Annotated in this window: 82 protein-coding genes; 50 read left to right on the plus strand and 32 right to left on the minus strand. The window is 62.2% G+C overall.

Annotated features, from left to right (window positions below; translation table 11 throughout):
• Positions 1 to 17: 17 nt before the first annotated feature.
• From SPHV1_RS02425 to SPHV1_RS02450, 6 genes are all read right to left on the minus strand, one after another.
• Positions 18 to 911 (minus strand): ThuA domain-containing protein, encoded by an 894-nt coding sequence (locus tag SPHV1_RS02425; RefSeq protein ID WP_197277618.1) that lies wholly within the window; start codon positions 909 to 911, stop codon positions 18 to 20.
• Positions 912 to 1,011: 100 nt separating this feature from the next.
• Positions 1,012 to 1,809, minus strand: coding sequence for an SDR family NAD(P)-dependent oxidoreductase (locus SPHV1_RS02430; protein WP_054944505.1), 798 nt, complete (start codon positions 1,807 to 1,809; stop codon positions 1,012 to 1,014).
• Between the two features lie 14 nt (positions 1,810 to 1,823).
• The gene (locus SPHV1_RS02435; protein ID WP_082430753.1) at positions 1,824 to 3,041 is read right to left on the minus strand and encodes an MFS transporter; all 1,218 of its coding nucleotides are present in this window, start codon (positions 3,039 to 3,041) and stop codon (positions 1,824 to 1,826) included.
• Between the two features lie 111 nt (positions 3,042 to 3,152).
• The gene (locus SPHV1_RS02440) at positions 3,153 to 5,543 is read right to left on the minus strand and encodes a TonB-dependent receptor (RefSeq protein WP_231634420.1); all 2,391 of its coding nucleotides are present in this window, start codon (positions 5,541 to 5,543) and stop codon (positions 3,153 to 3,155) included.
• Between the two features lie 308 nt (positions 5,544 to 5,851).
• Positions 5,852 to 6,619 carry an SDR family NAD(P)-dependent oxidoreductase gene (locus tag SPHV1_RS02445; protein ID WP_054944507.1) on the minus strand — a complete coding sequence of 256 codons (768 nt, stop codon included), beginning with the start codon at positions 6,617 to 6,619 and terminating at the stop codon, positions 5,852 to 5,854.
• Positions 6,620 to 6,677: 58 nt separating this feature from the next.
• Positions 6,678 to 7,757 carry a Rieske 2Fe-2S domain-containing protein gene (locus SPHV1_RS02450; protein ID WP_054944569.1) on the minus strand — a complete coding sequence of 360 codons (1,080 nt, stop codon included), beginning with the start codon at positions 7,755 to 7,757 and terminating at the stop codon, positions 6,678 to 6,680.
• A 123-nt stretch (positions 7,758 to 7,880) separates the two neighbouring features.
• Here SPHV1_RS02450 and SPHV1_RS02455 point away from each other — a divergent pair, with 123 nt between their 5' ends.
• Positions 7,881 to 8,756 (plus strand): LysR family transcriptional regulator, encoded by an 876-nt coding sequence (locus SPHV1_RS02455; protein ID WP_082430757.1) that lies wholly within the window; start codon positions 7,881 to 7,883, stop codon positions 8,754 to 8,756.
• Here SPHV1_RS02455 and SPHV1_RS02460 read toward each other — a convergent pair.
• Positions 8,726 to 9,244 (minus strand): nuclear transport factor 2 family protein, encoded by a 519-nt coding sequence (locus SPHV1_RS02460; RefSeq protein WP_054944509.1) that lies wholly within the window; start codon positions 9,242 to 9,244, stop codon positions 8,726 to 8,728. The two genes, SPHV1_RS02455 and SPHV1_RS02460, sit on opposite strands and share 31 nt — an antisense overlap.
• 313 nt (positions 9,245 to 9,557) lie before the next feature.
• Here SPHV1_RS02460 and SPHV1_RS02465 point away from each other — a divergent pair, with 313 nt between their 5' ends.
• Positions 9,558 to 10,694, plus strand: a complete 1,137-nt coding sequence (locus tag SPHV1_RS02465; RefSeq protein ID WP_231634422.1) for a sulfotransferase — start codon at positions 9,558 to 9,560, stop codon at positions 10,692 to 10,694.
• A 21-nt stretch (positions 10,695 to 10,715) separates the two neighbouring features.
• On the opposite strand, the gene SPHV1_RS02470 is transcribed toward SPHV1_RS02465, so the two are convergent.
• The 11 genes from SPHV1_RS02470 to SPHV1_RS02520 all read right to left on the minus strand — a co-directional run bounded on the left by SPHV1_RS02470 (position 10,716) and on the right by SPHV1_RS02520 (position 21,212).
• Complete coding sequence (locus SPHV1_RS02470; RefSeq protein WP_054944511.1) at positions 10,716 to 11,093, minus strand: PaaI family thioesterase; 378 nt, start codon at positions 11,091 to 11,093, stop codon at positions 10,716 to 10,718.
• Positions 11,090 to 11,518: a PaaI family thioesterase gene (locus SPHV1_RS02475; RefSeq protein WP_054944512.1), complete on the minus strand. Its 429-nt coding sequence runs from the start codon at positions 11,516 to 11,518 to the stop codon at positions 11,090 to 11,092. The genes SPHV1_RS02470 and SPHV1_RS02475 overlap by 4 nt, the downstream gene beginning before the upstream one ends.
• A 6-nt stretch (positions 11,519 to 11,524) precedes the next feature.
• Entirely contained in the window at positions 11,525 to 12,703 is a 1,179-nt protein-coding gene (locus tag SPHV1_RS02480) for an acyl-CoA dehydrogenase family protein (RefSeq protein WP_054944513.1), read from the minus strand.
• Positions 12,700 to 13,758, minus strand: coding sequence for an acyl-CoA dehydrogenase family protein (locus SPHV1_RS02485; RefSeq protein ID WP_054944514.1), 1,059 nt, complete (start codon positions 13,756 to 13,758; stop codon positions 12,700 to 12,702). The genes SPHV1_RS02480 and SPHV1_RS02485 overlap by 4 nt, the downstream gene beginning before the upstream one ends.
• Positions 13,759 to 14,075: 317 nt before the next feature.
• Positions 14,076 to 14,552 (minus strand): Lrp/AsnC family transcriptional regulator, encoded by a 477-nt coding sequence (locus SPHV1_RS02490; protein WP_079730602.1) that lies wholly within the window; start codon positions 14,550 to 14,552, stop codon positions 14,076 to 14,078.
• Positions 14,549 to 15,016, minus strand: coding sequence for an Lrp/AsnC family transcriptional regulator (locus SPHV1_RS02495; RefSeq protein ID WP_054944515.1), 468 nt, complete (start codon positions 15,014 to 15,016; stop codon positions 14,549 to 14,551). Before SPHV1_RS02495 ends, SPHV1_RS02490 begins: the two co-directional genes overlap by 4 nt.
• A 122-nt stretch (positions 15,017 to 15,138) precedes the next feature.
• Entirely contained in the window at positions 15,139 to 15,897 is a 759-nt protein-coding gene (locus SPHV1_RS02500; protein ID WP_082430743.1) for an SDR family NAD(P)-dependent oxidoreductase, read from the minus strand.
• A 43-nt stretch (positions 15,898 to 15,940) separates the two neighbouring features.
• Positions 15,941 to 17,467, minus strand: a complete 1,527-nt coding sequence (locus tag SPHV1_RS02505; RefSeq protein ID WP_054944516.1) for an amidase — start codon at positions 17,465 to 17,467, stop codon at positions 15,941 to 15,943.
• Positions 17,468 to 17,479: 12 nt separating this feature from the next.
• Positions 17,480 to 18,565 (minus strand): Rieske 2Fe-2S domain-containing protein, encoded by a 1,086-nt coding sequence (locus SPHV1_RS02510; RefSeq protein ID WP_054944517.1) that lies wholly within the window; start codon positions 18,563 to 18,565, stop codon positions 17,480 to 17,482.
• Positions 18,566 to 18,680: 115 nt separating this feature from the next.
• Positions 18,681 to 19,547 carry an amidohydrolase family protein gene (locus tag SPHV1_RS02515; RefSeq protein ID WP_054944518.1) on the minus strand — a complete coding sequence of 289 codons (867 nt, stop codon included), beginning with the start codon at positions 19,545 to 19,547 and terminating at the stop codon, positions 18,681 to 18,683.
• A gap of 15 nt (positions 19,548 to 19,562) precedes the next feature.
• Positions 19,563 to 21,212 (minus strand): class I adenylate-forming enzyme family protein, encoded by a 1,650-nt coding sequence (locus tag SPHV1_RS02520; RefSeq protein WP_054944519.1) that lies wholly within the window; start codon positions 21,210 to 21,212, stop codon positions 19,563 to 19,565.
• Between the two features lie 490 nt (positions 21,213 to 21,702).
• Here SPHV1_RS02520 and SPHV1_RS02525 point away from each other — a divergent pair, with 490 nt between their 5' ends.
• A complete protein-coding gene (locus tag SPHV1_RS02525) occupies positions 21,703 to 22,482 on the plus strand; it encodes an SDR family NAD(P)-dependent oxidoreductase (RefSeq protein WP_054944572.1) in 780 nt (259 codons plus the stop codon).
• An 80-nt stretch (positions 22,483 to 22,562) separates the two neighbouring features.
• Positions 22,563 to 25,109, plus strand: a complete 2,547-nt coding sequence (locus SPHV1_RS02530) for a TonB-dependent receptor (RefSeq protein WP_054944520.1) — start codon at positions 22,563 to 22,565, stop codon at positions 25,107 to 25,109.
• A gap of 74 nt (positions 25,110 to 25,183) precedes the next feature.
• On the opposite strand, the gene SPHV1_RS02535 is transcribed toward SPHV1_RS02530, so the two are convergent.
• The 3 genes from SPHV1_RS02535 to SPHV1_RS02545 form a co-directional block, all read right to left on the minus strand.
• The gene (locus SPHV1_RS02535; protein WP_054944521.1) at positions 25,184 to 27,691 is read right to left on the minus strand and encodes a TonB-dependent receptor; all 2,508 of its coding nucleotides are present in this window, start codon (positions 27,689 to 27,691) and stop codon (positions 25,184 to 25,186) included.
• A 275-nt stretch (positions 27,692 to 27,966) separates the two neighbouring features.
• Positions 27,967 to 28,845, minus strand: coding sequence for a Coq4 family protein (locus SPHV1_RS02540; protein WP_054944522.1), 879 nt, complete (start codon positions 28,843 to 28,845; stop codon positions 27,967 to 27,969).
• 89 nt (positions 28,846 to 28,934) lie between these two features.
• Positions 28,935 to 30,680 carry an amidohydrolase family protein gene (locus SPHV1_RS02545; protein ID WP_054944523.1) on the minus strand — a complete coding sequence of 582 codons (1,746 nt, stop codon included), beginning with the start codon at positions 30,678 to 30,680 and terminating at the stop codon, positions 28,935 to 28,937.
• A gap of 160 nt (positions 30,681 to 30,840) precedes the next feature.
• Between SPHV1_RS02545 and SPHV1_RS02550 the strand changes: the two genes are divergently transcribed.
• Positions 30,841 to 31,596, plus strand: coding sequence for a helix-turn-helix transcriptional regulator (locus SPHV1_RS02550; RefSeq protein WP_231634430.1), 756 nt, complete (start codon positions 30,841 to 30,843; stop codon positions 31,594 to 31,596).
• A gap of 34 nt (positions 31,597 to 31,630) precedes the next feature.
• Here SPHV1_RS02550 and SPHV1_RS02555 read toward each other — a convergent pair whose 3' ends face one another.
• Entirely contained in the window at positions 31,631 to 33,331 is a 1,701-nt protein-coding gene (locus tag SPHV1_RS02555) for an FAD-binding protein (protein WP_231634433.1), read from the minus strand.
• Positions 33,332 to 33,366: 35 nt separating this feature from the next.
• Positions 33,367 to 34,161 (minus strand): SDR family NAD(P)-dependent oxidoreductase, encoded by a 795-nt coding sequence (locus SPHV1_RS02560; RefSeq protein ID WP_082430745.1) that lies wholly within the window; start codon positions 34,159 to 34,161, stop codon positions 33,367 to 33,369.
• Between the two features lie 170 nt (positions 34,162 to 34,331).
• Here SPHV1_RS02560 and SPHV1_RS02565 point away from each other — a divergent pair, with 170 nt between their 5' ends.
• From SPHV1_RS02565 to SPHV1_RS02580, 4 genes are read left to right on the plus strand one after another with little or no spacing between them, the layout of a single operon-like run.
• Positions 34,332 to 35,093, plus strand: a complete 762-nt coding sequence (locus SPHV1_RS02565) for an SDR family NAD(P)-dependent oxidoreductase (protein ID WP_054944576.1) — start codon at positions 34,332 to 34,334, stop codon at positions 35,091 to 35,093.
• An 11-nt stretch (positions 35,094 to 35,104) separates the two neighbouring features.
• A complete protein-coding gene (locus tag SPHV1_RS02570) occupies positions 35,105 to 35,818 on the plus strand; it encodes an EthD domain-containing protein (RefSeq protein ID WP_054944524.1) in 714 nt (237 codons plus the stop codon).
• Between the two features lie 18 nt (positions 35,819 to 35,836).
• Positions 35,837 to 36,718, plus strand: coding sequence for a helix-turn-helix transcriptional regulator (locus SPHV1_RS02575; protein WP_054944525.1), 882 nt, complete (start codon positions 35,837 to 35,839; stop codon positions 36,716 to 36,718).
• A complete protein-coding gene (locus tag SPHV1_RS02580; RefSeq protein WP_054944526.1) occupies positions 36,718 to 37,593 on the plus strand; it encodes an SDR family NAD(P)-dependent oxidoreductase in 876 nt (291 codons plus the stop codon). Before SPHV1_RS02575 ends, SPHV1_RS02580 begins: the two co-directional genes overlap by 1 nt.
• A gap of 77 nt (positions 37,594 to 37,670) precedes the next feature.
• On the opposite strand, the gene SPHV1_RS02585 is transcribed toward SPHV1_RS02580, so the two are convergent.
• Positions 37,671 to 38,459, minus strand: a complete 789-nt coding sequence (locus tag SPHV1_RS02585) for an SDR family NAD(P)-dependent oxidoreductase (RefSeq protein WP_054944527.1) — start codon at positions 38,457 to 38,459, stop codon at positions 37,671 to 37,673.
• A gap of 131 nt (positions 38,460 to 38,590) precedes the next feature.
• Here SPHV1_RS02585 and SPHV1_RS02590 point away from each other — a divergent pair, with 131 nt between their 5' ends.
• From SPHV1_RS02590 to SPHV1_RS02610, 4 genes are all read left to right on the plus strand, one after another.
• A complete protein-coding gene (locus tag SPHV1_RS02590; protein ID WP_197277619.1) occupies positions 38,591 to 39,445 on the plus strand; it encodes an SDR family NAD(P)-dependent oxidoreductase in 855 nt (284 codons plus the stop codon).
• Positions 39,442 to 39,870, plus strand: a complete 429-nt coding sequence (locus tag SPHV1_RS02595; protein WP_054944528.1) for a nuclear transport factor 2 family protein — start codon at positions 39,442 to 39,444, stop codon at positions 39,868 to 39,870. The genes SPHV1_RS02590 and SPHV1_RS02595 overlap by 4 nt, the downstream gene beginning before the upstream one ends.
• A gap of 181 nt (positions 39,871 to 40,051) precedes the next feature.
• Entirely contained in the window at positions 40,052 to 40,969 is a 918-nt protein-coding gene (locus SPHV1_RS02605; RefSeq protein WP_054944530.1) for an NAD(P)-dependent oxidoreductase, read from the plus strand.
• Between the two features lie 29 nt (positions 40,970 to 40,998).
• Entirely contained in the window at positions 40,999 to 41,931 is a 933-nt protein-coding gene (locus SPHV1_RS02610) for an alpha/beta hydrolase (RefSeq protein WP_054944531.1), read from the plus strand.
• A 36-nt stretch (positions 41,932 to 41,967) separates the two neighbouring features.
• On the opposite strand, the gene SPHV1_RS02615 is transcribed toward SPHV1_RS02610, so the two are convergent.
• The gene (locus SPHV1_RS02615; protein ID WP_054944532.1) at positions 41,968 to 42,723 is read right to left on the minus strand and encodes an SDR family oxidoreductase; all 756 of its coding nucleotides are present in this window, start codon (positions 42,721 to 42,723) and stop codon (positions 41,968 to 41,970) included.
• 90 nt (positions 42,724 to 42,813) lie between these two features.
• Here SPHV1_RS02615 and SPHV1_RS02620 point away from each other — a divergent pair, with 90 nt between their 5' ends.
• Entirely contained in the window at positions 42,814 to 43,878 is a 1,065-nt protein-coding gene (locus SPHV1_RS02620) for an alkene reductase (RefSeq protein ID WP_054944533.1), read from the plus strand.
• Positions 43,879 to 43,912: 34 nt separating this feature from the next.
• Here the strand turns inward: SPHV1_RS02620 and SPHV1_RS02625 are convergent, their stop codons facing one another.
• The gene (locus tag SPHV1_RS02625) at positions 43,913 to 44,431 is read right to left on the minus strand and encodes a nuclear transport factor 2 family protein (RefSeq protein ID WP_054944534.1); all 519 of its coding nucleotides are present in this window, start codon (positions 44,429 to 44,431) and stop codon (positions 43,913 to 43,915) included.
• Positions 44,432 to 44,673: 242 nt separating this feature from the next.
• Here SPHV1_RS02625 and SPHV1_RS02630 point away from each other — a divergent pair, with 242 nt between their 5' ends.
• From SPHV1_RS02630 to SPHV1_RS02655, 6 genes are all read left to right on the plus strand, one after another.
• Positions 44,674 to 45,837, plus strand: coding sequence for an LLM class flavin-dependent oxidoreductase (locus tag SPHV1_RS02630; protein WP_054944578.1), 1,164 nt, complete (start codon positions 44,674 to 44,676; stop codon positions 45,835 to 45,837).
• 71 nt (positions 45,838 to 45,908) lie between these two features.
• The gene (locus SPHV1_RS02635) at positions 45,909 to 46,991 is read left to right on the plus strand and encodes a helix-turn-helix transcriptional regulator (RefSeq protein WP_054944535.1); all 1,083 of its coding nucleotides are present in this window, start codon (positions 45,909 to 45,911) and stop codon (positions 46,989 to 46,991) included.
• 496 nt (positions 46,992 to 47,487) lie between these two features.
• Positions 47,488 to 49,671: an FAD-dependent oxidoreductase gene (locus SPHV1_RS02640; protein WP_082430747.1), complete on the plus strand. Its 2,184-nt coding sequence runs from the start codon at positions 47,488 to 47,490 to the stop codon at positions 49,669 to 49,671.
• Between the two features lie 141 nt (positions 49,672 to 49,812).
• The gene (locus SPHV1_RS02645; RefSeq protein ID WP_054944536.1) at positions 49,813 to 50,286 is read left to right on the plus strand and encodes an Lrp/AsnC family transcriptional regulator; all 474 of its coding nucleotides are present in this window, start codon (positions 49,813 to 49,815) and stop codon (positions 50,284 to 50,286) included.
• Position 50,287: 1 nt separating this feature from the next.
• Positions 50,288 to 50,767 (plus strand): Lrp/AsnC family transcriptional regulator, encoded by a 480-nt coding sequence (locus tag SPHV1_RS02650; RefSeq protein ID WP_054944537.1) that lies wholly within the window; start codon positions 50,288 to 50,290, stop codon positions 50,765 to 50,767.
• 148 nt (positions 50,768 to 50,915) lie between these two features.
• Entirely contained in the window at positions 50,916 to 51,434 is a 519-nt protein-coding gene (locus SPHV1_RS02655; RefSeq protein WP_054944538.1) for a flavin reductase family protein, read from the plus strand.
• Positions 51,435 to 51,557: 123 nt separating this feature from the next.
• On the opposite strand, the gene SPHV1_RS02660 is transcribed toward SPHV1_RS02655, so the two are convergent.
• Positions 51,558 to 53,645 (minus strand): TonB-dependent receptor, encoded by a 2,088-nt coding sequence (locus SPHV1_RS02660; RefSeq protein ID WP_231634443.1) that lies wholly within the window; start codon positions 53,643 to 53,645, stop codon positions 51,558 to 51,560.
• Between the two features lie 205 nt (positions 53,646 to 53,850).
• Between SPHV1_RS02660 and SPHV1_RS02665 the strand changes: the two genes are divergently transcribed.
• The 3 genes from SPHV1_RS02665 (at position 53,851) to SPHV1_RS02675 (ending at position 56,417) form a co-directional block, all read left to right on the plus strand.
• Positions 53,851 to 54,474, plus strand: coding sequence for a TetR/AcrR family transcriptional regulator (locus tag SPHV1_RS02665; protein WP_054944540.1), 624 nt, complete (start codon positions 53,851 to 53,853; stop codon positions 54,472 to 54,474).
• Positions 54,475 to 54,584: 110 nt separating this feature from the next.
• Positions 54,585 to 55,556: a 5'/3'-nucleotidase SurE gene (locus tag SPHV1_RS02670; protein WP_054944541.1), complete on the plus strand. Its 972-nt coding sequence runs from the start codon at positions 54,585 to 54,587 to the stop codon at positions 55,554 to 55,556.
• Positions 55,557 to 55,634: 78 nt separating this feature from the next.
• Positions 55,635 to 56,417, plus strand: coding sequence for an SDR family NAD(P)-dependent oxidoreductase (locus SPHV1_RS02675; RefSeq protein WP_054944542.1), 783 nt, complete (start codon positions 55,635 to 55,637; stop codon positions 56,415 to 56,417).
• Positions 56,418 to 56,483: 66 nt separating this feature from the next.
• Here the strand turns inward: SPHV1_RS02675 and SPHV1_RS02680 are convergent, their stop codons facing one another.
• Entirely contained in the window at positions 56,484 to 57,959 is a 1,476-nt protein-coding gene (locus SPHV1_RS02680) for an NAD(P)/FAD-dependent oxidoreductase (protein ID WP_054944543.1), read from the minus strand.
• A 399-nt stretch (positions 57,960 to 58,358) separates the two neighbouring features.
• On the opposite strand from SPHV1_RS02680, the gene SPHV1_RS02685 reads away from it, so the two are divergent.
• Positions 58,359 to 60,785 carry a TonB-dependent receptor gene (locus tag SPHV1_RS02685; RefSeq protein WP_231634445.1) on the plus strand — a complete coding sequence of 809 codons (2,427 nt, stop codon included), beginning with the start codon at positions 58,359 to 58,361 and terminating at the stop codon, positions 60,783 to 60,785.
• A 207-nt stretch (positions 60,786 to 60,992) separates the two neighbouring features.
• Positions 60,993 to 62,051, plus strand: a complete 1,059-nt coding sequence (locus SPHV1_RS02690) for a MucR family transcriptional regulator (protein WP_231634447.1) — start codon at positions 60,993 to 60,995, stop codon at positions 62,049 to 62,051.
• Between the two features lie 132 nt (positions 62,052 to 62,183).
• Here SPHV1_RS02690 and SPHV1_RS02695 read toward each other — a convergent pair whose 3' ends face one another.
• Entirely contained in the window at positions 62,184 to 63,509 is a 1,326-nt protein-coding gene (locus tag SPHV1_RS02695; RefSeq protein ID WP_054944544.1) for an amidohydrolase, read from the minus strand.
• A 13-nt stretch (positions 63,510 to 63,522) separates the two neighbouring features.
• Complete coding sequence (locus tag SPHV1_RS02700) at positions 63,523 to 65,820, minus strand: TonB-dependent receptor (RefSeq protein ID WP_054944545.1); 2,298 nt, start codon at positions 65,818 to 65,820, stop codon at positions 63,523 to 63,525.
• Positions 65,821 to 65,837: 17 nt separating this feature from the next.
• On the opposite strand from SPHV1_RS02700, the gene SPHV1_RS25635 reads away from it, so the two are divergent.
• Complete coding sequence (locus SPHV1_RS25635) at positions 65,838 to 66,155, plus strand: hypothetical protein (protein WP_054944546.1); 318 nt, start codon at positions 65,838 to 65,840, stop codon at positions 66,153 to 66,155.
• Between the two features lie 9 nt (positions 66,156 to 66,164).
• On the opposite strand, the gene SPHV1_RS02710 is transcribed toward SPHV1_RS25635, so the two are convergent.
• Positions 66,165 to 68,687 carry a TonB-dependent receptor gene (locus tag SPHV1_RS02710; protein ID WP_231634449.1) on the minus strand — a complete coding sequence of 841 codons (2,523 nt, stop codon included), beginning with the start codon at positions 68,685 to 68,687 and terminating at the stop codon, positions 66,165 to 66,167.
• 107 nt (positions 68,688 to 68,794) lie between these two features.
• Here SPHV1_RS02710 and SPHV1_RS02715 point away from each other — a divergent pair, with 107 nt between their 5' ends.
• The 20 genes from SPHV1_RS02715 to SPHV1_RS02810 all read left to right on the plus strand — a co-directional run bounded on the left by SPHV1_RS02715 (position 68,795) and on the right by SPHV1_RS02810 (position 90,642).
• A complete protein-coding gene (locus tag SPHV1_RS02715) occupies positions 68,795 to 69,295 on the plus strand; it encodes a sigma-70 family RNA polymerase sigma factor (protein ID WP_054944547.1) in 501 nt (166 codons plus the stop codon).
• Complete coding sequence (locus tag SPHV1_RS02720) at positions 69,288 to 70,271, plus strand: FecR family protein (RefSeq protein ID WP_231634458.1); 984 nt, start codon at positions 69,288 to 69,290, stop codon at positions 70,269 to 70,271. The genes SPHV1_RS02715 and SPHV1_RS02720 overlap by 8 nt, the downstream gene beginning before the upstream one ends.
• A 215-nt stretch (positions 70,272 to 70,486) precedes the next feature.
• Positions 70,487 to 71,239: a DUF4198 domain-containing protein gene (locus SPHV1_RS02725; protein ID WP_054944548.1), complete on the plus strand. Its 753-nt coding sequence runs from the start codon at positions 70,487 to 70,489 to the stop codon at positions 71,237 to 71,239.
• A gap of 58 nt (positions 71,240 to 71,297) precedes the next feature.
• Positions 71,298 to 71,696, plus strand: coding sequence for a hypothetical protein (locus tag SPHV1_RS02730; protein ID WP_054944549.1), 399 nt, complete (start codon positions 71,298 to 71,300; stop codon positions 71,694 to 71,696).
• Between the two features lie 5 nt (positions 71,697 to 71,701).
• Positions 71,702 to 72,436 (plus strand): HupE/UreJ family protein, encoded by a 735-nt coding sequence (locus tag SPHV1_RS02735; protein WP_079730573.1) that lies wholly within the window; start codon positions 71,702 to 71,704, stop codon positions 72,434 to 72,436.
• Position 72,437: 1 nt separating this feature from the next.
• Positions 72,438 to 73,049 carry a hypothetical protein gene (locus SPHV1_RS02740; protein ID WP_054944550.1) on the plus strand — a complete coding sequence of 204 codons (612 nt, stop codon included), beginning with the start codon at positions 72,438 to 72,440 and terminating at the stop codon, positions 73,047 to 73,049.
• 565 nt (positions 73,050 to 73,614) lie between these two features.
• Positions 73,615 to 75,717, plus strand: a complete 2,103-nt coding sequence (locus SPHV1_RS02745) for a TonB-dependent siderophore receptor (protein ID WP_231634461.1) — start codon at positions 73,615 to 73,617, stop codon at positions 75,715 to 75,717.
• Between the two features lie 73 nt (positions 75,718 to 75,790).
• On the plus strand, positions 75,791 to 76,840 hold the full coding sequence (locus SPHV1_RS02750; protein ID WP_054944552.1) for a PepSY domain-containing protein: 1,050 nt from the start codon (positions 75,791 to 75,793) through the stop codon (positions 76,838 to 76,840).
• On the plus strand, positions 76,837 to 77,766 hold the full coding sequence (locus tag SPHV1_RS02755; RefSeq protein ID WP_054944585.1) for a glyoxylate/hydroxypyruvate reductase A: 930 nt from the start codon (positions 76,837 to 76,839) through the stop codon (positions 77,764 to 77,766). The genes SPHV1_RS02750 and SPHV1_RS02755 overlap by 4 nt, the downstream gene beginning before the upstream one ends.
• A gap of 154 nt (positions 77,767 to 77,920) precedes the next feature.
• The gene (locus tag SPHV1_RS02760) at positions 77,921 to 78,613 is read left to right on the plus strand and encodes a haloacid dehalogenase type II (protein WP_054944553.1); all 693 of its coding nucleotides are present in this window, start codon (positions 77,921 to 77,923) and stop codon (positions 78,611 to 78,613) included.
• A gap of 118 nt (positions 78,614 to 78,731) precedes the next feature.
• Positions 78,732 to 80,279, plus strand: coding sequence for an ABC transporter substrate-binding protein (locus SPHV1_RS02765; RefSeq protein ID WP_054944554.1), 1,548 nt, complete (start codon positions 78,732 to 78,734; stop codon positions 80,277 to 80,279).
• A complete protein-coding gene (locus SPHV1_RS02770) occupies positions 80,279 to 81,259 on the plus strand; it encodes an ABC transporter permease (protein WP_054944555.1) in 981 nt (326 codons plus the stop codon). Before SPHV1_RS02765 ends, SPHV1_RS02770 begins: the two co-directional genes overlap by 1 nt.
• On the plus strand, positions 81,256 to 82,080 hold the full coding sequence (locus SPHV1_RS02775) for an ABC transporter permease (RefSeq protein WP_054944556.1): 825 nt from the start codon (positions 81,256 to 81,258) through the stop codon (positions 82,078 to 82,080). Before SPHV1_RS02770 ends, SPHV1_RS02775 begins: the two co-directional genes overlap by 4 nt.
• A complete protein-coding gene (locus tag SPHV1_RS02780; protein ID WP_054944557.1) occupies positions 82,077 to 83,894 on the plus strand; it encodes an ABC transporter ATP-binding protein in 1,818 nt (605 codons plus the stop codon). Before SPHV1_RS02775 ends, SPHV1_RS02780 begins: the two co-directional genes overlap by 4 nt.
• A gap of 150 nt (positions 83,895 to 84,044) precedes the next feature.
• Positions 84,045 to 84,899: a GNAT family N-acetyltransferase gene (locus SPHV1_RS02785; RefSeq protein ID WP_054944558.1), complete on the plus strand. Its 855-nt coding sequence runs from the start codon at positions 84,045 to 84,047 to the stop codon at positions 84,897 to 84,899.
• Positions 84,896 to 86,356 carry an NAD-dependent succinate-semialdehyde dehydrogenase gene (locus SPHV1_RS02790; RefSeq protein WP_369817858.1) on the plus strand — a complete coding sequence of 487 codons (1,461 nt, stop codon included), beginning with the start codon at positions 84,896 to 84,898 and terminating at the stop codon, positions 86,354 to 86,356. The genes SPHV1_RS02785 and SPHV1_RS02790 overlap by 4 nt, the downstream gene beginning before the upstream one ends.
• A gap of 11 nt (positions 86,357 to 86,367) precedes the next feature.
• On the plus strand, positions 86,368 to 87,444 hold the full coding sequence (locus tag SPHV1_RS02795; RefSeq protein ID WP_054944560.1) for a tartrate dehydrogenase: 1,077 nt from the start codon (positions 86,368 to 86,370) through the stop codon (positions 87,442 to 87,444).
• A 119-nt stretch (positions 87,445 to 87,563) separates the two neighbouring features.
• A complete protein-coding gene (locus SPHV1_RS02800; protein WP_054944561.1) occupies positions 87,564 to 88,973 on the plus strand; it encodes an aspartate aminotransferase family protein in 1,410 nt (469 codons plus the stop codon).
• Positions 88,974 to 88,985: 12 nt separating this feature from the next.
• Positions 88,986 to 89,474: an Lrp/AsnC family transcriptional regulator gene (locus SPHV1_RS02805; RefSeq protein ID WP_054944562.1), complete on the plus strand. Its 489-nt coding sequence runs from the start codon at positions 88,986 to 88,988 to the stop codon at positions 89,472 to 89,474.
• 19 nt (positions 89,475 to 89,493) lie between these two features.
• Positions 89,494 to 90,642 carry a M20 aminoacylase family protein gene (locus SPHV1_RS02810; RefSeq protein WP_054944563.1) on the plus strand — a complete coding sequence of 383 codons (1,149 nt, stop codon included), beginning with the start codon at positions 89,494 to 89,496 and terminating at the stop codon, positions 90,640 to 90,642.
• A 30-nt stretch (positions 90,643 to 90,672) separates the two neighbouring features.
• Here SPHV1_RS02810 and SPHV1_RS02815 read toward each other — a convergent pair whose 3' ends face one another.
• The gene (locus SPHV1_RS02815; protein ID WP_054944564.1) at positions 90,673 to 91,368 is read right to left on the minus strand and encodes a copper resistance protein B; all 696 of its coding nucleotides are present in this window, start codon (positions 91,366 to 91,368) and stop codon (positions 90,673 to 90,675) included.
• Positions 91,369 to 91,591: 223 nt separating this feature from the next.
• Here SPHV1_RS02815 and copC point away from each other — a divergent pair, with 223 nt between their 5' ends.
• The 4 genes from copC (at position 91,592) to SPHV1_RS02835 (ending at position 95,508) form a co-directional block, all read left to right on the plus strand.
• The gene (gene copC, locus SPHV1_RS02820; RefSeq protein WP_054944565.1) at positions 91,592 to 91,978 is read left to right on the plus strand and encodes a copper homeostasis periplasmic binding protein CopC; all 387 of its coding nucleotides are present in this window, start codon (positions 91,592 to 91,594) and stop codon (positions 91,976 to 91,978) included.
• Positions 91,979 to 91,983: 5 nt separating this feature from the next.
• The gene (gene copD, locus SPHV1_RS02825; protein ID WP_054944566.1) at positions 91,984 to 92,844 is read left to right on the plus strand and encodes a copper homeostasis membrane protein CopD; all 861 of its coding nucleotides are present in this window, start codon (positions 91,984 to 91,986) and stop codon (positions 92,842 to 92,844) included.
• A 221-nt stretch (positions 92,845 to 93,065) separates the two neighbouring features.
• Entirely contained in the window at positions 93,066 to 93,911 is an 846-nt protein-coding gene (locus SPHV1_RS02830; protein ID WP_054944586.1) for a GNAT family N-acetyltransferase, read from the plus strand.
• 136 nt (positions 93,912 to 94,047) lie between these two features.
• Positions 94,048 to 95,508: an aldehyde dehydrogenase family protein gene (locus SPHV1_RS02835; protein ID WP_054944567.1), complete on the plus strand. Its 1,461-nt coding sequence runs from the start codon at positions 94,048 to 94,050 to the stop codon at positions 95,506 to 95,508.
• Positions 95,509 to 95,536: the final 28 nt, after the last annotated feature.

The following is a 95,536-nucleotide window of genomic DNA, read 5'->3' on the forward strand; positions in this document are numbered from 1 at the left end:
CCCCCCCCCCCGCCGCATTACCGTGCGGCGGGGCAATCGGGCCGCTGTTTGCCCATCGTCCAGTCAAGCGCTCCTGCCAGCATCGCGGCCATCTCCGGTTCGCCGTAAGCCGAAGCCTGGTGCCCCATCGCCGTGTAGAAGACCCGGCCACTGCCGGTGCATCGCCACCAGGCGATCGGATGATCCGATCCCATCGCCAGATCCTTTCCGAAAGCCTTATGATTGGGGAAACTCGCCTCATCGAGTGCGAGCAGGATGTGCACTCCGGCTGCGCGCGGCGATGCCTCGAAGGAATACCACTCATCGGTCCGATTCCAAGCGGGTGGAAGGCCGCGCGTGGAAGGATGGTCAGCGCTTTCGACCTCGACCCGTGCCAGCTGGAACTGCGGATCCATGGGATGCCCTGTAAACTTGGCTCCGATCACCCGCTCACGATACCAGTCCCATGGGATCGAGCCGTCACCCGCTGCATGGATTCCGACAAAACCGCCGCCGCCCTCGATGAATGCGCGCAAGGCCGCCTCCTGCGCCTCGCTCAAACTGTCGCCGCTCACATTGTTGAAGACCACCGCATCGAAGCGCGACAGTATCTGCGGGGAGAAAACGGCGCTGTTCTCTGTCGCAAAGAAGCCCCAGCCACGCGCATTGGCAATATCCTTGAGGAGTTGGTTTGCCGCCGGAATGGCGTCCTCATGGCGAAAGGCATTGGTCTTGGAAAAGGCCAGCACTGCCGATCCCTGCAATCCGGCAGGCAGGTCAGGCGGCTCTACTTCATGCGTGTGATAGCCGCCCAGGACCGTGCGCCTTACCGTGTCCCAGTTCAGAGCAATCACGCCCGCGAGCAGAACGGCCAATGCCAGGACCAGCCATCCCGCAAACTTGATCACTCGCCTCACGATGGGTGCCGCCAAGATAACCTCCCCTGATCGCCAGTAGCATCGCGACTGCCTGGCCAACTTGAAGATGTTACATAGCGTCAATGGGGACGAGACGGAAAGCCGTTGTCCTTCTTCAGTTTTCAGGACCAAGGTCGGGCATCCAGGGGACACCGTTGATATGGCCGCCGCCATCGACGAAAAGGGTGTTCCCGGTCAGGTAGCGTGCGTCCTCGCTTGCCAGGAACAGCATGACTCCGCCGACGTCGGCTTCGGGATCGCCGATACGTCCCATGGGATTGGCTGCTTCCGTCGCCGCAGCTGCCTGCGGTTGCATCTGTTCGAAGTGGCGAAAGGAGGAAGAACGCGCTGCCGGGCAGACAAGGTTCACGCAAATACCGTGACGCGCCCACTCGCGGGCTGCAGTGCGCGAATAGGCGCGAAGAGCCTCCTTGCCCGCATTGTACTCCGCCGTACCCATGTGCGCGTTGACGCCGTTGAGCGATGCCACGTTGATGATCCTGCCCCAGCCCCTGGCGCGCATGTGCGCAAACGCCGCCTCCATAGACCACTTGGCAGCATAGAGGCACATGGACATCGCGTCAGCGAAGGCGGCGTCGTCCTTGCCTTCGATCCGCGAAGCGCCCCGTCCCCGATAGGCGTTGTTGACAAGGATATCGATGCCACCAAACTGATCGACGCATCGGGCGACGGCAGCCTTCACCTGATCCTTATCGGTGACGTCGCAGGGAAAGAACGCAGCCTGTGCACCCTGCGCACAAAGCTCGGCGGCCACCTGCGCGCCCTGCCGTTCGTCGAAATCCACGATGAGTACGCCGGCTCCTTCAGCCGCCATTCGGCGTGCCGCCCCCCTGCCGATGCCGTCTGCCGCGCCCGTGATCAGCGCTGCCTTTCCTTGCAGTCTACCCGTCATGCGCGCGCCTTCGCTCAGACCATTTCCGCGGCAGCGCCGCCGCGTCGGCGCATCCCCGACAGGCCGAGAAACAACAGGGCGACGACAACAGCGCTGGCGATCAGGCTCATGACGACCGGCCCATAGCCCCCTGCCCGGTCATGCAGGACACCCGCAAGCGGCGGCAGAAGAAAGGTGAAGGGCAGGTTCGCGAGCCCATAGAGCCCGATTACGCGATGCAGCGCGCCGACACCGAAGACCTGCCCGGCCAGCACATTCACAGCAGGGAATACCCCTGCTCCACCGGCACCGACCAGCAGCACCACGGTCAGCATCACCGGGATGTTCGTCGTTGCCAGCAGGAGACCCCAGCCAGCAGCCGTAACCAGCCCGATCAGCGCCAGGGCTCGCGCCGCTCCCAGGTATCCGCACATCATCCCGACCGCGAGCGACCCGACAACGCTGGCAGCCCCGGTCGCGGACAGGAGCATCGCTGCCTGCTCTTCGGCGATGCCCCGCTCCACGCCGAATGCGACGAGATGAGACACACCGACGATACCGATGGCGCTCAAGGTCCCTCCACCGGCTGCAATGAGCCAGAAGACCGGGCGCGACAGGATGCCGCGCATTGAGGTGGTTGCTCGCACACGACCATGACCGGACGAATGCTCAGCGGGATCCCTGACGCCCATGGCAATCGGCAGCAACAGCAGATGCAGTCCTGCCAGGAGAAGGTAGAACGTGCCCAATCCATAGGTGGCGATGATCGGTGCCCCGGCAACTGGAAGTATGGCAAACAGGAGCGGCATGTTGACGAAACCCAGCGCTGTCGCGGGGTTGGGCTGGAACCAGCCGCTCACCAGCATGCTTGCCGCAAACGGACCGAACATGACGAGGCCGATGCCGATGGGCAGGCAATAGGCAAACAAGACGAGATAGATCCCGTCCGGCCCGAGCGTTGGCGCAAGCGCCAGCAGCAGATACCCGATGCCCGAAAGCGCGATCCCCGACAGGATGGTGGTGCGATGACCGAAGCGGGCGATCAGGTTCGCGACGAGCGGCCCCGCTGCGCCCATCACCAGCACGGCCAGCGCAAGCCCAAGCGTTGCAAGGCCCCGACCCACATCGAAAAGTTCCTGCATCGGCAGTACCGCGATGCCGAACCCGCCGAAGGCTGCGCCGACTGCAAGATTCTGGCAAAGAAACGCACGCCAGGCGATGGCACCGCGCCCGCCGGTCAAAACACTGTCCATGACCTCTCCCGGGAGCCCTTCGCCCCCTGCTGTTTTCATTGCTTTCGCTCTCACGGGCATTCGCTGCGAGCGGGGCGAAGACCTCGATCCTTGCCTCGCCCTTGCGCCAAGTCAGAAAGTGATGCGCGCATCCACGCCATAGGAAATCGGCTTCTGGAACATGGCCCCGGCAAAGCCGAGCGCACCGAAATCGATCGCAGAGGCGAGGCGCTTCTGGTTCAGCAGGTTGTCTCCCCAGATGCCCAGATCCAGCTTGCCCGCACCCAGCTTGATGTCTTCGACCGACAGGCGTGCCTTCACCTTGTCGCTGGAAGGCGAGACGATCTGTTCATTGAACGGCGCGGTATTGTCGAGCGCGTTGAAGTAGAACTTGCCCCGGTAAGAATAGTCGCCCCGCAGCCGCACCAGCGCATCGCCCACCGGAACCGAGTACTCGGCACCGATATGCGTGCTCCACTTCGGCGTATAGAGCGGACGCGCCTGATCCGCGACGTCGATCACCGTGTTTGTGCCGGGGTCACGGAACAGGAAGGTCTTGTAGTTGGTATTGACGTAACCCACCGAGGCGTCGATCTGGAACCCGGTGAACGGCAGTGCCGTCAATTCCGCCTCGAAGCCGGACAGGCGCACCTTGCCCGCATTGACGATCAGCGAAGTGGCACCGCCCGTGCCCGCTGCAAACTGCTGCACCTGCAGATCGTTGTAGTCGGTTACATAGCCGGCAAGGTTGAGGCGAAGCCGGTGGTTGAGCATTTCCGACTTGAGGCCGACTTCATAGGCCGTGGCCTTCTCCGGCGCGAAAGTATTGATGATATTCGTGCGCGGATTGATGCCCCCCGACCGATAACCGGTCGATACGCGGCCGTAGACCATCACGTCATCGAACACTTCGTAGGACAGCGAGGCCAGCCACGAGACATTGTCGTAGCTCACGCGGCCGCGCTGAACCGGATTGACGTCGCCGGCAAGGTACACCTGCTTGTCGTCTGCCGTGTAGCGCAGGCCGCCTGTAACTTCGAGTCGATCGTTGAGCGCGGCCGGCTTCCAGGTCAGCTGCCCGAATACCGCGATGGAATCAGACTTGCCGCCGAATGCCTGAACCGGCGCGGCGTTGACGCCGACAGTCTCAAGCCCCGGATTGAGCGCCGCGATGCCGTCGGCAACGCTCTGCGGGAAACCCAGGAACGGCAGGCCAGCCACGGGCGTGACGATTGTGAGCGCCTGGCGATTGTACTCGGATGCCTTCTCATGAAAGATGTAGGTGCCGACCAGGTAGCTGAAATCGCCGGATTTCCCGAGGAACTGCAGTTCCTGGCTGATCTGCCACTGCTTTTGCGGCGCGTTGTTGCCGGTGTAGGGCGAGATCGGCTGGACCGAGACGAGCGTCGGCGAGCTGAAATCAACGACCTGTCCGAGCAGTTCGCCATTGCCCGACAGGTTGAGGATCGTGTCCTGGAAGAACTTGCGATAGCCGGTAATCGACTTGATCGTCAGCTCGGGCATCGGATCATAGGTGATCGTCAGCGCGTGCCCCTGTACCTTGGTCTTGCTGGTGTAGCGGTAGTCGCCGCTCCGGTCGATAAACCCCGCCTGCTGCACCGTGCCCTGCCGCACCGGACTGGAAAGGAATGGCGCACCTCCGTAGCTGGCCGACTGCGAGAAGTAGTCGGCAAAAAGCGGCGTGGTTGCAACGATCTGGAAGAAGCCGGGCGTACCGTCGCGCTTGTCCCAATCGAAATTGTAATTGATTGTCAGATCGCCGAAGTCGCCCTCGATCCCCACGGCCACCGAGTTCGCTTTCAGCGCACCGGGATCCTTCGCGCTGCTCACCAGGGTATTGTTGACGTAACCGTCGCCTTCGCGGTGCTGCGCCGAGATCGAAGCCTTGATCGAGTCGCCAACGATATAGCCGGTATCGAGGCGACCTTTCACGTACCATTCGTTGAACCGACCGTAGCCCGCCTTGGCTGTCACGCCCATGGAATCGGCCGGCTTCTTCGAAATGAACTGCAATGCACCGCCGATCGTATTGCGACCGAACAGGGTTCCCTGCGGTCCGCGCAGAACCTCGATACGTTCAAGATCGATCAGGTCGAACACCGCACCCGCGGAGCGCGCAAGATAGACGCCATCGAGATAGATACCCACGCCCTGTTCAGAGACCGCTGACGGCTCCTGATTACCGATCCCGCGGATATAGATCGTCGCAGCCGAAAGGCTTGAAGGCTGCTGCTCGACCGTCAGGTTCGGCGCGAATTGGGGGACGTCGGTGGGCTCCGAGATGTTCTGGCGATCGATGAAATCGCCGCTGAGTGCAGTCACGGCCACGGGCACGTCCTGCAAGGTCTCTGCCGAGCGGCGTGCGGTAACAACGATCGTGTTGAGCCCACCTGCAGGCTGGTTGGCGACGTCCTGTGCAGAATCATTTTCCTGCGCAACTGCGCTGCCCGAAAATGTCATCAAGACCAGGCCGGCGGTACCGGCGAGCATTGTGGATTTCATGGCGTAGAAGATCTCCCTTTTCATACCCTTGTTTCGGGGCGATATCGACGAATCCTTATCATAGTTCGTATAAATTGACTCTCTTTATAACGCATATGACGAATCAGGCGTCATTTCGCGTCCGATTGCGTTCATTCGGCCGATTGTGTTCCATGCCCTTCCGATGACGCTCATGCAGGCCGGAATTCCCATGCCGATCTCTCCGGACAGCAAGAAGGCCCGGCCCCGCCACCGGAACCGGGCCGCAACCCTGCCATCATTTCCGAGAATGAAAGATCCACCCGATCACCGGGTGGATCAGCCCGCGATCAAACGCCGAAACCGCCGGACACCGAGATCGATTGCCCGGTCGTGTACGCTCCTTCGTTCGAAGCGAAGTAAACACAGGCATGGCCGATCTCCTCGGCGGTCCCCCATCGCGCAAGGCACAACAGCTTGTGAGTCTCGGCAACCCAAGCCTCGTCGAACTGCCCCTGCCTCGTGAGTTCATGCAACTGGCCCGCATCGATGACACCGACCAGAACGGAATTGGCACGGATATTGTGCTTGCCTTCTTCCTTGGCGATGCCCTTGACCAGTTGCTCATTGGCCGCCTTGACCGCAACGGACATGCCATCGCGCGCAGGCCACCAGTCATGCCCCGCAGAGCCGAGTGTCACGAAACTGCCGCCCCCCTGCTCACGCATGTGCGGGATGATCGAACGTGCCGCCGCGAAGAAGCCATGCACCTCGACGTCGAAAGCGTGGCGCCATTCGGCCATGGGCGTCTCAGCCAGGTAACGCTGGTTTACCAGAGGTCCGGCGCCCCATACGACGGTGTGTATCCTGCCGTGTGCGGCAACTGCTCCCTCGACAGCGGCCGCCACCTGTTCGGGATCGGTCACGTCGGCAGCATGGACACTGGCGGCCACGCCCTTGCTCCTGGCGTAATGCGCTACTTCTTCGGCCACATCCGGCTTCGAACGATAGACCACCGCGATGTCGCTGCCGCTATCGGCAAATGTCCTGGCCACACCGCGGCCGATGCCGCCGCTGCCGCCGAACAACAGGGCGCAGCCGCTGGGAAATGTTGCCAAGTCTCTTCTCCCGAATGTCGCTAGTTGTCGTGACCGCCTGCCCGGTAAGGACCGGTCGTCAGGCCGCCTTGTTGCCGGGGCGCTTGTCGAGCGTAACGACCAGCCCGTTAACGCGCTTCTGGATCTCGGCTGCCTTGTCGCGCGAATTGTAGAACTGCTTGTACCAGCTGCGCACCTTGCCATAAGGCCCATCGTTGGGGATGGCGAGCGGATTGAGGCACGCGCGTTTGTTCGCCCAGATCTCGACATCCTGCGCAAAGGCAAGTCGGCTGCCTTCCTGGTATTCGAAGGCGATCGCGCGGTCCTCTTCGGTCGTCGCGCGCGAACCGTCATGCACCTTGACCATCAGGGCATGCCACGAGCGCGTCTTGCCATCCTCGATCGGCGTATTCGCGATCATGATGAAACTGTCATAGGCGCCCGCCATTTCAGATTGGAGGAAGCCCGGCCCTTCGTACCAAGTATCGAGCACGAGCTGGTCCTCGTCTGCAGCGGTCAGCGTGCGGTGTCCTGCACTGTAGTACTGGTGAACGACATGTCCCTTGAACTCGTTGGCAAAGTACTGCCAGTCCTTGGCGCCGTGGATCGGGATGAAATGTCCGAAATCGGCCATATTGTCGACGATCTCGATGCCGTGGACGTCAAGATCGCCCATGTAGTCGATCTTCCATTCGACCCAGCCCGATTCTCCGTAATGCCCCCCGAAGTCGGGAAGTTCGACGTCCGGCTCAAGTCCTTCGGGATCGTGCCACATCCACAGGATTCCGGCCTTCTCCACGACCGGATAGGTCCGCAGCTTGGCCGCCTTGGGGATGAAGTCGGAGTAGGGGATGTGCTTGCACTGGCCATCGGGACCGAAAGCCCAGCCATGGAACGGGCAGCGGATCGATTCGCCCTGAACATGTTCGCCATCGCGGACGATGTAGCTCGTCGTGTTCCTGGCCAGGTGTGCGCCCATGTGCGGACAATAGGCGTCCACCACGTAGGGCTGGCCGGACTCGCCGCGATAGAGGACCAGGTCCTTACCGAAATAGCGAATCGGGGCCGGGATCTTCGTCGCCTCCTGCGCCTCGCCGATCATGAACCAGCCCCGTGCAAAAGCGAACTCGCCGAGGCCGTACTCGCTGGTGGTAGCCATCTGCATCAACTCCTGTAGCAGCGCCGTGCTTGTGCGGCGCATTTGAGAACCGTTTACCGGAAACAGACCCCGAATGCGAAGTGTCTTTGCGATGCACACCTCTTGTGCAATTATGCACGGATCATGCATTGGGACGATCTACGCTATTATCTCGCGGCGGTACGGGCCGGTTCCTACACGGCAGCCGGACGGCGTTTGGGCGTCAATCGCACGACTGTCGGCAGGCGCATCGAGGCGCTTGAGGAAACGCTTGGCGTGCCTCTGTTTCGATACACTCCCACAGGCCCCGAACCCACGCCGCAAGGGGCATATCTGCTCGAAGCAGCGGGGCGGATCGAGGCCGAAGTCGATGCCATGCGAGAAAGGCTCTGCCCGGAAGCGCAGAACGGCGGATTGGTCCGCATCGCCGGAAGCGCGGGAATCGTCTCGGAATTCGTGCCCGACCTCCTCGCCTTCGGTGAGGAAATGCCCGGGATCGCGATCGAAGTGCTGGGAGAACTGGACCCGGTCGATGCGGTGACCCATCGCCGGGCGGACCTCGGCCTTGCAATCCTTCGCAAGCCTCCCCGCCGCGTTGCCGGCGTGGAAATCGCTACGCTCTCTCAGGCGCGCTATGCCCTGCGCGGCGGCAAGCGCCTGCAGGCGTTGGGCTGGGGTCATGAAGTCGATGCCCTGCTCCCGGGCCAATGGATCGCCGCGAACCCTTCGGGCGTCGAGGCAGAGGCCCGGGGCCTCATGACATTCAATTCCTGGCCGCAGATGAAACAAGCCGTCCTTTCCGGCTTCGGTTCCGCGAAGTTGTGGTGCTTTGCCGCCGACGCGGAACCGTCACTGGAACGTCTCGAAGAGCCCGATCCCAAGGACGATTATCCCCTCTGGTTGGTACACCGGGCCAAGGCCCCACCCAGTCCGGCCTTGCGGGGGCTCATCGCCTTCCTGCAGGAGAGGCTTGGCGCGCGATTGGCCGCTCAGTCACCGCAACGCGAGAGCAGTTCGTAACCCCACGAGGGATCGTCGCGACCGCAAGTGCCGTGTGCCGCTTCTGTGCCGAGCAGCGCCATGCCTTCTTCATCGACCGCACGCACTTCCCCGTGGTCGAATACGAGCGAGCGGTGCGCGAACTTCCAGATTCCGTCACGACGTTCGTAGCGGTCGAGATAGCGGCCATGAACGATCAGCTCACGGCGCTCGGGAGGAAACGTGCGATGGTACGCCCGAACATGATGCTCTCCCTCGGCGCGTTCGCCATCGATCGCGAAGAGGCTGTTGCCGATGGTATGGATCGTCAGTTCCCAAGGCGCCATGGCCTGCGGCAACCACGCAACGAAGGCATCGGGGGGGCCACGAAACATGGAACCATGATCGTCGGTTGCATCGTCATGGTACAGCGATCGAACTAGGGCGAAATCGCGCCTGTCACAACCGCGACAATAGCGCATGACGAGATCATGCAGCTCGATCCGTGCGAGCAGGTCTTGCGGGTTCATTGCCTGTTTCTCCTTGGCCGCAGCACCGAATTGACGAACACTTCCTTTCAGATAAACTCCCTGTAATCATTTCGCATATAATGCATATATCTTCTATTTGCACAAATAATGCGTATTTTATAAGCGCATTTCATGTTGACCTTCAATGCGGGCATCTGCCATCACGCTGCGTGAGAGCATGCCCTGCCACCACGATGGCAGAGCGTGATGCGCCAGCATTGCTGGCCTTACGGGAGAGTTCAGAACAATGACAAAGGCAATCGAACGGCTTGAGCAATCTCCCGCACAAACCCCCTGTTTGGAAAGGGACTCCTTGCTTGCCGCCGCCCGCGAACGGACCGGTCTGTCCGATTTCGGCGACACGTGGTTCATCGAACCCATGGACCGCTATATCGCGGCGGCCAATACCGAGGCACGTCTGACCGCCGCGGGGATTGCCGCGCAGACAGAAGTCATCGTCAAGGGCCTTGCCAGCCGCCTGCGCATGGTTGAGGACATCAAACGCCATCCGGAAATCCTCGGGGAGACGGTCGAAGTCGCGGCCATCATACTTGGGCTTCCGCGCACGGGCAGCACGATCTTCCAACGCCTGCTCGCCAGCGCGCCGGGCATGACGGCAATCCGCTGGTTCGAAGCGCAGAACTTCGCACCCTTCCCGGGCGAGAAACGCGGACAACCGCACGAGCGCCGTGCCTATGCCCAGGCGATGATCGATGGCTGGCTCGAGGCGGCACCCGAACTCGCCTCGATCCATCCACTGGAACCCGACGCACCGGACGAGGAGATCCTGATCCTCGGCCAGATGTTCGTCTCGACCATGATCGAGGGCATGAGCTTCGTACCCTCCTTCTCGAACTGGCTGGACAACTACGACCAGTCGCGCGGGCACGAGGACCTCAAGACGATCCTCAAGTACCTGCAATGGCAAGCACCCGAACGACGCGGCGCGAAGTGGATCCTCAAGAGTCCATCCAATCTGCCTTACGCCGAACTGGCCGCAAACGCCTTTCCCGATGCCTTGCTGGTCATGACCCATCGCGATCCCGTGGACATCGTACCCAGCTATGTCAGCATGGAGGCCGCGCTCTACAAGCTTTCCAGCACGCTCACCGATAAGGAAGTCGGCGCCTTCTGGTTTCCCCGGCTCGTCGAATGGATGCGGCGTTTCGAACAGGCGCGCGCGCGGATCGGCGAAGAGCGCTTCATCGACATCGACTATCGCCTGGTAGTGCGCCAGCCTCTCGAACAGGCACACCGCGTACTCGAGAGGATCGGCGTCCCGATCGACGCAACAATGGACGCAGCGCTCAGCGAATTCATGGCCGGCAACAAGCGCGAGCAACGCCCGATGCATGACTACTCTCTGGCCCGGTTCGGCCTCGACGAGGAAGACGTGCGGCGCGCTTTCGATGCCTACCGGAAACGCTTCGTTGAAACGGCCAAAGACTGACAGAATTTCAACGCGGACCGGTCAGGCGAGCAGCAGGTGCATCCGTCCCGTGGCGATTGGTACCTGCGCATCGGATTGCCAGCAGGTGGCATCGGCATTCACGACGCGTTTGCCGATGCGCACGACGCGCGCCTTGGCATAGCAGTCTACCATCCGCCCGCCGCGCAGAAAGTCATAGGTCATGTTGATCGGCTTGGGTCGCCGCCCCGGATCGTCGAGTTCGCGCGACACGGCCTCGAGACAGGCCAGTTCAAGCAGACTGGCGATGACCCCGCCATAAAGGAATCCCTCACGACCTTCTAGCTGGGAAGATGCCCTCAGGACCAACCCCGTGCTTCCGTCGCTGTCCATCCAGTCGCCAATGCCAAGCAACTGCGCATAAGGCGTGGCGGAGATCATGAGGCACCCGTGAAGAAAAAGCTGGCAGTCGCAAAGGCAAGCGGATCGGCGCCTTCGCCCTCGTGGACATTGCAACGGGTGAAAGCGACCTTGCGCGTCACGTGGTAGCAGGTCGCACGCGCATAAAGCGTGCGCCCCGCGCTGGCCGAACGCAGGTAATCCACGCGCAGGTCGAGCGTTGCCATTGCCCGCCATTGCCGTGTCCGAGCAATGATGGCGGCTCCAGCGGCAGCATCGATCAGCGAAACGACCGGCCCGGACGAGACGAGCCCTGCCCCTGCGTCCATCAGGAAGTCCGGCGAGAAGGGGCAGGCGAGCTCGGCCCAGTCCGGCCCGTCATCGACATTGAAGATGCCAAGCAAGGCATGGTGCCCCCGCGGAGCGATGCCCTTGAGCCGTTCGAAGGCGTCTTCTTCCTGGTCCATCTGCCGTTACGACGTCCAGCGCGGCTCGCGCGGCAGGCCAAGGCCCCGCTCCGCGATGAGATTGCGCTGGATCTGGTTGGTGCCGCCGTAAATCGTATCCGCGCGGGAGAACAGGAAGAGATTGGGCAGTGTATCCCATTCGTATTCCGAATAGGGGCTGATCTCGCCCTCCTGGCCCAGCACGTCCATGGCCAGTTCCCCCAGACTGCGTCGCCAGGTCGCCCACTGGATCTTGTAGGTCAGCGCCGCGCCGTCCATGCGTGAATTGTCTGTCTGCGATAGCATGCGCAAAGCCCCGTAGCGCATCAGGCGTAGCCCGATTTCCGCCCGGGCAATGCGCTGGCGGATCAACGGGTCCTGCGCCGCGCCGTTGGCCTTGGCCGCGGCAATGATCTCGTCCAGTTCATTGCGAAAGCCCATCTGCTGCCCGAGGGTGGAGACGCCGCGCTCGAAGGCGAGCAGGCCCATCGCGATCTTCCAGCCATCGCCAACGGCGCCGATCAGGCTATCGGCCGGGCAGCGCGCATCGGTGAAGAAGGTCTCGTTGAATTCGGCATCGCCATTGATCTGGCGGATACCCCGGATCTCGATGCCCGGCTGATCGATCGGCATCATCAGGAAGCTGAGGCCCTTGGGTCCTTGCGACCCTTCCTCGGTCCGCGTGACGACGAAGATCCAGTCGGAAATGTGGGCTAGGCTGGTCCAGATCTTCTGGCCGTTGACGACCCATTCGCCGTCCTCGAGCCGCGCCTTTGTGCGCACTCCGGCGAGATCGGAGCCGGCATTGGGCTCCGAGAACCCCTGACAGAAGATCGTCTTGCCCGCGGCGATGTCCGGAAGGAAGCGTTGCTTCTGTTCCTCGGTGCCGAAGGTCAGGATCGTCGGCCCGGCAAGTTCGATGCCGATGTGATTGACCCGGCCGGGTACGCCCGCACGCGCATATTCCTCGGCAAAGATCACCTGCTGCGACAAGGTGGCGTTGCGACCACCCCATTGCTCCGGCCAGCCGATGCACGACCAGCGGTGGGCGGCAAGCTGCTGCTCCCAATCCTTGCGCCGCTGCGGACTGCCGGTCAGCTTGGTGACGCCCTTGATGTCGCGAAACTCACCGGCCATCTGGCCATTGAGCCAGTCAGCGCATTCCTGGCGGAAAAGCTCGTCTTCGCGCGAAAATCCCAGCTTCATGCCGCTTCTCCCAAGATCATCGAGGCAATTCTTTCGCGGTGCCAATCGCCGTTTCCGAGCATGGTCTGAAGCGAGCGGGCGCGCTTGAAGAACAGGTGCGCATCATGCTCCCAGGTAAAACCGATACCGCCGTGAAGCTGGATCATGTCCCCGGCGCAGCGGAAATAGGTATCGGTCGCAAAGGACTTGGCCGCGTGCAGTGCGAGCGGTGCATCCGGGGCCTCCTCGTCCAGCGCGCAGGCCGCCCAATATACTGCCGACCGGGCCTGCTCGATCTCGATCATCATGTCCGCAAGGCGATGCTTGTAGGCTTGAAACGAACCGATAGGGCGGCCGAACTGGATACGCTCCTTCGAATAGTCGACTGTTCTGTCGAGGCATGACTGCGCCCCGCCCAGGGCCTCGGCGGCAATACCGACGAGCGCAGTGCGATAAGCGCAGGCGAGCCCCCCAGCAGGATCGGCGAGCGCTTCCGCCGCGACCTGATCCAGTTCGACGCGGGCGAAAGGACGGGTCTGGTCGAGACTGGTCTGGGCGGTCACCGTGACGCCGGGTGTATCTGCGCGAACCAGCCAGGCGCCTTCGCCATTCGTCACCAAAAGCAAGCCTGCCGCCGTGCCGTGCGTGACGAAACGCGAGGTCCCGGTCAGCAACTGCCCTTCTACGCGAAGGTTCGAGACCTCGACATAGGCGGCGATGTTCTCTCCAGAAAGAAGCGCAGGAAGCCACTCAGCCTGCTGCGCATCGCTACCGCCAGCGGCAATTGCCGGAGCTACCTGCAGCAGGCTCCCCAGCATCGGCAAGGCCGCCACTTGCGCTCCGGCTGCTTCGGCGATGATGGCAAGCTCAACAAGCCCGAGCCCCGCCCCGCCAAGGTCTTCGCCAATGGCGATCCCGGCGAAGCCCAGATCCTGACAGAAGTAGCGCCATAGATCGCGGTCGATGCCGTCCCCCGCCATCGCCGCGCGGGTCCGTGTGCTGGTGGCGTTTTGCGTGAAGAAAGCCCTCGCCGTCTCCGCGATCATCTGCTGTTCGTCTGAAAATGCAAATTCCATTGCTGAATGCCTTCACGATCCTCTCGGCGATCTTGCCCCCGGCTTTCTCGGGCCATGCGGCCCCACCACCCAACGCCTGTAGTAGGTCTTGAGACCCGATAGTGCGTCGCAGGAGACTCTCGCCATAATGCGGCATAATGCCTTAATCATTTTCACGCTATATCGATATTAGTTGCGTATCAAGCTTCAATTTGCGTATTTTTATATGTCATAATATCCGCATTAATGATTGCAGGAATTGCGCAAGGGGCTTTGGCCCCGCGATCCCGATCGATCGCGAGGCGAGCCTGAGTCCCGAATTATCCCTGGATTACGCCTCAGCCGCTGTTCGCGGCGCTCACGCTGACAACACCGTTTGTGAACTTGACCGTCTTCACCGCGATGGAGGTCTCCACGTGATAGACGCCCTTCACGGCAAGAATTTGCGCAACCGTGACGGCATGCAGGTCCTCGATCTCGCGGTACACGCAGGTCGTCATGATGTTGAAGGGACCCAACATCGTCATGATCGAGTGGATCGTCGGAATACGCTTCAGTTCGCGCGCGATCTGGCGGAAGTGCTGCATGTCGGCCTGAACGGCGACGAAAGCCATGTTGCTGCCGCGATCGAGGCGGCGGCTGGTCAGTGCGGTGAAGGCAATCAGGCCGTCCTGCTGCAATCGCTTGAGGCGCCCGCGTATCGTTCCCTCGTTAACACCCAGATCCGTCGCGATCTTGCGATTGGAAACGCGTGCGTCCTGCGAAAGGATGGCGATGATCTGGTGATCCAGATCGTCCAGGTCCGGCCAGCTCACTGCGCGCCCTCCCTGCCGTCGAGCCCGTACTTGATGATATCCAGGCCAATCGACTGGGTGATCGAACGGATGCCCTCCACCTTGGAGAACTTCTTCGCAATGAACTGCGACAGATCTTCGATGTTCGGCAATGCGAGGAGAATGCTCACTTCATATCGGCCGGTGACGAGGTAGGCAGCGAAGACTTCCTGGAATTGCGCCAGGTCTTCGGCCACATCGGCCGGAGACCTGCCGCTCACCTCAACGCCGATATGGATGAGGACATGATAGCCGTGGACCGCGAAATCGGAGACGGCCACGACCCGCAGGGTGCCCGATTCCTCCATGCGGCGGATGCGCGCTGAAACCGTCGTAGGCACAAGATTGAGCGCCTTCGCGATTTGCTGGTGGGTAGCGCGCCCATTGCGCCGCAACTGCTCGACAATCTTCAGGTCCGTCTCGTCGAAATCCGACAGATCGTCCATGCCCTTGCTCTGATCCCTTCCAGCTGCTGCCTGTTGCGCGCCTTCTATTGCCAGCAATGGTCGGGCTCGTCGAATCCTAAGCAACTCCGCTGCCATGCAAATCCCCAAACCACCGGACGACATCAGTCGCGCAGCAGCGACCCTCCATTCACATGCCAAAGCTGGCCGTTGACCCACTCGCCGTCGTCAGACGCCAGGAATGCTACCGCCCCGGCTATGTCGCCCGGCTGGCCGAGCCGGCGATGCGGGATCGCCTCCAGCATCGAGGACACGTATTCGTCGGTGAGATGCTGCGCCACGGCTTCCGTCATCACGACGCCCGGGCAGATCCCGTTGGCGCGAATGCCCTGTTTGCCGAACTTTCGCGCAACGTGCCGGACCAGTGCATGAAGCGCGTTCTTCGTCATCGGATAGGCGACCTGCAGCGGATTGCCCGAGATCGCGGCGCCCGACGAGGTATAGATCATCGTCCCGCCGCCGCGCTCCAGCAGTACCGGCAAGGCGGCCTGCGTCGCCAGGAAATGGCTCTTGGCGTTGATCGCGAAGGAGCGGTCGAGCACTTCCTCACTGCAGTTGAGGATGTCGATGTCACCCTCGGTCCCGCCCGCAAGATTGGAATGGTAGAAATCGAGCCCACCGAACTCGGACAGCGCCGCGCCGACGATATCAGCCTGCGACACAGCACTGGTCCCGTCCAGACGCACGCCGATTGTCTTGCCTCCCTCCTCGCGAATGGCGCGCGCGGTTTCGATGGCCCATTCCTCGACGATATCGCCGATCACGACGGCAGCGCCCTCGGCGGCGAGACGCCGCGCGGTCGCAGCGCCGATACCGCGCCCGCCTCCAGCGACGATCCCCGTCTTGCCAGCCAGTCCCCGCATCACATTCTCTCCTGATTTCGCTTCATCTTTACAGGCCACCGCATCAGATGGGCGGACGTCTGTCCTTCCAGGGGGCTGCGGCTTCGAGCTGCCCGCCAAGCCGGAACAGGGTTGCCTCGTCGCCATAGCGACCCACGAACATGACGCCGATCGGCAGCCCCGTTGCGGACATGGCCAGCGGCACCGACATCGCCGGCTGCCCGGTCAGGTTCTCGATCTGCGTGAAGGGCGAAAAGCCGCCCGTCCGCGCGCCCCACTGCTCGAAGCCGACATCGGGCGACAGGTTGATCCGGCCCAGGAGCAATGGCGGCGCAGCCACAGTCGGGGACAGGATGACATCGTAATCGGCCATGAACCGGGCCATCGTCAGCGCCGCGGCCTGAAGCGTATTGTTGGCACGCGCGAAGTCCATCCCCGTGGTCTTCTGTCCATAGGCGACGAAACCCAGCGTGATCGGCTCGAGTACGTCCGGGCCAATCGCGATCCCTGTCACCTTCGAACGATCGAGCATGTCGGCTGCCACGTTGGAAGCGATCAGGACGAAGGTCGCTGCACCGATCGCGGCCATGTCCAGCTTGGGCGCGGCTTCCTCGACGCGATGGCCAAGGCTTTCGCACAAGTGCGCTGCCTTGCGCGCCGCCTCGACGCATTCGGGATCGACCGGCGAGCCCGCAGGCGCATCGAGCATGAGGGCGATGCGCAGCTTGCCCGGTGCCTTGCCGACTTGCGACAGGAAACTTTCACAAGGGGTCGGCGCGGCATAGCGGCTGCCCGGCTCCGGCCCCTGCGTCGCATCGAGGATGGCCGCGGAATCGCGCACGCTGCGCGTCACGGCATGATGAACAGAGAGCCCGCCCCATCCTTCCGTACGCGGCGGGCCCATCGGCACACGGCCGCGACTGGGCTTGAGCCCGAAGAGGCCGCAACACGATGCCGGAATGCGGATCGAGCCGCCGCCGTCGGTTGCATGCGCGGCAGGCAGTACCCCCGCCGCCACTGCCGCCGCCGCGCCGCCCGAGGAACCTCCAGCAATATGCGCCGGGTTCCAGGGATTACGCGTATCGCCGGTGATCTTGTTTTCGGTCGTGCCGGTCAGGCCCAGTTCCGGCACGCAGGTCTTGCCGAATATGACGAAGCCTGACTTCTCGATGCGCCGCACCAGTTCGGAGGTTACTTCGGGCCGATAGCCGCGAAAGAAGCGGCTGCCGTTTTCGGTCTTGAGGCCGGCGATGTAGGTGTTGAGGTCCTTGAGCAACCACGGGACACCGCGAAACGGACCTTCGGGAAGGCCGTTCGCGATGGCCGCACGGCCATAGTCGTAATGCTTCTGCGCCATGAAGTTGAAGCGCGGGTTGAGCGCTTCAGCCTTCCCGATCGCCGCATCGAGCAATTCGGCAGGCGAAACCTGACGATCGCGCACCAGTTGCGCCAGTCCCATCGCATCATGCGTATCGAGCGGGCTGCTCGCCTGCTTCGCCGCGGCAAGGCCGGGTGCGGCGGCCATCCCCGCGAAAGCCACCGCACCCGAAACCATCTCACGGCGCGTCACGCCTGACCTCTTTCCTGACATGACCTGCCTTCCTCAATCCTGCGCGTAGAAGCGCGAATAGAACTTGCGGAACTGGGGGATCGGACCATCCCCATCGCAGATGATCGGGTTCGGTTCGAATTTCTGGCGGTCCCAGACTACCTTGTCCTGATCGAACTGCTTGCAGATGTCACGGATCAGCCCCTTGGCAAGCCGTCCCATCGGGCCTTCCGCCTGCGCCTTGGGCTGGGTGAAGCAGAACCGCGCATGGACATGGTCCTGATCGACGGGGGTAAGGCAAGCCACCAGCAGTGTCTCGGAGATCCCGGTAAAGCGCGTCCAGCTCTGCCCCGGGCCCATGGTGTCATAGCTGATCAGTCCGTCGACCTCGCCCATCGGCGTGCCCATCTTGGCCTTCACATCCGCTCCGCGGCCCCATTCGCCCCAGCGCAACTCACCTTCCGGAACGTTGGCGGTGCCATGAATGTACTTGAAGTGGGCGAAATCGACGCCGTTTTCGGCCATGTTCTGGATCGAGCCCCAGACGTTCCATTCATGGATCTCGTATTCGGTCCAGTCCGGATCTGTAGCCTCCGGCAGCACCGCTACTTCCCACAAGGGATCGATGTCCTGCGGGTGGTACCAGGCCCAGATCCAGCGGTTCACCTCCACCACGTGCCAGGTGCGGATGCACTTGCGCTTCACTTGCGGGGGAATCGCGCGGGCATAGGGAATGTCTTTCACCACGCCTTCGCTGCCGTCGTAGCGCCAGGCATGGAACGGACATTCAAGCAGGTTGCCGTTGACCTTGCCGCCATGGCCCATGTGCGCACCAAGGTGCTTGCAATAGGCATCGACGATGCGGACCTCACCGTCCTCGCCGCGCCACATTGCGAGATCCTTTGCGAAATAGCGCAGCGGCTTCACTTCGCCGACCGCCAGATTTGCCGACAGGTCGATCGGATACCAGCCGAAGGGAATACCGGTGTCGAGATTGCGCTCCTCCACCGAGGCGCGACCGGTCACTTCGGCCAGCCGCCAGTCGACCAGGTCCTGCCCGCGCAGTTTTTCAAGAATTTGCCACACGGCGACGGGCGGGGTGCGCGCGTCGGTGGTAAGGGTATCGTCAGTCGCAGTCATGACCGCTCTCCTGGTAATTGCATTCCCCCAACTTGGGGGGCAGCCGGTGGCGGGGGTTGTCTCCGCCTCCGGACGGGGTTCTCGAATGGAGCAGACTTCCCGGCTCCTTTCTGACCTAGAGCCCGAAGACCTTCATGGCGTTCTCGCGCAGGAACTTGGGCCATACCTCGTCCTTGAAGGGGACGCTTTGCATGTCCGAGAAGATCCGCTCGAGGCTGAGCCCCATCGGAAAATATCCGGCGTAGATGATCTTGTCGGCCCCGCGCGTATTTGCGTAATCGATGATCGCCTTCGGGTAATGCTTGGGCGCGAACGCGCTGGTCGAATAATAGAGGTTGGGCCACTTCAGCATCAGCTTGACGGCCAGTGCCTCCCAGGGTTCCGCGCCGTGGCGCATCACAACCTTCAGGTCCGGGAAGAACCAGCACACTTCGTCGAGATGTTCGACTTTCTGCGTTTCCATCGGAATGCGCGGACCGGGAATCCCGGCATTGAGCAGGATCGGCAGGCCCAGCTCCTCGGCGCAGGCGTAGATCGGGAACATGTACTTGTGGTTGATCGCCACCTGCGGCAGCGTGCCCGCCGGGAAACAGCTGATTGCGGAAAGGCCGACTTCGGCGTGGATCCGCTTGATCCGACGCACTTCCTCCATCCCGCGATTGGGATCGATCGGCAGATCGAAGAAGAACCGGTCGCCGAACATTTCCTTCGCGCGGTAGGACGTTGCATTGTCGTTCCAACCGACCAGCGCCTTGTCGATGTTGTACATGTCCATCTGGTCGACGGTCCAGGAGACGAAATCGTCGACATTGCCGGTCTGCGGAATGTCCTTGAACATGTACTGCGCAGGCATGGCGAATTGCGAAAGGGTCTGCTGATCCTTGATCAGCGGGCGAAACGGCGCAAACCATTCGGAACGGTCCTCCGCCTCCGGAATGCCCAGCATGCAGTCGATGATCTTGATGTCGCGGGGCATGCCCATGCGATATGTCTCCTCTCAGTTCGCCGCAGCGAGTTGCGGCCAAGCCGCGCGCAGCGCGATCTTGTCGATTTTGTGAACATGGTTGCGGGGTAGCGGTCCACCCGAGAACGCGACCCGGGTCGGAGCCTTGTATCGCGCCAGACGTTCGCCCACCCAGTCGATGACGGCCCTTTCATCGATCCCATCGGCATCGAGGACGGCCACCAGAAGTTCGCCGAGCCGATCATCGGGAATCCCGAAAGTCGCGCATTCCCTGACCTGCGGCAGTTCGCTCAGAACGCGTTCCACTTCGGCGCAGTAGATGTTTTCACCACCGGAAATGACCATGTCCTTCGACCGGTCGACGATGAAGATGAAACCGTCCTCGTCCTGGTAGCCGATATCGCCGGTGTGCAGCCAACCTTCGTCGGTTATGGCCTTCGCGGTTTCTTCCGGCCGGTTCCAGTAGCCATTCATCACCATGGCGCTGCGCACCATGATTTCCCCGCTTTCGTTATTGCCGCACAAGCTGCCGTCAGGCCGCACGATCTGCAGGTCGACCAGCGGCAGGACCCGGCCGGCGGACGCCCGGGCGCGCAGAAAGTCTTCCCCTACCGCCTGAGCGATCGCACCGGAAGTTTCCGTCATCCCATAGCCGACGCCGAGCATGGCCTTGGGGCAGAGGCGGTGCACCTCTTCGAGCAGGTTGAGCGGCAGTGCTTGCCCGCCCGAACCGATGTTGCGCAGCGAGCCGAGATCGGCATTGGCCAGCTGCGCCCGGTTTACGAGGTCCCAGAGCATCGTGGGTACGGTAGAAAGCTGGGTCACCTGCTCCTTCTCGATCAGGTGAACAGCCTCTTCCGCATCCCAGCGGCGCATGATCGCGATCTTGCCGCCCGACAGCATCGGCGCGAGAAACCCCGAGCCAAGGCCCGAGATGTGGAACAGCGGAGAGACGAGCAGGATCGCCTGGTTCGGCACCTGCTGCATGATCGTCTCAACCGGCACGCCGTACTGCTTCGCAAGGTTGTGGAGAACCATCGAGCCGGTCAGTTGCGTTCCGAGAAGTCCGGTGATGAGACTGCGGTGCGAAAGGACGGCACCCTTAACGCGCCCGGTCGTGCCTGAGGTGAAAAGGATTGCGCAGGGATCGCGAGGAGCGGCCACACCCGTTTCGACAGGGCGATTGTTTCCCGCTTCCAGCGGCTGCGTCAGGTCCAGCATGGGGCCCTGGTATCCGCCTTCCCGGATTGCGGCCGCACGTTCTGCATCGGCAAGGACAAGCGCCGGCGTGACGTCCTCGATCATCGCAACCAGCTCAGGAGGCGAACCGCGGCTGTTGAGGACCGCGGCGACGCCCCCGGCCTGGATGACCGCCAGAAAGGCAACGATCCATTCGGCCCGGTTGCGCATGCAGATCGCGACCCGATCGCCCCTGGAGATACCAAGCTGCCCGGCGACCCGGTCGCGCCATGCGAAAACGTCGTCATAGCTCAGGCGCCGTTCACCGGCCGGTGCGTCGAAATCGACCACGAGCGTGCGGTCACCGAAACGACGCGCACTTTCGATAAGCTGGGCAAGATCGGTCGGCGCATTCACGAAAGTGCGCACGCCGTCCGTCTCGCCGATCTCGAACGGCGTTCCCGGCGCAGTGACTGCCGCAAATACCGGATCGCCCCGGGTCATGCCGCTATCGCCGCCTAGATTTTGCAAAGGCACTCTCCCGCCGGATACCATTTTTGCCGACGCACCCCGGAGATCGTCCGCCCGGCTAGCCAGTCATGCCGACCGCTTCGGACAATGTGATCCCACGACTCGCGACGATCCTGTTTCTGGTGCCGAGGATATTTCCACCATCGCGTATTTCAAGATAATTATTTTTACGCGAATTGCGATAGCCGTTCAGCGCGGCAAGCAGCAGGCATCATCTCCGCCAGTGCCGAGAATTTTTACTATATAAATCAGTTATATCGGGATTTATGAACTAAACCAGAAACTTCCTCCCGACAGGATGACAGGGCCTCACCGCGCATACGAAGACCGAACAATTCGTATTTTTGGGATTTACATTTTCCGCATTTTGCAGAATTCATGAGGCAAGGCACGGCAAGCAGAAGCGCATGACCACCGCGCAATGCGGAAGAAAGCCTTCAAAAAATGGGAAGATGCGAAACCGATGGAACGGGATCTTGAAGGGCGAGTCGCCATCGTCACCGGTGGCAGCGACGGCATCGGACTGGCAACCGCCACGCTGCTTGCGCGGCGCGGCGCGCACGTAGTGATCTGCGGACGCCGCCCGGAAATGCTCGACAAGGCCTGCACGGCGATTGCAGCGGAAAATGGCGCAGGTCAGGTCGAAGCGATCATCCTCGACGTGTCCGACGATGTGGCCCTAACCGCCATGATCGAAGACACTGCCCGCAAGTATGGCAGGCTCGACATGCTCGTAAACAATGCCATGTCCACGCACTATGCGCCAATCGGCAAGCTTACGCTCGAACAATGGCGCAAGGACTTCGCCGTCAATGCCGATGCAGTATTCGTGAGCACCAAGGCGGCGATGAAGGTCATGAGCGCGGCCGGTCACGGCTCGATCGTCAATATTTCATCGACCTGCGGAATTCGGGCCACGGCCAATATGTCGAGCTATTCGGCATCCAAGGCAGCGCTCATCCAGTTTACCGCCGTTGCCGCCATGGAAGGCGCCCGGCAAGGCGTCCGCGTCAATGCGGTCGTTCCGGGTCAGGTCCAGACCGCCAGCACCCAGGACTTTGCGGATCGCGCGCCCGAACTGGCCGCGAAAACTGCCGAAGCCATTCCGATGGGGCGCGGCGGAAAGCCCGAAGAACTCGCGCAGGCCATCGTCTTCATGCTTTCGGATGCGGCCAGCTACATCACCGGCGTGGCCCTGCCCGTGGACGGCGGCAAGGCCGCCCAGCTCTACATGCCTTCCTGACCGAACGAAAACCAACCTCGCGAAAAGGCCTGGCGCCGACCTCGCGAACGAGAAAAAGCTATCTAGGGAGATCCAATTCGATGCCGACACGTTATGCATATGCCGCCATGCGGCTGCTCGCCGGGGCCAGCACGCTCGCCTTCGCCGGACAGGCCCTCGCCCAGGACGGCGCGGCCCCCAACAAGGAGACTGGCCTCAGCGAAATCGTCGTGACCGCGCAGAAGCGCACCGAGAACCTGCAGGACGTGCCGATCGCGATCAGCGCGATCAGCTCTGAAAAGGTCGAGCAGCTCGGCATCAAGGATTCCCGCGACCTCAGCGGTCTTGCACCCAACGTCACCATCGTTTCCGGCACGACGAGCAACACCGCCGCGGTCTTCTCGATGCGCGGCATTTCGAACGGCGGCAGCGAAAGCTTCGGCATCGACGCAGCCAATGGCCTCTACGTTGACGGCGTCTATATCGCTCGCTCCGGCGCGATGGGTCTCGACGTCATGGACATCGAACGCGTCGAAGTCCTGCGCGGCCCGCAGGGAACGCTGTTCGGACGCAATACCACGGGTGGCGCAGTCCATTTCATCTCGCGCTCACCGTCTTCCACATTCCGCCTCAAGGCCGAGGCCGGTTACGGCAATTTCAATGCCTGGAACGGCAAGATCCTGGTCGATCCCGGTGAGATCGGCGGGATCGCCACGAGCTTTTCGTACAGCCACAGCCAGCGTGACGGCATGGTCGACAATATTCTCCAACCCAACGATTCGAAGGATCCGGGCGGCCGCAAGAGCGACGCTTTCCGGGGTTCGGCGCGGATCGAACTGGGCGGGACCGGCAGCTTCCAGTACATTTTCGACTGGAGCCGCGTCAAAGGCACGCCGCTTCCCTTCCAGCTCACCAACGTGGCTGACGGAACCTATCGCGATCCAATTGTGGTCGATGGCCAGCCGGTCGTCGTGACCCAGCAGGCTCCCGTGGAGCAATACCTTGCCGGCGTAACCTTCACCAATCCCGAATGTGCAGATCTGGCCGTGCCGACCCGCGCCTATCGCAAGACGCTGTGCAACAATATCCTTGCCACCGCCCGCGACAAGAGCTGGGGCCACAACATCCAGGTGCAGAACGACTTCGGCGGCTTCAAGGTCAAGTCGACAACGGGATATCGCTTCTGGCGCAGCTACGCCGTGGCCGACATCGACGGCATGGGCGAGATTACCGGCCCGGCGTTCTCCAATGCTACGTTATTCAACGGCATGCCCGAAAGCCTGCTGCAGTACATTCCCTCAATCCCGGCTGCGGCCCGGCCCTTCATCGCCTCTGCGGCCGTACCCACCACGACACAGGGGCTGTTCGATACGAGCAATAGCCGCCGTCACAAGCAGTTTAGCCAGGAAATCGAGGTTTCGGGCGACACTGACAATCTCGACTGGGTCGTGGGCGGCTTTTACTTCTGGGAGAAGGGCTCGGAAGACGGCTACCAGAACAGCGGCTACGTACTCGACACCAGTTCGGTCTTCCTGGGCAACTTCGGTGCGCTTGGCCCGGCTTTCGTCGCGGCCAATCCCGAACAGTACCGGCTCGTCCAGACGCTTGCCCGCCTCGCCTACACTGCACAGAGCGAGAGCAAGGCACTTTACGGTCAATTCACGTTCTTCCCCGGCGGTCGCGGCAGCGGCATTCGGCTGACCGCAGGCGGCCGCTACACCTGGGACCAGAAGAAGATGCTGCGCCTGCAGAACGGCGCAACTCCTCTGACCGTACCTGAATCCGGCGAGGCCAAGTTCAGCAAGTTCACCTGGAACCTGATGGCGGGCTACGACGTCGCAGAGGGCATCAACCTCTATGCCCGCGCGGCCACCGGCTATCGTTCGGGCGGCTTCAATTCGCAGGACCCGGTCATCACCGGCACGACCGAACTTCCGCACTTCGAGCCGGAGAACGTGACGTCCTACGAAATCGGCGTGAAGAGCGAACTGTTCGGCCGCCGCCTGCGCCTCAACGTCGCTGCATACCACAATATCTACAAGGACCTGGCGGTCAACGTTCCGCGCACCGACGCCCCGATCGGCACGTTCGCGACGCGGATCGGCAACGCGGGCAAGGTCATCTACAACGGCTTCGAAGTCGAGACGCAGGCAATCCTGACCGACAACTTCTCGCTCGAAGGAAGCCTCGGCTACGTCGACATCAAGTACAAGGAATTCCTTGCCGGCCAGTCGACCACGCCGGGCGCTCCGCCGGTGAACATCGCCTCGATCGTCACGCCGGGCTATACCTCACCGCTGACAGCCAACCTCGCCCTCAACGCCCAGTTCCCGCTTAACTGGGGCAATTCGGTCCTGCGCGGGCGCATCGGCTATACGCACGAAGACGGCAAGTACAGCTTCACCAGCGCCACCTCTTCCCCGTTCAACGAGCAGATCAAGGGCGACAACCGCGATCTGATCGATGCACAGATCGGCATCGACAAGATGCCGCTGGGCGGCATGGAGGGAAGCCTCAAGATCTGGGCGAAGAACCTCACCAACGCGAAGGACTTCGTGCGCGGCGTGGACTTCGGCCAACTCGGTTATGCAGGCGGCTTCTACGCCGAACCGCGCACCTACGGCATCACGCTGGGCATTTCCTACTGAACCTGATCGGGGGCCTGTCTCGGGCCATCGAAAGGCCCCGCCTTCCTTCTCGGAAAGGCGGGGCTTCTGCCTGATCAGAGCGCGATCGACAGGTCGACGCCGTAAGTCACCGGATTATCGAACAGCCCAGCGGCCGTCACGCCGGTGGTCGCCACGAAGTTGAGCTGTTGCCTGTTGGTCAGGTTGCGGCCCCACACGGAGACCGTGGCATTCGCCCTACCCAGCGGGACATCCATCACGGAAACCCGCGCATTGAGGGTAAGCAGCGCGTTCTGCGTGTTCATTACATTCAGATATTCGTTGTCATAATCGATCCCTGCGGCGGCGAACCCCGCATTGCCGAAACGACTGGCGCCGACGACGATCTTCGAGCGAAAGGCCCCCTCGACCCGCATCGAGAGCCGGGCGTCCCCATCCAGCGGCACGACATATTCCGCCGACACGTTGGTCAGAACCTTCGGGCGCATCGATACCGGGTAGTCTTCCACCCGCGTTACCCCGCCGCTGGCCAGGACCAGTGGATCGATCTGGAGGTACTTGAAATCGGTATAGCTGCCCCCGGCGACCAGCGTCAGGTTATCGATGGGTGCAGCTGTGATCTCAAATTCGAGACCATAGGCTCGCGCCTTGCCGAAGTTCGTGGTGAACTGCGAAGAGACGATCGGCTCGCAAAGCCCGCCGGGCGAGGTGATGCAACCCGAAGAGGCAAATATCGGGGTCTGCAGATTGGTATAGCGCACGTGGAAAAGCGCCAGGTTCGTCCGCAGGCGTCGGTCGAACCATTCGGCCTTGACCCCGCCTTCCCAGGAATAGGCGCGCTCTTCCTGGTAGGGGATTGCCGAACCCTGGAAGACGTTGCCGGTGGTGCTGTCCACCGCCAGGGGCCCAGCCGAATTGCCCCCCGCAATGAAGCTGGTGACGTACTTTGCATAAAGCAGCAGGTCTGGGCTCGGCTTGTACGTCACGTTTGCCAGGTAGCTGAAATTGCCCTTCGAATAGCTGTACGTCTCTCCGGGTTCCCCAGCGGAGGTATCGAAGAAGGTCTTGTCGTCCTGCGTGTAGCGAACGCCGCCCGTCACATCGACGGCATCGTTCAGGTGATAGGTAACCTGACCATAACCGGCGACCTGGCGCACCTTGTAGTAGAAACTGCGGTCGAAACTACCGATCGGGGCGCCGGGATGGCTGTTCCCCGGAAATACCTGGAAGGTATCGACTACAGGAAGGCCGAAGGGATTGGTGCCGGGCGGCGTCCGTCGATTGTAGTAGAACAGTCCGGCCGTGGCGGTAAGCGGATCGGTATCGAGATTGAACTGCAATTCGTTGCTGAACTGGCGCAGCTGGTTGCAGCACCGCACCGAGAGCAGGGCCATGGGAGCAAACGCGATCGGCGTGCCGTCGCCTGCGAAGGCAATCGGAACCTGAACCGTTCCCGCACCATCGAGGTTCGAGGTGAAGGCATTGCGCTCCAGCGAACGCCAGCTCGTGGTGTTCCTGATCGAAAAGTTGTCGTTCGCGCGATAACTGGCAACGACGAGGTGGCTATTCGTCTTCGTAACGTTGCGCGTCGTCGTGTCGTTATAGGCGATGCGGCCACGCTCGGTCTGTACGTAGTCGTCGATCGCGGGACCGCCAAAGAAGATCTGCGAGGCGACGAGCTGATAGGCGGCGATACCCCCGGGCGTATCGGGAAAGCCCAACAGGTAGACAGGAGCAGGCGAGGACTTCTGACGCGACCAGTCGAACTTGTAGTCGATGGTCAGGTCGTCCAGAGGCTCCCACCGCAAGGCGGCATGAACGGCGTCCGTCAGGCTTTCATCGAGATGCTTGGCCGAAGTCAGCGCTCCGACCTTGCCCGAAGTCTCGTTGCTGTAGTCGAGTGTGATCCGATCGAAATTGCGCACATTGCTGCCTCGCTCGTTGTGCAGGTAGCTGACCGAGGCGCTGAGGCCGTTCCATTCGGGCAGGTCGCCCCGGGTCTTGCTGCGCCACGACCCAAAGCGCGCATAGCTGGCATCCTGCCGGATTGCGAACTGGCCCTTCGGCCCCGAAGTGATGTAGTTTACCGCGCCTCCCGTCGAGTTCGTGCCGAAGAGAGTTCCGGCCGGACCGCGAATGACTTCGATCCGTTCGATATCGGCAACATCGAAGATGATCCCGCTCAGCGCCCCGAGATAGACCCCGTCGATATAGTAGGAAATGCCGTTGTCGATGGTCGGATTGGAAGCCGCACCTGACACCTGTCCGCGCATCGTCGTTGTGGGAATGCCATTGCCGCCGGCCTGCGTAACGACATAGAGATTTGGCGCGACAGAACGCAGGTCTGCGATATTCTCGATCCGGGAATTGCGGATCTGGTCGGCGGTGATCGCCGTGACCGCCACGGGTACGTTTTGGAGATTTTCAGAGCGCTTCTGGGCGGTTACGATAATCTCCCGGATACCCCTGACAGGAATGTCGCCGACCTGCTCCGTGCCTTCTGCCCCGGGAATAGCCTGCGCCTCGGCTGGCGCGGCAAGGCCTGCGGCCGCAACAGCGATTGCGGAACAGCCCACGAAATACGCGAAGTCAAAACCCTTCATGCATGCACCTCCCAAGTTTGATGATTTTGTATCGGATGATCGAAGATCGACCCTCTCCCCTACGGATCGTCTTTGGATCCGGTTCGAACACACGGCCCCGCGCCCCTCGTTGCGAACCAGCGCGACGGGAACGACCGGGCCGCTACGAGGCGTGCCCGTGATGGCGCATGCCTCGGCGCCGGAACCGCGAGCGATTGGCGTATCGCTCGCGGCTGCTCCGTATCGTGAAGATCAAGCGTAAGCGACGCTGCTGCAACGCCGCGCTGCGCATCTCGCTATTCGGCCGCTTCCATGACAGGGACGCCGTAGTTGGGGTCATCCTCGTTGCACAGACGGTTCGTTTCCAGCCAGAGCCCTTCCTCGGCCGGAGCGATCCCGAACTCCTCGCGGATCGCGGAAATCGGCCAATCCGTGTAGGCGCGCCAATCGACCAGCATCAGCGGGAACTTCCAGTTCCGGCCCTGCTGCGCACCGCGGAATTCCGCCTCGAGATGAACGACCATCGCCTCGGGATAGTGCAAGCCGTCCTTCATCACCGTCTTGGCTTTCAGGTAGAAGGCGATGCGGGAGAAAAAGGCCGCAAGTTCGGGATGAAAATAGCGCGCCTTGGCATGCATGTTAGCGCTCAGCAGCGCCAGTTCACCCCCGTGGTTGGGGCCAAAGCCGGTCACCATGTGTTCGATGTCGTGGGTCAGCGCCGTCTGGCGCAGGTAGTAGGTGAAGTCGTTCACCACCTGGACCTCCTGGAAGAACAGGTCGAGCTGATAGCCCGAATTCACCATGAATTCGCGGATCGCCTCTCCCAAGGTCCCCGAGGCACACCCTTCGAGCTCGGCGATGGTGAAATCTGCCAGGCTGCGGCCCTCGAGCCACTTGCGAAATTCGGGAAGGCGCGCTTTCTCCATTTCGAAAAGTTCCATGATCCGGGGCATGTCCTCAAGATCGTGAAAGATCTGCGCCACCTCCGGAATATAGGCGGTATTGGGCAGATCCGCGCCGTTGCGGCGCAGCATTTCCTGCGCGATCAACTCGCGCAGTCCCCCATGGTTGAGGTAGCGGCTCGAACTGACGAGCACGGAGCTTTCCGTAGCGACCTGTCGGATCGCGCCGTTGAAATAGGCGCGATCCGCGTCACCGATCTTGGCTTCGGTCATTGTTGAATTCCTCTCCAGGATAAGTAGGCGCGCCTCTCTTGAGGAAGCGCTGCCCACCGGTTTGAAATTGACTTTATGGAATCACACAATCACTCGGCGGCTACGGCCAGACCATCGCTGGGAGCGATCGCCGGAGAGAGGAACTCGCCAGGCTTGGCCCCGGTGTAGGCGCCGTTCTCGAAAGTCGGAACGCCGTTCACGAGGGTCAGGCGCGTCGGCATCGGCTTGCGGGTGAAGCGCCAGGTCGTACCGCCGCGACCGTCGGGCACGTCATTGGCCTTCTCCATTTCCTGTCGCGCGATCTCATCAAGATTGAAGACCGCGACGTCCGCTCGCTTGCCGGGCGCAATGACGCCGCGATCGGCAAGATTGAAATGGCCCGCAAGTTTGCCGGTCATGACATGCACGGCCTCCTCGATCGAAAGACTTCCTTCATCGCGCACGTACTGGGTCAGCAGCAGCGCATTTTCGCCGCCCCCGCACAGCATCTGCAGGTGCGCACCGGCGTCCGAAATGTTGCCCACTGTCTTGGGATCGCGCATCAGCTCGATCGTCAGGGCCTCGTCCTTGGGGAATGGCGCCATATGCACGGTCGAACGGGTGCCGTTCTTGAGAATCCAGTCCGCCATGGCATCCGACCGGTGCAGCCCAAGCGATTCCGCATATTCCTTCAAGGTCATGTTGAGCGGCCCTGCACCGTTCTCGCTATCGATGAGATGCAGTTCCTGGGGATTCTTGAGCGGCGAGTGATCCCAGGCCTTCGTATCCCAGCTTTCCCGCGCGCGGGCGCGCCATTCGGGATCGGCCAACAGCCGGGCCTTCTCGGCGTGGTCATCCGCAAGCACGACCTCATGCCAGACGAAATCATTCGATTGGGCGAAGATCAGGGACTTGGTGATCGAAAGGACATTGGTCGGCGAAACATGGGCAAAGCCCGGCCATACGTCGACGTCCGCCTCGCGCATCTTGCGCAGGGATTCCTGCATGGCCGGCAGGATGCCCTTCTGGAACTCCAGCGTCGGCACGGCCCCGGCGATCTGCACCCGGATCTTGCGACCTCCCAGCAGACCGGCAAGCCTTTCCAGGTCAGCCGGCCCGGTCATGCGCATGAAAGTATCGACGATCACCTGGTAACAGGAGTTCGGGTATCTCTCCATGACATCGAATAACGCCGCGAACTCCGCATCATTGGCCTTGAGCGTGGGGACTGGACGGTCCTGCCCGTCATGGTCATGCAGGTTGTCCGACATCCCAAGCGCCCCTGCCGCCAGCGCATCGTCGAGCAGTTCGCACATGCGCGCGATCTCTTCGGGTGTGGCCTCGCGATCCCATGCCTCCACACCCATCGCGGCAAGGCGAATGGCGATATGACCGACATAGGCCGCGTAATTGAGCGGGACCTTCACGTTGCGTTCGACCGAAGCGCGATACTCCGACCAGGTGTTCCAGTCCCACGGCAGCTTCTGCAGGAATGGCCCTTCGGGAATGTCCTCGAAGAAGGAGAAGATGCCGATCATTTCCTTCTGTGCCGGCATGTAACGATGGAGCGGCGCGGTTGAAAATCCGCAATTGCCAAGGATCATGGTGGTCGCGCCATAGCCCGGCAGGGGATCGAGATCGGGCTGCCACCACATGGTGCCGTCGTAATGGGTATGGCTTTCGATGAAACCGGGCGTCACGTAGCACCCCGAAGCATCGACGACGCGCTCGCCCCGCGCTTCGAGGTCCGGTCCGACTTCGGCAATCCTGCCATCGCACACGCGGACATCAGCTGCGAAGGCCGGTGCGCCCGTGCCGTCTACCACGGTACCATTCCTGATCAGCATGTCTTCCATTGACGCTCTCTCCCGAATGTTTCTTTTCCCGACGATTCGTGTATTCGGCCTGTGTTCGAGCCGAGTGGATCTGTCGCGAATACGATCATAGGTGAGCCGCTGATTCTCGCGAAGAAACGCCTTGCCAGCCGGATCGATTTCTGCGCCTATTCGTATCATCATGCGATACGATTCAGTAACGGAAGCCATGCTCGGCGTGTTGCGCAGACACTTGCGCCACGATGGCTGGACAGCCCCCCGCCTTGCCGAGGCCCTTGGCATCGGAGAGGCAACCGCCAAGCGCTGGCTGGTGGGCAAGGGATTGACACTCAAGCGACTGGAAACGCTTGCGGAACTTTGCGGCATGTCGATCTCCGAGCTGGCCCGCGAAGCCGAACAGGCGCGCTCTGGAATGAAGCGTGAACTCACCCTCGCTCAGGAACGCGCCCTTTCCGCGGATGTATTTCTGTCATTCCTTTTCATGACGATCCTGGCCGGAGCCAGTCCGCAGGAGCTGGCAGAAGATTTCGAACTGTCCCCATCGCTGCTGGATCCGGCTCTCGCCAAGCTCGAACGGCTTGCCCTGATCGACCGGTTGCGCGGTAATCGCGTGCGCCCGCTGGTCGACCGCAACCTGATCTTCCGCAAGCTGCCGATGCGCGAACTCTTCGAGAAATATCTCAAGGTCCAGTTCATGACGATGGACTTCGGTGCGCCGGATTCGACCTACACTTCCGAACTGCTCAAGCTCTCCGACGCGGGTGCCGGGCAGTTGGCCGAAATGTTCGAGCGCCTGCGCCGCGAGGCCCAGGCGCTCGGAGACCGCGACCGCGAAAACAGCCTGCGCCCGCGCCGCTGGTTCACGATGATGTGCGCCATGCGCCCCTTCGACACCTCCGGGGTCATCGATTCAGCCACCGAATTTGCCGAAGGTTAGGCGCGGCTTCGTTCAAAGGGTGCGCGCGCCGCGGTCAATCGTTCGCGCCGGTCATGTCACGCGCAGCGATATAGCCGAAAGTCAGCGCCGGACCGAGAGTCACGCCCGCCCCGGGGTAACTTTCGCCCATGGCCGAGGCCGCGTTGTTGCCCACCGCGTAAAGTCCCGGAATGGCGGTGCCTTCATGGTCGACGACTTGCCCCTTGGCATTGGTCTGCAGACCGCCGTTCGTACCGATATCGCCGGGATAGATCGGCAGCGCGTAGAACGGCGCCTCACTCAGCGGACGAAGGCAGGGATTGGGCTGATTGCGCGGATCGCCGTACATCCTGTCGTAGGCCGGTTCGCCACGATGGAACGCACTGTCCACGCCCTTTGCCGCGTCTGCGTTGAAACGGGCGACCGTCGCCGAAAGTTTGCCCGGATCGACACCCATCTTGCCAGCAAGCGCCTCTATCGTCGATGCTTTCTTCAGGATAGACCTGACGGCGCCCTTGTGCATCCAGTCCGGCATGAGAGGCAGTACCGGCCCCATCGGATAAAGATGGCGATAGCGGTAATCGAAGATCATCCAACTCGGCGAAGCATCGCCGTGATCGCGCTGGCGCGCTGCCATCTGCTGGCCAACGATGTGATAGGATGCCGCTTCGTTGAGATAGCGTTCGCCCGACCGGTTGACCATGATGCAGCCGGGCAATGCGCGCTCGATCGTGCAGAGGCGGCCACGGTCTTCACCAGGAACGTAGAACACCGGGGCAGCCCAGGCCGACTGCAGGTTCATCGTGCCCGCGCCGATCTCGGCACCTGCCCGGATCGCATCGCCCGTATTGCTGGTAACGCCGCCCGAATACCGCGCCGCGGGATAGAGCGGTGCGTTCGCGTCACGCATGTCCTGGTTCTTGTCGAAGCCGCCCGCGGCAAGGACCACGCCTTTGCGCGCGCGAATACGATAGGGCTTGCCGTTCCTTTCGACCACCACGCCCACGACTGCGCCATCCCGCCGCACGACTTCCCGCATCGGCGTTTCGAGCCAGACCGGCACGCCCTTGTCATTGAGCGCCGCGCGCAGCGCACCGGTCAGGGCATTGCCGAGAGTAAGGCGGCGATCCTTGCGGCTCGTGAACCGGAATGGCCAGTCGAACCAGTATCGGGCCATACTTTTGGCGAGGCCGCTGGCCCATCCCTTTGTCCGATACAGGAGCAGGTAGGTCTCGGCGAACGTCCATTGCAGGTAGCCGAACAGGCTTGCCGCCGGCGAAGGGAAGCGCTGGGTCTTCACATCCCTGCCCAGCTTTCTCCCGTCGAATTCAAGCGGGAGGTGCGTGCGGAAGCCCTGCGCCGAACCACCGGGATTTTCAGCGTGATAATCGGGATAAGGCTGGGCGACGTACTCGACCTCGGTATTCGCGGTCAGCCAGCGCAACATTGCCGCAGCATTGTCGACATAAGCTCGGATATTGGCATCGGGCACGTTGTCCGCCGAAAGGCCGCGCACATAAGTAAAGGCATCGTCAAGGTTGTCCTCGAAACCCGCCGCCTTCGCCTGATCGCTTCCCGGAATCCAGATACCGCCGCCCGAGGTCGCGGAAGTACCGCCCCATTGGGCCGCCTTCTCGATAACCAAAGCTTCGGCGCGGTTACTGGCGGCGACCAGCGCGCTCATCATTCCACCCGCACCGGAACCGACCACAAGGACGTCGACTTCCTTGTCCCACGACAGGTGAGGCGCGGCCATGTCCTGGGAATCCTGTTGGCTGACAGTCGCGTGCATCATTCGTCCCTGAGAAGCTGGAACTGCGGGGTCTGACGCGCGGTGATCTGTGCATTGCGGGCCGCAAATCCGTCGTCGAAAGTCATCGGCTGCGGAATTATCCAGTACTCCCCACGCGCCACCGCGTCGAGCACAAGCGGAGCGAATTCATCGCCGGTCAGTCCGTTTTCTTCCAACATTCCGGTCATCGTCGAGTGAAAGCCCCTGGCGCTTTCGGGCGGCGTCTCGCGGAATATGCCCGATTTCACTGGCCCCGGTGCCAACAGCGACACAGCGATCGGCGCATCCATCGCCTGCAATTCGCCGTGCAGGCTTTCCGTCAGGGCAACGACCGCGAACTTGGTGGCAGAATAGGGAGACATCATAGGCGAAGGCAGGAAGCCGCCTACAGAGGCGGTATTGACGATGCGCGAGGGCGTACCCGCCGCCAGCATGCGGGGCACGAAAGTGCGCAGGCAATTGAGCACACCTTCCACGTTGACTGCCCAGGCTTTCTCCCATGACGCCTTGGGGATTTCCCAGGTCGTGCCGGTCACCAGTACGCCTGCGTTATTGAAAAGCAGGTCGACACTGCCGAACCTGTCCCAGGCGGCATCGGCCAGGGATTCCACTGCAGCAGGATCGGTAACGTCGGTCGCTACCGCCAGCGCGCCTTCGCCAAGGGGTCCGGCAACCTGATCGAGCATGGCAGCGTCGCGATCTGCCAGGACCACTTTCATCCCGCGGCGCACGGCTTCGCGCGCCAGGCCAGCACCGATTCCGCCGGCGGCCCCGGTAACGACTGCAACGCTCATGCCGCGCTCCAACCTGAGAGGCGCATTGAATTTTCCATGATTGCTTTGCTCTCCCGCATTTGTTCGACGCATATAAAGGCAATGGTTGCCACATGATCGATTTGATGCGTAACATACATCGAAATTTTCTACGAACAAGGCCAATGGTGATTCTGCCATCGGGAGAGGACATGACAGACTTGAACGGCAAAGTTGCGCTGATCACCGGTGCGGGTCAGGGCGTAGGCCAGGGCATTGCATTGGCCATGGCATCGGCGGGCGCCAATATCGTAGCCACCGGTCGCACTCTCGCCAAGGTGGAAGCGACCGCAAGACTTGTCGAACAACGCGGCGGCCGGGCGATCCCGCTTGTCTGCGACGTCAAGAACGCCGATGACCTGAAAGCAGTGGTCGATGCAGCGACACAGGCGTTCGGCGGTATCGACGTGCTCGTCAACAATGCCCAGGAAGTCCCCCTCGGACTGCTCGAGGACGTGACCGACGAGGCGTTCCTGAACGGCTTCCTGTCCGGTCCGCTGGCGAGCCTGAGACTGATGAAGCTGGTCAAGCCGATCATGGCCACACGCGGCGGAGGCACGATCTTCAACTTTGCATCGTCTGCAGGCATCCGTTGGGACATGGCCTTCTACGGGGCCTACGGAGCGGTAAAGCAGGCGACGCGCGCACTCACGCGGGCGGCGGCATCGGAATGGGGCCGTGCCGGAATTCGCGTTCTCACGATTGCGCCCCATGCGGAATCGCCCGGCCTCAAGGGTTGGATCGAGAACAATCCCACAGAAGCAGAAGCGTTCTTCAAGACGATCCCCCTCGGCAGGATCGGCAGGCTGGAAGAGGACATCGGCCGCGCCATCGTCGCCCTGTGCGGACCGGACATGGGCTACCTTACCGGGGCAACGGTGCCGCTCGATGGCGGACAGGCGAATTTCGACTGAGGAGAGGGGCAATGGAAAAGGTCATTGGCGCTCTCTGGTCGCCGGAAGAGGAGAGCCGCGCAAGCTTCGGGGACAGGCTGCTCGCCACCCTCCCCGCAGCGCTTGAGGCTGCAGGCGCACGCAAGATCCGTCTGAACATCCGCGACGAGACAATCGCCCCGGCCGATCCGCTGGTACAGCGCTGGCAGCGGCCACAGCAGGATGCCGTCGTCCAGTTCTGGATGCCTTCGTCCAATGCACGGTTCCGGCAAGCCGTGGACGCCGCGCTCAATGCGCATTGTGCCCGCTTCGCACTGTGGCTGGTCTGTGAGTCGGAGATCATCGCGAACACCGATCATATTTCGCAGCCGGGCGAACGGACCTGTGGATGGAGCCAGGCCAGCTTCATCTCCTTCCTTCCCGACATGGGCCGCAGCGCCGCGATTGCGCACTGGCACAGCCATCACACCCGCGTCGCGATCGAGACCCAGGCAAACTTCGAATACATTCAGAACCTGATCGTTCGCCCGTTGACCGAGGACGCGCCAGCCTATGACGCCTTTGTCGAAGAGTGCTTCCCGCGCGAGGCGATGAATGATCCCCGCGTCTTCTTCGATGCGGGGGATGATGAAGCGAAGTTCAAGCGCAATGCGCAGGCGATGACAGCAAGCTGCGAAGCCTTCATCGACTTCACCCGGATCGACGTCATCCCCACCAGCCAGTTCGATTTCGGCGAACGGGATTGAGAACCAGCGGAGGCGTTCATGGAGTTTTCGACCCGGGTTATCGAATCGTGCGCGCTTGACGGCGGGCGTGTCGAGCTTGTCGAATGGCAATGGCCGGACTTCGTCGAATTCGAGCGCAGCGAACGCAGCCTCAGGGTGGAAATGTCCCTCCCGCCCTTTGCGACCGATGCATCGGCATGGTTTCCGGACATCGCACCGGACAAGCACTGCTTCATGGGCACCCTTGTCGTGCGTTGCCCCGGCGTGAAGATCGCCGGCCGCTGCGACGGACGCCTGATCCGTGTCGTGCGTTTCGTCTTCGACCAGACGGAGACAGGTGCGATCATGGGCGACGGAGTGCTGTCGTTGGGCTTTCTGCAGGGCCTGCTCAACATCCGCAGCGAGGCCCTGCGCGGCCTGCTGAGGCTGGCGCACCGCGAACTGACCAACCCGATCGACCGATCTGCGGCAGCCCTGCAGTCGCTCTTCGCACTCGTCAGCATCGAAGTGCGGCGCATGTTCGACCGCGGCGCTGAAGCCGAGGCGTGCAACCGCCTGGCCGCATGGCAATTTCGCCGTATCCGCGAGCGCATCGAGAATGGCAGGACGCTGCCCGCGGTGGGGGAGCTGGCCGACTTGTGCGGCATCAGCCCGCGCCATCTGCATCGCCAGTTCCTCGCCCTCACCGGCAAGTCCGTTTCGGCCTATATCGATGCCTGTCGGGTCGAACAGGCCAAGCATCTGCTCGCCGAGCCGGAACTGCCGGTAAAGCAAGTGGCCAGGCAATGTGGCTTCGACCACGCCAACAGTTTCTCGCGGGCATTCAGGCGGGCTACCGGCCTTTCGCCCCGGGAATTTCGCCAGCGCTCGGCATTCGCCACCGGCGCTGCCAATGACATGAGAAGAAAGGGAGTTGCCTGATGGCAGATCGCAGGATTGCACTGGTTACCGGCGCCAGCCGGGGTGCAGGGGCGGGTATTGCCCGCGGCCTGGGTGAATTGGGTTACAGGGTCTATGTCACCGGCCGTACGGTGACGCCGGGCAATGCCAAGGGCTGGGACGGCAGCGTCCTGCCCGGAACCGTGTCCGAAACGGCGGCCAGGATCGACGAACTGGGCGGAGAAGGCGTGCCTGTCGTCTGCGACCATGCCGACGATGCGCAGGTCGCCCGGTTGTTCGAACAGATCGCCGATGAGAATGCCGGCACGCTCGACGTGCTGGTCAACAATGCCGCCTACATGCACCACCAGCTGATCGAGAAGATGCCCTTCTGGGAAAAGGAACTCGACGCCCAGAAGATCCTCGATGTCGGGCTGCGCAGCGCCTACGTCGCAAGCTGGCACGCCGCGCGCATGATGGTACCGCAAGGATCGGGCTGCATCGCCATGACCAGCTCATTCGGTGCCACATGCTACATGCACGGCCCAGCCTATGGGGCGCAGAAGGCCGGTCTGGACAAGCTTGCCCACGACATGGAACATGACTTGCGCGGATCGGGCGTGATCGCGGTATCGCTGTGGCTTGGCATGCAGATGACCGAGCGCGCGCAGATCTCGGCCAAGACCCATCCCGAGCAGTACGAGCAGCTCATCGCCATGGCCGAGAACCCTGAGTTTTCCGCTCATGTCCTCGATGCAATCGACCGCGCGGCAAACCGCGACGATCTCTCGGGCCGGACCCTGATCGTCGCCGAAATCGCCAAGGAACTGGGCATCACCGACCGGGGCAACGAGCGCGTCTCGTTCCGCGATACCCTTGGGTGCCCGAGGGAGAAGAACCCGGCGGCGATCTACTGAACGCCCGAGGCGTGAAAGCGGGGTCCGGGAGAATGGCCGGTCGGGCCGGCTCCCGCCCCCCGCTTCGCTTCAGGACATCATCCCTGCGGAGGTGTGGGCGATCCGGGCATTCCCATGTAGTAATGGCCCGCATTGAGGCCCCCGTCGACCGACAGCTCGGTCCCCATGCAATAGCGTGCATCTTCGGACGCTAGATAGGCCGCTGCGGCTCCGATATCGCTGGGCTCCCCGGCACATTGCGCCGGGTAGATCCAGAACCCCTTGTCGTATTCCGCCTTCGGTGCATTCATCGGATTGGCGAGCGGTGTATAGATGCCGCCGGGGTGGATCGAATTGACCCGGATCTTGCGCGGCCCCAGCTCCATCGCGAGCGCCTTCGTCAAGCCGCGCACGGCGAACTTGGTCGCGCAATAGACGGTAACCCCGTTCGCCCCCGAAATGCCGTCGGCGCTGCTCATGTTGACGATCGCGCCGCCACCGGCGCGCTCAAGCGCGGGCACCACGGCCTGGCAGCCATTGATGACACCCTTCAGGTTGATGTCGATCAGCCTGTCGATCTCGGCCTCACTCAGATCCTCGAAGGCCTTGAAGACGATCACGCCGGCATTGTTGACCAGCACGTCGATGCGGCCAAAGGCCTCTTCGGTTCCGGCGATCACATCGTTCCAATCCGTGCGCGAGGTAACGTCATGCCGCAGGAAGCGGGCGGCATCGCCCAACTGCGAAGCCAGGGCCGCGCCTTCGTCGACAAGTACATCGGTGAGCATCACCCGCGCGCCTTCCTCGACGAAGCGGCGAACGATTCCCTCGCCGATGCCGCGCGATCCGCCGGTCACGAGCGCGACCTTTCCTTCAAGCCTGTTCATTGGATTCTCCCTTTTTCACCCTTTATGCGTGAAGTCGTCACAACGGCAATATATTTTTGCGCATTTGATTGACTTCATATCGATCAATCATCACTATTCGTAACAAAGAAGAAAATGGAAGAGGAGAAATCGTGCCATCCGATCCCCCCATCACGCGCGGCATTGCCTTCGATTTCAGCGAAAAGAGCGTCCTTGTAACCGGCGCCGGATCGGGAATCGGCAGAGCCATTGCCGACGCCTTCGACGCCTGCGGCGCCCAGGTCTTTGCAGCCGAAATCGACGGGGATCTCTGCGCCGACCTCGAAACGGCGGGAATGCATGTTCTGAAGGGCGATGTCTGCGCACCGGATTTTCCGGCGATGGCAGCCGAACGGGTTGCCCAGGTCAGCGGCAAGCTCGATGTCCTCGTCAACAACGTCGGCCACTTCGTGCATCCTCGCCCCTTTGCCATGCTGTCGGCCGCAGAAGCGGGCGAAGTACTCGACGTCAATCTCGGCCAACTGCTGCGGATGACGTCTGCCATGCTGCCGCTGTTACGCAGATCGGCGCCGGGCAGTGCAATCATCAACGTCACCTCGATTGAAGCCTATCGCGGCATTCCGGGCTGCTCGGTCTATGCCGCCGCCAAGGCAGGCATCGCCGGGTTTACCAAGAGCCTTGCCCTTGAGCTCGGTCCCGAAGGCATCCGGGTCAACGACATAGCGCCGGAAACGACCGACACCCGACAGGTTCCGCTGGACTACATGATCCCTGCGGAAAATCGCGTGCATGAGGACAAATGGATACCGCTTGGCCGGCTCGGCCGCCCGCAAGACTGCGCCGGGGCTGCGCTCTACCTCGCCAGTCCGCTTGCCAGCTGGGTTACGGGCACCGCCATCCATGTCGACGGTGGCGCGCTGGCCGCATCGGGATGGACGCGCACGCAGGACGGTGAATGGACCGTTGTTCCCATCGTCTCGGGCAACGGCATAAGGATCCCTTCATGACGGCAATCGAGATCGCCGAAGTGGCTGCGCTGCGGCACGCCTGCGAAACCTATGCCCTTGGCGCCGACCGGCGGGACAAGAACCTGTGGCGAGCCGTGCTGACACAAGACTGCGTCATTGAAGGGCCCGGTTTTCGCTCGGAAGGACTCGATACGAACCTCGGATCGCTCGACCTGCTCTCGCGCATGTTTCGCACGACCCGCCATACCGTCCATCAGGTCCATGCCGAGTTCGAAGGGCATGAAGCACGCAGCGAAACTTACGCGACCGCAGACCACCTGCTGCAGGACGGCGACGTGATCCTGTCCTGGTCGATCCGCTACATCGACCGATGGCGGCACGAAGAAGGGCTGTGGCGCATCGCTCACCGGCGCCTCGTAATCGATTGGGAAGAGACCCGCCCGGTCAAGGTGCAACAGGCGTGAACGGCGCGCCGGCAGAACAGACTGCACCCATAACCGGCGCCATTGCGCGGGCTTCCTGCATGACCTGGAACATCGCGCAGCACCTCAACATTGCCATCGCGACCGTCGATGGCAGCAACCTGCTTCATCGCAGTCCCGATACAGGGATCGCGGTCCGACCCTCCATTGGAGCCAACATATCATGAGCAAGAAAGTCCTCGTCGTCGGCGGCACCGGCGCCCTTGGCGGCCATGCCGCCATCCACCTCGCGGGCCTCGGCCATCAGGTAACCGTGGCCGGGCGCAATACGCCTTCGATCGGCACGTCCATGGCCGACATGCCGTTCCTCAAGGGTGACTATGTTGCAGGCGACTTCACGCCCGAACGTCTGCGTGGCTTCGACTGGGTCGTCTTCGCAGCCGGCAACGACCCGCGCCACATCCCGCAAGGAAGCGACATTGCCGCCCACTTCATGCACGCCAATGCCGAGTCCATCCCCGCTTTCTTCGCCGCCGCGCGCGAAGCAGGTGTCACCCGCGCTATCCAGCTTGGCAGCTTCTATCCGCAGGCAAGTCCGGAGCTGGTGGCGGGCAATGTCTATATCCAGTCGCGCAAGGCCGCCTGCGAAGGCGCGCGAGCACAGGGCTGCGCCGGATTCGACGTAATCAGCGTCAATGCACCATTCATGGTCGGAACCGTGCCGGGCCTGCCCAGCGCGATCTTCGAACCTTATGTGCAGTGGGCGCTGGGCCAGATCCCGATCGAGCACTTCGCACCGCCGGGCGGCACCAACTTCATGTCGTTCCGCTCGCTTTCCGAAGCCATCGCCGGTGCACTCGAACGCGGTGAGCCGGGCAAAGCCTATCTCGTAGGTGACGAAAACCTCACCTTCCGCGAATACTTCCAGCTCTTCTTCGATGCCGTGGGCAGCACGGTGGTGATGGAGGAGCGTGATGCCGAACTGCCGCTGCTGCCCGACGTGGCAATCCCGCAGGGACGCGGGAACACGATTGCCTATGAGCCCGATGCGGACGAAGTCGCGCTCCTGGGCTATACCCGCAATGACATCGCTGCGGCGGTGCGGGACATCGTCGCGCAGTTCGCCGTGCAATCCGCCTGACCGGCCTGACCGAAGGAACAATCAGGACCATGCCCCTCAATCCCCAGATCGAAGCCCTGCTCGGCGCCATGGCCGAAATGGAGATGCCCTCCTTCCCGGAAGCGACTCCCGAGCAGGTCCGCGCCCTCAACGACAACCCGATGTTCGATGCCGAGGGCCTGACCCTTGCCCGGGTCGAGGACATCGATCTCGCGTTGGAGGGACGAAGGGTCCCGGCGCGCCTCTATGTACCCGAGGGAACGGCTGCCGACGTGGCATTGACCTTGTTCTACCATGGCGGCGGATGGGTTGTCGGCACCCTCGACACCCACGACGCGCTATGCCGCCAGCTTGCGCGTGAGAGCGGATCGGCCGTTCTTTCGGTCGGCTATCGGCTTGCCCCGGAGCATCCCTTCCCGGCCGGCCTCGACGATTGCTACGATGCACTCGCATGGGCCGCCGCGAACGGGAAGGCTCTGGGCGTCGACACCACCAGGCTGGCGGTCGCCGGAGACAGCGCAGGGGGAAACCTTGCCGCAGCCGTTGCCATCCGCGCTCGCGACGAGAGCGGCCCGCCCCTGCGGCACCAACTGCTGATCTACCCGGTCACCGACAATGACTTCACGCTATCGTCCTATGCAGAGCACGGCCAAAACGGCGGCTTCCTGTCGACGGCGATGATGCAATGGTTCTGGGATCACTACGTGGGGCCGAGGAACTCCGGACATGTCCCGCTGGCGACCGTCCACCGGACGGAGGATCTGGCTGGCCTGCCCCCGGCGACAGTGATCACCGCGGAGTTCGATCCGCTTCGCGACGAAGGCATGGCCTATGCTGCGCGGCTTGCCGGGGCCGGGGTGCCGACGGAAGCCGAGATCGCGCCGGGCATGATCCACGGCTTTGCCTCCATGTTCTCGGCCGTACCCGATGCGTTGCCCTATCTGGACCGCGCCAGTGCCCGGCTGCGTGAGGCGCTGGCCTGACGGCCGGCGCCCTGCGTCTTTTCCTCCCGAACGCGATCAGAATGCGATCGCACCGCCATCGATCACCATCGGATGGCCGGTCACGAAGCTGGCCGCATCCGAACAGAGCCAAACCACCGCTTCGGCAATCTCCTCAGGCTTGCCGAAGCGGCCCATGGGCGTCATCGAGTCCACCAGCGAACGAAGCTGCGGATCGGATACGATCGGAGCGGTCATCGGCGTTTCGATCACGCCGGGACAGACCGCGTTGACGCGAATGCCCTCCTTAGCCCACTTCAGCGCCGCCTGGCGCGTCAGTCCCACGACTCCGTGCTTGGATGCGACGTAGCCGGGCTGATTGGGATTGCCGACCAGGCCGTTGATCGACGAGGTGTTGACGATCGCCCCCCCGCCATTGCGCAGCATCACCTCGGCCTCCTCGCGAATGCAGCGCATGACGCCCGTCAGGTTGATCGAGATCGCGACGTCCCAGTTCTCGTCCGCGAACTCGTCGCGACCGAGGAGATTGACGCCGGCATTGTTGAACGCACAGTCGAGACGGCCCCAGGCATCGACCGCCCGGCCCACCATCGCCTTGATTTCGGACGAGCTGCTGACGTCGCAACGCTGCCAGATCGCCGTGCCGCCTGCCGCCTCGATCATCGAGACGGTCTCGCGACCTTCCTCGTCCTTGACGTCGCAGACCAGCACTTTCGCTCCCGAACGGGCGAACGCCAGTGCCGCTGCGCGGCCGATTCCACCGCTCGCGCCGGTCACAAGGGCAACCCTGCCCTCCAGGCCGTAGTCGATCATCCTCTCACTCCTCTTGCATATCGCATTTCTTCGTCTAACCTGTAACGCAAATCAACGTCAATTACGTATTTGATATGGAGAATGCGGATTATGAGGTCCATCTTTTCCCCTATAACGCTAGGGAGCCTGGACTTGTCCAATCGCGTCGTCATGTCTCCGATGACCCGCGACCGCGCCGGTTCCGGCGATGCGCCCGGGCCGATAATGATCGAGTACTACCGGCAGCGAGCCGGCGCAGGCCTGATCGTCACCGAAGGCACCCAGCCCTGCCCGGAAGGCAAGGGATACTGGCGCACGCCCGGCATCCATTCCGATGCCCAGATCGACGGGTGGCGCAAGGTGGCCGATGCCGTCCATGCCGAGGGCGGTCGCATCGTCATGCAACTCATGCACGTGGGCCGCGTCGTCGTGCCTGAAAACCGCGGTTTCGAGGCCGAAATCGTCGCCCCCAGCGCCCTGCCCTGTCCCGACAGGGTGCCCGGGCCGGACGGTGTGCCAGTCGAATGCGCCATGCCCCGCGCGCTGGATGCCGAAGAGTTGCCCGGCGTTGCCGCCCAGTTCGCCCAGGCCGCGCGCAATGCGCGCGAGGCAGGCATCGATGGGGTGGAACTGCACTGCTCGAGCGGATACCTCATCAACCAGTTCCTCAATGCGAACAGCAACCGGCGCGACGATGCCTATGGCGGCGATGCCCTGCGGCGCGCACGCTTTCCGACCATGGTGGTCGAGGCACTCGCCGCTGCCATCGGGGCCGACCGCGTCGGCGTGCGCATTTCGCCCGGCAATGCGTACAACGGCATGACCGATCCCGATCCGGCAGCCACGTTCGCCCCGTTCCTCGATGCCATCGATCCGCTGCATTGCGCCTACCTGCATGTCGTCGACATGAAACTGGAAACGCTCGACACATTGTCCTTCGTGCGCGGGCACTTCTCAGGCCCCGTCATCGCCAACAACATGCTGACGCTGGACACTGGCTGCGAACTACTGGAAAGCGGCCGGGCCGAGGCGATCTCCTTCGGTCGCCCCTTCATCGCGAATCCCGATTTCGTCGAACGGCTGCGCACGAACGCGCCGCTCGCCAAGCCGGATTACGCCCGCCTCTATACCGGCGAAGAGCGCGGCTACATCGATTACCCTGCCCTGACCGATTGATGCCGAAGCCGGCGTTCCGGGCTCCGCCTGCCGGTCAGGCGGGCTCGACCGGGGCCTGAGGCATTTCGCCGTAGCTGACGACCTTGATCGCACCGGCTTCGTCGACTTCCTCGGTAATGACGGATGTAACCCTGCTGACCGTTTCGGCGATGTACCAGCGCCCGCCCTTGCGCCTGTAGACATCCTCGTACTCGACGGCGAGCCGTGTGATCTGTCGCAGTCCAACGAGGATCGTGCGAAAGTTCAGCGACCAAAGGCCCCTGGCTTTATCGGGGCCAGTAATTTCGATCTCCCAGTTCGTGGCATGATGGATATCGTGCACGCCCGGCTGGCATCCCATCTGCCGGAAAATCTCGACGAAATCGTCGCGCCGGTGAAAAACGGGAAAGCCCTGATATGCGATCACGACTTCGTCGGGATCGAAGCAGTCTCGTACAGTCTCGACGTCCTTGAGATCGCAGGCCCGCAGGTAACGGGACTTGAGCAGGCGGATCGCCTCCTTGTCCTCCAGAGCAGCGAGGCGCGCGGCCAGATCGGCAACGACATCGTTCATCGGGTCTCTCCAAAATTCATTTCAATCAGCTTATTGATATTTGCGCTGACAAATAACAACCATATTACGCATTACAACAGATAATGGCTAAATTGAATTTCCATTGCGTTCCGTAAGCTCGATATGATCATTCGGGCGCCGGATAGCCCGATCGGGTTATGAAAGCCGCCCCGCCCTCCGTTAGCGTGCAAGAATCAGAGAAGGAATCGCGCCGTGTCATCGGCCGGGGAGAGCTGCAGAACATGAAATTCTCAATCATTTACGAAGCACAGATGGTGGATACCAGCCGCGAAAACGAGCAGGCCGTGTTCCTCCAGATCGTGGAACAGGCCAAGCTCGCCGAAGAGAAGGACTTCGACTGCATCTGGTGCGTCGAACACACTGCCCTGACCCAGTACGCCCATATGTCGGCGCCGGAAACCGTTCTCGCCTTCATCGCTGGCGCGACGAGCCGCATCCACATCGGGCACGGTGTGGTCTGCCTGCCCCCGGCCATGAACCACCCGGTCAAGGTGGCAGAGCGCATCGCGACGCTAGACATTCTGTCTCAGGGAAGGCTGCATTTTGGCGTTGGCAAGGGCGGAACCCAGCAGGAAGCGGGCACCTTCGGATATGACCTGGGCGAATTGCAGCCGATGATCGATGAATCGATGTACCTCATCCCCAGGATCATGGTGCAGGATGAGATCGAGCACGATGGCCAGTACATCCAGATCCCCAAGCGGCCGATCCATCCGAAGCCCTATCAGGATCCCCACCCGCCGATGTACATGGCCTGCACGCGCGAAAACACGCTGATCGCGGCCGGAGCCCGCGGTATCGGCGCTCTCGTCCTCGGCTTCTCCGGCCCGGAGGAAATCGCCAAGAAGAACGCGATCTACCGCGAGGCATTCCGCAACCGCAAGGCCGAGGACCAGGTCGGGTTCCGCCCCACCGAACATCTTGCCGCGCTTTGCGCCGCAACCGTGCTCGACGACCGCGAGGAGGCCCGCCGGATCGGCCTGCGAGGCCAGCGCTTCTTCGCCGAATCGATCGCTTACTGGTATCAGGGCGGCCCCAAACCGACTGTCGACGAGGAACTCAGCGGCGACGAGCAGGCAGCGATTCTCGAGCAGGAAAAGCAGCAGACGGTCGCCTACCTGTCCGAAGAAGCCATTCCCGTCGGTGACGAGCATCTCTCGAACTACACCGTAGCGCAGGACGCCTATGGAACGCCGGACGATTGCATTCGCTACGTCCAGCGCCTGATCGATGCCGGGGCCGACGAAATCCTCTTTATCTTCCAGATGGGCGGCATCCCGCATGAGGCGATCATGAAGACGATTACCAATATCGGGGACAAGGTCATCCCGCATTTCCGGGCGCAGGAAGCGCGCAAGGCGCAAGAACTGGCCGAAGTGGGCTGATCGCGGGGAAATCGTCGCGGCGGGGCGGACCGGGGCTGGCTCGGCCGACCCGCTCGCGGTATCGAAACCTCATGAAGGACGATACCGCTGCCCTGTCGGCCCTGCTGGCCACGCTTTACGGCGGGATCGATGGCGAGCGCCCCTGGCAGGCCTTCCTCCAGGCGCTGGCCGACTGGATGGATGCGGCCTTCGCAACGCTCATCATCACGACGCCCGACAACGATATGCCAGGCACTTTCGTGACGCCCGGCGCCGATCCCCAGCGCAGCGAGGACTATATCCGGACCTACTTCGCCCACGATCCCTTTCGCGGACTGCCCGAAGGCGAAGTGCTCACCTATCGCGGATTTCTTGCCGGTCTTCCCGAAGAAACCTACGCAGTCTTCAGCGACTACATGCGCGAGGCGCACAGTGAGCAGGTAATCGGTGTCGATCTGCGCTTCCCGCGCGGATTCGAAGCGCGATTCCGGGTAACCCGACAGGAGGACGAAGCCGAGTTCCGGCCCGAAGAACGCAAACGCCTGCAGGCGATCGTTCCCCATTTGCGTATCGCCGCAGGCCTGTTCGAAAAGCTGCAGTTCGCCGGCGCCCAGCATGGTGCCTTCCATTCCGCGACGCAGGGATTGGGCCTCGCGTTGATCGTTCTCGACCGTGAACGCCGGGTCGTCAGCCAGAACGCCCTTGCCGAAAAACTCCTGATAGAAGGCGAAGGCTTGCGCCTTTCCGGCGAACGGCTCACCTTCGACCTGCAGGCTGATGCGCGACGCATCGATGCCATGCTGGCCGAAAGTTATGCCGACGGCCCAATCCGCTTCCGGATCGAGCGGCCGGCAAACGGCGATCTGGTGGCAACCGCAAGGCCGATCGACGTTCCTGCCGTCGGCGCGGGAAGCGGCGCGCTCGCCTTGCTGCTTTCCCGCCCCGGGCAGGACGGCCCGCCATCGCCGCAAGTCCTGCGCGACCTCTTCGGCCTTACCCCGGCAGAAGCGCGCCTTGCCGCCGTGCTGGCCGGCGGCGAGACACTCGTCAACGCGGCCAGACTGATCGGGATTGCCCACAATACCGCGAAAGTGCAGTTGCGTAGCGTCTTCGCAAAGACCGGCGTTCATCGTCAGGCCCAGCTCGTCTCGCTCATCGCCCACCTGACGGGCTAGCGATAGAGCGCGCCGCCATTCACGTGGGGCATCTGACCATTGAGCCAGCGAATGGCGACAGGGCGCACCGGGGCATTCAGTCCACTTTTGGAAATGGCGCAGTATGGCCGCTCCGGCTGGCATCGGGAGACGTACTGACACGCGAACCTCCCCCGCCCCCGGGCAAGGCGGGCACGGCTGCCCGGGTGTACAGCAGATGCCCGCGCAAGTTTACGCTGATCGTGTGCGCCCAGATGCCTGACCCGACGCCGACAGGCGTTACGACTTTGCCCACCGGCCTCGCAGGCACGGATTCTCTCCACGCCTGACACTCAAGGCGGATGACATCACGCCCAGATGTACGCGTTTTCAGGTATTCTGACGCCAATAATGCACATTTTGCGTTACTATAAAGCTTGTTTATTGCGTTTATTTGATTTCCGGCTAGAACCGATCTCACGCAGGCTGCGGCAACGGACGCAGTATGGAGAGGCCCAGAGGGCGGAGCAAAAGTATCGTGGCGTCAAACCAGTTTCCTTATCTCCTGTCGGAGGGCCGCATCGGTTCGATGACATTGCGCAACCGGATCGCAGTTACGGCGATGGGCGTTAGCCTGTCGGAACCGGACGGAACGGTTGGCGAGCGCCTGATCGCCTACCACGAGGAACAGGCGCGCGGTGGCGCCGGACTGATCATTTCAGGCGTTACCGGGGTGGCATGGCCGGTCGGCGCAGTGTCGATCAACCAGACCGCCATATCCGACGACCGCTTCCTGCCCGGGCTGCAAGAGCTGACCCGCCGCGTGCACACGCACGGGGCCAAGATCGCCGCGCAGCTCCACCATGGCGGCCTCGTCGCCGCCCATTCCGCTTTCGCTTATGGCGAACCGCTCTGGGCACCGGGATTTCCGCCCAATCCCAAAGGCAATTTCACCGACTACTTCCTGATGGAGGAACTGGCCGGCATGCAGGGCCTGCCGGTCCCGCAGATCAAGGTGCTTGAGAAATCCGACATCGACCTGGTCGTTCGGCAGTTCGCCGAGGCAGCGCGCCGCGCCAGGCAGGCAGGATTCGACGGCATCGAAATCCACGGTGGCCACGGCTACCTCCTGTCTTCGTTCATCTCGCCCTATTCGAACAAGCGCACAGACGAGTATGGCGGTCCTCTCGAAAACCGCGCGCGCTTGGCGCTCGAGGTGATCCGCGCCGTTCGTGCCGAAGTGGGCCCCGACTTCCCCGTCTGGATGAAGATCGACTCCCGCGAGGTCGGCAAGGAAGGTGCCATCACCATCGATCTTGCGAAGGACCTTGCCAGACTGGTCGAACGGGCCGGCGCCGACGCGATCACCGTCACCGCCTACCATGAGACGGGCAACGGCAAACTTCATTCGCAATCGCATACCCCGCAGATAGAGGCATGGAACCTGGAGGCGACGGCGCAGATCCGCTCTGCCGTATCGATTCCGGTGATCGGCTCGGGCCGGGTCGAACCCGAAGTCGCGGACAGGGCCATCGGCAAGAGCGAGCTCGATTTCATTGCGATGGGCCGCAAGCTGCTGGCCGATCCACACCTGCCCGCCAAGCTGACACGGGGCGCTCCCGACGAAGTGCGTCCCTGCATCTACTGCTACACCTGCATCTCGGCGATCTACATGGGCGAGGAGGTGCGATGCGCGGTGAACCCCGACCTCGGCTTTGAATCGCGATGCCGCAAATCCGCTGGCGCAGCTCCGCAAGTCCCGCAAGCCGAACGCATCGCCGTCGTCGGCGGCGGACCGGGCGGCATGGAAGCAGCCCGCAGGCTGGCAGCGCGCGGGCGCAAGGTAACGCTGATCGAGAAATCGGATCGGCTTGGCGGAACGCTGCGCTTCGCCTCGCTCGCCTATGAACCCAACGAGCGCATCCTCAACTGGCTGCGCCGTCAGGTCGCCGAAGCCGGTATCGACGTCCGCCTCTCCACCGAGGCGACCCCCGAGCTTCTGGCCGGCCTTGGCGTCGAGACGGTGCTCGTCGCGACCGGCGCCGTGCGCGATATGCCGCCCCTGCCGGGCAGCGACCTGGAGCATGTCTATTCGGGCGACGACATGCGCAACATGATGCTGGGCGAGACGACCAGCGAACTCAAGCGCAAGACTTCGCTGTTTTCGCGCATGGCAACGAAGATCGGCGCAGCGACCGGCGCGAGCGCGAACCTGTCGCTGGTCCGCAAGGCCACACGGACCTGGATGCCGCTGGCCGATGAGATCGCCATCATCGGCGGCGAGCTGGTCGGGCTGGAACTGGCTGAATTCCTCGTCGAGCGCGGTCGCAAGGTTCACGTCATCGACGAGACCCCGCGCATGGGCAAGGGCCTGATGCTGGTGCGCCGCATGCGCATCCTGGCCGAGCTTGCCGAACATGGCGTTGGGCTTCATGCCGGCGCATCCGACATCGCCATCACCAAGAATCACGTGACCTTCACAGATGCGTCCGGCGAGAACCGATCCGTGCGCGCAGGGCACGTGATCGTCGCGCGCGGCGCACATGGCGATACCTCGCTGGCGGAAGCGATCGAGGCCGCCGGCATGAAAGTGCATGTCTTCGGCGATGCCACCGGCGTCAGCTACATCGAAGGCGCCATGCGCGGCGCCGCCGATGCCGTGGCCCAAGTCTGCGGCTTGGAACCGGCCCGCGCAAAACAGGGAGAACTGACCCATGGATGATCGCATCGCCCCCGCACGAGGCCCTGCCCTGGCCCCATCGCGTACCGGGAAAGTCTGAAAAAGCCGGTGCCACGGTTGACGAAGGGGGCAGCGACGCGCAAATCATCGGCGCGTAAGGCAAATCAGGTACGCCCGGGGGATATGAGCCAGTCGTTCAGTTTCGATGCTACCGATCACGCGATCGTCGAGCAACTGCGTCTCAATGGACGTGCCAACAACCAGCAGATCGCTGAAACGCTGGGTCTTACGGCCACAACGGTTTCCACGCGCATCAAGCGCATGGAAGACGCCAACCAGTTGCGCGTCGTCGGCGTCTCGGACTTTTCGGCGCATGGCTTCAACGTGCTGATGAAGATTGCCATCGAAATCGATGGCCGCCGTGCGTCTGACGTCGCCCATGAACTTGCCGAGCTGCCGGAGATTTTCGCCGTCCATCTCGTCACTGGCCGCTACGACATCGACGTGCTGGTTGCACTCAAGGAATTTTCCGAACTCAATGCGTTCCTGTTCGATACGCTCTCGAAAGTTCGGGGCATCCGCTCGATGACCCCGGCCGTTGTCGTCGACGTGGTGAAATACCAGTTCGACGTCGCCCCGATCGAAGAGGGCCAGTAACATGAGCGATATCGTCCTCGACGAACTGGACCAGGATCTGATCCGCCTTCTGGCCCGCGATGCGCGCGTGTCCAACCGGCGGATCGCGACCGACCTTGGCGTGACCGAAGGCACCGTACGCGGTCGCATAAAAAGGCTGCAGCAGGACGGACTGCTCGCCTTCACCGCCATCACGGGATACGAGATTGCCAGCAAGACACGCCTGGCCTTCATCAACGTCCAGGCGGAAGTGGACCGGGTCCGCGAAGTGGCCGACGCCATCGCCCAGGTTCCGCTGATCAATGCCGTCCTGCTGACCATGGGTCAGTTCAACATTACCGCCTTCGGCCTGTTCGAGGAACTTGACACGCTGGTCGAGACCGCCTCCGACCGCATTCTCACGATCGAAGGCGTGCATCACGTCGAGACTTCGATTGCGGTCAAGACGATCAAGTACAACGCCCGAATGGCGAAGATCACCAAGCCCGGCGAATCCGACTGATCCTTTCCACCTGACTGGCGGGATAACCGGCCCGCGACCTTGCGCGCCCGCAATTGACGATTTGCGTTAGATATGCTCTATGATACAGTGCAAGAATTGCCTTAATCGCATTTGATTGCCGATTTTGCGTACCAAAGGAGGCACGGTCATGCAGCAAACAGAAAACTCCGCCTTTGCAGACCAGATGAAGCGGGTCCTCAGGCACCTTCCCGCACCGGTCGGCATCGTGACCAGTTACGATCCCCAGACCGAGGAACCCGTGGGCCTTGCGATGTCGGCCATGATGCCGGTTTCGCTCGAACCTTGCGCGATGGCGATAGCCATCAACCGCTCGGGCTCCGCTCATGACGCGATGATCCGTGCCGGCCGTTTCTGTGTGAACCTGCTGGCAAGCGAGCACCACGCCGCACTGGAGCCCTTTGCCAGCTACCATGGCCGCGACCGGCGATTTGTCGGCCCCGAATGGCAGCGCTCCGGCAAAGTCTGGTATATCGATAGTGCGCCGGCCAACCTGTTCTGCGAGATAGGGGAATGCCTGCCTTTCGGCACGCATGACGTGCTTGTCGGCAAGGTCTACGACCTGCGTTCGAACGGGGGTCAAGAGATATTGGGCTGGGCCAATGGCAGCCTCGGTCGCCTCGCTCCGATTACCGCCAAGGCTGCCTGATCCAAACAAGGCTTCGCACGAAAGGCGGGATCGTGATGGCCCCGCCTGCAGCCAGTTCCCCTAACGGAGCACAGCCACGAAAGGGCCGCGACCATCAGGAGGATGATCGCGGCCCTTTCCCTGTCAGTATTTGAAGGACAGCTCCACGCCGTACGTGCGCGGCTGGCCGAAGAAGGCGCTCGGAACACCGGCGTTGAAGTGGTCGGCGTAGTAGACCTTGTCGGTCAGGTTGCGACCGAAGACGGCAAGTTGCCAGTTGCCGAAGCCGACCGGAATGTCCGACAGCGTGATACGACCGTTAAGCAGACCATAGTCGCCGATGATATAGCGCGGGTCCGAAGTCGACGAGGAATAGCGGCTCTTGGTGAAGTAATCCGCATAGATAGCGAAGGTCCCGATGGGGCTAGGCGGGAACTCGTATTCCACGCTGGTCACTAGTGTATGCTTGGGTGCCTGGATGTAAGTGAACTGCGCAGTGACATCATTGCCCGCGCCGTCGACGATGCGATCGTACTTGGCATCGAGGTAGGCATAGTTGGCCGAGATCGTCAGGCCGTTCGTCGGGCGCAGCGAGAAGTCGAGCTCGAAGCCCTTGATCGTTGCCTTGCCTGCATTGAGCACGTCGGTTCGGGCGATGTTGTTGGGATCGGACTGCACGTTGACCTGGATGTCGTCGTACTTGGTGGTGAAGAGCGCCGCATTCACCCGCAGACGCCGGTCGAGCAGTTCCGATTTCACGCCGAATTCGTAAGAGGTCAACGTCTCCTGCCCGAAGCCCGCGTTGAAGCGATCGACCGAACTGGCGCGCACATTGAAGCCACCGGTCTTGTAGCCGGAAACGACCTTGCCATAGATGCTCGTGGTGTCGCTCAGCGCTAGGCGCAGCGAGGCGCTGGGACTGAAATTCTCGAATGCGCGATCACCGTTCCCCGGCGCACCGACGATGGGGTCGCCCACAGAAGGCACCGCCACGTCCTGCAGGGTCGCCTTGCGCTCATCGCGCGACCAGCGACCGCCCAGCGTGACGAAAAGCCGATCATCGAGGATAGCCGGGTTGTACGTAGCCTGTGCGTAGACGGCATAGGCCCTGTTATCGATAGTGACGGTGCGTTCGCTTCGCGGGCGCCCGGGAACAACCGTGGTGTCGAAGCTGTGCGCGCTCTCATCGAAATAATAGAGACCCAGGACGTATTCCAGCCGCTTGTCGAAGGCGCTGCCGATCAGTTGGAGTTCCTGACTGAACTGGTCCTGGCTGGAATCGAAGGCCGTACGGAACAACGGGAAAGGTCCGAAGACACCGCTGTGATAGTCCTGCATCGTGCGATTGCGCAGCTTGCGGTAGCCGGTGATCGACTTGATCGTGACGTCATCCGAGACATCCCAGCTTGCCGTCAAATTGTGCCCCTGCGACACGACCGCATTGGCCTGCAGGTTGCTGACCGATGGCGAGCCTGCGGTGGGACGGTCGGCCATTTGCGGATAGAACGGGACGTAGGCGATGAATGCCGGCGTATCGTCGATTTCGGAACGATCGTAAGTATAGCGCACCTGCACCGTATCGCCCGGCTGCCACAGGGCCGCTGCGCGATAGCCGTCGCGGCGCTGATCCCCGAAGCGCTTCACGCCCGTTCCCAGGTTGTCGACGTATCCATCGAGCTGCGCATGTAGATAACCCAGTTCGACCGCCAGCGTATTGCCTACAGGAATGTTCACGCGGGTGCGCGAGCGGAACTGATCGTAGTTGCCATAAGTCAGCTTCTGTTCGAATCCGAACTGGCCAAGCTCGGGCGCACGGGTAATGAAGTTGATTGCGCCGCCGGTGGCATTGCGACCGTAGAGCGATCCCTGCGGACCGCGCAGCACTTCGACCCGCTCCAATTCGGCGACATCGGAGGCAAGACCCTGGCTGCGTGCGACATAGACGCCGTCGATATAGACCGCGACGCTGGGGTCCATGGTGATCTGGTCGTCGTTGTTACCGACCCCGCGCATGAACACGCGCGCAGTAATCGCGCTGTTCGGGTGAGGCGTTACCTGCAGGCCCGGCACCTGGGTCTTGAGATCGGTAAGGTCGGTAACGCCCTTGTTTTCAAGGTCCGCGAGGCCGAGCGCGACGATGGAAACCGGCACGTCCTTGAGCGACTCTTCACGCTTCTGTGCGGTGACCACGATTTCGTTAAAGCCCGATTCGTTGCCGGCTTCTTCAGCCATTGCAGGAACCGCCAAGGCCATCGTCGCGGCGCCAGCGCACAGAAATGCGCGGGTTTTTGAAAAGTGTTTCATGCATCCTCCCAATGCGTATCATAAAGCAGCATTGCTTACGCATTTGCTTTTCTACCTACATGAAGGTAGAAAAGCAAGCGGTGCTTCGACCGACTATCGTGTCCCGGTCGGATCGCGAGGCAGGGAGAAGTTAATGAAGGCAGCCAGAAACCTACGCGGCAAGGCAACACGCGAGGCGATCGTGAAAGCCGCTGAAACCGTCTTTGCCGACGTGGGATTCGGCGATGCACGCCTTGAAGACATCGCGCAGATCGTCGGCGTGCGCCGCCCTTCCATGGTCTATTACTTCGCCGGCAAGCAGGAGCTCTACGATGCCGTCGAAGCGGACATCTTCAATGCCATGCACGAGTTCTCGCGCGAGCGTCTGGAGACTATCACCGGTCCGTTGGAGCGCCTCATCGCGCTGACCGACGCCTGGCTGGATTTCATGGTTGCCCGGCCCACCGCTGCGCGGATCATCCAGCGCCTGATCGCCGATGTGCGTCCGCGCGGCGGCAATCCCATCGAGTTCTCGTTCGTGGCGCTCGACGATCTGGAAGCCATCGTCAACGAGGGGGTGGCGAGTGGCAGCTTCCGTCCGGTCTCCCCGATGTTCGTGCTGAACGGCGTGGCGGGAGGCATCCTCTTCTACGTGAACAACAGCAATCTTATCGGTGACAGCCGCCGCTATGAGCCGGGCGATCCCGACACCTTGAACGAATATCGCCGCTTGCTGCGCCGACTGATCCGGGCAGCCGTTCTTCAAGGCGAACCGTGATTGACCGAAATAACTGACATAAAACAGAAAAAGCTCGATCCTAGACGCGAGACGACTGGCCTTCGCAAGACATGCAAGGGCCCCATCAAACACAAGAAAGGATATACCCGATGCTGACGCGATTGCTGCTTGCAACCGCCCTTGTCGCCGCCCCCGCGCTCGCCGAGGCACGCAACATCGTTGTCTCGAACGACGACGGCCTCACCAGCAACGTGGTAGCACTGTACAAGGCGCTGAAGGCCGAGGGGCACGATGTCATCGTATCGATCCCCTGCACAGGCCAGAGCGGCATGGGCGGCGCCGTGAAGTTCATGCGCCCGCTCGGCCCGCTTTCGCAGGATTGCCACAATGGCGCTGCGAAGAAAGGCGCACCCGGCGTCGGCCCGATCGACCGCGAAGGAATCCCCGCGCAAGACTTCAACTATGTCGACGGTACTCCGGTGATGGCCGTCCTCTACGGGATAGATGTCCTGGCGCAAAAGCGTTGGGCGAAGGCACCCGACCTTGTCCTGTCCGGCCCGAACGAGGGGCAAAACGTCGGCCAGATCATCGTCAGCTCGGGCACTGTCAATGTCGTGCAATATGCATCGGCCCGTGGCATCCCGGCCGTAGCCCTCAGCGCCGGCGTCGGCACGACCGACAATACCGGCCTCGCCAATCCGCAATCCGCGACCGTTGCGGCGCTGTCTGCCGAACTGGTCGACGCGCTGGACGCAGGCGCGGCCGGCAGGTCCCTGCTACCCGCGGGCGTTTCGCTCAATGTCAACTTTCCCGATGACCTTGCAAAGGACAGCTGGAAGCTAACCCGCGTGGGCACCTACAACGCCTACGATGTCCACTTCACCGAGGACATGAGCCAGTCCCCCGTGGCGCGCGCCATGGGCGCGGGCGGACAGAGCCTGCCTGGCGTGGTCATCGATCTAAACAAGGCCGCCCCAACGCCCGCGCAGGCTCGGGACGAAAGCATCGTCGTGCGCGATGCCATTACCGTTTCGGTGATGCAGCCGGGCTATGGCGCGCAAGACAAACACACCACCGGCATTGCCCGCAAGCTCATCAGCCGCCTCTCGGGCAAGAAGTAACCCGACAGCTGTGCTGCGCGGCGCCACTTCAACGCAGCCTAGCCCCGCAGTACAACGACTCCAGGAAAGGTATCCGTTTTGACCAGCACGTATTCACCCAGACTCAGCAGCCCCGGCAACGCCGTGATCGTTACCGGCGGCGCCTCGGGCATCGGCCTTGCCTCTGCCCACGCCCTCGCCGCGGTGGGCCGCCCCGTAGCCATCTGGGACATCAACGGTGAGGCGGCAGAGCGCGCCGCCGCCCTCGTGGCACAAGACACAGGCACGAAATGCCATTTCGAAGAAGTGGACATGCGCCGGCTTGAGAACTTCGAGGCCGCGCTGGAACGGTGCCGCGCAGCTCTCCCTCCGCTGGGCGGCCTGGTTCACTGCGCCGGCGTCGTCGACACCGGCTCGCTGGAAGGCATCACGCCTGAGAGCTGGCAGACGGGCATCGACATCCACCTGCGCGCCCTGGCGTTCATGACCCAGGCCATGGCAGCCGACCTTGCGCGGAACCCGGGATCGGCGATCGTAGCCATCACTTCGATCAACGCCACGCTCGGCAACGCCATGAATCCGATCTATTCGGCAGCCAAGGGCGGCATGCTCTCGCTCGTACGCTCGCTGGCCGACCGACTGGCGCGCGACGGCATCCGGATCAACTCCGTATCGCCCGGCCAGATCCTCACCGCCATGATGCGCCCTGCAGTAGAGAACCTGGAAAAGGGCCACTTCGAGAAGCGTATCCTGCTTGAACGGCTCGGCGCGCCCGAAGAAGTGGGGCGCGTCGTGCGTTTCCTGCTCTCGGATGAAGCCAGTTACATCACCGCGGCCGAAGTGGTCGTCGACGGCGGCAACATTTCCTCGCAGCGAGGATAACCGGCAAGGCCGGAATCGAAAGGGGAGCCGGGCGCATAGCACCCGACTCCCCTTTCATTCGCCCGCTCAGGCAGCGATCGCGTAGTCTTCGAATTTCGGCACGGTCATGGCTTCGGCAAAGTCCTCGTAACCCCATGGCCAGCTTGACGGGACGCCGGTGGCATCGAGATACCAGCTCGAGCACCCGGATCCGAAGATCGTCGTCTTCGCTGCCGCGATGCGGCGCTCCTCGTAATCGGCATGGGCACTCGCCTTCGGAGCAACGGCGCGCGCTTCACCGGTGCGCAGGAGATCCATCAACTGGTCGATATAGGCCCACTGCCGCTCGGCAATGTCGATCAGCGAAAAGTTGCCGACTGGACCGGTCGGACCATTGAGCATGAAAAAGTTCGGAAACTCCGGCAGGGTCACCGCATAATAGGCACTGGGCCGGACCGACCAGAAATCATCGAGCGTCCTGCCGCCCTGCCCCGTCACACCGGCCGGCCGGATGAAGCGATCGGCACGAAAGCCGGTTGCCAGGATCAGCGTGTCCAGTTCATGGAAAGTGCCGTCGGCCATGCGCACGCCCTTGGGTTCGACCCGAGCGATGCCACCAGTTTCCACGAAGACCGCAGGGTGCTGGACCTCTTCGTAGTAGCTCCAGGAATAGATCAGACGCTTGCAGGCAGCGCGATAATCGGGCCGCAGCTTCTCGCGCAGCTCCGGATCCCGCACCGACGTCTCCAGGTTCTGCCTGCAGATCTCCTCGATCTCCTGCATCTGCGCTCCGTCGATATCCGTAATCGCGCGCGTGAAGCGAAGGACCGCGCCGAGGTATTCATCGCTGTAGCGGATGGCATCGATCAGCTTCGGATCGGCCCGGAAGGCGGCGCGTTGCTCGTCAGTGAACGCGAACTGCTGAACCGGCAGGATCCACTGCGGGCTGCGCTGGAAATGCACCAGCCGCTCGACCCGCCTGTTGATGGCGGTAACGATCTGGATCCCGGTCGACCCGCACCCGATCAGGCCGACGCGTCCGCCGTCTATCTTTGCCTCGTCATCCCAACGAGCCGTGTGGAAAGACTTGCCCCCGAAACTATCCAGCCCTTCTATTTCGGGCAGTTTGGGATGGTGCAGAACACCCGAGGCCGCGATGACCACATCGGCGACATAAGTCTCTCCCGATGCGATGGTCACGGTCCAACTGCTGGTCGCATCATCCCAATCGACTGCGGTGACCTCGCACCCGAACCGGATCTGATCGCGAATACCGTACTTGTCGGTTACCATCTCGAAGTAACCGTGGATCTCGGCACCGTCGGCAAAGTTGGCCTTCCAGTCGGGATAGGGCTCGAAAGAGTAGGTATAGGCGTGCGAGGGTACGTCGCAGGTCAGACCGGGATAGCGATTTTCGCGCCAGGTCCCGCCGATGCGGTCCGCCTTCTCGAACACAACGAAATCCTCGCCGCGCTGCTTCAGCTTTATTGCAGCGAGAATCCCCGCCATCCCCGCGCCGATGATTGCGCTCCTGATCGAACGCCTTGACTTGCCATCACTCATTGCATGTTCCCGTAATCAATTCTCCGGGGACTCTGGTAGGCTCTGGGTCGACTTCGGGCATAACCCATCAGGGTTATGCTCCGCGCAATTTTCTTTCTGCAATTGGCCGAACCACGTGCCAGGATAATGCAACCGCGCATTCTTCCACAGGATCGTATCGAAAGGCCCTTTCCCCAGCGCGTACGGGTTCGACGATTACACGTTCAGGCCGGCCAGTGCGATACGTGGCGAAAGTGCAACGGCGGCGCAAAAATTACAGCCGCCATGCACCTGCCACGCGCCAAAGGCGAAAGAACGGATTACATGTTCGTGCAGGAGGAACACAAAACCTGAAAATCCAATTCTCGTAGAACTATATACATAATATTCAATCATTTCTCCATTAGGGAGGGGAACGAAATGAATACGAGACTTCACAACAAGGCCATGTTTGTCGGCGGCGTCTGTTTCAGCCTGATCGCCTTTTCCGCTGCTGCTGCAGCGCAGGACGAAGCCAATCAGGGCGGCGGGGAAACCTACAACAACGAAATCATCGTCACCGCCACCAAGCGCAACGAATCCATCCAGGACGTTCCGTTTTCGATCAATGCTCAGACCGCAGAAGCCATGCGCCGTTCGGGAGCCACCTCGATCGAGGACGTTTCACGCTCCATCGCCGGCCTGACCGTCCAGAACCTCGGCCCCGGCCAGAGCCAGGTCTCGATCCGCGGCGTCTCCGCCGGCCAGGTCGTACGCGACCAGCCCGGTGTGAAGGAGCAGGTTGGCGTCTACATGGATGAATCGGTGATCTCACTGTCACTGTTCACGCCCGACTTCGACTTGTTCGACCTCGATCGTATCGAGACGCTGCGTGGCCCGCAGGGCACGCTGTTCGGTTCCGGCTCCGAAGGCGGCACGGTCCGCTATATCACCAAGCAGCCCAAGCTCGACATCGTCGAAGGCACTGTGGAAGCTGGTGCAAATGTGTTGAAAGGCGGCGATGTCGGATATGACGGCAAGGCGGCCGTCAACGTACCGCTCGGCGAAACCGCGGCGATCAGGCTTGTAGGCTATGCCGAACACTACGCCGGTTTCGTCGATGCGATCGGCCCGGCAGCGGGCAAGAACATCAACGATGGCAATCGCTACGGCGGACGTGCCAGCGTTTTGTGGGAACCGAGCCCGGGCATCAAGGTGACCCCGCGCATCATCTATCAGGATATCAAGACCAACGGCTTCAACCGCGAGGATACTTACCACCTCTACTACAATCCGCTGATCGATGCCTCGCAGATCCTTCCGGAGCGGACCCAGTACCTCAAGCTGCGTGAACAGTTCCGCGACAAGACGACGCTGGCGGACCTGACGATCAATGCAGACGTGACCGACACGATCGCCGTCACCTCGGTCACGACTTATATCCATCGCAACATTCTGGTCGCTCGCGATGCTTCGGCGCTGACCGGCTCGGTCTCCGTTTCGCCCTTCGCCCTTGACCTGGGTGTCGACGGATCGCTGGCGAACCTGCCTTCCGAACTGCGCGACAGAACGAAGCTCAAGCAATGGACCCAGGAACTGCGCCTGGCCTCCACCGGCACCGGGCCATTCCAGTGGGTGTTCGGCGGCTTCTACAGCCACGTCGACCGCACATACGCGCAGCGCCTGCCGACTCCTGGATACGATGCGATCGTCGACGCCACACTTGGTGCCGGAACTTCAGCCTCGGTCGCAAACGGCTTCCCAGCAGACTCGCCCTACAATGCCGACATCCCGTACATCATCAAGCAGGCGGCGGTATTCGGCGAGGCCAGCTACAAGTTGGGGCAGTTCAAGCTCACCGCCGGCGGTCGCTACTATGACTTCAAGGAAAAGCGCGACTTCGTCTCTGGCGGCATCTTCGCGAATGGCGACAACAATATCGGCGACAAGACCAGTTCCACAGGCTTCTCGCCACGCTTCATCGCCAGCTTTGAAGCCAGTCCGGACGTCACGTTGAACCTTCAGGCATCGAAAGGCTTCCGCCTCGGTGGCGTCAACGATCCATTGAATATCCCGCTCTGTTCGGGAGGAGCGACCGGTCCGGACGCAGCGACATACGGCAACCGCCCGACCTTCGACGACGAAACGCTGTGGAACTACGAAGGCGGCATCAAGGCGCATACCGGTGGCATCACCTTCAACGGTGCGGTGTTCCATAACGAGATCAGGAATCTCCAAGTCACCGCCGATGCCGGCAGCTGCTCTTCGCGCGTGCTGTTCAACGTACCCAAGGCCCATACGACCGGCGTCGAGGCCGAACTCGCGGCCCGGCTCATGGACGGTTTCGACGTCAGCGTGAACGGCAGCTACATCGATTCCAAGATTGACAGCACCGTCCTCGACGGTTCGGGTGCGGTCATCGCCGGTATCCGCAAGGGCAATCGCCTGCCGACTGTCCCGAAGTTCCAGATCTCGGCTTCGGCCACATACGAAACCGAGATCAGTGACGGCATCGACTGGGCCTTCACCGCAAGCTACCAGCACGTCGGCAATCGCTTCACCCAGCTTGCCGACCAGGAGTCGGGCGCAGGATCGTTTACCAATTCGATATTCTACGATCCCGCGACCGGCGCATTCGGAACAGGAGCCTATGACTTCGGATCCTATCGCCTTCCGTCCTACGATCTCGTCAATCTCTCGACGAGCGTAAGCCTCGACAACGGCCTGTCCGTGTCGCTCTACGTCAACAACCTGCTGGACAAGAACGCCCTGATGTCGCTGGATCGCGAACGCGGCGGCCGGGCGCGTCTCGGATATAACATCGGGAGCCCGCGCAAGATCGGGATGACGGTGCGCAAAGAATTCTGACCTGACGGAAACAAATCTGACCCCGGGGACTTCAAGGCAAGCCCCCGGGGTTTTTCATGCCCATTACCCCGGTAGCGCTGTCCCATCACGGGAACGGACATTTCACTCTATGCAATCGAATATTTGACATCTAATATACCAATAGTGTCTATGGGCCCGTTTTGAGACTCCCCTGCTCGCGCAGAGCTACTTTCAAGTTGGATGGATATGGCAGATTTCGACGCACGTCAGGCTTCGCTGGACCTTGTCACAGCCTTTGTGAACAACAACAAGCTGAATGCCTCTCAGCTACCTTCGCTGCTCAGCGATGTATTCAAGGCCGTTTCGGAATTCGGCGAAGATGCGCCGATGCCCGCGTTGGCGAAGACCGAGGACAAGGCTCCTGCCAAGCCCGCCGCCGCAAAACCGGCCGCAGCGCCGAAGGCAGAGCAGCCGGCTGCCAAGGCCGAAACCGCTGAGCCGGCCAAGCCGGCCAAGCCTGCCGCCGCAGTCAAACCGGCCGTATCCGCCAAGGAATCGCACAGCGATCCGAACTTCATCGTCTCGCTCATCACCGGTGAGAAGTTCAAGACGCTCAAGCGCCACCTGCGCAAGCACGGCCTGACCGAAGCCGAATACAAGGCACGCTACGACCTGCCTTCGGACTATCCGATCGTGGCCCGGGCCTATTCCGAGCTGCGCCGCAAGGTAGCCAAGAACATCGATCGCAGCGGCCAGGACACCGCCGCTCCGGCTCCTGCGGCCAAGGCCAAGGAAGCCGCACCGGCCAAGGCGCAGGCTCCGGCGAAGGCGAAGCCCGCTGCTGCCAAGAAGACCGCAACCAAGCCCAAGGCTGCTGCGAAGACGACCGCCGCGAAGAGTGCCACGACTGCAAAGGCAAAGAGCACACCGGCTGCGAAGGCAGCTGATACCGCCGCGAAGCCGGCAGCCACCGCGCCCGATGCCAAGAAAGACGCAGCGCCCGCGGCGGCCAAGGCCGCGCCTGCCAAGAAGGCGACCAAGGCCCCGGCCAAGCCCCGTGCAAAGAAGGCTCCTGCGGCCAAGAAGGCTGCTGCACCCAAGGCTGCCGCCAAGACCACTGCGGCACAGGACAGCAAAAAGGACGCCCCTGCTTCGGCTCCGGCAGCAACGCCGGCTCCCGCTGCAAGCGCGACCAGTCCGGCCCCCGAAAGCAAGAGCGCTGCCGCGCCTTCGACTGCCGACAGTTCCGCCAGCTCGAAGCCGGCCCGCAAGGACCGTCCGAAGCTTTCGCCGGTCTTCAAGTAAGCGATACTTCGGTAAGGCGCCCGGAGGCGCCGTTATCGGCCAGAAAAAAGCCCCGCATGTCACTGCGACATGCGGGGCTTTCTCATGCAGGGGATCTTTGGGGGAACGCAGGAGCGCTCCCCTGTCCCAGGGTTATTCGGTGCCTGCTACCGTGAGCACGGCCAGCGAAAGCGCCTGCGCGCCCGCGCGAATTGCCGGTTCGGGATCGGGCGCAAAAAACGGCGAGTGGTTCACCGGGGGCTTCTCGCCCTTCTTGACGTAACCTGCCAGCACGTCCGCATCGACTCCGCCAATGCCCACGAAGACCGACGGGACGCCTGCCGTAACGAATTCCGAATAGTCTTCGCTGCCCGAAGCCGCCGGCTTGTCTTCCGATTCCACGGTGACATTACCGCCCACAGCCTCCCTGACCACGGCCGCAACGGAATCCGTCAGCTTCGGATCGTTGTAGAGTGCCGCAGTGCCATAGAGGTAATCGATCTGCGGGTCTGGCGCGCCGGCCATGGCCGAAACGGCGTCGGCCGTCTTCTTCACGCCGTCCATCAGCTGTTGCCGCACCTTGGGCTCATGCGAACGCAAGGTGAGTTGCAGGACCGACGTATCGGGAATGATGTTGGCCGCCGTTCCGGCATGGAAGCTGCCGACTGTGATCACGCCGAACTTGGCCGGATCGACCTCCCGGCTGCGGATCGACTGGACGTCGCTCACGAAGTGCCCGCCCATCACGATCGGATCGATGCTCGATGCCGGCATCGAGCCGTGTGCGCCCTTGCCCTTGAAGGTGATGCGCAGCTGATCCGAGGCCGAGGAAGACATGCCTTCCTTGAAACGCACATTGCCGGTGGCATCGGGTCCGACATGGGCGGCGAAGCCATAGTCGGGCTTGGGGAAGCGCGTGAACAGGCCATCTTCGAGCATGGCCTTGGCACCGCTGACGGTTTCTTCGGCGGGCTGGCCGATGAACATCAACGTTCCGTGCCAGCGATCCTTCATCGCCAGCAGGGCTTCCGCCGTGGCAACCCACCAGGTCATGTGGATGTCATGCCCGCAGGCATGCATCGTGGGCGTGACCTTTCCGTCGATCTCCTGCGTGTAATGGCTGGCATAGGGCAAGCCGGTCTTTTCGAGAACTGGCAGACCGTCAAGCTCGGTCCGCACGAGGACGGTAGGCCCGTCACCGTTGCGATAGATCGCAACGATGCCGGTGCCGCCGACCTTCTCGGTCACGGTAAAGCCGAGCTTGCGCATCTTGCCAGCCAGCAATGCCGCCGTACGCGTTTCCTGAAAGGCGACTTCGGGATGCGCGTGAATGTCCTCGTAGAGCGCCTGGAGCTGCGGATAGTTCTTGTCGAGCACGGCATCGATCCGCGCAAGGTCTGCCTTGGGGTCGGGCGTAGCCGCAACCGCCGGAGAGGCAGCCAGTCCCGCCAGAAGCAGCAAGAGTGGTGACTTCTTCATCGGTTGGGTCTCCTTACATTGCAAAGTGGAAATTCACGCCGAACGTGCGCGGCTGGATCGAGAAGGTCAGGTTGCTGTAGCCGAAGCCGTTGGTCTGGCTGACGTTACCCACCGTATCGGTGACATTGTTGACGTAGACCGCCATGCCCCAGGTCTCGTTCTCAACACCAGCCCTGAGGTTCAGGGTTGCGTAGTCCCCGTAGTAGGTAAGGTACGGATCGGTGCTGCTGACATTCGACTTCATCTTGCCCGTGTAGGCAAAGTCCGCGCGCAGCAAACCGTCGAAGCGATCGTTCAGTGCCCACTTGTAGGAAGCCGAAGCAGCGCTGCTCCACTTTGGGCTGTTGGGCAGACGATCGCCCTTCCTGCCGCTCGATGCAGTCACGAGGATGTCGTCGTTTGCCTGGTCTTCGGTCAGCTTGCCATCGGTGTAGCCGCCCGAAACGGACAGCGAGAGACCTGCCAGAGGGCGGACCGTCAGGTCCACTTCACCGCCGCGGATGCGCGCTGCACCTGCATTGGTCAGGAAGGAGTAGAGGCCGTCGGCCGTGCGCGCACTCAGCTGCATGTTGCTCCAGTCGATCTGGAACACGGCAGCGTTGAAGACCACATCGCCGCCCAGCCAGCTGGTCTTAATGCCGGCTTCATAGTTCCACAGGCTATCGGCGTCATAGGCAATGAGGTTTTCCGGCAGGATCGGAATATTGTTCGCACCGCCCGGGCGGAAACCCTTGGCCGCGGTGGCATAGGCCATGAGATCCGGCGTGAAGTTGTAGCTGACGTTGAATTTCTCGATCAGGCCGTGAGCGCTCGCCTTCACCTTCGAATAGTCAGCGAGCATGCTGGCGGTCAGCGGGCTGGCGAGCGTCGCCTCACCACCGGTGGACTTCGTGTAGTCGTAATACCGCAGGCCGCCCGTCAGGCTGAGCTTGTCGGTCGGATGCAGGGTTACTTCGCCGAACCCGGCCATCTGCCGCACCGTCGTCTCGACGTAACGATAGCTCAGGTTACGCAGCGGGTCGGGGATCGCCCCGTCCACGGCGCTGACGCTGGTCACGTTGCTGTCGATGTGGTCCTTGCGGTGCTCGTAGTAGCCACCGATCGTCCAATCGATGAAGTTGGTGCCGTTGGACGCCAGCCGCACTTCGTAGTTCTGCGACTTGAGCCATGCCGGCTGATAACCGATCGCAGGCAGGACGGAGGACGCATAATCGCTGAAGGCGCTCTGCTGGTCCGCCGAGCACGCGGCGCTCAACCCGTAGTAGGCGCTGCAAGTGCTGGGCAGCGAGCCGAGCGCGGCCACTGCGGGAGTGAAGTCGACGGTGCGCACGATGTTGAACTTGTAGTAGGTGCCCGTCGCGGTCAGCGTGGCGAAGCCGAAGTCCTGGTCCGCCTTGAGATTGTAAAGCTGCATCTCGCTGTTGAAGGGCAGGCGCACGTAGGAGTCCGTCTTGTAGCGACCGACCTGGGGATACCAGCCCTGCTGATCGTCAGCCGTGGACTTCTCGTAAATGGCGGTGGCCGTGATGGTCGTGTCCGGCCCCGGCTCGTAGCCGATCAGGGCGCGAACGCCGCGCGCCGTGCTGTCGTTGATGTTCCTGTCGCCGTAACGGACATTGTCGATGAAGCCCGGCTTCTTCTGATAGTAGCCGACAAGACGAACCGCCAGCTTGTCTTCCACGATGGGCATGTTGACCATGGCCTTGGCGCCATATCCGGTACCGCCGCCGTCGATCGCCGATGCTTCGGCCTCTGCAGCCGTCTCGTAAGTCGAGGCATCGGGCTTATTGAAGATGATGCGCAAGGTGCCTGCCATGGAGCTTGCGCCGTAAAGCGTACCTTGCGGACCGCGCAGAACTTCCACGCGCTCGACATCGAAGAGGTTCAGGTTGGCTGCTACCGCACCGGGGTCCTGCGTCGTGCCGCTAGGCCCGGTGACCGGCGTCTCGTCGTAATAAAGTCCAACGGTGGCTTCACCGGCCGCGTTGACACCGCGGATGCTGATGCGGCTGCTGCCGATCTGGCCCTGCGTCACGTTGAGGTTGGGAACCTGGCGGAAGTAACCGGAGAGTTCGCTGGACCCCATGTCGCGCAGCGTCTCGCCGCTCATCGCCGCGATACTGATCGGAGTTTCCTGCAGGGTGGAATCGCGCCGCAGGGCCGTGACGACGATGTCGCCCGAAGCGAGAATGCCTTCGTTGGCTCCGGCACTTTCGTTATCGGCAACGGCATTTGCCGTTTGGGCCATTGTTGCCATCGGAAACAGGGATACGGCGGCCAGAAGTGTGGCCGTGGTGATCGAAGACTTCATATGGAAGAATGCCCCCCTTGGTTCAGGACGATTATGTCTGGCGGTCTGCCAGCCTTCCGAGCGATCCTTCCCTGACGTCTCTTGTTCTGTTGTTCTGGACTTTGAAGGCGGAGCAGGGGCCGGAGCCGACTGATCGCTTCGGCAGGCAACAGGATTACGGACAGCTGCCCGATTTTTCCGTCTGCATTGCCGTTCAATCCGGTCACAGCGCCACATCTCCGACTTACCCTCTGGTGCGACCCGAAGGGTATTCAATCAGGAAGACGCAACTCCGCGACGAGTCCGTACCGGAATGTGAAAGTTTTTTTGCAGTGCAGCAGGGGGTGAAAAAATAATATTGTAAATCAGAATCTTGAACTCAGACCGACCGAGACCGTCCGCGGCTGGATCCGCGTGACTGTTCGCGGTGCGAATACGGTATCGGCTGCCCAGACCCGTTCGTGACTCCCGGTCAGGTTGCTCACACCGACGGACAAGGATTGCCCGGCCAATTCCAAACTCGCGCGAAGATCGATCGATCCGCCGCCCCCGAGCCGCATTGCGCGAATGTCGCCGCGATCCGACCTCGAATAATGCCGGCCAGTATAATGCCCATATAAGCCGACTGTGAGACGCATACTCTCATCCAGGTTCCAGCGCCCTGTCAGAACGCTGCTGACGATGAGCGGGGCGACATAGGGCAGCCGGTCGCCCCGCCGACCCGTTGCCTGCGCGATCTCACTCAACTGGTTGGAGGTGAGGCGGGCATCGAGGTATGTCGTCTGCACCCGCGCCTCGAAATGCTCGCCAGCGCGCGCGTCCAGCCCCAGTTCGAACCCATCGATGCGCGCATTGCCAAGATTGCTGATAATGGCAAAGGCGCCGTTGTTGGTGATCGCCGAGACTTCCATGTCCGACCAAGTCTGGCGAAACAGCGCACCACTGATCTGAACCGCGTCACGCGCAAGCGACAGGCGCGAGCCCAGTTCACGGCTGACGATCCGGTCCCCACGATAAACGGCCGCCTCACTCGGCAAGCCCGGTATGATGTTGACGCCGCCCGGCCGAAACCCCTGTGCGACTTCTCCGTAGATCAACCAATCGGCGCCGGGATGGAAATCCAAGCGGATGCGGCCTGCAGTTCCTCTCGTCGAGTAGCCATAGGAGACCGGAGCATCACTGCCATAGAGTTCGGTTGCCGGATTGCGCCACAGACTCTCTCCGCTGGCGTAACGCCGATAGCGAAAATAACGCCCGCCGGCTGTGATATCGAGCAAGTCGGTAACGTGCCATGTCAGATCGCCGAAGGCCGCAAACTGCCTCAGCGCACCTGAGAACCTTCGCAGGCTCTGTGCAGGCGTCTCACCGTCGATCATGCCTTCGCCATCGACCCGGTGGGCTGAGCTTTCACCGCTATCGATCCGACGATTGAAGAAAAGTCCGGTCGTCCAGTCGAGCTTACCGCTCCCCGAAACGCGCAGCTCCGCCGATGTGCCGGTCACGCGCAGCGGTTGATCCAGGACTGCCGGGGTTACCGAATCCAGATAGTTGCCAAAATCGGCCAGTTCCCCGGTCGAACACCCGATTTCGGGCAAACGCCCGAAGTAGCCCGCACAGGCATGCTGGTCTCCGCGCAGATCTTCCAGCACTCTGGTGAAATCGAGGCTGCGGCGCGGCACCCACCGATAGCGCGACGCCGAAAGCTCCATGTCGGCTCTGCCAAGCGCGCCCCGAACTATGCCCGAAACCATCCAGAACCGGCTCGAGAAGGGCAGACGTACTTCACGGCCTGTCCGATAGGTGCCAAGGTCTCCGCTACTGCTGCCAAAATCATCGAAATCGGTCTCCTGGTAGGCGCCCTCGAGAGAGAGAAACCAATCGACTTCGGGCTCCCACATCAGGGAGAGCCGCGCGCCCACATCATCCCTGGTGCCGATATCGCTCTTCCTCAACGGAACGTTGTCCACGAAACCGGCTTCGCGCCTGCGATAGGCAACTGCGCGCAGGGCCGCGCTATCGGGCGCAACGACCATGTTGACCACCGTGGAGGCATCGAAGCCCGTGCCTCCGCCTTCCACCAGCGACACCGAGGCATCCACGCTGCCGGAGTTGGCATCCAGTTCAGGCTGGCGAAACAGGACCCGCATCGTCCCCGCAAGGGAGCCTGCGCCATAGAGCGTGCCCTGCGGCCCGCGCAGCACCTCGATCCGCTCGACATCTACCAGGAGGAGATTGGGCGTCATGAGTCCCGGATCCGAAGATGAGCCCGAAGGCCCCAGCACCGGTACGTTGCCGTAGTAGAGCCCGACGCTCGGCTCGCCCGCACTGAACACACCGCGCAGGGACATGCGGTCCAGACCCGAGCCCGGCGATGAAATCGCCAGGCTTGGAGCCAGCTTGACGACGTCGGCATTGGTTCGTCCGGCGAACCTGCGCCACTCATCCCCGCCCAGTACGACCATGCTGACCGGCGTATCGAGCAAGAGCGTTGGTCTTCGCAGTGCGGTCACAACGATGGAAGAAGGGGGGCTTGGGTATACCGCTCGCTCGACCTCTATTGTAGAAGCATGTCCAATGCTCTCGGCCTTGCCCTGTTCCACGCGCTCGATCACGAAGGACCGCGGCGCAATGCGCTTTGCACGCAGGCCTGTTCCGCGCAGCATGGCCTCGAGGCCGGCTTCAGGACTGACCGACTTGCCGGGCTGCTCCGCGGTGATTCCGGATACCGTTTCCGGCCGAAAGAGAATGGACAGGTGCCCGCGCCGTGCCAGAGCCTGCAGGGCATCGGCCAGCGAAATGCGGTTCGGCGCGGCGAACGCATGTGATCCCGCGAGTGCGGAAAAGGTCCACGCCGCGACAACGATCAGGGCCAGCCGTAAGATTGCCAAATTCGAAGTCTCTTGCGTGTTTCCTGATGCGCGTATGTTTGGCTACCCTAACCCGATTCGCCGTTCATGACAGTCGGCGCACGAGTTTTTTCACACTTGGGCCACGGATGAGCGAACTTAACACCCTGCACAACGCGATTATCCCGCATCTGCCCGTACTGCGACAATGGCTGCTGCGTCGCATCGATCGAGCCGAGGATGTGGATGATGTCGTGCAGGACGTCTGGATGCGCCTTTGCCGGCTTCCCGACAGGAGCGTCATCGAAAATCCGCGCGCCTATCTGTTTCGCACTGCCAGCAGCGTGGTGACTGATCGCTTCCGCCGCAGTGAGGTCAGAGCCGCCAACCGGCACGATGAATTGACCGAAGTTCGCCATCCTGTTGAGGAGATCACGCCCGAGCGCGTCTTGATGGGCAAGGATGAGATGGAAAGGATCGTTGCGCGCATCGGCCGGTTGCCGGAGCGTACGCGAGATATCTTCGTGTTGAGCAGGTTTGAAAATCTGAATAACCGCCAGATTGCGGCAGCCATGTGCATTTCGGTCAGCGCGGTCGAGAAGCATATGATGAAGGCGATGCGCACATTGCTGGAGCAGAGCGATGACTGATCGGCATTCGCAAGGCGATGGCATGAGCGACAGGGAACTGGCCGCTTTCCTGCGCGACCCTTCAGGCAAGACACGGCCTTCGGGGGAAAAGCCGCAAGCGCTGCAGGAAGCTGAAGACCTGTGGCGCTCGCTCGATGCCGTGAAGGACGATCCGCGCATCCTTTCCATGCGATCGGCAGCGCGTGCGCGGCTGGCAGCCAATGATGGCGCCGACGAAGAAGACGATAGCGAGACCGAGGCACGTTCGCCGCGTCGCACGCTTGCTCACTGGGCCCCGATTGCCGCCTGCCTGCTCCTCGTCTTCGGACTGGGCAGCTATATCTGGGTCGACCGCCCCGGCGTAACCGCTTCCCAGGCGCTGCAGGTGTTGGCGAACGGACACGAGGCGCCCCGTGCCTATCGGCTTGCCGATGGCTCTACCGTGACGCTCGACGCGGTCTCGCGCGTGGAAGTATCGCTGTCCAACGATGCACGTCGCCTGACCCTGAAACAGGGGCGCGCCTTCTTTGACGTCGCGCATGACGCCGACCGCCCCTTCATCGTCACTTCGGGCGATAGCAGCGTGACCGCATTGGGAACGCGCTTCATGGTGTCGCAACGCCGCGACGATCCGATCGTCATGCTTTCACAGGGCAAGGTACGGGTTGCCGACAGCGTCCAGACTGCCGAACTCATACCCGGAGAGGAACTGTCCCGGGACATGAGCGGCAGCTACATCATCGCAAAGAGCGATCCTGCCAGCGTCAGCGAGTGGACAACGGGGGCGGTCAGCTTCGATGCCCAACCGGTCTCGCAGGTTCTGGAAAAGCTCAACCCCTACCTGTCAAGACCGCTCGTCCTCGATGACCCCGCTGATGCGCAAGCGCAGATAAGCGGCACGTTCCAGCTCGGCAACATCCGGGACATTCGCATCGCCCTGGAGGCAATGGGCATTGCCGTAACGCAGGGGCAGGCACCTCTAGCCGCCCAGCGATAATCTTCCCAAAGGCCGGAAATCGGCGCCCTGCAAGCGCCTGTGGACAGAGCCGGCCCACTGCATATCCGCAATGCGACCAATAAAGGCCGCAGCATGCGATGCTGCCGCGCAGCGGGCTATTTCGCAATTTGCTTCCGATCGGGCTCGCACAAAAAGCAATATGTTGCGCTGGCATCACCTCATGCTGCGTTCAACAAAACCCGAGGAGAAGATCATTGTCGCGACGTTCGCCCTTCCTGCTCGCATCCACTCTAGCCTCAGCCCTGGCGCTTGGACTTACCTCGATAACGCCTGCCGATGCCCATGCCATCTGGTTCGCACAACGCGCCAAGCAAGTCGCCCTGATCTACGGCGTGGGCGCCGACGATCTCGATGCCGTTGGCCGCATGAAACATATCACGCTCGTGAAGGGCTATGACGAAAACTGGCAGCCGGTGGAAACGACACTGCGCGAAGCCGGCATCGTTCCTGTTGTCGACAGCGACGAGCCGATCCAAGCTGTGACGGCAGTCATGGACTACGGCAACTGGACCAAGGACAATAGCGGGGTATGGCACAACACGACGAAGGATGAAGTTGCCGACGTCGCCCTGTCCGAGCACAACTGGAAATACGCTCTGCACCTCGAAAAGCTGCCGAAGACACAAGTACCGCTTTTCGAAGGCATGACACTCCAACTCGTTCCGGTCGGCGCGATTCCCGAAGACAAGGGCAAGCCACTCAAGGTCCGCGCCTATCTCAACGGAAAGCCCACAGCAGGCGTCCAGATCATTTCCGACTACGTCACCGATCCCGACCAGGTCCCGGTGAAGACCGATGCTGACGGCACGGCCACGATCACCTTGCGCAATCAGGGCCTCAATGTCCTGGTCGGCATCTACGTCGCACCCTCAGACCAGCCTACGAAGTACGACCAGGTCGAACATCGCTCTTCGCTTTCGTTCGTTCTGCCGCATCTGCCTGAATGATCCGCGGTATCGGCCGACAAAGCCTGTAATCGCGCATCCGATACACGGAGATACAACGATGAAGATTTCCGCATTTCCCGCCATGTTCGCCGCAAGCCTGCTGGTCGCGGCCCCTGCCGCCCTGATCCCGGGCGCCGCCTATGCGCACGGCAGCATGAAGCCCCAACACGGCGGCATGGTCCAGATGTCGGGCGAAACCCTTTTCGAACTCGTCAAGGGCGCCAAGGGCGTCGATGTCTACATCAGCGAGGAAGACGAACCCCTGCCGGCCAGCGATTTCAGCGCCAAGCTGATCGTGACGAGTGCCTCGGGTGCCAAGTCCACTTCGGCAATGAGTGCGGTCAAGGGGAACCAATTCGCTGCGCCCGGCGTCAAACTCCAGGCCGGTTCAAAGGTCGTCGTCTCGATGGTCAACAAGAGCAGCGGCGCGAAGACGTTCGCCAGCTTCAAGATCTGACGCCAATGCGCGAGGCATTCCTTGCTGCGTCCCGCCGCCTTGGTGCGGCGGGACGTCCGCTGGCAACAGGCGGCGCACTTTTCGCTGCATTGGCTTTGGCGGCAACGGCCCAGGCCCACGGCGTGGGAGAGGCTGACAGAGCCTTTATCGAGGGCAGTTCGGGCATCGCCATCCTGCCCTACATGTACCTCGGCGCGAAGCACATGGTGACGGGATATGATCACCTGCTCTTCCTCGCAGGGGTCATCTTCTTCCTGTACCGGATGAAGGACATCGGGACTTACGTCACGCTGTTCGCGATCGGTCACAGCTCCACTCTGCTGATCGGCACGATCTTCGACATTCGAGCCAATCCCTACATCGTCGATGCCATCATCGGCCTGTCCGTCGCCTACAAGGCAATCGACAACCTTGACGGTTTTCGCACGATGTTCGGCTGGGCGCCCAATCCGCGTGCCGCGGTATTCGTATTCGGCCTGTTCCACGGCTTCGGCCTCGCGACCAAACTGCAGGACCTTACTCTCTCGCCCGAGGGTATGATACCGAACCTGCTGTCGTTCAATGTCGGCGTCGAGCTTGGGCAGTTCATGGCACTTGGCCTGATCCTCATTGCCATGAACATCTGGCGCCTGAGCGGAAGTTTCCAGCGCAGCGCCATCGCTGCAAACGCGGCGCTGATGTGCGCCGGCTTCGTCCTCGTCGGCTACCAGCTGACCGGCTACTTCACCCAGGGAGCCTGACATGGCCACTTCCTATCCCACCGATACCGCCGCGCTTCCGCGCAACGTCCAGGCCACTCCGGCCACACTCGCCAAGGCTTGCCTTGGTGCCGCCGTCGCGGCGGGGGGCGTCCTCACCCTGTTCGTCCTGCCTGCCGAATATGGCATCGATCCAACCGGCATCGGCGCCAGACTGGGCATCTCCGGCATGGCCGTATTGGAAGAGGAAGACGATACCGCCCCCGCCGTGACAGGCCCGACTTCCGCACTGGCAACGCCGACGCGCGCTTCTATCGAACGCGCTACCCCCTGGCGCGAAGACGAGCTTACCCTCGACCTGGCTCCGCACAGCGGCGCAGAAATCAAGGCGCACATGGTCAAGGGCGACAGCTTCGTCTTTTCGTGGCGTTCGACGGGCGGAGCGGTAAAGGTCGATATGCACGGTGAACCCGTGAACGCCGCAGACGATGAATTCACCAGCTACTGGAAAGAACGCCAGAGTGAAGCGGGTCAAGGCGATTTCACTGCGACTTTCGACGGCACGCATGGCTGGTATTGGCGCAACAAGGGCGACACCCCGGTCAAGGTGACTGTCAAGGTGGCCGGCTTTTACAAAGATCTTTTCAAACCCTGATCCACCCGGGACATTCCCGAGCCTGAACAAGGGCGAAGCGCTTCCATCCGGCGCTTCGCCCTTCTTTTTTACCCTGCCGAAATTAGAAAGAGCATAATAATTTGTTCCGGAGCCCCGGAATGGGTTTGACTGGAGCCGACATAGCGCAGGCACGTCACCATAATGCTGCGTCGCACAAATGCATAACTAAACAGCGAATCCAGCATCCGCCCAATCATCAACCCATCAATATCGCAAGTGCACAATCAACTTATCGGGACCGGCAGGTCCTGCTGAACAACCTTTCGACAAGGGCACGGCAGAATAATTGGACTATGACCACAATTCGTCATAATCATTCGCTCGCCCCCCCCAGTTACGATGAAAGATTTGTCAGGCTCCAGATAGCCTCGACGTAGCAAAAAGAAGCGGACAGGTCGCTGAATCCGCGGAAATTGGCGGAGTATGTAGCGCACAAGATCTGCTCGAATGGAATTTGCAGGATGTGGGAACAACTCAAGTGAGGGGTCAGAAGATGAGAATTCTAAATTCCGCAGTTCAAGCTTCCCTGTTGGCAGGGACGGCAATGATCGCCTTCCCAACCATTGCCATGGCAGACGATGCGCCGAATGATGCCGGCACTGACGACACCATTACCGTCGTCGGCCAGCGCCAGCAGTATCGCGGCGATGTTCCGCTCGCAGAGATCCCGCAGTCGGTCCAGCAGATCGACGGCAAGATGCTCCAGGACCTGAATATAACCCGCCTCGATACCGCCCTCGACCTGGCAAGCGGCATCGCCCGTCAGAACAATTTCGGCGGTCTGTGGGATGCATTTGCGGTCCGCGGTTTTGCCGGCGATGAGAACTTCCCGAGCGGCTTCCTCGTCAACGGCTTCAACGGTGGCCGCGGTTACGGCGGCCCGCGCGATGCTTCGAACATCGAGCGCATCGAAGTCCTCAAGGGCCCGAACGGCGCCGTATTCGGCCGTGGCGAGCCCGGCGGTACGGTGAATATCATCACCAAGAAGGCAACGCTCGACAGCACCTTCGGCAGTTTTGCAGCTTCGGCCGGCAGCTTCTCGACCTATCGCGTCGAAGGCGACTACAACCTTGCCCTGACCGACAAGGTTGCCATTCGTCTCAATGGCGCCGCGCAGGATGCCGGCAGCTTCCGCGACACGGTCGATTCGAACAAGATCGTCGCTTCGCCCTCCGTACTGTTCGAACCCTCGTCCTCGACGAGCATCAGCTACGAAATGGAGTTCGTTGATCAGGAAGTACCCTTTGATCGCGGCGTAGTTGCCGTCGACGGTGTACTTGGCCTGATCCCGCGCTCCACCTTCCTGGGTGAGCCCGGAGATGGTCCGACCAAGGTGAAGGTTCTCGGCCACCAGGTCCAGCTCCAGCAGGACATCGCCAAGGACTGGGTCTTCTTGGCAGGCTTCGGCTATCGGGACACCAGCTTCAAGGGCTATTCCAGCGATGCTGAACTCGCGGGCAGCCGCCAGACGCTCGAGGAAACCGGCAACTACCTTGCTCGCCAGCGACGCTACCGCGATTACGGCACCACCAACCTGGTATTCCGTGGCGAAGTCTCGGGCAAGCTCTACACCGGTTCTATCGCGCACCATGTGCTCGTCGGCGCCGACTGGGATCGCTTCAAGATCGATCTAACTCAGCTTCGCTTCCGTCCGGGCGCCTATACGGCCGGCACCCCGATCACTGCGGCGAACAACGCGATCGACATCTTCAATCCCGTCTACGGTCAGCTTCCGGTTCCTACCGCTCTAATCCAGGACTCCAACGAGACGCAAAAGTCGTGGGGCGTCTACTTCCAAGACCAGATCGACATCACTGATGCTTTCAAGATCCGAGGCGGTGGCCGCTATGACCACTTCCGCCAGGAGATCGTGAACAACATCAGCGGCACGACCACTATTATCACCAAGAAGCGCTTCAGCCCGACAATCGGTGCGCTTTACCAGCTGACCGACACGTTGAGCATCTATGCCAGCTACGGCACGGGCTTCCGTCCCAACAGCGGCATCGACTTTGCCGGCAATCCGTTCGCACCGGAAACCAGCAAGTCTTACGAAGCCGGCCTGCGCTTCGTGTCGCCAGGTGACATGATCACTGCGACGCTAGCCGCCTACACGATGAAGAAGAACAACATCCTGACGAGCGACCCGATCAACGCAGGGTTCTCGATCGCGGCCGGCAAGGCCCGCAGCCGGGGTATCGAGGCGGACGTCAACGCCAAGTTGCCCGGCGGGCTGAATGTCTTCGCGACATACGCCTACACCGACGCCGTGTGGACCAGTGCTGCACTAGACGTCAGCTTCGGCCTGAACATTCAGCCCGGAGATCCGTTGATCAACATTCCCAAGCACGCAGCCAACCTGCTCGTGACCAAGGAATTCGATCTCGGCGATGCCGGCGTCGTAACCATCGGCGGCGGAGTCAACTACACCAGCAAGCGTCTCGGCGAAACGGGCATCGACTTCTACCTGCCCGACTACACGCTGGTTCGCGCCCTGGCGAGCTATGCGCCCAGCGATGGCGTCAAGCTCAGCGTCGATGCCACAAACCTGTTCAACGTGACCTACTATCCGGCATCTTACCACCGGTACTGGGTCTCGCCGGGCCAGCCGCGCGCGGTAACTTTCCGGGTTGACTTCTCCTTCTAAGGACGGCCTCCCGACAGCGTTCCCGCCGCTCCCTTCCCAGCAGGGAGCGGCGGCCGCTATATTCAGGACAGCCATGAAACCCGGTACCTTCCTTCGCATCCATCGCTGGATCGCCCTGGCCTTTGCCCCCCTGCTGCTGATCCAGGCCCTGACAGGAGCGTTGATCCTGTTTCGCGAGCCGCTGGCGCAGATGATCGATCCCGCCGCAATGACGCGCCAGAGCAGCCCTGGCACACAACCGGCGCCAGTATCGACCCTGCTCGACAGCGTTCACCACAGCTTCCCGACCATGCGGATTACCCGCCTCTTCATGCCTTCGAACGCCGACGCGGCCGCCTTTGCGCAGCTTTCCGGTGCGCAAGGAGAAGTGCGTTACGCTTCGGTCGATCCAGGCAATGCCCATGTACTTGCCTCTGGGCCGATCTGGCGCTTTCCGATCGAGGCGGCGCTGCAGATCCATTACCGACTGCTGGGCGACTGGCTCGGCATCGCCATCGTTGCGCTCAACGGCCTCGCGCTCTTCCTGATCTGCGCCAGCGGAGTAAAACACTGGTGGCCGGGACGCGGCCGCATCATCGCCTCGCTCAAGGTGCGCCGCAGCCTGCCTTCGCGCATCAAGCTGCGACTCTATCATCGCAGCGCCGGGGCAATCGCCTCGATCCTGGTGCTGTTCAGCGCGATAACCGGCTTACTGCTCGCCGCCGCCGATCTTCCGCTTGGACCATCGCCCACGGCCCCGATCCGCACAACTTCCCTGAGCGACGACCAGATAGACAGCGCCATCGCGCTTCTGCACGATCGCCTTCCCCAAGCCCACGTCCGCGACATCCGGTTCGCGACCGACGGCACGCTTGCCGTCAACCTTTACGCAGACGAGGCCGGTCCACGCGCCGTCGACGTCGTGAGCATCGATGCCACCGCGCCCAGTATCGACGGAGTCCTGAAGTCCCGGGATAATCCTGCACTGTGGCTGACTGTCCTGCCGCTCCATGCCGGAGACAGTTTCGGCCTTCCCGGCCGCCTGCTGCTCATGATCGAAGCTCTCGCACTCATTTTCCTTTGCATCAGCGGCCCTCTGCAATGGTGGCGCAGCCGCTCCTCTCGACCGGGAACCAAGAAATGACCTCGATCCTACACTGCGGCGATGAAGAGCGCGGCACGCTCTGGCGCGACATCTTCGCACGCGAAATGCCCGAAGTCGATTTTCGCTGCTGGCCCGACCTTGGCGATGCGAAGGAGATCCGCTTCCTCGTCGCCTGGACCCTGACGCCCGAACTGATCGCAAGCCTGCCCAATCTGGAAGTCCTTTTCAGCATCGGCGCGGGCGTCGACCAGCTCGATCTCTCGCTCGTCCCGCCGCATGTTCGCGTCGTGCGCATGATCGAGCCGGGCATTACCGTAACCATGGCGCAATACATCGTCATGGCGGCGCTGGCCCTTCACCGAGACCTGCCGTTCTACCTGGCAGAGCAGCGCGCGGGCCGATGGACCCAGCGCGACGTCCTGCTCTGCTCCGAACGCACGGTCGGATTCCTTGGCCTCGGCGAACTGGCGCGCGCGTCCATGCAGGCCCTGAGGCCGCTCGGCTTCAACCTGCTGGGCTGGAGCCGCAGTGGAGCCGATATCGAGGGTGTCGAGACTTATGCCGGGCCGGACGGTCTGGATCCGTTCCTCGCCCGCTGCGAAATCCTAGTCTGCCTGCTTCCACTAACCGAAGAGACCCGCGGCATACTGTGCCGCAAACTCTTCGATCGCCTGCCGCGCGGGGCGGCGATCATCAATGCCGCGCGCGGCGGTCACCTCATTGCCGAAGACCTGTGCGCAGCACTTGACGAAGGCCAACTGTCGGCAGCGTTCCTCGATGTGGCGAGTCCGGAGCCGCTGCCGCGGGGCCATCCATTGTATTCGCATCCTGCGATTTTCCTTACTCCGCACATAGCCGGCGTCACCCGCAGGGAAACAGCGGTGCATTCGCTGATCGCCAATCTGCGCCGCGTCCTTAAGGGCGAAGAACCGGACGGCGAAGTGGACCGTGCAAGGGGATATTGAGCTGCGGCATGCTATGCCGAATTCACGAGGACAAAGCCGCAAATTGCCTCACTTCTTCCCTGCAATCGGAAGCAAGTGACGCGGCGGAAGTGGCCTTATTCATATCGAGAAGCGCGAGGCATGTGTGGCCCGCGCAAGAGGATCAAGCGACGAGATGACCAGCGCCAGTCCCAGCTTCACCCCCGCGTTCCGGCCCAAGTACATCAGCTTCGACTGCTACGGCACGCTGATCCGTTTCCAAATGTCGGAAATGGCCCGCGAGTTCTTTGCAGATCGTATCCCGGCCGAGGCCATGGATCACATGTGTTCCGTCTTCTCGACTTACCGCTTCGACGAGACACTGGGCCCCTGGAAGCCCTATCAGGAAGTCATTCGCAACGCCGTGCGCCGCACCGCAAAGGCGTTCGGCGTCGAATACCGCGAAGCCGACGCCGATTCCATCTACCACATGGTTCCCAAGTGGGGTCCGCATCCCGACGTGCCCGGCGGCCTTTCGAAGATTGCCGACAAGATCCCGCTCGTCATCCTCTCCAACGCGATGAACGATCAGATCCCGCACAACGTCGCCCTGCTCGGCGCGCCCTTCCACCGTGTCTACACGGCCGAAAGCGCCCAGGCCTACAAGCCGCGCATGCAGGCATTCGAATACATGTTCGACCAGCTTGGTTGCGGCCCCGAAGTGATGATGCACGTCTCTTCCAGCTTCCGCTACGACCAGAATACGGCAACGGACCTCGGCTTCGGCTGCCGCGTATTCGTCGGCCGCGGCCATGAGCCGTCGAATGCGAACTACCGCGACATCGAGATCCCGCACATCGGTTGCCTGCCGGCAGTCGTCGGCCTCTGATCGCCTGCAACGTGACAATCCCGCTCACCCGCCGCGTCTCGCGTCACCCGTTCCCCCGATCGGGGCGGCGCGAGGCGTTGGCGGCTGGGTCACGAAGCCGCGCGAAGGACTTCAGGGCATGCTGATCGGCAACAACCTGTCGAGGCGAAGCGTAATCGGCGCAGGACTTGCCGGGGCTGGCATATTGGCCCTGGGCGGCTGCGGAAGCAACGAGCATAAGGCTGCACCGAAAAAGGGCGGCAGCATTCGGGTCGCGACCCAGGCCGCCTCTACCGCCGATACGCTCGACCCGGCCAAAGGCTCGTTGTCCACGGACTACGTTCGCCATTTCATGCTCTACAACGGACTGACATGCATCGAGGACGAAAGCCTCATACCGCGTCCTTCGTTGGCAAAGACCATCGAAAGCGCGGACCGGATCACCTGGCACTTCGAACTTCAACGTGGCGTGCGCTTTCACGACGGCAGCGAATTGACGTCAGAGGACGTCGTCTATTCACTGCTGCGTCACAAAGACCCGGCGGTCGCGTCCAAAATGGCAACCATCGCCAGCCAGTTCGCCGAAATACGCGCGGACGGTCGCTATGGGGTAGTGCTCCGCCTCACCGGCGCCAATGCCGACCTGCCCACGATCATGGCCCAGCCGCACTTCCTGATCGTGCGCGCCGGACAAAGCTCTCCCGACGGCACGGGGACCGGCCCCTTCCGTCTCGCCAAGTTTCAGGCGGGCGTGCGCACCGAGGTCATTCGCAACGAAGAGTACTGGATCCCGGGGCGCCCGCACCTGGAGCGTGTCGAACTGATCGCAATCCCGGACGAGGTAAGCCGCGTGAACGCGCTGCTCTCGGGCGACATCCAGCTGTGCAACGCCATTAATCCGCGCTCGACCCGGCGCGTCGAGGTCGATCCCGCCTATGCGGTGATGGCAACCCCTTCCGCGCTTTTTACCGATCTGGTCATGCGCCAGGACCAGTTGCCGACCGGCAATGCGGATTTCGTGCAAGCGGTCAAGCTGATGATCGACCGTCCGCTGATCAAGCGCGCCCTGTTCCGCAATTACGCCACCATCGCCAACGATCAGCCAATCGCGCCCTTCCAGCCCTATTTCAATCCGGACGTGCCGCAGACCGTGCTCGATCTCGACAAGGCGCGCTGGCATGTGCAGCGCGCCGGGCTGAGCGGCGTGCGCCTTCCCGTCTTCGCCTCAACCGCGGCTGAAGGGTCGGTCGACATGGCCTCGATCCTGCAGGAATACGGCTCGAAGGTCGGGCTGAACTTTGCAGTCAACCGCGTACCCGCCGACGGCTACTGGTCGACGCACTGGATGCGCCATCCCATGAGCTTCGGAAACTGCAATCCGCGGCCAACCGCCGACCTAATTTTCAGCCTGTTCTTCGACTCGAAGGCTGACTGGAATGAGAGCGGCTGGAAGAACGAACGCTTCGACCGCCTGCTCATCGAAGCGCGCGGTGAAGCCGACGAAGCACGTCGCGGTGAACTCTACGGCGAGATGCAGCGCATCGTGCACGACAAGTGCGGCGTGGCGATCCCGGTCTTCATCAGCCTCATCGACGGCTACGATCGCCGCCTCAAGGGGCTGCGCCCGGTCCCGCTCGGTGCCTTCATGGGCTACCGCTTCGCGGAATATGTCTGGTGGGAAGACTGATGTCGGCTCCAGAAAAACCCCAATCCTCGCTCGCCAAGCTCGTGCCGCTGATCGGCAAGCGCGTGCTCTCTTCGCTGCTCACGCTGTTCCTCGTTTCCCTTGTGATCTTTACGGTGAGCGGCCTTCTCCCCGGCGATGCGGCACAGGAACTCCTGGGCCAGAGCGCGACGCCTGAACAGGTTGCCTCACTGCGACACGAAATGGGTCTCGATCGCCCTGCTCACGTCCGCTACGTCGATTGGCTAGGCGGTATCGTGCGGGGCAATGCCGGTATGTCCTACGTGGCCAACATGCCGGTCGGCGAGATCATTTCCAACCGCCTGCCCAATTCGTTGACGCTTGCCGGGATCACCGCGGTCATCTCGACCGTCATTGCCCTGACCATCGGCATATCGAGCGCGATCAATCGTGGCGGCAAGCTTGACAGCATGCTGAACATCACGACCCTCTCGCTGGTCGCCATGCCAGAATTCCTGATCGCGACACTGGGTGTTCTCGTCTTCTCGGTGAAGCTTCTGTGGCTCCCCTCGATCGCTCTGGTCACGCCCGATGCAAGCTGGGGGCAAATGTTGCGCTCTATGGCGCTGCCGGTCTTCTCGCTGACCTGCGTGGTCGTTGCGCAGATGGCCCGCATGACGCGTGCTGCCGTCGCCGACCAGCTCGACCGGCCCTATGTCGAAATGGCCAAGCTCAAAGGCGTGCCCTTCTCGCGCATCGTCCTGTTCCACGTCATGCCCAATGCCGTCGGTCCGGTAGTCAACGCCATGGCGCTCTCGCTCTCCTACCTCATGGGCGGTGCGATCATCGTAGAGACCATTTTCAATTTCCCCGGCCTGGCCAGCCTTATGGTCAATGCCGTGACGAGCCGAGATATGCCCTTGCTGCAATCCTGCGCGATGATCTTCTGCGCGACATACCTCGCCCTCATGCTGGTCGCGGACATCGTCGCCATCCTCGCCAATCCGAGACTGCGCGCATGACCGGAAAGCTCACCTCCTTCTTGCGCAATCTGCCGGCATCGGGCCGCATAGGGCTGACCCTCGTCGTCTTCTGGCTCGCCATTGCGCTCGCCGGCCCATCGCTGGCGCCCTATTCCGTCGGCGCCTTCGTCGACCAGGACGTATTCAGCGGAGCCTCTTCCCGGTTCTGGCTCGGCAGCGACTACCTGGGCCGTGACGTGCTCAGCCGCGTCCTGTGGGGATCGCGCTACACCGTGTTCCTCGCGCTGGGCGCAGCGATCCTTGCTGTCTGCATCGGAACGTCGTTTGCACTGCTGGCCGCGATCCGTGGCGGCTGGACCGACGAAGTCATCTCCCGAGCGATGGACACGTTCATTTCCATCCCGTCGAAGATTTTCGCGTTGGTCCTCGTGGCGGCATTCGGCTCCTCGCTCCCGCTGCTGCTTCTCATCGCCACATTGACATACGTTCCCGGCAATTTCCGCATTGCCAGGGCGCTGGCGATGAACCTTGTCGCACTCGATTTCGTGCAGGTTGCCCGCGCCCGCGGTGAAGGCCCGGTGCATATCGCCCTTCGCGAAGTCCTGCCCAACATGATCCACCCCCTCCTCGCCGATACCGGTCTGCGCTTCGTGTTCGTCGTGCTCCTGCTTTCGGGCCTGAGCTTCCTCGGCCTTGGCGTCCAGCCGCCCCATGCCGACCTCGGCTCACTGGTTCGTGAGAACATCTCCGGCATCACGGAAGGCGCGCTGGCGATCATCGTCCCCGCCCTGGCAATCGCCACGCTGACAGTGGGCGCCAACCTGCTGATCGATGCCCTCAAGCCGGGAGGCAAGGCATGAGCGCGCCTGCAGTTGAAGTTAACGGCCTCGTCATCGACGTCACCCTGCCCGATGGCACAAGGAAGGCCATCGTCGAGGACGTCTCTTTCGCAATTCCCAAGGGCGAAGTGCTCGCACTCATCGGCGAATCCGGATCGGGCAAGACGACTATCGCCCTCGCGATGATGGGCTACTCGCGTTTCGGTGCGCGCATTACGGCAGACACCATTCGCGTAGGCGACATGCGCATCGACCAGTTGAATGCGAACGAGCTGCCCAAGGTTCGCGGACGGCGCATTTCATACATCGCGCAAAGCGCGGCAGCGGCCTTCAACCCCTCGCGCCCGATCATGGCGCAGGTCATCGAACCGCTGCTGGTTCACCGCCTTGCGAACCGCAAGGAGGCGGAAGCCAAGGCGATCGAGATCTTCCGCTCACTCGCCCTGCCCTCGCCCGAGACAATCGGCCGGCGCTACCCACACCAGGTTTCCGGTGGTCAGCTGCAGCGGCTCATGGCCGCCATGGCGCTCATCACCGATCCCGAACTGGTAATCCTCGACGAGCCCACGACGGCACTCGACGTTACCACCCAGGTAGAAGTCCTGCGCACCTTCAAGGCCGCCATCGCCGCCAGCGGCGCCACGGCGATCTATGTCAGTCACGACCTTGCCGTCGTCGCCCAGGTCGCGGACCGCATCGTCGTGCTCAAGAATGGGCGCACGAGCGAAGAAGGCACCGCCGGGCAAGTGCTCGAGGCCCCTTCGAGCGACTATACCCGCTCCCTTCTCGCTGCCGCGCGTCCGGCCATACGTCCGTCCGCGGATGCCAGCGAAGACAAGGTTCTGACCGTTTCGGCTATCGAGGCGGGCTATGGTCGCATCACAAACGGCAAGCCAGCGATCCCCGTGCTCAGCGATGTAGGTTTCGCGCTGAAGCGCGGAGCGACCATCGGCGTCATCGGCGAATCCGGATCGGGCAAGTCGACGCTGGCGCGCGTCATCGCCGGGCTCCTGCCGGCAGCCGGTGGTGAAGTCTGCCTGGATGGCGAAGTGCTTCCAGCCGACATGGCGGATCGCAGCCGAGAGCAATTGCGGCGCATCCAGCTCGTTTTCCAGAACGCGGACACTGCGCTCAACCCGGCGCACACCGTTGGAGAGATCCTGTCCCGGCCGCTGGCCTTCTACCACCAACTCAAGGGTGGCGCGGCAGCCGCACGGGTTGCCGAACTGCTCGATCTGATCCGTCTGCCGCGCGGGTTGGAAACGCGCCGCAGTACCGAACTTTCGGGCGGCCAGAAACAGCGCATCAACCTTGCGCGCGCGCTGGCGGCCGAGCCGGACGTGCTGCTATGCGATGAAGTGACGTCCGCACTCGACACGGTTGTCGGCGCAGCGATCCTCGAATTGATCGACGAACTGCGACGCGACCTCGGCATCGCGACGGTGTTCATCAGCCACGACATTTCGACCGTGAAGGCGTTCTGCGACAACATGCTCGTGCTCTATTCGGGCACCGCCGTGGAACTGTCCCGTCAGGCCAAATTCGCCGGTGCGATTAGTCACCCGTACACGCGACTGCTGGTCGACTCGGTGCCCGACATGGATCGCACATGGCTCGCCCAGCGCGCCGCCGTCGAACGTGCCGCAATGCCAGGCGCCTCGCTCAAGAATTCGGCTGGAGAGGCCCTGTGCCGCTTTTTGCCGCGCTGCCCTGTAGCCATCGCGGGGACATGCGATGCCATGCCTGCACCGCTGCGCGAGGGCGAAGGGCAGGCGATTCTATGCCATCACACGCTTGCCAATCTTTCATCGGCGGGCCTGGCGGAAGTCAGTTAGATCATGCCGGGGAACCCGCCGGCAAAGCGCAATATTGTTCCGATTAACCGGGAAAACCGGCATCCCATGCCTTCTCACAAACGTTAGAGGGCAGCTGAATTCAACGGTCCGGCATCCTGAAATCCGCCGGGCCGAAGCGGAGAAATCGACATGGTGGTTGCGACCAAGGCCTCCAACGTATTGCGTGACATGACTATCGAGGACCTGCAGCGCGCAGTCGAACTTTCCGCCGAGCAGTCGTGGCCGCACCGGACCGAGGACTGGGAGCTCTTCTACGAACTGGGCGAAGGGATCGTTGCCGAGAGCGAGGGCAAGGTCGTCGGTTCGATCATGGTCTGGCGTTATGGCGGCAACTTCGCCTCGATCGGCATGGTCATCGTCACCCCGGAAAAGCAGCGCGAGGGCATCGGCCGCCAACTGATGGAAGCCATGCTTGCTCGGCTCGAAGGCTGGAACGTCACGCTCAACGCAACGGCGGACGGCATTCCGCTCTATGCCAAGCTCGGCTTCGAACCGTTCGCCACCGTGCATCAGCACCAGGGGCTGGCGCCGACGATGCCACTGGCCGAACTGCGCCCGGGCGAGCGCGTGCGCCCGATGGGAGGGACCGACGACATGTTGCCTGCAATGTACAGCCAAGCACTTGGCATGGACCGCGACTTCTTCTTGCGGCGCATCGCGCGCGACAGCCAGTCGGTGGTCCTCTCGCGCGATCACGAACCCGTCGGATTTGCCCTGCTGCGCCGCTTCGGTCGCGGTCGCGTCATCGCCCCGATCGTAGCGCCTGACCTTGGCGGTGCGCAGGCGCTGGTCACGCACTGGCTGGGTGCCAAGGCGGGCAGGTTCTGCCGGATCGACGCGCTGGTCGGGACCGGCCTGTCCGAATGGCTCGAGGATATCGGCCTGCCCTGTGTAGGCAAGGTCACGACGATGGTCCGGGGCAAGCCACCGCAGGGTTCCGGCGCAGCCAAGATGTTCGCTGTCGCTTCGCAGGCGTTCGGCTGATGCTGGAACTGCGCGACCCCTCGCTGCTGCGCGAAGCAGCCCTCGTTGCCGGCGAATGGCTGATGGCGGACAAGGCGACCGGCATTGCCGTCAACAACCCGGCCGACGACAGTCTCGTCGGCCTCGTACCTCCTTGCGGCCAGTCCGAGACTCAGGCCGCGATCGATACGGCGATGGCCGCCTGGCCCGAGTGGCGCGCCCGCACGGCCGGTGAACGTTGCGCCCTTGTCGAGCGCTGGTACGACCTGGTCCTTGAAAATGCCGACGACCTGGCCCGGATCATGACGGCCGAACAAGGCAAGCCATTGGCCGAAGCACAGGGCGAAATTCGCTATGCGGCCACCTTCATCAAGTGGTTTGCCGAAGAAGGTCGCCGGGTCGGCGCGCGCAATGTCGCTTCGCCGGAACGCGATCGCCGCATCCTCGTGTTGACGGAGCCGGTTGGTCCCAGTGCGATCATCACGCCATGGAACTTCCCTGCCGCCATGATCACCCGCAAGTGTGCACCTGCGCTGGCCGCCGGCTGCCCGGTGATCATCAAGCCTTCGGAATTCACGCCTTTCACCGCGCTGGCGCTCATCCAGCTCGCGTTGCGGGCCGGCATTCCTTCCGGCCTCGTCCATGTCCTGACCGGCATGCCGCAGGAAATTGGCGCGACTTTTGCGGCCAGCCCCGACGTGCGCAAGCTCTCCTTCACCGGTTCGACCCGGGTCGGATCTCTGCTCATGCGCCAGTGCGCGGACACCATCAAGCGGGTAAGCCTGGAACTGGGCGGCAATGCCCCCCTGATCGTTTTCGAGGACGCCGACCTCGATCTGGCGGTCAAGGCCACCATGGTCAGCAAGTTCCGCAATTCGGGCCAGACCTGCGTATGCGCCAACCGCATCTTCGTGCACGAAGCGGTGCATGACGAATTTGCCGCGAAGCTTTCCGCGGCAGTTTCAGCACTGCATGCGGCACCCGGCTTCGAGACCGGGGCAACCGTAGGCCCGCTGATCAATGCCGCTGCCGTCACCAAGGTATCCGAGCACATCGCCGATGCGCTCGATCGCGGCGGACGGCTTGTCGCCTCGGGTAGCGGGCGCGAGGACGGCAACTTCGTGCGGCCCGTGGTCATCGCCGATGCCCATGCCGAAATGCGCCTTGCCAGCGAAGAGACCTTCGGACCGATCGCACCCCTGTTCCGCTTCGGGAACGAAGCCCAGGCCATCGCCATGGCGAATGACACGCCTTACGGATTGGCCAGCTACTTCTACACCCGCGACCTTTCGCGTTCCTTCCGGGTCGCCGAGGCACTCGAGACAGGAATGGTCGCACTCAATACCGGTTCGATTGCCATGGAAATGGCGCCTTTCGGCGGCATGAAGGCATCGGGCCTCGGCCGCGAGGGCGGCACGGCGGGCATCGAGGAATATCTGGAAACCAAAGCCTTCCACATCGGCGGGCTGGAACTGTAAGGGGCAAAGGCATGAGCGCGCAGCGCCGCTATTCGATCGCGGTCATCCCGGGCGACGGCATCGGCAAGGAAGTCATGCCAGAAGGCACGCGCGCTCTTGAAGCCGCGGCCTCCGCACACGGCTTCGAAGTCGACCTGCAGTGGCATGATTTTGCCAGCTGCGACTACTACGCCAAACACGGCCAGATGATGCCCGACGACTGGAAGGATCGCATCGGCAAGGTCGACGCGATCTTCTTCGGCGCAGTCGGTTGGCCCGACACGGTTCCGGATCATATTTCCCTGTGGCAGTCCCTGCTGCAGTTCCGCCGTGAATTCGACCAGTACGTGAACCTGCGCCCGGTGCGCCTGATGCCCGGCGTGCCCTGCCCGCTGGCGGGCCGCAAGCCGGGCGACATCGACTTCTGGGTCGTGCGTGAGAACACCGAGGGCGAATACAGTTCCGTGGGCGGACACATGTTCCCGGGCACCGAACGCGAAATCGTGATCCAGGAAACGGTCATGACGCGCCACGGCGTGGACCGCGTCCTGCGCTATGCCTTCGACCTCGCCACGAAGCGCGAACGCAAGCACGTGACGAGCGCCACCAAGTCCAACGGCATTGCCATCACCATGCCGTTCTGGGACAAGCGGGTCGAAGCCATCGGGGCGGAATATCCCGGGGTTACGCACGACAAGTACCACATCGACATTCTCACCGCGCAGTTCGTCATGAACCCGCAGCGTTTCGACGTCGTCGTCGCTTCCAACCTCTTCGGCGATATCCTGTCTGACCTCGGTCCTGCCTGCACCGGCACGATCGGCGTCGCCCCGTCAGGCAACATCAATCCCGACGGGACGCATCCTTCGCTCTTCGAACCGGTCCACGGCTCTGCACCGGATATCGCCGGCAAGGGCATTGCCAATCCGGTCGGCCAGATCTGGTCCGCAGCGATGATGCTGGAACACCTCGGCGAAGCCGAAGCGGCGGCCTCGATCATGCGCGCCATTGAGGAGACTCTTGCCACCGAAACCGGACGCACCGGCGATCTGGGCGGCAAGGCAGACACCGTTTCCTGCGGCAAGGCCGTGGCTTCGATGATCGGCTGAAATGGCGCCGGCAGGGCGCGGCACAATCTGCCGTCGCCCTGCCGCGATTTGTCCTTCGACAGTGCTGACAGGCCTCATTTCAGCGCAACCCGCCGGTTCCGTGCGATAGCATCGGCAGCATGGAAAACGCTCCCTCCCGCTCTCCCGCACATCGTTCCAACCAGTCGCTTGTCGATCTCGACAGGCGGCACCTGATCCACCCGGTCACATCGTTCCGGGGGCACGAGGCGCACGGCGCGCGCGTCTTGGAGTCGGGCGATGGAATGTGGCTCACCGATATCGAAGGCAAGAAGGTTCTCGACGCCTTCGCCGGCTTGTGGTGCGTCAACGTCGGCTACGGGCAGGAATCGATCGTCGAAGTGGCGATGGAGCAAATGCGCCGCCTTCCCTACGCCACGGGTTACTTCCACTTCGGCAGTGAACCGGCGATCCTGCTGGCAGACAAGCTCGCCTCGCTTGCGCCGGAAGGGCTCGACCATGTCTATTTCACGCTGGGCGGTTCCGACGCAGTGGACAGCGCGATCCGCTACATCACCCACTACTTCAATGCGATCGGCAAGCCGGAGAAGAAGCAGTTCATCGCATTGGAATGGGGCTACCATGGTTCCAGCTCTAACGGCGCGGGGCTGACCGCACTGGCGAATTTCCATCGCGGCTTCGACCTGCCGCGTCCCTGGCAGCATCATATCGCATCTCCCTATCCCTATCGCCATCCCGAGGGCCATGACGATGCCGCGGTGATCGCCTCGACCGTCGCTGCGATCGAAGCGAAGGTTGCAGAACTCGGTGCAGACAAGGTCGCGGCCTTCTGCTGCGAACCGATCCAGGGCTCGGGCGGTGTCATCGTCCCCCCGCGCGGCTGGCTCAAGGCGATCCGCGAAACCTGTGACCGGTTCGGCATCCTTATGCTCGTCGACGAAGTCATTACCGGCTTTGGCCGCACCGGCCCGATGTTTGCCTGCGACGACGAAGGCGTCTCGCCCGATTTCCTGACGCTCGCCAAGGGCCTGACCTCCGGCTACGCCCCGATGGGTGCGGTGCTCATGGCCGATCACGTCTACCAGTCGATCGCCGACTCCGCCCCGGCGGCCCTGCCCGTAGGCCACGGCTTCACCTACTCCGGCCATCCGGTCAGCGCCGCAGTCGGCCTCGAAGTGATCCGGCTCTACGAGAACGGCCTGCTCGAAAACGGTGTGCAGACCGGCAAGCGCTTCGACCATCACCTCGAGCGCATCCGTGCGCACCCGCTCGTCGGCGATACCCGCGGCCGCGGCCTGCTCGGCGCAATCGAACTGGTCAGCAACAAGGAAACCAAGGCCGGTTTCGCGGCCGATCTCGACATCGCGGGCAGGCTTTCCCAGCTCACCTGGGACAACGGTGTGATCGTGCGCTGCTTCGCCAATGCCGTAATCGGCTTCGCGCCCGCACTCTGCTGTTCCGAAAGCGAGATGGACCTGATATTCCAGCGTGTCGAAAGGTCGCTCGATCAATTGCTGGAAATGCCCGACGTTCGCCAAGCGCTCGGCTGAGGAGAAAATAACATGGCACTGGGGCCGAAACTTGATCGCATCGATCTCAAGATCCTGGCGATGCTGCAGCAATCCGGTCGCATCACCAATGTCGAACTTTCCGATGCCGTGGGGCTTTCGCCCAGCCCATGCCTGACACGCGTCAAGCGCCTGGAAAGCGCCGGATACGTTACCGGCTATGGTGCCCACATCAATCTCAACAAGCTCGGCGAATTTCTCACCGTGTTTACCGAAGTGACGCTGAGCGAGCACCGCCGGGGCGACTTCTCCCGCTTTGAGATGCGCATCGCCAAGATCGACGAAATCGTTGAATGCCACCTCGTCAGCGGCGGCTACGACTACCTCCTCAAGTTCGTGGCCCGCGGCGTGACCCACTACCAGTCGATCATCGAGGAAATGCTCGAAAGCGACTATGGTATCGAAAAGTATTTCAGCTACGTCGTGATCAAGAGCCCTTTCATCAAGCACCACTTCCCGATCCAGAACCTGTTCGGCGAATGACCGGACGAATGCGAGACCGATGAACGATATTGCCGACCTGCTCGAACCGCTGATTGCCTTCCGCCGCGACATCCACGCCCATCCCGAACTGGGATTTGCAGAGCATCGCACCGCGCAGCGCATCGCCGAGCAGCTTCGTGCGATCGGGCTGGAAGTGCACGAAGGAATTGGCGGGACCGGTATCGTCGCCGTCTTGCGCTGCGGTAATGGCAAGCGCACGCTGGGCCTGCGCGCCGACATGGACGCTCTGCCCATCGAGGAACGGACCAATGCCGCCTGGTCGAGCACGGTTCCCGGCTGTTTTCACGGCTGCGGCCATGACGGACACGTGGCCATGCTGCTTGGCGCAGCGCAGGTTCTTGCCCGCGACCCGGGTTTCTCGGGCACGCTCAACTTCATCTTCCAGCCCGCCGAGGAAGGGCTCGGCGGCGCGCGGCACATGATCGAGGACGGGCTGTTCGAACGCTTCGACTGCGAGCGGGTCTATGCCCTGCATAACTGGCCGGGCCTGCCTGCAGGTACGATCTCCACGCGCCCCGGCGCAATCATGGGCGCGGCCGACAAGTTCAAGATCGTGCTGGAAGGCAAGGGCGGTCACGCCGCGCTTCCGCATGACACGCCCGACACGATCCTTGCCGCCGCCAGCCTCGTACAGCAGCTCAATACCGTTATCGGCCGCGACATCCCGCCCAGCGCCAACGCCGTTCTCTCCGTCACCGAGATCGCCGGCGGCCATGCGCACAACGTACTGCCTGCCAGCGTGCGCATCGGCGGCACAGTGCGCAGTTTCGATCCGGTCGTGCAGGACCGCATCGAGGAGCGCATGCGCCAGATGATCAAGGGAATCGAGACCTCGTTCGAAGTGCGCGGTTCGCTTGAATACGATCGCTATTACCCCGCGACGATCAATGATGCGGATGCAGCGATGGATGCGCTGGAAGTGGCTGCGACGGTCGCGCGCGCGGAGCTGGCACCCGAACCGGCGCCGACGTCCGAGGACTTCTCCTTCATGTTGCAGGAACGGCCCGGCGCCTATCTCTGGCTCGGCCAGGGCCGCGGCGACAATCCGCCGCCGCTGCACAACCCGCATTACGATTTCAACGACGACGTGATGGAGACCGGCATTCGCCTGCACGTCGCCCTTGCCCGGCACTGGCTGCGGGACTGACGCGACCCCTGCGGTTCAGCAGCCGCAGGTTCAGAAGTTCAGGCCAAGCCCGATGACCGCGCGGGTGACATGTCCATTGTCACCCTGCGTTCTGGCGATGTCGCGTGTATCTCCGACCAATCGCTCGTCAATGATGCCACCATAGACATTGAAGAGCGGACCGATCTGCCGCCGCAGGCGAGCGGACAGTTCCAGTTCTCCGATGCCTGCTCCGACGTCCTCGGCCGGTATCGCCCGCGCCGACCAGCCGACAGCAACGCGCGGCTCAAGCCAAAGCTCCTCGCCCAGCGACAGCGTGCCAACGACCATCGCCGCGCCGGTTATATCGCCATCTTCGGAAAGCCAGAGGTAATGTTCACCGGAGATCGCCGAGGTCAGCTGGACCTCGACACCCAATGTGGCATGGCTGAGATCGCTGCCGGACCGAAAGTCGTTGCGTGCGCCAAGAAGTATATTCGTGTTGCCGCTTGGCGAATACCTGTAGAGCATCTGGGCAGTAACTTCATCGATATGCGCCCCGACATCGCTGCCTCCTTCGAGCTTGAGCGCCACGCCGTGACGCTCGCCGCTGAGCGTGAAGGTGCTGTCGAACAGGAAATGGTCATCGCCCTTGCCGACATGCATCTCCAGTAGATCGACCTGACCCGCCAGCTCCGCCTGCGCATGAGCTGGAACCGACAGGAAAGGCAGGGCGGCCAGGGCCGCCAGGACGGATCTAGAAAGCATGAATACAAGCTATCTCCGGGTCCGCGACAGCGGCTGCTTTTCTCGATACCCGGTCCGTCACGTCATGCCGGGAAGGCACTCCGTCTCGGCGAATTCGGTCAGATCGTCGAATGCTGATAATGCCTGCTGCCACTTTTTTGAGGCGAGGTGAGGGATCGGCCGGCACGACGCGTATTGCCTTCATGCGCCGCACTAAACCGGCCATGCCTAGGAGAAATTCACTATGCCCCGCCTGCCCCTCACTTCCGCGCTGGCATCGCTGGCCGCTCTGGCACTTGTCGTTCCCGGTATCGCCATGGCTCACCCGAAGCTGGTGTCCTCCACGCCTGCCGCCGATTCCAGCGTCGCCAAGCCGACCGAGATCACATTGAACTTCAATGAGACGCTGGTCGGCCCCCTTTCGGGCATCGAACTGGTGATGACCGGTATGCCGGGGATGGCCAGTCACAAGCCCATGCCGATCAGCGGCTTCACAACCAAGGCCGAAGGCAAGAGCATCAAGGTGAAACTGCCCCGCGCCCTTCCTGCCGGCAGCTACACGCTCAAATGGCATGCGGTCGCTTCCGACCAGCACCGCATCGAAGGCAGCTACAGCTTCACCGTTCGCTGATTCCCGTGGCAGACGGCATCCTGATCGCGTCGCGGCTTGCGGCTTTCATTCTGCTCCTGCTCGCGGCGGGACTGCCGATCTACCAACTGACCGACGGACGGCGGACTGCAGGCAGGGGACAGCGCTGGCTCATGGCCACGCTTGCCCTTGCTGCATTCGCGGTTTCGTGCCTCTGGGCCTTGGCTTCCGTCGCCGTCATGGCCGCCAGTTCCGTCTCCGATCTGGACGCGGCGACGGTCACGGCCGTGCTGGGCGCAACCCCGCTCGGCGACGTACTCATCGTACGTGCCGCCGCACTTGCGGTGCTACTCCTGCTCGCCCTGACCTTCCCGCGCCACGCCGCGCTGGCCCCATTTGGGGCGCTCGCCCTGGCGACGTGCGCATGGACCGGCCATGCCGGCGCCGGTGAAGGAGCGAGCGGCACGCTTCATCAGATCTCGGACGTGGTCCACCTCCTCGCCGCGGCGACATGGCTGGGCGCCCTCGCCTGCTTCGTTAATGACGCCCTTGGCCGCACCGATGAGACCGACAAGCTCAAGGCACTTTCACGCTTTGCCGGCACCGGCACGCTGATCGTCGTGCTTCTTGCCGTCACCGGCATTGCCAACGGATACCTGATCACTGCGCCTTCCGGCTTGGTGCCGGAAAGCGCCTGGTCGCTGCTCATCGCTGCGAAAGTCCTGCTTTTCATCGCCATGCTGGGGTTGGCAGCCGGCAATCGCTGGCGACTCGTGCCCGCGCTCGAAGCCGGCCTTCCGGGTGCCAGGCAACGCCTCACCCGCTCGCTGATTGTCGAAACCGGCTGCGCAGTGGGAATTCTCGTTCTGGTGGCATTCGCCGGCGTGTTCGATCCGTCCGGTTCATAAGGCTCTCGTCCAAGGGCACATTCTGCCGCACGTCGCGCCCATGTGATCTGGCCGAATAATGACGCTTCTTTCTTGCGGCAGTGCCATAATCCGAGCGCAGGAGAATATTTGGCAGCATATGCGGTTGCCACTGCCAAAGCAGCACAATGGTGGCGGGCCGATGCCTATCCTGCACGCTACAGGCCTAAACCAGCGAAAGGCCCCATGTGGTCGATGAGATTATGACGGACGCAATTTCCGGACCGGATGCACTTACTGCCGAAGACCTGCCCCAGGCGGTCGCCCTTTCCGCTGCGCTGTCCTGGCCGCATCGCCTCGAGGACTGGCGCTTCGCCTGCGGGCTGGGTCATGGCCTGGCATTGCGAATTGGCGATAGGCTCATCGCCAGCGCATGCGCCTGGAGTTATGGCGATAAGTTCGCCACCGTCGGCTCGATCATCGTCGACAACCAGTTCCAGGGCCAGCGGCTGGGTTCACGCATCTTCGATGCCCTCATGTCCACGCTCGGCGATCGTTCGGTAATCCTTGTCGCTACTCTCGATGGGCTCGAGCTCTATCGACGGCGCGGCTTCGTGACTTTCGACCAGAACTGCCAGTATCAGGGCATTGCAGCAAACCTGACCGAAGATCGCGCATCGCAAGGCGTTGAACCGGCCGAAGGCTCCGATCTTCCCACGGTCCTCGAACTCGATGGTGCGGCAACGGCCATGACCAGACGCGAGCTGATCGCCCGCCTGATCGAAGCGGGAGACCTGCGTGTTCTGCGGGGTCAGGGCGGACGTCCGCATGGCTTTGCAATTACCCGCGAATTCGGGCGCGGACATGTGATCGGACCGGTCGTTGCCGAAAGCAGTGACGATGCCCGCAAGCTGATCGCCGACGCGCTGTCGCGCCTGCAGGGAGAATTCGTGCGGATCGACACGTCAATCGGCTCGGAATTGGGAGCGTGGCTGGTAACTCAGGGCCTGGCGCACGTCGACACCCTGAATACCATGGTGCGCGGCGACCCACCCCAGCCGAGCGGCCCTGCCCGCGTCTATGCCCTTGCCAGCCAATCGCTGGGCTAGGTCGCGCGTGAAGCACGCTGGCATGCCATCCGAAGTGATCCACAAGTCTCGGAGATCCGCTGTCCTCCGGGCATCTTGCCGAGTTCCGTTCCCTGCCCATGATGGGCATAGATACTGATCTGAAGGACCGTTTCACGTGACCGATCCCATCTCCCACCTCTCAGCCTCCCGCCGCTTCGACCGCATCCTCGTCGGCGGTCACTGGATCGAGTCGCTGTCCACCAGGACAGCGCCGGTCATCGATCCCGCAAGCGAAGAGACGATCGCCGAGATCGTCCTTGCCACCCGCGAGGATGTTGATGCCGCCGTTTCGGCTGCACGCGGCGCTTTCCCCGGCTGGGCGGCGACGCCGGTGGCCGAACGGGCACGCCTGCTCCTGCGGGTCCATGAACTGATCCTCGAGCGAGCCGATATTCTCGCACAGGCAATCTCGCGCGAAATGGGTGCGGCCATGACCTTTGCCCGTACGGCGCAAGTGCCCTTCGCGGCCGAGCACGTTCGCGTCGCTGCGGAAAATCTTGCCGCTTACCCCTTCCTGCACATGCGCGGGACAACCGCGATCGCGCGCGAGCCGATCGGCGTGTGTGGCCTCATCACCCCGTGGAACTGGCCGCTCTACCAGATCACCGCTAAAGTCGCACCGGCTCTTGCGGCCGGCTGCACGGTCGTGCTCAAGCCCAGCGAACTCGCCCCGTTGAGCGCGCTGCTCTTCGCCGAGATCGTTTGCGATGCTGGCATTCCCGCTGGCGTATTCAATCTTGTCAGCGGCACCGGGCCGGAAGTGGGCGAAGCCCTCTCCGCGCATCCCGACATCGATATGATTTCGATCACCGGCTCGACCCGTGCCGGCGTGCTGGTATCGAAATCCGCGGCCGATACCGTCAAGCGGGTTGCCCTGGAATTGGGGGGCAAGTCGCCGAACGTCATCCTGCCCGATGCCGACCTGAACAAGGCCGTTCCGCCGGGCGTCGCTTCGAGCTGCCGCAACGTTGGGCAATCCTGCAGCGCGCCTACCCGCATGATCGTCCCACGCGACAGGCTCGCCGAAGTGGAACGGATCGCGGCCGAAACTGCGGCTCAGTTTGTCGTCGACGATCCGCGCGACGAACGCACGACACATGGCCCCATCGCCAATCGCGCCCAGTTCGAGCGCGTGCAATACATGATCGGTGTCGGGATCTCCGAAGGCGCGAAACTTCTGTGCGGCGGGACTGGCAAGCCCGAGGGGCTGGAGTGCGGCTATTTCGCCAAGCCGACGATTTTCTCCGAGGTCACGACCGAAATGGCGATCGCGCAGGAAGAAGTGTTCGGGCCGGTCCTGGTCATCATACCCTATGACAGCATCGAGGAAGCCGTCGCGATTGCGAATGACACGATCTATGGCCTTGGCGCTCACGTCCAGGGCACGGACATGGAGCAGGCGCGCGCCGTGGCCGGCCGCATCCGGTCGGGGCAGGTCCTGATCAACTATCCGGCATGGGACCCGCAGGCACCTTTCGGCGGCTACAAGCGATCCGGTAACGGCCGGGAATACGGTATCGAGGGCATGGAAGAGTTCCTCGAGGTCAAGGCCATCCTCGGATACGAACCAGACTGATCCATCCAGGCATCAGCGAAGAATCAGG

This window comes from Novosphingobium sp. KN65.2, from assembly GCF_001368935.1.
In the GTDB taxonomy this organism is placed as follows: domain Bacteria; phylum Pseudomonadota; class Alphaproteobacteria; order Sphingomonadales; family Sphingomonadaceae; genus Novosphingobium; species Novosphingobium mathurense.

Excerpts from the sequence above, each read along its gene's own strand:
- SPHV1_RS02505 (WP_054944516.1), bottom strand. The coding sequence starts at position 17,467 with ATGTCAGGAAAGAGGTCAGGCGTGACGCGCCGTGAGATGGTTTCGGGT.
- SPHV1_RS02690 (WP_231634447.1), top strand. The coding sequence starts at position 60,993 with ATGGCAGATTTCGACGCACGTCAGGCTTCGCTGGACCTTGTCACAGCC.
- SPHV1_RS02440 (WP_231634420.1), bottom strand. The coding sequence starts at position 5,543 with ATGAAATCCACAATGCTCGCCGGTACCGCCGGCCTGGTCTTGATGACA.
- copC (WP_054944565.1), top strand. The coding sequence starts at position 91,592 with ATGCCCCGCCTGCCCCTCACTTCCGCGCTGGCATCGCTGGCCGCTCTG.
- SPHV1_RS02670 (WP_054944541.1), top strand. The coding sequence starts at position 54,585 with ATGCTGACGCGATTGCTGCTTGCAACCGCCCTTGTCGCCGCCCCCGCG.
- SPHV1_RS02755 (WP_054944585.1), top strand. The coding sequence starts at position 76,837 with ATGACCTCGATCCTACACTGCGGCGATGAAGAGCGCGGCACGCTCTGG.
- SPHV1_RS02680 (WP_054944543.1), bottom strand. The coding sequence starts at position 57,959 with ATGAGTGATGGCAAGTCAAGGCGTTCGATCAGGAGCGCAATCATCGGC.
- SPHV1_RS02435 (WP_082430753.1), bottom strand. The coding sequence starts at position 3,041 with ATGGACAGTGTTTTGACCGGCGGGCGCGGTGCCATCGCCTGGCGTGCG.
- SPHV1_RS02625 (WP_054944534.1), bottom strand. The coding sequence starts at position 44,431 with ATGAACGATGTCGTTGCCGATCTGGCCGCGCGCCTCGCTGCTCTGGAG.
- SPHV1_RS02740 (WP_054944550.1), top strand. The coding sequence starts at position 72,438 with ATGGCCACTTCCTATCCCACCGATACCGCCGCGCTTCCGCGCAACGTC.
- SPHV1_RS02540 (WP_054944522.1), bottom strand. The coding sequence starts at position 28,845 with ATGACCGAAGCCAAGATCGGTGACGCGGATCGCGCCTATTTCAACGGC.
- SPHV1_RS02560 (WP_082430745.1), bottom strand. The coding sequence starts at position 34,161 with ATGAGCGTTGCAGTCGTTACCGGGGCCGCCGGCGGAATCGGTGCTGGC.
- SPHV1_RS02800 (WP_054944561.1), top strand. The coding sequence starts at position 87,564 with ATGGAAAACGCTCCCTCCCGCTCTCCCGCACATCGTTCCAACCAGTCG.
- SPHV1_RS02765 (WP_054944554.1), top strand. The coding sequence starts at position 78,732 with ATGCTGATCGGCAACAACCTGTCGAGGCGAAGCGTAATCGGCGCAGGA.
- SPHV1_RS02575 (WP_054944525.1), top strand. The coding sequence starts at position 35,837 with ATGGAGTTTTCGACCCGGGTTATCGAATCGTGCGCGCTTGACGGCGGG.
- SPHV1_RS02510 (WP_054944517.1), bottom strand. The coding sequence starts at position 18,565 with ATGACTGCGACTGACGATACCCTTACCACCGACGCGCGCACCCCGCCC.
- SPHV1_RS02605 (WP_054944530.1), top strand. The coding sequence starts at position 40,052 with ATGAGCAAGAAAGTCCTCGTCGTCGGCGGCACCGGCGCCCTTGGCGGC.
- SPHV1_RS02535 (WP_054944521.1), bottom strand. The coding sequence starts at position 27,691 with ATGAAGGGTTTTGACTTCGCGTATTTCGTGGGCTGTTCCGCAATCGCT.
- SPHV1_RS02730 (WP_054944549.1), top strand. The coding sequence starts at position 71,298 with ATGAAGATTTCCGCATTTCCCGCCATGTTCGCCGCAAGCCTGCTGGTC.
- SPHV1_RS02570 (WP_054944524.1), top strand. The coding sequence starts at position 35,105 with ATGGAAAAGGTCATTGGCGCTCTCTGGTCGCCGGAAGAGGAGAGCCGC.
- SPHV1_RS02665 (WP_054944540.1), top strand. The coding sequence starts at position 53,851 with ATGAAGGCAGCCAGAAACCTACGCGGCAAGGCAACACGCGAGGCGATC.
- SPHV1_RS02695 (WP_054944544.1), bottom strand. The coding sequence starts at position 63,509 with ATGAAGAAGTCACCACTCTTGCTGCTTCTGGCGGGACTGGCTGCCTCT.
- SPHV1_RS02780 (WP_054944557.1), top strand. The coding sequence starts at position 82,077 with ATGAGCGCGCCTGCAGTTGAAGTTAACGGCCTCGTCATCGACGTCACC.
- SPHV1_RS02815 (WP_054944564.1), bottom strand. The coding sequence starts at position 91,368 with ATGCTTTCTAGATCCGTCCTGGCGGCCCTGGCCGCCCTGCCTTTCCTG.
- SPHV1_RS02795 (WP_054944560.1), top strand. The coding sequence starts at position 86,368 with ATGAGCGCGCAGCGCCGCTATTCGATCGCGGTCATCCCGGGCGACGGC.
- SPHV1_RS02715 (WP_054944547.1), top strand. The coding sequence starts at position 68,795 with ATGAGCGAACTTAACACCCTGCACAACGCGATTATCCCGCATCTGCCC.
- SPHV1_RS02760 (WP_054944553.1), top strand. The coding sequence starts at position 77,921 with ATGACCAGCGCCAGTCCCAGCTTCACCCCCGCGTTCCGGCCCAAGTAC.
- SPHV1_RS02655 (WP_054944538.1), top strand. The coding sequence starts at position 50,916 with ATGCAGCAAACAGAAAACTCCGCCTTTGCAGACCAGATGAAGCGGGTC.
- SPHV1_RS02650 (WP_054944537.1), top strand. The coding sequence starts at position 50,288 with ATGAGCGATATCGTCCTCGACGAACTGGACCAGGATCTGATCCGCCTT.
- SPHV1_RS02495 (WP_054944515.1), bottom strand. The coding sequence starts at position 15,016 with ATGGACGATCTGTCGGATTTCGACGAGACGGACCTGAAGATTGTCGAG.
- SPHV1_RS02810 (WP_054944563.1), top strand. The coding sequence starts at position 89,494 with ATGAACGATATTGCCGACCTGCTCGAACCGCTGATTGCCTTCCGCCGC.
- SPHV1_RS02770 (WP_054944555.1), top strand. The coding sequence starts at position 80,279 with ATGTCGGCTCCAGAAAAACCCCAATCCTCGCTCGCCAAGCTCGTGCCG.
- SPHV1_RS02515 (WP_054944518.1), bottom strand. The coding sequence starts at position 19,547 with ATGGGCATGCCCCGCGACATCAAGATCATCGACTGCATGCTGGGCATT.
- SPHV1_RS02595 (WP_054944528.1), top strand. The coding sequence starts at position 39,442 with ATGACGGCAATCGAGATCGCCGAAGTGGCTGCGCTGCGGCACGCCTGC.
- SPHV1_RS02635 (WP_054944535.1), top strand. The coding sequence starts at position 45,909 with ATGAAGGACGATACCGCTGCCCTGTCGGCCCTGCTGGCCACGCTTTAC.
- SPHV1_RS02520 (WP_054944519.1), bottom strand. The coding sequence starts at position 21,212 with ATGACCCGGGGCGATCCGGTATTTGCGGCAGTCACTGCGCCGGGAACG.
- SPHV1_RS02700 (WP_054944545.1), bottom strand. The coding sequence starts at position 65,820 with ATGAAGTCTTCGATCACCACGGCCACACTTCTGGCCGCCGTATCCCTG.
- SPHV1_RS02775 (WP_054944556.1), top strand. The coding sequence starts at position 81,256 with ATGACCGGAAAGCTCACCTCCTTCTTGCGCAATCTGCCGGCATCGGGC.
- SPHV1_RS02475 (WP_054944512.1), bottom strand. The coding sequence starts at position 11,518 with ATGGACCAGGAAGAAGACGCCTTCGAACGGCTCAAGGGCATCGCTCCG.
- SPHV1_RS02660 (WP_231634443.1), bottom strand. The coding sequence starts at position 53,645 with ATGGCTGAAGAAGCCGGCAACGAATCGGGCTTTAACGAAATCGTGGTC.
- SPHV1_RS02430 (WP_054944505.1), bottom strand. The coding sequence starts at position 1,809 with ATGACGGGTAGACTGCAAGGAAAGGCAGCGCTGATCACGGGCGCGGCA.
- SPHV1_RS02645 (WP_054944536.1), top strand. The coding sequence starts at position 49,813 with ATGAGCCAGTCGTTCAGTTTCGATGCTACCGATCACGCGATCGTCGAG.
- SPHV1_RS02735 (WP_079730573.1), top strand. The coding sequence starts at position 71,702 with ATGCGCGAGGCATTCCTTGCTGCGTCCCGCCGCCTTGGTGCGGCGGGA.
- SPHV1_RS02470 (WP_054944511.1), bottom strand. The coding sequence starts at position 11,093 with ATGATCTCCGCCACGCCTTATGCGCAGTTGCTTGGCATTGGCGACTGG.
- SPHV1_RS02500 (WP_082430743.1), bottom strand. The coding sequence starts at position 15,897 with ATGCGGGGACTGGCTGGCAAGACGGGGATCGTCGCTGGAGGCGGGCGC.
- SPHV1_RS02530 (WP_054944520.1), top strand. The coding sequence starts at position 22,563 with ATGCCGACACGTTATGCATATGCCGCCATGCGGCTGCTCGCCGGGGCC.
- SPHV1_RS02615 (WP_054944532.1), bottom strand. The coding sequence starts at position 42,723 with ATGATCGACTACGGCCTGGAGGGCAGGGTTGCCCTTGTGACCGGCGCG.
- SPHV1_RS02460 (WP_054944509.1), bottom strand. The coding sequence starts at position 9,244 with ATGAACCCGCAAGACCTGCTCGCACGGATCGAGCTGCATGATCTCGTC.
- SPHV1_RS02805 (WP_054944562.1), top strand. The coding sequence starts at position 88,986 with ATGGCACTGGGGCCGAAACTTGATCGCATCGATCTCAAGATCCTGGCG.
- SPHV1_RS02685 (WP_231634445.1), top strand. The coding sequence starts at position 58,359 with ATGAATACGAGACTTCACAACAAGGCCATGTTTGTCGGCGGCGTCTGT.
- SPHV1_RS02485 (WP_054944514.1), bottom strand. The coding sequence starts at position 13,758 with ATGGAATTTGCATTTTCAGACGAACAGCAGATGATCGCGGAGACGGCG.
- SPHV1_RS02830 (WP_054944586.1), top strand. The coding sequence starts at position 93,066 with ATGACGGACGCAATTTCCGGACCGGATGCACTTACTGCCGAAGACCTG.
- SPHV1_RS02630 (WP_054944578.1), top strand. The coding sequence starts at position 44,674 with ATGAAATTCTCAATCATTTACGAAGCACAGATGGTGGATACCAGCCGC.
- SPHV1_RS02720 (WP_231634458.1), top strand. The coding sequence starts at position 69,288 with ATGACTGATCGGCATTCGCAAGGCGATGGCATGAGCGACAGGGAACTG.
- SPHV1_RS02550 (WP_231634430.1), top strand. The coding sequence starts at position 30,841 with ATGCGATACGATTCAGTAACGGAAGCCATGCTCGGCGTGTTGCGCAGA.
- SPHV1_RS02480 (WP_054944513.1), bottom strand. The coding sequence starts at position 12,703 with ATGAAGCTGGGATTTTCGCGCGAAGACGAGCTTTTCCGCCAGGAATGC.
- SPHV1_RS02525 (WP_054944572.1), top strand. The coding sequence starts at position 21,703 with ATGGAACGGGATCTTGAAGGGCGAGTCGCCATCGTCACCGGTGGCAGC.
- SPHV1_RS02555 (WP_231634433.1), bottom strand. The coding sequence starts at position 33,331 with ATGGCCGCGCCTCACCTGTCGTGGGACAAGGAAGTCGACGTCCTTGTG.
- SPHV1_RS02580 (WP_054944526.1), top strand. The coding sequence starts at position 36,718 with ATGGCAGATCGCAGGATTGCACTGGTTACCGGCGCCAGCCGGGGTGCA.
- SPHV1_RS02610 (WP_054944531.1), top strand. The coding sequence starts at position 40,999 with ATGCCCCTCAATCCCCAGATCGAAGCCCTGCTCGGCGCCATGGCCGAA.
- SPHV1_RS02750 (WP_054944552.1), top strand. The coding sequence starts at position 75,791 with ATGAAACCCGGTACCTTCCTTCGCATCCATCGCTGGATCGCCCTGGCC.
- SPHV1_RS02620 (WP_054944533.1), top strand. The coding sequence starts at position 42,814 with ATGAGGTCCATCTTTTCCCCTATAACGCTAGGGAGCCTGGACTTGTCC.
- SPHV1_RS02450 (WP_054944569.1), bottom strand. The coding sequence starts at position 7,757 with ATGGCTACCACCAGCGAGTACGGCCTCGGCGAGTTCGCTTTTGCACGG.
- SPHV1_RS02545 (WP_054944523.1), bottom strand. The coding sequence starts at position 30,680 with ATGGAAGACATGCTGATCAGGAATGGTACCGTGGTAGACGGCACGGGC.
- SPHV1_RS02565 (WP_054944576.1), top strand. The coding sequence starts at position 34,332 with ATGACAGACTTGAACGGCAAAGTTGCGCTGATCACCGGTGCGGGTCAG.
- SPHV1_RS02455 (WP_082430757.1), top strand. The coding sequence starts at position 7,881 with ATGCATTGGGACGATCTACGCTATTATCTCGCGGCGGTACGGGCCGGT.
- SPHV1_RS02745 (WP_231634461.1), top strand. The coding sequence starts at position 73,615 with ATGATCGCCTTCCCAACCATTGCCATGGCAGACGATGCGCCGAATGAT.
- SPHV1_RS02785 (WP_054944558.1), top strand. The coding sequence starts at position 84,045 with ATGGTGGTTGCGACCAAGGCCTCCAACGTATTGCGTGACATGACTATC.
- SPHV1_RS02585 (WP_054944527.1), bottom strand. The coding sequence starts at position 38,459 with ATGAACAGGCTTGAAGGAAAGGTCGCGCTCGTGACCGGCGGATCGCGC.